At 62.2% G+C, this 115,343-nt stretch carries 93 protein-coding genes and 3 tRNA genes (2 of these 96 running past the window's edge); 45 read left to right on the top strand and 51 right to left on the bottom strand.

From position 1 onward, the window contains the following. Nucleotides 1-3,603: the 3' portion of a hypothetical protein gene (locus PAN31117_RS04645; RefSeq protein ID WP_150737176.1), read on the top strand. It extends 2,502 nt beyond the left edge of the window; the window shows 3,603 of its 6,105 coding nt (coding positions 2,503-6,105); its start codon lies off the left edge, out of view; it ends in the stop codon at nt 3,601-3,603. 47 nt (nt 3,604-3,650) lie between these two features. Here the strand turns inward: PAN31117_RS04645 and PAN31117_RS04640 are convergent, their stop codons facing one another. Both PAN31117_RS04640 and PAN31117_RS04635 read right to left on the bottom strand, forming a co-directional pair. Beyond that, nucleotides 3,651-4,640 (bottom strand): GlxA family transcriptional regulator, encoded by a 990-nt coding sequence (locus PAN31117_RS04640; protein ID WP_150737175.1) that lies wholly within the window; start codon nt 4,638-4,640, stop codon nt 3,651-3,653. Between the two features lie 44 nt (nt 4,641-4,684). Next, complete coding sequence (locus PAN31117_RS04635) at nt 4,685-5,245, bottom strand: cysteine hydrolase family protein (RefSeq protein ID WP_150737174.1); 561 nt, start codon at nt 5,243-5,245, stop codon at nt 4,685-4,687. 263 nt (nt 5,246-5,508) lie between these two features. Between PAN31117_RS04635 and PAN31117_RS04630 the strand changes: the two genes are divergently transcribed. Then, nucleotides 5,509-11,580 (top strand): hypothetical protein, encoded by a 6,072-nt coding sequence (locus PAN31117_RS04630; protein ID WP_150737173.1) that lies wholly within the window; start codon nt 5,509-5,511, stop codon nt 11,578-11,580. Between the two features lie 8 nt (nt 11,581-11,588). Here PAN31117_RS04630 and PAN31117_RS04625 read toward each other — a convergent pair whose 3' ends face one another. From PAN31117_RS04625 to mfd, 5 genes are all read right to left on the bottom strand, one after another. Next, nucleotides 11,589-12,614 (bottom strand): ornithine cyclodeaminase family protein, encoded by a 1,026-nt coding sequence (locus tag PAN31117_RS04625; RefSeq protein WP_150737172.1) that lies wholly within the window; start codon nt 12,612-12,614, stop codon nt 11,589-11,591. A gap of 12 nt (nt 12,615-12,626) precedes the next feature. Further along, nucleotides 12,627-13,655, bottom strand: a complete 1,029-nt coding sequence (locus PAN31117_RS04620; RefSeq protein ID WP_150737171.1) for a threonine/serine dehydratase family protein — start codon at nt 13,653-13,655, stop codon at nt 12,627-12,629. Nucleotides 13,656-13,765: 110 nt separating this feature from the next. After that, nucleotides 13,766-15,052 carry an MFS transporter gene (locus tag PAN31117_RS04615; RefSeq protein WP_150737170.1) on the bottom strand — a complete coding sequence of 429 codons (1,287 nt, stop codon included), beginning with the start codon at nt 15,050-15,052 and terminating at the stop codon, nt 13,766-13,768. Between the two features lie 254 nt (nt 15,053-15,306). Then, on the bottom strand, nt 15,307-16,521 hold the full coding sequence (gene argE / locus PAN31117_RS04610; RefSeq protein ID WP_039397882.1) for an acetylornithine deacetylase: 1,215 nt from the start codon (nt 16,519-16,521) through the stop codon (nt 15,307-15,309). Between the two features lie 289 nt (nt 16,522-16,810). Continuing rightward, a complete protein-coding gene (gene mfd / locus PAN31117_RS04605) occupies nt 16,811-20,284 on the bottom strand; it encodes a transcription-repair coupling factor (RefSeq protein WP_150737169.1) in 3,474 nt (1,157 codons plus the stop codon). Nucleotides 20,285-20,392: 108 nt separating this feature from the next. On the opposite strand from mfd, the gene ispD reads away from it, so the two are divergent. Together ispD and ispF are read left to right on the top strand one after the other, a co-directional pair. Beyond that, nucleotides 20,393-21,115, top strand: coding sequence for a 2-C-methyl-D-erythritol 4-phosphate cytidylyltransferase (ispD, locus tag PAN31117_RS04600; protein WP_150737168.1), 723 nt, complete (start codon nt 20,393-20,395; stop codon nt 21,113-21,115). Between the two features lie 64 nt (nt 21,116-21,179). Then, nucleotides 21,180-21,701: a 2-C-methyl-D-erythritol 2,4-cyclodiphosphate synthase gene (ispF, locus tag PAN31117_RS04595; RefSeq protein ID WP_150737167.1), complete on the top strand. Its 522-nt coding sequence runs from the start codon at nt 21,180-21,182 to the stop codon at nt 21,699-21,701. A gap of 114 nt (nt 21,702-21,815) precedes the next feature. Here ispF and PAN31117_RS04590 read toward each other — a convergent pair whose 3' ends face one another. The 4 genes from PAN31117_RS04590 to ompR form a co-directional block, all read right to left on the bottom strand. After that, nucleotides 21,816-22,343, bottom strand: a complete 528-nt coding sequence (locus tag PAN31117_RS04590) for a carboxymuconolactone decarboxylase family protein (protein WP_150574472.1) — start codon at nt 22,341-22,343, stop codon at nt 21,816-21,818. A gap of 58 nt (nt 22,344-22,401) precedes the next feature. Further along, nucleotides 22,402-22,950 (bottom strand): peroxiredoxin, encoded by a 549-nt coding sequence (locus PAN31117_RS04585; protein WP_046292231.1) that lies wholly within the window; start codon nt 22,948-22,950, stop codon nt 22,402-22,404. A 240-nt stretch (nt 22,951-23,190) separates the two neighbouring features. Continuing rightward, nucleotides 23,191-24,531, bottom strand: a complete 1,341-nt coding sequence (locus tag PAN31117_RS04580) for an ATP-binding protein (RefSeq protein ID WP_150737166.1) — start codon at nt 24,529-24,531, stop codon at nt 23,191-23,193. Nucleotides 24,532-24,726: 195 nt separating this feature from the next. After that, entirely contained in the window at nt 24,727-25,452 is a 726-nt protein-coding gene (gene ompR, locus PAN31117_RS04575; RefSeq protein WP_010808867.1) for an osmolarity response regulator transcription factor OmpR, read from the bottom strand. A gap of 941 nt (nt 25,453-26,393) precedes the next feature. On the opposite strand from ompR, the gene PAN31117_RS04565 reads away from it, so the two are divergent. Continuing rightward, nucleotides 26,394-27,824, top strand: a complete 1,431-nt coding sequence (locus PAN31117_RS04565) for a DUF1800 domain-containing protein (RefSeq protein ID WP_246188927.1) — start codon at nt 26,394-26,396, stop codon at nt 27,822-27,824. A gap of 186 nt (nt 27,825-28,010) precedes the next feature. Then, the gene (locus tag PAN31117_RS04560; protein ID WP_150737164.1) at nt 28,011-29,237 is read left to right on the top strand and encodes a DUF1501 domain-containing protein; all 1,227 of its coding nucleotides are present in this window, start codon (nt 28,011-28,013) and stop codon (nt 29,235-29,237) included. A 69-nt stretch (nt 29,238-29,306) separates the two neighbouring features. Here the strand turns inward: PAN31117_RS04560 and hpnD are convergent, their stop codons facing one another. Then, entirely contained in the window at nt 29,307-30,182 is an 876-nt protein-coding gene (gene hpnD, locus PAN31117_RS04555) for a presqualene diphosphate synthase HpnD (RefSeq protein WP_150737163.1), read from the bottom strand. A gap of 311 nt (nt 30,183-30,493) precedes the next feature. On the opposite strand from hpnD, the gene PAN31117_RS04550 reads away from it, so the two are divergent. From PAN31117_RS04550 to PAN31117_RS04535, 4 genes are all read left to right on the top strand, one after another. After that, nucleotides 30,494-30,580 (top strand) — tRNA-Leu (locus PAN31117_RS04550). A 549-nt stretch (nt 30,581-31,129) separates the two neighbouring features. Beyond that, entirely contained in the window at nt 31,130-31,294 is a 165-nt protein-coding gene (locus PAN31117_RS27025) for a hypothetical protein (RefSeq protein WP_174990825.1), read from the top strand. A gap of 429 nt (nt 31,295-31,723) precedes the next feature. Continuing rightward, entirely contained in the window at nt 31,724-31,843 is a 120-nt protein-coding gene (locus tag PAN31117_RS27925; RefSeq protein ID WP_503124981.1) for a hypothetical protein, read from the top strand. A gap of 309 nt (nt 31,844-32,152) precedes the next feature. Further along, nucleotides 32,153-32,425 carry a hypothetical protein gene (locus PAN31117_RS04535; RefSeq protein ID WP_150737162.1) on the top strand — a complete coding sequence of 91 codons (273 nt, stop codon included), beginning with the start codon at nt 32,153-32,155 and terminating at the stop codon, nt 32,423-32,425. Nucleotides 32,426-32,619: 194 nt separating this feature from the next. Here PAN31117_RS04535 and PAN31117_RS04530 read toward each other — a convergent pair whose 3' ends face one another. The 9 genes from PAN31117_RS04530 to PAN31117_RS04490 form a co-directional block, all read right to left on the bottom strand. Then, on the bottom strand, nt 32,620-32,952 hold the full coding sequence (locus PAN31117_RS04530) for a hypothetical protein (protein WP_150737161.1): 333 nt from the start codon (nt 32,950-32,952) through the stop codon (nt 32,620-32,622). 200 nt (nt 32,953-33,152) lie between these two features. Next, a complete protein-coding gene (locus PAN31117_RS04525; RefSeq protein ID WP_150737160.1) occupies nt 33,153-33,350 on the bottom strand; it encodes a hypothetical protein in 198 nt (65 codons plus the stop codon). A 250-nt stretch (nt 33,351-33,600) separates the two neighbouring features. Then, nucleotides 33,601-33,882: a hypothetical protein gene (locus PAN31117_RS04520; protein ID WP_150737159.1), complete on the bottom strand. Its 282-nt coding sequence runs from the start codon at nt 33,880-33,882 to the stop codon at nt 33,601-33,603. 76 nt (nt 33,883-33,958) lie between these two features. Next, the gene (locus PAN31117_RS04515; protein ID WP_107338536.1) at nt 33,959-34,171 is read right to left on the bottom strand and encodes a cold-shock protein; all 213 of its coding nucleotides are present in this window, start codon (nt 34,169-34,171) and stop codon (nt 33,959-33,961) included. Between the two features lie 364 nt (nt 34,172-34,535). Continuing rightward, on the bottom strand, nt 34,536-34,766 hold the full coding sequence (locus PAN31117_RS04510) for a hypothetical protein (protein ID WP_107338537.1): 231 nt from the start codon (nt 34,764-34,766) through the stop codon (nt 34,536-34,538). A gap of 193 nt (nt 34,767-34,959) precedes the next feature. Next, nucleotides 34,960-35,163 carry a cold-shock protein gene (locus PAN31117_RS04505; protein WP_107338538.1) on the bottom strand — a complete coding sequence of 68 codons (204 nt, stop codon included), beginning with the start codon at nt 35,161-35,163 and terminating at the stop codon, nt 34,960-34,962. 360 nt (nt 35,164-35,523) lie between these two features. Next, a complete protein-coding gene (locus tag PAN31117_RS04500) occupies nt 35,524-36,327 on the bottom strand; it encodes a transglutaminase-like domain-containing protein (protein ID WP_150737158.1) in 804 nt (267 codons plus the stop codon). Between the two features lie 305 nt (nt 36,328-36,632). Beyond that, nucleotides 36,633-36,872 carry a hypothetical protein gene (locus PAN31117_RS04495; protein WP_150737157.1) on the bottom strand — a complete coding sequence of 80 codons (240 nt, stop codon included), beginning with the start codon at nt 36,870-36,872 and terminating at the stop codon, nt 36,633-36,635. A gap of 302 nt (nt 36,873-37,174) precedes the next feature. Beyond that, on the bottom strand, nt 37,175-38,149 hold the full coding sequence (locus PAN31117_RS04490) for a LysR family transcriptional regulator (RefSeq protein ID WP_150737156.1): 975 nt from the start codon (nt 38,147-38,149) through the stop codon (nt 37,175-37,177). Nucleotides 38,150-38,361: 212 nt separating this feature from the next. On the opposite strand from PAN31117_RS04490, the gene PAN31117_RS04485 reads away from it, so the two are divergent. From PAN31117_RS04485 to PAN31117_RS04450, 8 genes are read left to right on the top strand one after another with little or no spacing between them, the layout of a single operon-like run. After that, nucleotides 38,362-39,261, top strand: a complete 900-nt coding sequence (locus PAN31117_RS04485) for a SphA family protein (RefSeq protein WP_150737155.1) — start codon at nt 38,362-38,364, stop codon at nt 39,259-39,261. 50 nt (nt 39,262-39,311) lie between these two features. After that, on the top strand, nt 39,312-40,469 hold the full coding sequence (locus tag PAN31117_RS04480) for an alpha/beta hydrolase family protein (RefSeq protein ID WP_150737154.1): 1,158 nt from the start codon (nt 39,312-39,314) through the stop codon (nt 40,467-40,469). A gap of 46 nt (nt 40,470-40,515) precedes the next feature. Continuing rightward, nucleotides 40,516-41,478, top strand: coding sequence for a VOC family protein (locus PAN31117_RS04475; RefSeq protein ID WP_150737153.1), 963 nt, complete (start codon nt 40,516-40,518; stop codon nt 41,476-41,478). A gap of 42 nt (nt 41,479-41,520) precedes the next feature. Then, nucleotides 41,521-41,880 (top strand): Rieske (2Fe-2S) protein, encoded by a 360-nt coding sequence (locus tag PAN31117_RS04470; RefSeq protein ID WP_150737152.1) that lies wholly within the window; start codon nt 41,521-41,523, stop codon nt 41,878-41,880. 58 nt (nt 41,881-41,938) lie between these two features. Beyond that, nucleotides 41,939-43,069 (top strand): FAD-dependent oxidoreductase, encoded by a 1,131-nt coding sequence (locus PAN31117_RS04465; protein ID WP_150737151.1) that lies wholly within the window; start codon nt 41,939-41,941, stop codon nt 43,067-43,069. A gap of 14 nt (nt 43,070-43,083) precedes the next feature. Beyond that, the gene (locus PAN31117_RS04460; RefSeq protein WP_150737150.1) at nt 43,084-44,307 is read left to right on the top strand and encodes an MFS transporter; all 1,224 of its coding nucleotides are present in this window, start codon (nt 43,084-43,086) and stop codon (nt 44,305-44,307) included. Continuing rightward, nucleotides 44,304-45,107, top strand: a complete 804-nt coding sequence (locus tag PAN31117_RS04455; RefSeq protein ID WP_150737149.1) for a cyclase family protein — start codon at nt 44,304-44,306, stop codon at nt 45,105-45,107. Before PAN31117_RS04460 ends, PAN31117_RS04455 begins: the two co-directional genes overlap by 4 nt. Next, nucleotides 45,104-46,096 (top strand): fumarylacetoacetate hydrolase family protein, encoded by a 993-nt coding sequence (locus PAN31117_RS04450; protein WP_150737148.1) that lies wholly within the window; start codon nt 45,104-45,106, stop codon nt 46,094-46,096. Before PAN31117_RS04455 ends, PAN31117_RS04450 begins: the two co-directional genes overlap by 4 nt. Nucleotides 46,097-46,825: 729 nt before the next feature. Here the strand turns inward: PAN31117_RS04450 and ndhC are convergent. Next, nucleotides 46,826-47,185 (bottom strand): NADH-quinone oxidoreductase subunit A, encoded by a 360-nt coding sequence (gene ndhC / locus PAN31117_RS04445; RefSeq protein WP_150737147.1) that lies wholly within the window; start codon nt 47,183-47,185, stop codon nt 46,826-46,828. Nucleotides 47,186-47,359: 174 nt separating this feature from the next. Continuing rightward, entirely contained in the window at nt 47,360-47,674 is a 315-nt protein-coding gene (locus PAN31117_RS04440) for a DMT family transporter (protein ID WP_039397911.1), read from the bottom strand. Nucleotides 47,675-47,878: 204 nt separating this feature from the next. Between PAN31117_RS04440 and PAN31117_RS04435 the strand changes: the two genes are divergently transcribed. Next, a complete protein-coding gene (locus PAN31117_RS04435; RefSeq protein ID WP_150737146.1) occupies nt 47,879-48,520 on the top strand; it encodes a hypothetical protein in 642 nt (213 codons plus the stop codon). Beyond that, on the top strand, nt 48,480-48,689 hold the full coding sequence (locus PAN31117_RS27780; protein WP_150737145.1) for a plastocyanin/azurin family copper-binding protein: 210 nt from the start codon (nt 48,480-48,482) through the stop codon (nt 48,687-48,689). The genes PAN31117_RS04435 and PAN31117_RS27780 overlap by 41 nt, the downstream gene beginning before the upstream one ends. A gap of 7 nt (nt 48,690-48,696) precedes the next feature. Here the strand turns inward: PAN31117_RS27780 and PAN31117_RS04425 are convergent, their stop codons facing one another. Then, nucleotides 48,697-49,602, bottom strand: coding sequence for a LysR family transcriptional regulator (locus PAN31117_RS04425; protein ID WP_150737144.1), 906 nt, complete (start codon nt 49,600-49,602; stop codon nt 48,697-48,699). 100 nt (nt 49,603-49,702) lie between these two features. Here PAN31117_RS04425 and PAN31117_RS04420 point away from each other — a divergent pair, with 100 nt between their 5' ends. Beyond that, nucleotides 49,703-51,286, top strand: a complete 1,584-nt coding sequence (locus tag PAN31117_RS04420; RefSeq protein ID WP_150737143.1) for an MFS transporter — start codon at nt 49,703-49,705, stop codon at nt 51,284-51,286. A 28-nt stretch (nt 51,287-51,314) separates the two neighbouring features. Here PAN31117_RS04420 and PAN31117_RS04415 read toward each other — a convergent pair whose 3' ends face one another. The 3 genes from PAN31117_RS04415 to PAN31117_RS04405 all read right to left on the bottom strand — a co-directional run bounded on the left by PAN31117_RS04415 (nt 51,315) and on the right by PAN31117_RS04405 (nt 55,125). Further along, on the bottom strand, nt 51,315-52,244 hold the full coding sequence (locus PAN31117_RS04415; protein WP_246188911.1) for a pirin family protein: 930 nt from the start codon (nt 52,242-52,244) through the stop codon (nt 51,315-51,317). Between the two features lie 123 nt (nt 52,245-52,367). Then, a complete protein-coding gene (locus PAN31117_RS04410; RefSeq protein WP_150737142.1) occupies nt 52,368-54,509 on the bottom strand; it encodes a TonB-dependent receptor in 2,142 nt (713 codons plus the stop codon). A 220-nt stretch (nt 54,510-54,729) separates the two neighbouring features. Further along, the gene (locus tag PAN31117_RS04405) at nt 54,730-55,125 is read right to left on the bottom strand and encodes a DUF2946 domain-containing protein (RefSeq protein WP_150737141.1); all 396 of its coding nucleotides are present in this window, start codon (nt 55,123-55,125) and stop codon (nt 54,730-54,732) included. A gap of 360 nt (nt 55,126-55,485) precedes the next feature. Between PAN31117_RS04405 and PAN31117_RS04400 the strand changes: the two genes are divergently transcribed. Beyond that, nucleotides 55,486-55,740 carry a ParD-like family protein gene (locus PAN31117_RS04400; protein WP_150574424.1) on the top strand — a complete coding sequence of 85 codons (255 nt, stop codon included), beginning with the start codon at nt 55,486-55,488 and terminating at the stop codon, nt 55,738-55,740. Continuing rightward, nucleotides 55,740-56,579, top strand: coding sequence for a type I methionyl aminopeptidase (gene map / locus PAN31117_RS04395; RefSeq protein WP_174990822.1), 840 nt, complete (start codon nt 55,740-55,742; stop codon nt 56,577-56,579). Before PAN31117_RS04400 ends, map begins: the two co-directional genes overlap by 1 nt. Before the next feature lie 89 nt (nt 56,580-56,668). On the opposite strand, the gene PAN31117_RS04390 is transcribed toward map, so the two are convergent. From PAN31117_RS04390 to PAN31117_RS04360, 7 genes are all read right to left on the bottom strand, one after another. Beyond that, entirely contained in the window at nt 56,669-57,385 is a 717-nt protein-coding gene (locus PAN31117_RS04390; protein WP_150737140.1) for a hypothetical protein, read from the bottom strand. Nucleotides 57,386-57,733: 348 nt separating this feature from the next. Then, nucleotides 57,734-58,849 carry an HPP family protein gene (locus PAN31117_RS04385; RefSeq protein WP_174990820.1) on the bottom strand — a complete coding sequence of 372 codons (1,116 nt, stop codon included), beginning with the start codon at nt 58,847-58,849 and terminating at the stop codon, nt 57,734-57,736. 362 nt (nt 58,850-59,211) lie between these two features. Further along, the gene (locus PAN31117_RS04380) at nt 59,212-59,643 is read right to left on the bottom strand and encodes an RcnB family protein (protein ID WP_150737138.1); all 432 of its coding nucleotides are present in this window, start codon (nt 59,641-59,643) and stop codon (nt 59,212-59,214) included. 521 nt (nt 59,644-60,164) lie between these two features. After that, nucleotides 60,165-61,712 (bottom strand): efflux transporter outer membrane subunit, encoded by a 1,548-nt coding sequence (locus tag PAN31117_RS04375; protein WP_150737137.1) that lies wholly within the window; start codon nt 61,710-61,712, stop codon nt 60,165-60,167. Between the two features lie 12 nt (nt 61,713-61,724). Beyond that, on the bottom strand, nt 61,725-64,910 hold the full coding sequence (locus PAN31117_RS04370; protein ID WP_039397929.1) for an efflux RND transporter permease subunit: 3,186 nt from the start codon (nt 64,908-64,910) through the stop codon (nt 61,725-61,727). 92 nt (nt 64,911-65,002) lie between these two features. After that, nucleotides 65,003-66,343, bottom strand: coding sequence for an efflux RND transporter periplasmic adaptor subunit (locus PAN31117_RS04365; protein ID WP_150737136.1), 1,341 nt, complete (start codon nt 66,341-66,343; stop codon nt 65,003-65,005). A gap of 28 nt (nt 66,344-66,371) precedes the next feature. Next, entirely contained in the window at nt 66,372-67,310 is a 939-nt protein-coding gene (locus tag PAN31117_RS04360) for an alpha/beta hydrolase (RefSeq protein ID WP_150737135.1), read from the bottom strand. A gap of 250 nt (nt 67,311-67,560) precedes the next feature. On the opposite strand from PAN31117_RS04360, the gene PAN31117_RS04355 reads away from it, so the two are divergent. Then, nucleotides 67,561-68,577, top strand: a complete 1,017-nt coding sequence (locus PAN31117_RS04355) for a LysR family transcriptional regulator (protein WP_150737134.1) — start codon at nt 67,561-67,563, stop codon at nt 68,575-68,577. A gap of 185 nt (nt 68,578-68,762) precedes the next feature. Here PAN31117_RS04355 and PAN31117_RS04350 read toward each other — a convergent pair whose 3' ends face one another. Further along, entirely contained in the window at nt 68,763-69,113 is a 351-nt protein-coding gene (locus PAN31117_RS04350) for a hypothetical protein (protein WP_150737133.1), read from the bottom strand. A gap of 12 nt (nt 69,114-69,125) precedes the next feature. On the opposite strand from PAN31117_RS04350, the gene PAN31117_RS04345 reads away from it, so the two are divergent. After that, nucleotides 69,126-70,613 (top strand): hypothetical protein, encoded by a 1,488-nt coding sequence (locus tag PAN31117_RS04345; protein ID WP_150737132.1) that lies wholly within the window; start codon nt 69,126-69,128, stop codon nt 70,611-70,613. Between the two features lie 21 nt (nt 70,614-70,634). Next, nucleotides 70,635-72,482 carry a hypothetical protein gene (locus PAN31117_RS04340; RefSeq protein ID WP_150737131.1) on the top strand — a complete coding sequence of 616 codons (1,848 nt, stop codon included), beginning with the start codon at nt 70,635-70,637 and terminating at the stop codon, nt 72,480-72,482. A gap of 4 nt (nt 72,483-72,486) precedes the next feature. Here PAN31117_RS04340 and cphA (PAN31117_RS04335) read toward each other — a convergent pair whose 3' ends face one another. Next, a complete protein-coding gene (gene cphA, locus PAN31117_RS04335) occupies nt 72,487-75,066 on the bottom strand; it encodes a cyanophycin synthetase (RefSeq protein WP_150737130.1) in 2,580 nt (859 codons plus the stop codon). 172 nt (nt 75,067-75,238) lie between these two features. After that, nucleotides 75,239-77,872 carry a cyanophycin synthetase gene (gene cphA, locus PAN31117_RS04330; RefSeq protein ID WP_150737129.1) on the bottom strand — a complete coding sequence of 878 codons (2,634 nt, stop codon included), beginning with the start codon at nt 77,870-77,872 and terminating at the stop codon, nt 75,239-75,241. Between the two features lie 298 nt (nt 77,873-78,170). Here cphA (PAN31117_RS04330) and PAN31117_RS04325 point away from each other — a divergent pair, with 298 nt between their 5' ends. From PAN31117_RS04325 to PAN31117_RS04315, 3 genes are all read left to right on the top strand, one after another. Further along, nucleotides 78,171-80,579: a cyanophycin metabolism-associated ABC transporter gene (locus PAN31117_RS04325; RefSeq protein WP_150737128.1), complete on the top strand. Its 2,409-nt coding sequence runs from the start codon at nt 78,171-78,173 to the stop codon at nt 80,577-80,579. Between the two features lie 41 nt (nt 80,580-80,620). Then, a complete protein-coding gene (locus PAN31117_RS04320) occupies nt 80,621-81,088 on the top strand; it encodes a cyanophycin metabolism-associated DUF1854 family protein (RefSeq protein ID WP_150737127.1) in 468 nt (155 codons plus the stop codon). A gap of 87 nt (nt 81,089-81,175) precedes the next feature. After that, complete coding sequence (locus tag PAN31117_RS04315) at nt 81,176-82,084, top strand: recombination-associated protein RdgC (RefSeq protein WP_150737126.1); 909 nt, start codon at nt 81,176-81,178, stop codon at nt 82,082-82,084. Between the two features lie 128 nt (nt 82,085-82,212). Here the strand turns inward: PAN31117_RS04315 and PAN31117_RS04310 are convergent, their stop codons facing one another. Beyond that, nucleotides 82,213-82,929: an SDR family oxidoreductase gene (locus PAN31117_RS04310; protein ID WP_150737125.1), complete on the bottom strand. Its 717-nt coding sequence runs from the start codon at nt 82,927-82,929 to the stop codon at nt 82,213-82,215. 209 nt (nt 82,930-83,138) lie between these two features. On the opposite strand from PAN31117_RS04310, the gene PAN31117_RS04305 reads away from it, so the two are divergent. Next, nucleotides 83,139-83,765, top strand: coding sequence for a TetR/AcrR family transcriptional regulator (locus tag PAN31117_RS04305; protein WP_150737124.1), 627 nt, complete (start codon nt 83,139-83,141; stop codon nt 83,763-83,765). A 27-nt stretch (nt 83,766-83,792) separates the two neighbouring features. On the opposite strand, the gene PAN31117_RS04300 is transcribed toward PAN31117_RS04305, so the two are convergent. Beyond that, nucleotides 83,793-84,698 carry a LysR family transcriptional regulator gene (locus PAN31117_RS04300; RefSeq protein ID WP_150737123.1) on the bottom strand — a complete coding sequence of 302 codons (906 nt, stop codon included), beginning with the start codon at nt 84,696-84,698 and terminating at the stop codon, nt 83,793-83,795. A 163-nt stretch (nt 84,699-84,861) separates the two neighbouring features. Between PAN31117_RS04300 and PAN31117_RS04295 the strand changes: the two genes are divergently transcribed. Both PAN31117_RS04295 and PAN31117_RS27015 read left to right on the top strand, forming a co-directional pair. Continuing rightward, complete coding sequence (locus PAN31117_RS04295; RefSeq protein ID WP_150737122.1) at nt 84,862-85,575, top strand: SDR family oxidoreductase; 714 nt, start codon at nt 84,862-84,864, stop codon at nt 85,573-85,575. A gap of 188 nt (nt 85,576-85,763) precedes the next feature. Further along, nucleotides 85,764-85,913 carry a hypothetical protein gene (locus PAN31117_RS27015; RefSeq protein WP_174990818.1) on the top strand — a complete coding sequence of 50 codons (150 nt, stop codon included), beginning with the start codon at nt 85,764-85,766 and terminating at the stop codon, nt 85,911-85,913. 100 nt (nt 85,914-86,013) lie between these two features. Here PAN31117_RS27015 and PAN31117_RS04290 read toward each other — a convergent pair whose 3' ends face one another. Then, nucleotides 86,014-86,202 carry a hypothetical protein gene (locus PAN31117_RS04290; RefSeq protein WP_039397952.1) on the bottom strand — a complete coding sequence of 63 codons (189 nt, stop codon included), beginning with the start codon at nt 86,200-86,202 and terminating at the stop codon, nt 86,014-86,016. A gap of 361 nt (nt 86,203-86,563) precedes the next feature. Between PAN31117_RS04290 and minC the strand changes: the two genes are divergently transcribed. Genes minC through minE form a run of 3 tightly spaced genes read left to right on the top strand, consistent with a single transcriptional unit; the run spans nt 86,564 to nt 88,448 of the window. Next, a complete protein-coding gene (gene minC / locus PAN31117_RS04285; RefSeq protein WP_150737121.1) occupies nt 86,564-87,325 on the top strand; it encodes a septum site-determining protein MinC in 762 nt (253 codons plus the stop codon). 43 nt (nt 87,326-87,368) lie between these two features. Next, on the top strand, nt 87,369-88,184 hold the full coding sequence (gene minD, locus PAN31117_RS04280) for a septum site-determining protein MinD (RefSeq protein ID WP_039397956.1): 816 nt from the start codon (nt 87,369-87,371) through the stop codon (nt 88,182-88,184). A 9-nt stretch (nt 88,185-88,193) separates the two neighbouring features. Beyond that, nucleotides 88,194-88,448, top strand: coding sequence for a cell division topological specificity factor MinE (gene minE, locus PAN31117_RS04275; protein WP_039397958.1), 255 nt, complete (start codon nt 88,194-88,196; stop codon nt 88,446-88,448). A gap of 134 nt (nt 88,449-88,582) precedes the next feature. On the opposite strand, the gene PAN31117_RS04270 is transcribed toward minE, so the two are convergent. The 7 genes from PAN31117_RS04270 to PAN31117_RS04240 form a co-directional block, all read right to left on the bottom strand. Continuing rightward, on the bottom strand, nt 88,583-89,506 hold the full coding sequence (locus PAN31117_RS04270; RefSeq protein WP_246188910.1) for a DUF1571 domain-containing protein: 924 nt from the start codon (nt 89,504-89,506) through the stop codon (nt 88,583-88,585). Nucleotides 89,507-89,550: 44 nt separating this feature from the next. Next, nucleotides 89,551-91,293, bottom strand: a complete 1,743-nt coding sequence (locus PAN31117_RS04265; RefSeq protein WP_370855723.1) for an AMP-binding protein — start codon at nt 91,291-91,293, stop codon at nt 89,551-89,553. A 104-nt stretch (nt 91,294-91,397) separates the two neighbouring features. Next, a complete protein-coding gene (locus PAN31117_RS04260) occupies nt 91,398-92,717 on the bottom strand; it encodes an acetyl-CoA C-acetyltransferase (RefSeq protein ID WP_150737119.1) in 1,320 nt (439 codons plus the stop codon). After that, nucleotides 92,714-93,709, bottom strand: coding sequence for a MaoC family dehydratase (locus PAN31117_RS04255; protein ID WP_150737118.1), 996 nt, complete (start codon nt 93,707-93,709; stop codon nt 92,714-92,716). The genes PAN31117_RS04260 and PAN31117_RS04255 overlap by 4 nt, the downstream gene beginning before the upstream one ends. 2 nt (nt 93,710-93,711) lie before the next feature. After that, complete coding sequence (locus tag PAN31117_RS04250) at nt 93,712-95,145, bottom strand: 3-oxoacyl-ACP reductase (protein WP_150737117.1); 1,434 nt, start codon at nt 95,143-95,145, stop codon at nt 93,712-93,714. Nucleotides 95,146-95,210: 65 nt separating this feature from the next. Continuing rightward, nucleotides 95,211-97,709 carry an acyl-CoA dehydrogenase gene (locus PAN31117_RS04245; protein WP_370855729.1) on the bottom strand — a complete coding sequence of 833 codons (2,499 nt, stop codon included), beginning with the start codon at nt 97,707-97,709 and terminating at the stop codon, nt 95,211-95,213. A gap of 360 nt (nt 97,710-98,069) precedes the next feature. Then, nucleotides 98,070-98,894: a TetR/AcrR family transcriptional regulator gene (locus PAN31117_RS04240; protein WP_246188909.1), complete on the bottom strand. Its 825-nt coding sequence runs from the start codon at nt 98,892-98,894 to the stop codon at nt 98,070-98,072. Between the two features lie 439 nt (nt 98,895-99,333). Here PAN31117_RS04240 and tig point away from each other — a divergent pair, with 439 nt between their 5' ends. The 8 genes from tig to PAN31117_RS27680 all read left to right on the top strand — a co-directional run bounded on the left by tig (nt 99,334) and on the right by PAN31117_RS27680 (nt 108,382). Beyond that, a complete protein-coding gene (gene tig, locus PAN31117_RS04235; RefSeq protein ID WP_150737115.1) occupies nt 99,334-100,674 on the top strand; it encodes a trigger factor in 1,341 nt (446 codons plus the stop codon). A gap of 125 nt (nt 100,675-100,799) precedes the next feature. Beyond that, entirely contained in the window at nt 100,800-101,453 is a 654-nt protein-coding gene (gene clpP, locus PAN31117_RS04230; RefSeq protein ID WP_174990843.1) for an ATP-dependent Clp endopeptidase proteolytic subunit ClpP, read from the top strand. Between the two features lie 236 nt (nt 101,454-101,689). Then, a complete protein-coding gene (clpX, locus tag PAN31117_RS04225; RefSeq protein WP_150737113.1) occupies nt 101,690-102,970 on the top strand; it encodes an ATP-dependent Clp protease ATP-binding subunit ClpX in 1,281 nt (426 codons plus the stop codon). Nucleotides 102,971-103,164: 194 nt separating this feature from the next. Further along, on the top strand, nt 103,165-105,585 hold the full coding sequence (lon, locus tag PAN31117_RS04220; RefSeq protein ID WP_150737112.1) for an endopeptidase La: 2,421 nt from the start codon (nt 103,165-103,167) through the stop codon (nt 105,583-105,585). A gap of 266 nt (nt 105,586-105,851) precedes the next feature. Next, a complete protein-coding gene (locus tag PAN31117_RS04215) occupies nt 105,852-106,154 on the top strand; it encodes an HU family DNA-binding protein (protein WP_484549327.1) in 303 nt (100 codons plus the stop codon). A 53-nt stretch (nt 106,155-106,207) separates the two neighbouring features. Continuing rightward, a tRNA-Val gene (locus PAN31117_RS04210) sits at nt 106,208-106,283 on the top strand. Nucleotides 106,284-106,297: 14 nt separating this feature from the next. Beyond that, a tRNA-Asp gene (locus tag PAN31117_RS04205) sits at nt 106,298-106,374 on the top strand. 82 nt (nt 106,375-106,456) lie between these two features. Continuing rightward, a complete protein-coding gene (locus PAN31117_RS27680; RefSeq protein WP_150737111.1) occupies nt 106,457-108,382 on the top strand; it encodes a SurA N-terminal domain-containing protein in 1,926 nt (641 codons plus the stop codon). Between the two features lie 69 nt (nt 108,383-108,451). On the opposite strand, the gene PAN31117_RS04195 is transcribed toward PAN31117_RS27680, so the two are convergent. Further along, on the bottom strand, nt 108,452-109,111 hold the full coding sequence (locus PAN31117_RS04195) for an arylesterase (RefSeq protein WP_150737110.1): 660 nt from the start codon (nt 109,109-109,111) through the stop codon (nt 108,452-108,454). Between the two features lie 52 nt (nt 109,112-109,163). Here PAN31117_RS04195 and PAN31117_RS04190 point away from each other — a divergent pair, with 52 nt between their 5' ends. Beyond that, nucleotides 109,164-109,856, top strand: coding sequence for an ABC transporter ATP-binding protein (locus PAN31117_RS04190; RefSeq protein ID WP_150737109.1), 693 nt, complete (start codon nt 109,164-109,166; stop codon nt 109,854-109,856). A gap of 129 nt (nt 109,857-109,985) precedes the next feature. Here the strand turns inward: PAN31117_RS04190 and pgi are convergent, their stop codons facing one another. The 3 genes from pgi to PAN31117_RS04175 all read right to left on the bottom strand — a co-directional run bounded on the left by pgi (nt 109,986) and on the right by PAN31117_RS04175 (nt 115,030). Next, on the bottom strand, nt 109,986-111,644 hold the full coding sequence (pgi, locus tag PAN31117_RS04185; protein ID WP_150737108.1) for a glucose-6-phosphate isomerase: 1,659 nt from the start codon (nt 111,642-111,644) through the stop codon (nt 109,986-109,988). A gap of 157 nt (nt 111,645-111,801) precedes the next feature. Beyond that, nucleotides 111,802-113,511 carry an NAD(P)H-hydrate dehydratase gene (locus PAN31117_RS04180; RefSeq protein ID WP_150737107.1) on the bottom strand — a complete coding sequence of 570 codons (1,710 nt, stop codon included), beginning with the start codon at nt 113,509-113,511 and terminating at the stop codon, nt 111,802-111,804. Between the two features lie 244 nt (nt 113,512-113,755). Continuing rightward, on the bottom strand, nt 113,756-115,030 hold the full coding sequence (locus tag PAN31117_RS04175; protein ID WP_150737106.1) for a D-amino acid dehydrogenase: 1,275 nt from the start codon (nt 115,028-115,030) through the stop codon (nt 113,756-113,758). A 265-nt stretch (nt 115,031-115,295) separates the two neighbouring features. On the opposite strand from PAN31117_RS04175, the gene purL reads away from it, so the two are divergent. Beyond that, a protein-coding gene (gene purL / locus PAN31117_RS04170; RefSeq protein ID WP_150737105.1) for a phosphoribosylformylglycinamidine synthase crosses the window boundary here: on the top strand, nt 115,296-115,343 show its start. It continues 3,984 nt past the right edge of the window; 48 of the gene's 4,032 nt are visible here — the first part of the coding sequence; the start codon lies at nt 115,296-115,298; the stop codon falls past the right edge of the window.

Raw genomic sequence — 115,343 nt, 5'->3', positions numbered from 1 at the left:
CGCCTGATTTCGTTCGACGGCGAGATACTGGCGGACTTGCTCTCCGTGCAACAGCCGGACGGCAATGCGGTGCTGCTGATTTCGATCAAACACGCGACGTACTTCTGGTGGTGGCCCGGTGTCGAGGCGACGCTGGCGTTTCAGGAGTTCATCAGCCTGCACATGTCGCCCATCGACTTGCAGCGATTGGAGAGCCCATTACGTAGAAGTCGCGTGAGGTATCAGATCGACCCGGGATCCGTAAAAAGTCATTGGGCGTGTGCGCCTTCCAACCGGGAAGTCGGCGGGGCGGCGGCAACGCCATCGCCTCGGGGGCCGTTCGACGCACTGTATGACGAAGTCACGCTCAAGCCTTACTTCAAGTTCGAGACCTGTCCGTCTCTGCACCGCGCCCTTTGGACTGCAAAAGTGCGCCGGGCGCATAGTGACCGCGATCTGGTGATCATCACGCAAAAGGTGCGCGACGAACGCCGTCTGAGCAGCGTCCAGCATATTGTGCTCAATTATGTGAAGCTGTTGGGGCCCGCCATGATTGCGGCCTTTAAGAGCAAGGGGCGTATCGCGAGCGCCATCATGACGCTGGCGTTCGAAGTGGGGCCGTACTTTGGCACCTACGCGTTGCTCGCCGAGCGGGCGAAGTCGGCGGATCTCGAAGAACTCAAACGCATTCATCGTGAGATGTCGGTGTCGTACGCGGTGGCCATGATGCTTCGCGCGCTGAATTCTCGCACGCTCGATGCTATCGCCGACACGATCATCGGGGATCGGGAATCGACCCGGGTCGCATCGGCGCATCTCAGCAGCTTCATGGATGCGTGGCCGCTGGTGAGTGAACAGCGCAAACAATTTGCTGACGACGTGCGCGCCATCGTCAAGGGAGAGCGTCGTGAAGGCACCCTCAACCGGCAACCGGCGTGGACCATATTCAGTGGCATCAAGGCCTATCGGAATCTGCTGACCGACGGTGCGCAAACAGAACCGATGACAGCGGACGAGCAACACGTCGACAGGTTCCTTGGGGCCGGGCGAAAGCAGGTCATGACGCAGCGTGAGCTGATGCGATTGCCCGAAGGCTACTGCGTCGCGCTCACCTATCCCGACGGCACCATGTTTTTTGCGGCGGTGACGAGCGGATCGGGCAAGCTGTTGGGGGCCGCCACCGACGACAGTGAAGGCACCATCGTGCGACGCACGGAATTGCCGATCCATCGTATGGAACGCCTTTCGCAGGATGTCATCGTCTTCCTCGACGATGGTCGCGTCATGTGCGGATCCATCGAGGCGCGCTTGTACGTCGAGCCTTTGCGTGACCGCGTGCCGCCCTGGCGGCAACCGGAGCAAAGTGCGGGCGGCATGTGGCCGCGAGTGCCGACACTTCCTCCGCCCTCCACGTCGTCACCTGCGTTGCCCGAGAGCGCGTCGAACCGCGCCGCTGTGAGCAGCGCGGGGGCACGATCCCCTGCCGGTCGTTCGAAGCGCGCGCTCGACCAATGGGGGAAATTCGTGGATGTCTGGTATGCGCGAGCCGGACGTATCGTGCCCGGCGAGTTCTTGACGGGGATGCCTGCCAACGAGGCTTCATTGCTGCTTCCTGTCGCCTCGGTGAGCCCGACACCTTCGACGCCATCGACGCCATCGACACCGATGAGCCTCGTCTCACCGAGCGTCGGTGCGTCGACGCCGTCCCTTGCGGCGATGGCGGCCTATTGGAGTGCGCCGACCTTCAGGCTCGCGTTCGCGGAGGTCGTTTCTCGCGTCACACGAGGACTGCTGCTCTGGCATTTGCAAGCGTCGCCCGTTGCCCAATCTGCGCCGACGGTGCAACACCGATTGATACTGCGCGCGCTCCAGGACGACGTGACGTTCCGGCCGGTCACGGTGAACACCGTGCGGGTACCGGGGGTAGTCGGAACCCTCGGCGACGAGGGCTGTTTACTCCTCTCGTTGACGACTTGCGAAGCGATGACGGTGAGTGCAGACGGGGAAGGCGGGGGGGCATCGACGCCGCGCGTTCCGGCAGACGCGAGCGAACCGCTACGCAGATTCGTCGGGAAGCACGTGACTGACGACACCGCCGAGCGTCTGCGTGGTCAGGCGATGAGCGTCGCGCTCGATGACGTGCAGGCGAGCGATGCGCAGCAGGACAATCGCGACACCCACCCGATCATCGACGATCTTCGCGCTCGGGTCGAACGGGCGACGCAACGCGGACACACGGTGGACGACGGAATTCTCAGACTGATGACGCATGCCGTGCGCACATTGCCGAGTGTCGACGCTGAGGCATTCACCGCTGGCATTCGGGGCGTGACCCACGAGGTGCCCCACAGAGCGTCGGATGTCGTCTATCTCAACGAGCCGGTCGATGGACCACAGATCGCCCCGAGCGTTGAGTTGGCGTATGACATCGGTACGGCGATCAGAGAGTTTGCCGACGACGTGTTCCCGCGAGCGCCATCCGACTCAAGTCTTGCCGACGCGATAGCGTTTGCAACAAGGTTTGTCGATCCGGTGCAACAGTGCCGCATTCTGGCGCGGGTGAGCAACGACGTTGCGAGCCTGATCGAGTCGGGGATGGGAGATACGGAATTCGTGACGGCGATGCTAGCCGCCGGACGCGGTTTGGGAGATGGAAAGTTTGGCGCCGCACTCGCCAGCATGTGGGAACAGGTTCCCGGGCAAATCGGCGCTTGCGGGCGACAGACGACGGTGCCGCAACTCGTGAAACTGCGCGGTACGCGCTTGCTGCAACAGGTGCCCCGGGGTCACCGTATTCTCGCGCGACCGGCGTCTGCCGACGGCGACCCCGAAGGGGGCTACGACGATATGTTGAGTCTGGGCGAGGGGCGTGTCGCCGTGGTGAGTCAGGTGGGCACCGAGCTTGCACCGCGCTTCAATCTGACGTCAGTCGATCTGACGCGCGCCGATGGCGATATTGTCTGGTCCGAAGACGCCGGTGCCTGGCGTCGCGATGGCAGGCACTTCGACTTCTGGATACAGAGTGACACACCGGGCGTCTTCGCCGAGCCGATCCAGCAAGCACTGGAGACCGGGAGCCTGAACCCTGCCGCGTTGACGGGCGCGCTGCTCGCGCATTCGAGCTTGGTGGCGTCGCAGGCCGAGCGCGCCGAGGTGAGTGGGTGGGTGCTGAGCGATACGACGACAATGCTCGAAGCGTCGGCCGAAGTATTCGACGGGTACGGGTTCGCGGACATCCGATATCGCCTGATTGTAGCCTGGTCCGAACCCGATCAGTTTAAGCCCGCGCTGTCGTTTGCCGTGGTCGGCACCGGCGTAGGAGAAATGTTCAGATCGTGGGTGACGAGTGGCTATGTCGATCGCGTCGTGGCCGATCTCATGCCGAGGCGGACCTTGGGAAATGCGCCACGGCTGACCGGCGATATCTGCGTTGCGAGTGAGGTCGATTGGGCGTACTTCTATGAAGCGCATAGCGCGACGCGTTGTATCAAGTATGTCGATTTCGACACCGCTGATGCCGCACTCGCCGCAGCGCGTACCTACACCGCTGTGCCCGGCGCGTTGCCTGGCGACTTCATACCGTCGGGCATATTGCTTCGGGTGCCTGTCTGGTCGAGCGTTTGAGCGTGAGCGCCCCCAGGGCGGGGCGGTGCGTCGCAGCGGGTGAGACGTCAGTCGGCGATTCGTCGCGCCCGGCTCGGTGGCAGCGCGTCGAACTTGTGCCACACGCGTCGCAGGTGACGGCTCGATCCGAATCCAGCACGTTGTGCAATGTGTTCCAGATCGAGATGACTGTTGCCGAGCATCTCGCGGGCGAGCGCGATGCGCAGCCGATGCAGGTAGTCGATGGGCGCGACACCCGCGTGCTCGCGAAACAGACGCGTCACGTGTCGCTCGCTGGTGCAGGCGATGTCCGCCATTGCGGCAAGGGTCCAGTCGTGTGCAGGGTCTGCGGCGACGGCGTCCTGCACACGATGCAGGGCGGGGTGCAGATGGTTGCGGCCTTCGAGCCACGGCGACAACTGGGGATCGGCACCGGCGCGCCGTGCGTACACGACCATCTGACGGGCGACGGCTGCCGCGCAGAGCGGGCTGGTCGCGTCGGCGATGAGGGTGAGCATCAGATCGAGACCGGCGGTGACGCCCGCACTCGTCCAGACGTTGCCGTCACGCACATAGAGCCGGTTGTCGGCGACGCGCGCGCCCGGTGCCAGTGAGCGAAGTTCGTCGCAACTGCCGTGGTGCGTTGTGCAGGCGAGCGTGTCGAGCAAACCCGCGCGTGCCGCAAGCAGCGAGCCTGTGCAGATGCATGCCAATTGATGCGTCGGACGGACGACCTGACGAAGCCATGCGATGGCTTGCGCTTCGGCGTCCGGCGTCGGGGTTGAAGTGCCGTCCGGCGGCACCGGGAGCGGTTTCTCCACGGTGCCGGTGACAACCAACCACGCGTTGTCCGGCACCAAAGCGGGTAGCACGTCGAGCGGCGAGAGGCGCAGGCCGATCGACGTTGCCACTGTCGGTTGCGTGCCGACGTAATGCAGCTCGAACCGAATCTCGTCCTGTTGATGATTCGCGATGCGCAAGGCTTCGGCCGGCGCGGCGATATCGAGCAGCAGCGCATTCGGCATCGCGAGAAGGTACACGGGTTGAAGTCTTGGCATTGCAGCAACCGGTTAGGACGGATTCAGACGGAGATGCCCAAACCTTACACCGCCGCGAGCGCCTCCTCAACCGTCACGATCCGCGCGAAGCGGTCGACGAGCACCGTCTCCGTGCGCTCCTTGAGTTCCTCTACCGACAATTCGCGACCGGTGCGCGGGTGCTGCATCGGGAACGTGAGCGTGGCTTCTGTGACGAAGTCGACGGCGTAACCGGCGTCGGAGGCGGCACGCGTCGTCGTCTCGCAGCACTGCTCGGTGCGAATCCCGGAAACGATCAGGCGGGTGATGCCGTGTTCGACGAGCCATGCCCCGAGCGTGGAGCCAGCCAGCGCGCTGTGCTTGACCTTGTCCACCGTAAAGTCCGGCGCAATGCGCAATTCTTCGAGCGTACGCACGAAGCCCGAATCGCGGGAGAACGTGCCGGAGCCAATATGGAAGACCTGCACCACCGGCACGCCACGCGCCACGGCGCCGTCGACGAGTGCTTGCTGACGGGCGAAGTATTCGCAGAGGTCGTCTTCGCGCCAGTAGGGGCGCGTGCGGAACGACTCCTGGGCATCGATGACGAGCAGGGCAGTGCGAGACGTTTGCTGGGTTTGCGACATGATTGCGGCTCCATAGCGTGGGTGACGATGGTGCCATCTTACGTGTCTCCGATCCGTTTCAATAGACCACTCGAAGACCAGAATCGGACGGATTCAGACATTGGAGTTCGCCTCGTGCCGCGCCGCGAAATGGCGGTAGTTGGCTGGCCTGTCGAGCGTATTCCCAAACGCACGCCCATGCGTGGCCGCAAGCGATACGTGATGGTGACGGGGTGCGTTGCCGCGCGACGATGGCAGGCATCAATGACGTCAAGGAGCGCTGCATGAAGGTCAATCCACAAAGTCGGACGCAGTGCGAAGTGCGCGCGACAGACGCACCGCACGTAGCGGCGTCACGCGTGCACCGCCAATATTTGGCGCAAGGCGCATGCATGCCCGCGTGCCTCGACGGCCTGGATTGGCGGGTGCAGGTGGTGTACCGGAACATCATGACGTCCGGGCACTGGGGGGAAGTGGCTGCCGCACTGGTCTGCGAACTGCTGGGCATCGACACGATGGCGGCCGCAGGAGGTAGTGCCCCGCTTCAGACGCCGGTGGCCAGGATTTGCGACGCATTGGCGCCCGGCATGACGAGCGTGGCGGCCTCGATGGGGGACTGGGTCCGACAGTTCGACGACGCATGGCCGATCTGCTTCGACGGGCGGCGTTTTGGCGTGTGGTGCAACGGCGGACCGGTCTGGTCGCCCGAAGCACAGGGTTTCGGCGGGTTGTGTCACGCGCTGTGTGCGGCCGCCTGGAAGTGTGATGTGACGAGTATCGAGGACATCGAAATTGCCCCAATGCTGAATGCACTTCCGACGCTGATCTTGCGCAATCCGGAGGCAGCCGCTGCTGCGTTTGATGCAGTGCTCAATCACCGGCAGCCGTTGGCGCAGGGCGGGTTGAGTCCCGTGCGAGCCCTGACGCTTGGCGGTGCCTTGCTCGCGGGCGGCGCGTGCTTGGCGATGGCATGGCCGGCAGCGTTCCTGTTGGCGGGCGCAGCAGAAGCGGCGGCTGTAGGGGTGATGCTGTCGTCGTTGCCGCGTGGCCGCGATTCGACGGAACGTATCCGGTTGGCCGGGTGGTTTTCTATTGTGTTACCCGAATTGACGGTCGATCAAATCCATCGGCTTTGTGATCGTCTTGAGGGGCGCGACGTCCGGCTCGATGTGGTGCTCCTGGTCGCAGAGCTCAAACTTGCGCTCAAGGACGGCAGTGGACGCTCCCCGAAAGAGGTGATCGAACAACTGCCGGTCAGCGCGATGGAGCAGGAGGCGATAGCGCGCGATCTTGACGCCCGGTCGTTGGATCGTGTCACGCACGCTCAGGCGCTGGAAGCTGCGTTGTATTTCTTGAACGACATGGGCGTGCTGGCGCGTTCGTCGCAGGAAATCTCGACCCGACCGTACGCCTTGCGTGTGGGGGATTGGTACGAATGGCTTGGACAACTCGACCGCGATAGTCCCCGCGTCTTACGACTTTCCGATCGTGCCGCACCGCGAACGTGCATCGCCGAGAGCGAATGGCGAAAATTTCACACCGATCATCTTGCCGCTGGCGCGCAAGAGACGGCCCTGTCTACTGATCGGCGTACGGCGCACGTGATCCCCACGCCCACGAATCACCCGACTGCGCGTGCATGGATGGCGAGCGTACGAGCCCCGGTTGCGACGACGTTCCCTCCAACGCCAGTCGGATCTTGGGGGGCAGTGTCAGCGTCACCGTTCGAGTCGCATCCGATGTTGTCGCCCATGGAGGATCTGCAGGATGGCGTCAGTGACGCGTTCACGGATGCGGGACACGCGGTTGGGGCGATGACGACAGGCGCTGCGCTGCGTCGGTTGCGCGCGGGCACGGCGAATCACGGCACCTTGTTGATGACCGTCGGCGGTGCCGTCGTCACCACCTCGCTGCTACTTCTGGCCTACCTTCTGGACAGTCGCGCAACGGGGAGTGTGGACGGGCAAGGGCATGCGGTCAGTCCCGAGACCTCCGGCGACGATCCGTCGGCACCGCAGGTCCCGCTTGCCTTGCCCGTCGCACAGCATCGAACCGATGACGACGTGTCGGCCAACGGGCCGTCAGTTGTGCAGCAAGATCCCGTCGTAACGCAGGGTGAGATCGATCTTCGCGCGACGCTGACGCCGCAGCAGATACTCACGCTGTCCGAATGGGTCGGGTGGCATGGAACTGTGGGGGGGGCCGCTGAGTATCGTCGTTATCGCGAGCGCGCGGTGTTGCACACGAAAGAACTTGTACAGCACGCCTACGCCGCTTTTCACAAGGAGCGCAACGATCTCGGTGAGGTGGATTGGGATGCCAGAGTGGAGGTGCGATATCAGGAGCACGGCTTTTTTCCTGTCTCAGGCAATACCGGTGTGGGGTTCAAATCCCGACGCGAGTTTAGCCTTTTGCAGATTGCATTCGGACATCACTATTACGAGGAGAGTCTGTCGATCGGCGGGTCGCGCAAGGTGCTTGCCGTTAGCGCCGGTTCTGCAAACGGGGCTGACACGTTCGAGCGAACGCAGGAACTGCTCAAGACGGTCAATAGCGACGCATTTCGTATCTCGTTACACAAGCTCGACCTGGAACGCATCAACGCATTGAGTACTTCGGCGGAAGCGATTGCCGGTTTTTCGCAGTACGCCAAAGCCATCCTGGTGAACTTGCTCATCAAGGTGAGGGATGTCGATCGGCCTTCCGAGGCCTTCTGGATGGCTGCACCGGATCGGTTGCAGTCCTGGGAGATGCTCGAGCCACAACTTGAACTTCAACTGTTGACGTATCGAGGGACGATTACGCCGGGTCTGGTGGCATTGACGCACGCCCCCAGTCGTACGGCGTTGATCTTGTCCATCAAACAGCAGAAGTGGTTTTGGTGGCGAAAGGACGTCGAATTGCGCGATGACTGGCGAGAGTTCATGCGGGACCATCTTTCGATACGGGACATTGTCGAACAGGAGGGGGGGCTGTACTTGATGGCATCCCGTCAATTCTCCATTGGCTCGGTCTGTGATCTTGGCGAAGGATGTGTCCGACCGAGGCCAGGATTGCGAAAAGCATTTGCGGGTGTCGACAGGTTCAGTTCCCTCGTGCCTGGGTTTTGGGCATTCGCTGAATCTTCCGATATCGAGGGGGCGTTGTGGCGGGCCGAAGTCACTCGGATGCGTCAGAATCTCGATATGCAGGTTGTCACCCCCGAGATACGTGGTCGGCGCGACTGGGACGATTTTCGCGTGGCCGTTCTGCAAGGCTCAATGGTATTTTTTCCGATTGCGGGCGGCATGTTTCCGGCGGCTTCGGCAACCGTCGACTGGTCGTTCAGACTCACCTACGCGGGTGTGACGTCTGTGTATCTCTCAGTGCTTTCGAAGCGTGCCGAATACGCAACCCTTAGCGAATTGGAGTCGATTTATTCGAACATGCGTTTCGGCATGCTGATGTTGTTGGTGAATCAGATCCCGGCGGCGGAACCGCTTGCGAAATGTGTGCGCCTCAGCGCCGGCTTCGTTAGCAATGCGGGGCGCCAGATACTTCGGCAGGTGAAAAAACTGGCAGGAGCGGGCAAGCCGATTATCGCCAGGCGTCGTGAACTATTGGCGGATCTGGCGAAAGAGCTGCGAATCGCTCCGCTGCCACTCCGGCAGCTTGATGCGCCATGGATCCCATTAAAGGCGCTGAAGTCCAGCGTCCGTGTATCGGACGATGTGGTGATTGGATCGGCATCCCCGACGCCGACAGTGCCTACCGTTGTCTTGCACTTCATGGGCACGAGCGCAACGCTGGTCGATTCGGAAGATGTGCTTCTGCGCATGCCGCCCGGATATCTTGTTGCTTTCGTTTCAATCGCGGGGTCATCGTCAGGGCGCATCATTTATGCGGGCGTGACCTGCGGTAGCGGCACAATTCTCGGAAGCTGTACCGAGGCCGATGTGGAGCCGTTGCCCTACAGGCGATTCGATATGCTCGATCTTCGCGGTAAACATCGGGGAGCGTTGTCGTTTTGGGACACTGGCGTCGTGGAGTGCGACGCTGAGCTGTTCTCCGTCTGGGTGGAGTCGCCTGTCGACGCGCTGGCCGAAATCAAGGTGAGCGAGGGGGTTCTGGAGCGTGCACGCTCGGAGGTCGCGAGGCAACTCTCGGCGCCGGATGGATCGACCCCTGTGCGAGGCGTCGAGGTAGACGACATTGTTCGCAAACCGCGCGGCGACCTTGTTCCCGCAAGCGATCCGAGCTTGCCGAAATGGGACACGATGGTTTCGCAGTGGCGCGCCTGCCGGTATGGTGGCCCGATGGAGGCTTCGCCATCGAACGATGCGAGCGTTGCTGTGCAGGAGATGGCTTCCACTGCCGCTGTGCCTTCCGAAAGCCTCGGGGAAGCGAAGGGGGCGTCGATCTCCACGATGGCGTTGAACCACCACTGGACGCCCGCTTTCAAGACGGCACTGAACGACATCTTCGAACAGGTCGAGGCTGGGTTGCTCCTATGGCACTTCGGGCGTATGCCGCCAGCACAGCGGGCCATGATGAGCGCGCGCCTGCGAGGAACAATCGGCGTGCGAACTCTCTCGCTCGGCGGTATCGAGATACCGGGTGTTGTCGCAATGCAAAGGGGGCAGGACTATTTGCTGATGTCGTTGACGACCGGTGAAGTGTCCTGGGAAGGTGACGTCCAGGTGGCGACAAATGCGCCGTTGCGACGGTTCTTGCAACGACAGGTCAGCGACGCCGACGCCGCCCGGCTGGCACAACTGCTGACGGGGGACGCTCAGCCCACGCCGGGGCAACGTCCTTACGAAATCGTCTTTCAACCACCGGTCCGCGACTTTCTTGCGCTCGTGGATCGAGCGAACGCATGGCTGGCCAATCAGATTTCCTGCTTCGGCAATGTCGACCCGCCTTGCGAACCTGTCGCACGGGATCACGATTTTTCGTACCTGATCGCGGTGGCGGCAGCGCATTGCCCCGGCGGTGAGGGGCAGACAATCGTCAATCTGGTGAACGCGCTTGCACGGCCGGACGAGCGCGACTATTTGCCCCCCGAACACATCTTCCGTAGAGACACCGACAGTCCTTGGCGCGACACGCCGGGGCTGCCGTTCGCTCGCTATCTTGGCGAGTCGGTCGCGGGGGGCGCTGCCGATCTCTTCGTGTCGGATCGCTTGTCAGGCGGCTCCCCGTCGGTGGAGCAGCGCGTGTCCGATCACGTCGCGCGTAGCCGTGAGCGCTATGCCTTGCATGTGATGCGCAGCGAATTTGCGGATCTTGTCGGATTCGGCACCGGTGACGAAGCGTTCGGCGTCGCGATGTCCGTGGCTGCCAACGAGCTTCAGGAAGGTCGTTTCGGACCGGCACTTGCGACTGTAAGCAGTGACCTGTTGCCGGGATATTCCGGCTGGGCTCACATGCGGCAGGCCGACGAGCCGCGTCGCATTGCCGACGCATCCGACATGCGACGCATACCGCCGGGCTACCGGATTTTTCTGACGTCAGAGAACGCGCTCGACGAGCGCGTGACCGGTATCCGTCACGAAATGCTGAGCTTGGGCAATGGCACCGTCGCCGCATGGCGTACCCCGGGGGCAGGCTTCAGACCTTCGTTTGCGTATCGACGACTGGATCTGCTGTCGGAGAACGGCTGCCTGAATGTCGCGAGCACAGGGGTAACACTGGTCGATGGAACACCGGTCGAGCTATGGGCTGAACCGGGTACGCCGGGCGTGTTTGGCAAGATGCTTGACGACGCACCGACTGCGGGGCGCATAACGGATATCGGCATTCTGGCTTCGCTGCGTGCGAATCGCGTAATCGATGCGGAATGGCGGCGCAACGCCGGGGAGGCAGGCTGTCGTTTCGGCGATGACACGACGACGCTGATGGCCACTATGGCGCGGATTCTGGCCGACGGCGGCGTGGTCGATATCAGGTATCGTCTGGTTGCGAGTTGGTCCGGCCCGAATCAGGCCTTTCCGGCGGTATCGCTGGCGCTCACGGGTGAGGCGCCGCGGACGATGCTGGCTAACGGCGAATCGGGGCGTCTGGTCGTGGACCTTTTCATGTCTCGACCATTGGGGGCCGACGTCTCGTCGGTCGAAGCCATCCAGGGCGAGGGCGACTGGCTATCCACCTATCGGCAGCACGCGCGAGGCCGATGTATCCAGTTCCGGGAGTTCGCAGACGTGTCCGCCACCGTCACCGCACTTCGCGAGTACGAGACTGTGCCGGGGATACTCTCTCACGACTGGCGAGAGGGGACGGTGCTGGTCAGCCCGCCGCAGTGGGGCAGTCACCCCGCGCCGGGCTGGCACCCGAATCGTCGCGCGAGCGTTTGTCTACGGGCCTCGCGGGTCTGACTCGCGTCTTAGATCGTAGCGCGTACGCCGACGTTGCTCGATTGGGCCCGGTGATAAAGCGCAGCGGCCAGTGCAACGTCCTGCGCGCCCATGCCGAGCGACTTGAAGAGCGTAACGGATTCGGCGTCGGTGCGTCCCGCGTGCGTACGAATGACCAGTTCTCCGAGTTCGGCAAGCAGGTCGTCCGGCCCGATGCGGCCTTCGGCAGCGGCGGCCAGATAGTCGCCCGATTCGTTGATCGTCGATTCGCGACGGTCGACGAAGAGTTGCGCACGTGCCATGAGCGACGTGTCGGCCTCGCGATGGCGCGGCGTGCTACTGCCCACCAGATTGACGTGGGTACCCGGTGCGATCCATTCCGCTTGCAGCACCGGGTCGGTCGAGTTCGTCACCGTCACTACGATATCGGCGTCGCGCACGGCCGCCTCGACGCTTTGCGCCGCTTCAAGGCGGAAGCCGTAATTCGGTTGTTCCTTGTCGACGAACGCTTGCGCCGAGGCGAGCGAGCGGCTTGCCACACGCACATGTCGCAGCGGGCGAGCGGCGGCAAGCGCAGCAAGATGCCAGTGCGCCTGATGACCAGCGCCGATCAGGGCAAGACGGGACGCGTCATGTCGCGCGAGCAGACGCGTCGCCAGTCCCGTCACTGCGGCGGTACGAATGCCGGTGATCTCGGCGGCGTTCATGACGGCGAGCAGTTCGCCCGTCTCGCCGCTCATCAGCAGCACGCAGCCCTGGTGGGGATCCTTGCCATGCGCGCTGTTCCCAGGGAAAAAGGTGCCCACCTTCGCGCCGTAGACCGGTGTGCCGGACACCGTTGCGCTCAGGAACGCAGGCATCATCCCCAGCAAGCCCTTTGCACCCAGTGTCTCGGGCGGTCGGACGATCTGCCGTAACGGCAAGTGAATCTGCTCGCGAGCGAGCGCACCGAACATATCGGACATGACAGGGATTGCATCGGCCACCGGCATGAGCGCGGCAATTTGCGCAGCGTCGAGCAGGAGAACGGGCGGCGAGGAAACAGTGGCGGACATTGGGAATCCTTGTCAGCCGTTCGCTTCGGCGGCGAGGGCGGCTTCGATGTGGCGGTTGAACGTCGCGGTGTCGGTGTTCGTCCCGCACAGCAGGACGCCCACGCGCTTGCCCATGAGCTTGTCGCGCAGCGGGCCCATCAACGCAGCCGTCGCAGCCGCACACGCGGGTTCCACCGCCAGCTTCAACTGACGGAACAGCGTGAGCATGCCCGCGCGCATGTCGTCGTCGGTGACGGTCACCAGTTCGTCGACATGGCGACGGCACAGCGTGTAGCCGTACAACTCGGTGTGCGGCGCCATGAGACTGTCCGCGATCCCCGCCATCGGTCCCATCTTGATCGGGCTGCCTTGCGCGAAACTCTGGGCCATGGCGTCGGCACCGGCGGGCTCCACGCCGTAGACCTTCACGTGTGGCGCGAACAGCTTGATGGCAGTGGCAACACCCGAAATCAGACCGCCGCCGCCGATGGGGACGATCACGGCGTCGAGGTTCGGGGTCTGCTGCATCCATTCGTAGCCGAGCGTGGCGGTGCCGAGAATCGTGCGATAGCCGTTGAACGGATGCACGAAGTAGCGGCCTTCCTCCTGCTCCACGCGCTTGACGATCTCAAACGCCTCATGGACGTTCTCCGCGAGGATCAGGTCGGCGCCGTACTCGCGACACAGCGACGAGCGGGCCGGGCTGGCTGTCTTGAGCATGACCGTCTTGGCGGCCACGCCCATCGCCTGCGCCGCGTAAGCGACTGCCACGGCGTGGTTGCCAGCGGACACGCACGTCACGCCTGCCTTGCGTTGTGCATCGTCGAGTGAGAGCAGGTTCGAGAATGCGCCGCGTGCTTTGAAGGTCCCCGAGGCCTGCAACAGCTCGTACTTGAACGTCACTTCCGTGTTGCCGAGCGTCGGGAAATCGCGGCGCGTGAAGACCGGAGTCGTGCGCACGTAGGGCAACAGCTTCTCGTGCAGCGCGGCAATGGTGTCTTTCGTCGGGACGGGTTGGCCGTCGATGGTCTCGTCGTGCAGGGCGGGGGTCGATTGCGTCACTTGGACTGTGTCTCCGTAGTTAGGGAATCCGATGCGATGTCGGTGCAATCTCAGTGCGATATGGGGCAGGCAATATCGCCAGCCCCGTATCGCTGCACCGATGATCGGACTCAGCGCATGCCGATCTTGCGGCTGCGCAGCAGCGCGGTAATGCTGATGAGCGCTGCGAAAATCAAATAGAAGCTCGGCGCGAGCTTGTTGCCCGTTGCGCCGATCAGCCACGTGATGATAAACGGTGCGAAGCCGCCGAACACGGTCGCCGCGATGTTGTAGCCGAGCGAGAGGCCCGTGGTACGCACCTGCACCGGGAACAGTTCCGTGAGCAGGGCGGGCAGCGCGCCGAAATAGGTCGTCATCAGCAGACCGAGCACGATCTGGAACACCATCAGCGAGCCGAACGTCGGGTTCGCGTCGAGGAAGCGGAACATCGGGTAGACGAGCACCAGCAGCGCCACGGCGGCTGCGAGCATCGGCTTGATACGACCGTGCGTGTCCGACCAGTGACCCACGATCGGCGCGACGATCAACTGCACCACGCCGGTGAGCAGCACCGCGGAGAAGGCGGCCGACGACGGCAGACCCAGTTGCTTGACAGCGTACGTCGGCATGTACAGCACCAGATAGGTGGCGACCGTCGCCATCACGACTACGCCGATGGCGAGCAGCAGGCGCTCTTTCTGGCTGGCGAACGTGTCGCGCAGCGGGCTTTGCGTCGGTTCGATGTCGAGGAACTCGGGCGTTTCGTCCAGGCGGCGGCGAATGTAGTACGCGACCGGGCCGATCAGCAGGCCGAAGAAGAACGGCACGCGCCAGCCCCACGAGGCCATCGCCTCGGGCGACAAGTTGCCCGTCAGCAATGCGCCGAAGCCGGCGGCCAGCAGCGTCGTGAGACCTTGCGATGCGACCTGCCAGCTTGAGAAGAAGCCACGACGTTGCGGCGCGTGTTCGGCGAGAAACGCCGTCGCGCTGCCGAATTCGCCACCGGCCGAGAAGCCCTGCACCATACGGGCGATGACAATGCCGATGGGCGCGAGCACACCGATGGTGGTGTACGTCGGCATGATCGCGATGAGCAGCGTGCCGACCATCATCATCAGGATCGAAAGGGTGAGGGCGGCTTTACGTCCCGCGCGGTCGGCGTACGCGCCGATCACGATCGCGCCCAGCGGACGCATGAAGAACGACACCCCGAACGTGCCGAGCGTAAGCAGCAGCGACACGGTGTCGTTGCCGGTCGGGAAGAACAGTTTCGCGATGGTCACGGCGAAGAAGCCGTACACCACGAGATCGAACCATTCGAGCGCGTTACCGATCGAGGCCGATACGATCACACGCCAGGCGTGTGGGGAAGTGCGGCCGGCCTGTGCCGTCGCGTTGGGGGCTGCGCTTGCGCTCATGGGCGAGATCTCCAAAACCTGTCTGGCGTACGTACTTGTTATCTTGCGGATGGATGTCCTGTGCGCCCTTGTTTTAGGCGTCTGTCACTGCGTACTGCTTGGGTTCTGCGTGAAACCGGTGATGCACGTGCTGCGAAGGCAACGGGCCGCATCCGACGAACGGAATACGGCCCGCTTGGCCGGCGGTCGCGCTGACCACGTCCCTGAATCGGAATGTTGCATCGGCCCGAAGCGATCTGGGCCGGTATTCACGCTCAGGCGCCGACGGTGTTGCTGCGAAGCAGCTTTTGCAGGAACGACTCGCACTGCGCGATCTGTTCGAGCGACACGAACTCGTTCGGCTTGTGGGCCTGTTCGATGTTGCCCGGGCCGCACACGATCGACGGCACGCCTGCGAGCTGGAACTGACCCGCTTCGGTGCCGTAGGCGACCTTGCGCTTGTCGGTGTCCTTGGTGAGCGCACGCACGAGTTGGGTAATGGCGTCCTGCTCCGAGGCGTCGAGCGCCGGGGCGGCCGCAATCTTCTTGAACTCGATGCCTGCGTTCGGATGCTCCTTCTGCATCTTCGGCACCAGCTCGTTCACGGCGTATTCCTGAATGCGCGCGAAGATGCCTTCGGCATCGACACCCGGCAGGTTGCGATATTCGAAGACGAACTCGCACAGGGCCGGAATCGTGTTCAGGGCGATGCCGCCCGAGATCGTGCCCGTCTGCGCCGTGGTGAACGGCACGTCGAACAGTTCATCGAACGGACCGTTCTGCTTGAAGTGATCGGCCAGATCGCGGATGTAGCAGATCAGGCGCGCGGCGTACTCGATGGCGTTCGAGCCCTTCGGCGTGAGCGACGAATGCGCTGCATGACCGCGCACGCAGCACTGGTAAGCGTTGATGCCCTTGTGCGCGACGATCACGCGCATGCTCGTCGGCTCGCCCACGATGCAGCCGTCCGGGCGGATGCCGCGCTCGCGCAGTTCGGCGAGCATGACGGGCGCGCCCACGCAGCCGATTTCTTCGTCGTACGAAAAGGCGAAGTGGAAGGGCGTCTTGAGCTTGGCGTCGCGCATCTGAGGGAGCATCGTCATGACCGAGCCGATGAAGCCCTTCATGTCGCACGTGCCACGGCCGTACAGGTTGCCGTCGCGCACGACCGGCTTGAACGGATCGGTGTCCCATGCCTGGCCGTCGACCGGCACGACGTCGGTGTGACCCGAAAGGACGATGCCGCCTTGCGTGTTGCCGTCGGCAGCGGGCAGGGTGACGAACAGGTTGGCCTTACGCTTCGTGGCGTCGTACGACAGCCACGGTTCGACACCGGCGTGTTGGAGACTGTCGCGCACCGTCTCGATCAGGCCGAGGTTCGATTCGCGGCTCGTGGTGTCGATGCTGACCAGCTTCGAGATCCAGTCGACCGATGCCGGCTGAGCCTCGTTGGTGGCCTGCGGGGCGATAGCTTGGGAAGCGCTTGTCATTCGAATCTCCGGGAATCTTCCAGTCATACGATCAATACGTTCAATGCGTCGATCACGTTGAATACGTATTGCTACTGGGAAATGTTACTCAAAAATAATTTAGAGGTAAAAGGTTGTGTGAACAACCATTCTTGCCTCGCGGGAAAACGCACGCCGGGCGCGGGTTTGCCCGGACGCACGAAAAAGCGGTGAGATGGAAATTGCTGCGGTGCACACGAAGTTCGCTCGTTTTATTTGGCTTTCGCGGTGTTTCGGGCAAGCGTCGTGTGCAGCGGGGATGGCATGAGACTCAGGCCGCCCTAGTGCCGGATGAGCCGGGCGAGCCGAGCGCACGCAGCGTTTCCTTGATGGCCCGCACGCGGTCGGTGAGTTGCGCATGCTTCACTTCGATACGCAGCTTGTCCTGTCCGGCGAGCTTGATGTGGCGGTGCTTCTGCACCAGTTCGATGATGCGCATCGGGTCGACGGGGGGCGTCGGTTCGAATTGCAGTGCGATGGCTTCTTCGCTGGCGTCGATCTTGATGATGCCGAGCGGTTTGGCCAGCAGACGCAGCCGGTGCGTCTCGATAAGCGCCTGCGCCTGTTGCGGCAGCTTGCCGAAGCGGTCGACGAGTTCTTCCTGAATCGTGTCGATGGCGTCGGGTTGCGTGCCGTTAGCGAGACGTTTGTACAACGAGAGGCGCTCCTGAACGTCGCCGCAGTAGTCGCTCGGCAGAATCGCAGGCACGTGCAGGTTGATTTCCGTCGTGGCGGCGAGCGGGGCGGTGAGGTCCGGCTCGCGACCCGCTTTGAGGGCGCTCACGGCGTCTGCCAGCATGTCTGTGTACAGCTGGAAGCCGATCTCGTGAATTTCCCCGGACTGCTTGTCGCCCAGCACTTCGCCTGCGCCGCGAATTTCCAGATCGTGCATGGCAAGGTAAAAGCCCGCGCCGAGTTCTTCCATCTGCTGAATGGCTTCGAGACGGCGCTGTGCCTGCTTGGTGAGCGACTTCGGATCGTGCACGAGCAGATAGGCGTAAGCCTGATGGTGCGAACGGCCCACGCGGCCGCGCAACTGGTGCAACTGCGCCAGACCGAACTTGTCGGCGCGATGCATCAGGATCGTGTTGGCTGTCGGCACGTCGATGCCGGTCTCGATGATGGTCGTACACAGCAGCACGTTGGCGCGTTGTGTCACGAAGTCGCGCATCACCCGCTCGAGATCGCGCTCGTGCATCTGGCCGTGGGCGACGACGATGCGCGCTTCGGGCACGAGCGCTTCGAGTTGCGCCTTGCGATTCTCGATCGTCTCGACTTCGTTGTGCAGGAAGTACACTTGCCCGCCGCGCTTGAGTTCGCGCAGCATGGCTTCGCGGATGACGCCGTCTTCCTCGCGTCGCACGAAGGTCTTGATCGCCAGACGCTTCTGCGGCGCGGTGGCGATCACCGAGAAGTCACGCAAGCCTTCGAGCGCCATGCCCAGCGTACGCGGGATCGGCGTGGCGGTCAGCGTGAGCATGTCCACTTCGGCGCGCAGCGCCTTGAGCGCTTCCTTCTGACGGACACCGAAGCGGTGTTCTTCGTCGATGATCACAAGGCCGAGGCGCTGGAACTGGATATCGTTCGAGAGCAGCTTGTGCGTGCCGATCACGATGTCGACCTGGCCTTCGTTAATCGCTTTCACGCTCGCATTCACTTCCTTCGTAGTCTTGAAGCGCGAGAGCTCGGCAATGCGCACCGGCCAGTCGGCAAAGCGGTCGGAGAAGGTTTGCGCGTGCTGTTCGGCCAGCAGCGTCGTGGGGGCGAGAATGGCGACCTGCTTGCCGTCGAGTACGGCGATGAAGGCGGCGCGCAGGGCGACTTCGGTCTTGCCGAAGCCCACGTCCCCGCAGACCAGACGATCCATTGGGCGGCCGCTCGTCATATCGCTCATCACGGCGGCAATGGCGGCGGCCTGATCCGGCGTTTCTTCGAAGCCGAAGCTATCCGCAAACTTCTCGTAATCGCGCGGCGACAGTTCGAACGCATAGCCCGAGCGTGCAGCGCGACGCGCGTACAGATTGAGCAACTCAGCGGCGGTGTCGCGGATCTGCTGTGCGGCCTTGCGTTTGGCCTTCTCCCACTGGCCGGAGCCGAGCGAGTGCAACGGTGCGGTGTCCGGATCTGCGCCGCTGTAGCGCGAAATCAGATGCAGTTGCGAGACCGGCACGTACAGCTTGCTGTCGCCCGAGTATTCGAGATGCAGGAACTCGGTTTCGCCTTCGCCGAGATCCATGCTGACGAGGCCCTGATAGCGGCCGATGCCATGCTGACTGTGGACGACCGGGTCGCCGACCTTCAGCTCGGCCAGATCGCGCACCATCGAGTCGACCGAGGTCGCTTGTTCTTGGCGGCGCTTACCCGCACGGCGGGCGAGCCCTTCGTAAAGCTCGTTCTCGGTGACGAAGGCGAGGTCTTCCGCCGGCAGCAGGAATCCGGCGGCCAGCGGGGCGATGCCGATCGCGAAGCGCGTGTCCGACGTCAGAAAGTCTTCGAGCGATTCGACGCTTGCGGGGCGAAGATCGTTGTCGTGCAGCAATTGCAGCAGTGTCTCGCGACGGCCCGCCGAGTCGGCGCACAGCAGCACGCGCGCGGGCGTGCGCGCCAGATAGGCGCGCAGGGCGGTGAGCGGGTCGTCCGCACGACGGTTGATGGCCAGCGGTGGCAGCGCAATCGCCCAGCTGCCGTCACCGGGCGAGGGCAGCGTCAGTCGCGCGAAGGGTTTGGCGAGCGTAAAGAAGTCCTGATCGAGCAGGAACAGCTGCTCCGGCGGTAGCACCGGGCGCTCGCGGTCGTGCGACAGGAAGTTGTAGCGCTGGCGGGTGTCGTTCCAGAAACGGTTGATGGCCGTGTCGAGATCGCCGACGAAAACGAGTTGCGCGTCTGTCGGCAGATAGTGAAACAGCGTGGCCGTCTCTTCGAAGAACAGCGGAAGGTAGTACTCGATACCGGCCGACGGCACGCCGCTGCCGATGTCCTTATAGATCGGGCTGCGGCTCGGATCGCCTTCGAAGACCTCGCGCCAACGGCCCCGGAAGGCGGTGCGGGCGGGTTCGTCGAACGGGAATTCGCGGCCGGGCAGCAGACGCACTTCCTTTACCGGGTACAGGCTGCGCTGCGTGTCGGGATCGAACGCGCGAATGCTGTCGACGGTGTCGTCGAACAGATCGAGACGGTACGGCAGTGCCGAGCCCATCGGGTAGAGATCGATGAGGCCGCCACGCACGCAATATTCGCCGGGGCGCATGACCTGACTCACGTGCTCGTAGCCCGCGAGCGTCAGTTGCGACTTCAGACGCGCTTCGTCGAGCCGTTCGCCCTGTGTGAAGAAGAACGTGTAGGCCGCCATGTAGCTGGCGGGCGCCATGCGATAAAGCGCCGTGGTCGCGGGCACGAGCACGATGTCGCAGCGCTTCTCGCCGAGATCGTGCAGCGTGGCGAGACGCTCGGAGACCAGGTCCTGGTGCGGCGAGAACGTGTCGTAGGGCAGCGTCTCCCAATCGGGGAGCAGCCGCACCCGGGCCTCGGGCGCGCACCACTTGAGCTCCTGCTGAAGACGCAGAGCGTCGGTGGCTTGCGCGCATACGACGGCCAGCAACGGCAGGCGCTCGCGATTCTCTTCGAAATAGCGGGCGATGAGCAGAGCGTCGCTCGATGCGTGCGAGCCGGCGAAAGCGTAACGCTGTCCCGCTTTTACGAGCGGCACAGGCACGGTATGACGGGATAGGGCGTTGGCGGAGGACATAAGAAAACGTTGCAGAAATGGCAAAGCACGGGGCTCCATTCGCATGGGGCCCCGTGACAGTCAGTGTCTATTATAAAATCCCTGCTTTATCCTTACCTGCGTTTTATCGTGAGCGATCGACTTTTTGCCGTGATCCCGTGTGCCGGGGCCGGTGTACGCGCCGGGGCCGACGTGCCCAAGCAATACCGGAGCGTCGGCGGACGTCCCATGCTTCACTATGCGCTCGCCGCGTTCGACGCCTGTTCCGAATTCGCGCAGACCGTGCTGGTGCTGGCGCCGGACGACAATCATTTCGACGGACGACGCTTCGGCACGCTGCGTTTCGCCGTGCGCCGCTGCGGCGGGCCGTCGCGCCATGCGTCGGTGCTGGGCGGGCTTCAGGCGCTCACCGAGTTCGGCGCGCAGGACACCGACTGGGTGCTCGTGCACGATGCTGCGCGTCCCGGGATTACGCCTGAACTGATCCGTACGCTCGTGGGTGCCCTGCGCGACGACCCCGTCGGCGGTATTCTGGCGCTGCCGGTCGCCGATACGCTTAAACGCGAGCAGCCGCCGGTCGAGAAGGGCACGCTGGCGGCGATTCAGGCGACCGAGTCGCGCGACGGGCTCTGGCAGGCACAGACGCCGCAGATGTTCCGTCTCGGCATGCTCCGCCACGCGCTGGAAGACGCGCTCGCCGCCGGGGCTGAAGTCACCGACGAGGCTAGCGCCATCGAGCGCATCGGCCACGCGCCGAAGCTCGTGCGCGGCAGCCTGCGCAACTTCAAGGTGACGTATCCCGAAGATTTCGCGCTGGCCGAGGCATTCCTCGGCACGGCCAAACCGGCCTGAGCCTCGACCGTCCGACGTGAACTGACGCACCGTAATTCCGCCTCTGGCGATTTCAAGATTCCACATGACTGAACAAGCTGTTTCTCCTGTTTCGCTGGGCGCACTGTCCAAACTCCGTATCGGTCAGGGCTACGACGTGCATGCACTCGTGCCGGGCCGTCCGCTGATCATGGGGGGCGTGACCATTCCGTTCGAGCGCGGCCTGCTGGGCCACTCGGACGCCGACGTGCTGCTCCATGCGATCACCGATGCAGTGCTCGGTGCTGCCGCGCTCGGCGACATCGGTCGTCACTTCCCAGATACCGACCCGACGTTCAAGGGCGCGAACAGCGTCGTTTTGCTCAAGGAGGCGATGCGCCGCGTGCGTGAGCAAGGTTACGAGATCCTGAACGTCGACTGCACTGTAATCGCACAGGCTCCGAAACTCGCGCCGCATATCGCAGCGATGACGCAGTCGATTGCGGATGCATTGGGTGTGAGCGTCGCGCAGGTGAATGTCAAGGCGAAGACAAACGAAAAGCTGGGCTACCTCGGGCGTCAGGAGGGCATTGAAGCGCAAGCGGCGGCGTTGCTGATCGGACGCTAATGTTGCCGAAGTTCGTTTAAGTCTCTGGCCCTGTCGTCAGCTGGACAAAAGCAAAACGGCGCTACCGGAATCGTCCGGTAGCGCCGTTTTTATTGGGCGACGAAGTATCGAAGCTTATGCAGCTTCGGCAGCGATCACCTGAGCCGCGGCATTGATGACGGCGGCGATACGGCCGACGTCACGCAATTGCGCGGTGCTCATGCCGTGCTCGGCGGAGAGCAGATGCGCGTGCGACTTCACGCAGAAGTGGCACTTGCCGACGATGGACGCGGCTAGCGCGTACATCTCGAAGCGACGCTGATCGACACCGCCACGCGTGGCGTAGCCATTCATGCGCAGTTGGGCCTTCTCGTTCTTGAGCTCGGCGTTATCGGCCATCTCGAGATACGGATACCAGGTGTTGTTCATGCCCATGAGCGCGGCTGCGGTCAACGCGCCTTCAAGCTCTTCCGGGGCCAGCACGCCGGCTTCGCGAATTGCCTTGACGAGCGGCTGGCTCTTGGCCGCAAAGGCGGCGGCGAGGGCCACGCCGACGGCGTCGTTGCCTTCCAGCGAGGAGCGCACGATGGTGCCGTCGAGGTTCAGGCGGATGTCCTTGGCGTAGTCAGGGATCTGCGCCTTAATCGCGGTGATGAATTCCATAAATTTCTCCTATTGCTTTGGGCTGAAAAAGCCCGCTTGCGCGGGCTTCGGGAGACGCTTAGAGCGTTTCACCGCCGACTGCACGGTTGCACGGGCAGAGTTCGTCCGTTTGCAGACCGTCCAGAATACGCAGCACCTCTTCCGGGTTGCGGCCGACGTTCAGGTTGTTCACCGAAACGTGCTGGATGACGTTGTCCGGGTCAACGATGAACGTTGCACGCAGTGCCACGCCAGCTTGTTTGTCACGCACGCCCAGTTGGTCGATCAGAGCACCGGTCGTGTCGCCGAACGAGTAGTGGTTCAGCTTGTTCAGGTCCTTGTGCTCACGGCGCCATGCCAGCTTCACGAATTCGTTGTCGCCCGAGCCGCCGAGCAGCACTGCGTCACGATCCGAGAAGTCGTTGGCCAGCTTGCCGAATTCCACGATTTCGGTCGGGCACACGAAGGTGAAGTCCTTCGGGTAGAAGTAGATGATCTTCCACTTGCCCGGGAACGAGGCTTCGGTGATCGTTTCGAAAGCCGACACGCCGTTTTCTTCGTGGTTGTTGAAACCAGGCTTGGCCGCTTCGACCGAGAACGCTTCGAGTTTATCGCCGACAGTCTTCATCGATTACTCCTAAATTAGTGCGGTTTATGTCGTGATGTCGCAAGGACATCAAAACTGGCAACTGACCGAGTTCACGCGATCCCGGTCAACCAAACCAGTATACGCTATCAAATCAATGATAGCAATAGCTTATTTTTATGCGGGGGATAGTTAAAACAAATCCCGTCGATAGGATTTTGCAGCTTCGGGCGAGGCCAAGCCTTGAGCATAGCCAAATTTTCGCCCGATCACATCAAACACTTATTTAGCAAGCGGAAATGACACCGTGATTTCAAGTCCGGAGCCGGGGTGCACGTTACGCAGCGACGCATGGCCTTTGTAGCGCGTTGCGATGCGCTGCACGATGGCCATGCCCAGGCCCGTCCCGTCGGCCTTCGTGCGGGCTGTGTCCACACGATAGAAGGGACGGAACACCAGGTGCAATTGTTCCTCGGGGATGCCGGGGCCAGTATCGCGCACGCGCATCTCGACGCGTTCGCCGAGGACTCGCGTGGAGATGTGGACGTCGGCGACGTTGGTTTGCGCATCGCGGCCGTACTTGCGAGCGTTTTCGATCAGGTTCGTGAGCAGACGCTTGAGGTCGGTGCGCTCGGCCAGTATCAGCGCCGTATCGGCAAGTTCGACGCTGATCTTCACCTCGTCGCGCCCTTCGAAAGCGCTTGCCGTATCGCGCGCGATTTCGGACAGATCCACGGCCTGTGCCGCGCGCGAAGCGGGACGTGCGTAATCGAGGAAGCGCCCGATGATCTCGTCCATTTGCTCGATGTCGCTGATCATGTCGCGCTTGACCGTTTCGTCCGACGGGCTCATTTCCGTCTCGAGACGCAGGCGCGCGAGCGGTGTGCGCAGATCATGAGAGATGCCCGCGAGCATCAGCGCCCGGTCGGCTTCGAGCCGGTCGAGTTCCTGCACCATCTGATTGAAACTTCGGTTGGCCTCGGCCGCTTCGCCCATGCCGCGCTCGGGCAAGGCATCGGGGCGCTGACCTTCGCCGATGGCGCGGGCCGCGTGGGCAAGTCGCGCGAACGGTCGGTTCACGAGCGCCGTGATGAACGCCGCGCCGATGAGCGAGAGGGCGAGCGCGAACGTCCCCCAACTGAAGAGTTGAAGGCCTGTCGCCGTGTCGATCCGGTCTTGCTCGATGGCGACCCAGTAGTCGTCTTCATCGATCTTGAAGCTGATCCACATGGCGGGGATCTCATTGACCGAAGCGGCGATGATGGTGTCGGTGCCAAGGCGTCGCTGTACATCGCGCACGATGAGGTCCTGCACGACGCCACCGGGTTGCTTCTCGATCGAATCGGCCGGTTCGCGCGGATAGACGCGAATGCCTTCGTTACTTTCCAGATCCTGCAGCAACGCGCGGCGAAGGTCCGGCTCGGAATAAAGCAGGGCAGTGCGCGTGAGTTTGACGATGGAGACCAGTTGCTGCGCGACGCGCTGTGCACGCGGCTCGCGTTCGATCACGCGAAAGCTCTGATACCACGCGGCGAGGCTGACGCCGATGAGCAGTGCGATGAGGAAAAAGGTACGCCAGAACAGACCGCCGAACAGCCCGCGTACCATCCGAATCGGATGCATGGGGTTGCTCCGTCTAATGCGTGACGATGGCGGGTCGGAAGGTCCGAAGCGCGCAAGATTCGAAATGACGGAGGCTCATGGGAGCCATGGCGAACGACATGAATTGCAGGAATTGCGAGGTGAGGCAAGACAAGACGCCGGTGCGCGAATGGGGCGCGACCGGCGTCGTTTTGCAGCGCGAGACGTGATGCGCGATCACGCGCCGCCGTCCGGGATGAACACGTAGCCGAGGCCCCACACCGTCTGAATGAAGCGGGGGCTGCCCGGGTCCGGTTCGATGAGCTTGCGCAGGCGCGAGATCTGCACGTCGAGGCTTCGGTCGAAGACTTCGTATTCGCGGCCGCGCGCGAGCTCCATGAGCTTTTCGCGTGAGAGCGGCTGACGCGGATGACGTGCGAAGACCTTGAGGACCGAGAACTCGCCGGTGGTCAGGGCAATTTCCTGGCCGTTCTTGGTGAGCGTGCGCGTGGCGAGGTTCAGGGCGAAGTCGCCGAACTCGAACGTCTCCATGGTTTCGCTGGGCGCGCCCGGGAGTTCGGGCGGGGCCTGGCGACGTAGAACGGCGTGAATGCGCGCGACGAGTTCGCGCGGATTGAAGGGCTTGGGAAGATAGTCGTCGGCGCCCATCTCAAGGCCGACGATACGGTCGACATCCTCGCCTTTGGCCGTTAACATGATGATCGGCGTGCGGTCATTCGCACCACGCAGACGGCGACAAATAGAGAGACCGTCTTCACCGGGGAGCATCAAGTCCAGCACGAGCAGATCGAAGCGCTCGCGCACCCAAAGCTTGTTCATGGCCGTTGCATTTTCGGCCACAAAGACATTGAAACCCTGTTCCCCGAGGTAACGACGAAGCAGGTCGCGCAGGCGCGGATCGTCGTCGACAACCAGAATTTTGGGAGAGTTTTTGTTTTCCATGCCACGTATCTTAGCCCGAAATGTTGCGAACTGAGGAGGCCGCCAAAGCGGGTTACAAAGGGTTACACAATTTACCCTACGGCTTGTGCGCTGACCATAGGCAGTGGGTACACTTGCACCCCTGCCAGGGCAAAAACAGCCGCATGGCATGAAGGACATACGCACAAGATGAGATGGGCTGCTGAGTTTACGCTACTGTTCGGGGGAATCATGCTCTGGGGACACCTGGGCGTGACCTATGCCCGTCCCGTCGCGCATTTCAGTACGCAGCATCAGGGTGCGAGCGCCCCCCGGATTCAGCGCGCGGCTCCGGCGCCTTCGCCGCGCAACCCCGCCAAGAATGCCCCTGCGAGCGATCCCAACGCCGATCGGCGTAACGACGACCTCCCGAATACGCCCCCCGGGAGACGTCCCAATGGACATATGTCGCCGGAAGATCGGCGATTGCTGCGTCAACACATTCAAGACGCCGTGCGTGAACTGTATACTCACTGACACGACGCTCGTCTTTCCCCTTGTCCGATTCGTTCGGGCCAGATGGGAAACGCCGCGAAACGCTTCTTCCGAAAACGCCAGTGACGCCACTTTGACGAGAGCGTGACATGAAGCAAAACCAAACCCCGCCAGCCTCTGCCGACGCTGGCTTTTTTTGCGTCCGAAATACCGAGTCCGGGGATGGATTACCTATTTCGATGGCGTCGCCGGGGACGGACGGGGCATCGGCACCTTCGGTCGCGTCCCTATTGCCCCTATTGACTAGGGCGAAATTCCTTTCCGTGCGTGTGACGGTTCTCTCGGGGGCGGCAGCGGCGGTCTGCCTTGCGTCGCCCGTTGCCTATGCATCCGGTTCGCGTCACGCGGATGCGCAACACGCCGCCCAGTCGACGCGTGGCAAGACATCGAAGTCGGCGACGCCCGCCGTCGATGCATCCCGGCGCGAACTGACGGCCGACGACGCGCGCTACCTGCTTACGCGTACCGGCTACGCGCCGGACGCCCGCGAATTGGCTCCCTTCGTCGGCCTGACCCGTGCGCAGGCCGTCGACCGGCTGCTGGAGCAGACACGCCGGACAGCGGTTACGCCGCCTCCGGCGTGGGTCACGGAGCCGCCGTTGGCCAGTGTACCGGTCAAGGGCATGACCGACGCGCAGCGTCGTGAGCTGAACGAGCGTCGCAATCGCATGTCGGTGTCGCTCAAAGCGTGGTGGGCGCAGGAAATGGCGACGACGCCGTCGCCGCTGACTGAGCGCATGACGATGTTCTGGCATAACCACTTCGTATCGAGCGACGACAAAGTGCGTGAGCCGGCCGTGCTCTATCGCCAGAACGTGCTGCTTCGTGCCAACGCGCTGGGCAACTTCGGCGTGATGTTGCACGAGGTGTCGAAGGACCCCGCGATGCTCATCTATCTGGATGGCGCGAACAGCCGCAAGGGGCGTCCCAACGAGAACTTCGCGCGCGAGGTGATGGAACTGTTCACGCTGGGCGAAGGGCATTACACCGAACAGGACGTGCGCGAGGCGGCGCGTGCCTATACCGGCTGGAGCATCGACAGGCCGACGATGACCTACGTCTGGCGTCCCAATTTTCACGATACGGGCGTGAAGACGGTGCTGAACCAGACGGGTGACTTCGACGGCGATCAGATGCTCGACGTGCTGCTGGCGCGTCCTGAGACGGCGGTGTTCGTCACCGGAAAGCTTTGGCGCGAATTCGTGTCACCGACGCCCGACCCGGTGCAGGTTGAACGGATTGCCGCGACGTTCCGAGAGAGCGGCTACGACATTCGTGTCGCGTTGCGCGCCTTGCTGCTCACGCCGACGTTTTGGGATGCGCGTGCGCGTGGTGCGCTGGTGAAGTCACCTTCCGAGTTCGTGACGGATGCGGTGCGGCAGTTCGACATCGGCTACGACGATCCGCAGATGCTCGCGCAGCAGATGCGGGTGCTGGGGCAGGATCTGTTCCGTCCGCCGAACGTGAAGGGTTGGCCGGGCGGCGACGCGTGGATCGACAGCACCACGCTACTCGCGCGCAAGCAGTTCGTCGAGCGCATGTTCCGTGCAACGGAGAACGCCAACGCAGGTGGTCCGTCGATGACTGCACCGTCCATGTCGGCGACTCCGGGCGTGCAGCGCACGGCGCTACGCCCCGCGCAGCCAATGCCGCGAACCGTGGCGGGTGTTCGCTTCGATCTGTCTCGCTGGCTGCGGCCCTATACGCTCGGGCCGGTCGACGTCCCGGACGTGGAGGCGCGCGAGTCCTTGCAGCGTGCGGTGTTGCCGCTGGCGCCGGCGGCACCGCAAACGCCTGGCGTCAACAGTGCAGCGTTTCTGCAAGCGCTATTGATGGACCCTGCGTATCAGTTGAAGTGATCGAAACGATGGCGATCGCGAAAACCGCGGTGATGGGGGGGATGTGACGACTGGGACGTTCGCGGCAGTTCGGGCGACTGTGACGATTCAGGCGCTTGGGATGCAGGGCGATGGCAAGTTTTGTGACAGGTATGTTTGCGATTTGTGATCGGGCGGTGAGTCCGGGCGAGTCATGAGAGGTGTGAAATGCGTCGACGTGATTTTTTGACGTTCGCTGGTGGTCTTGGGGCAGCTTGGCTGGCGCCGACGCCGGTGTTGGCCGCTGCGCGAGATATGTCTGGGATATTGCCGGGCAGTGGCGGCAACTATGGCAATTTGCTGATCCTTATCGAGCTTAAGGGTGGCAACGATGGGTTGAACACGGTCATCCCTTATGCGGACGCAATGTATGCGAGCTTGCGTCCGACGATTGGCATTAAGCGCGAGCAGGTCGTGCAGTTGGACGAGCACAATGGCTTGCATCCGGAGATGCGCGCTTTGTTGCCGATGTGGCAGGCGAACGAGTTGGCGATTGTGCAGGGTGTGGGGTATCCGCAGCCGAATCTTTCGCACTTCCGGTCGATTGAGATCTGGAATACGGCGTCGCGCTCGGACGAGTATTTGCGTGACGGATGGTTGTCGCGGGCGTTCGCAGAGAAGGCCGTGCCGTCGGGTTTCGACGCGGATGGTGTGATTGTCGGCAGTGCGGAGTTGGGGCCCTTGAGCGGTGGCGCGCGGGCTGTGACGCTGACGAATCCGGCGCAGTTTTTACGCGATGCGAGTCTGGCGTCGACGAATGCTGCGCAGGTGAGCAATCCGGCGTTGGCGCACGTGCTGCGGGTAGAGAACGACATCGTGAAGGCAGCGGACGGTTTGCGTCCGCGCCAGGGGCAGTATGTCTTGCGCACGCCGATGCCGCAGGGGGCTTTCGGCAACGTGGTGAAGACGGCGTTGCAGGTGGTCGCCGCGGCGGATTCTCCGAGTGGTGTGCCGCAGCCGGGGCGTGGCGTGGCGGTGTTGCGACTGACGCTCAATGGTTTTGATACGCACCAGAACCAGATAGGGCAGCAGGCGAACCTGTTGCGTCAGTTGTCGCAGGGGATGATGGCGTTGCGGGCTGGGTTGACCGAGTTGAATCGATGGCAGTCGACGATGATCGTGACGTACGCCGAGTTCGGACGGCGTCCGCGTGAAAACCAGAGCGGCGGGACGGATCATGGTACGGTCGCACCGCACTTCATCGCAGGCGGACGTGTGCGTGGTGGCCTGTATGGCGAAGCACCGAGACTGGATCGGCTGGATGGCAACGGCAACTTACCGTTTGCCGTTGATTTCCGCGACGTCTACGCGACGGTGCTGCAGCGCTGGTGGGGCTTGAACCCGCAACCCGTGCTGGGCGGCGCGTTCAAGCCGTTGGATGTGATGCGGGTTTAAAGGGCGGACGTCCTGACTGCGTGGGCTGCGATTCGGGCCCACGGCCCGTGCCAGGGGTGCGTTTTAAGCTCAGCGTGCTCGCCACGCTCGCCAGAATTTGCGCAGCGGCGTCAGGTCGATGCGCTGGTGGAGCACTTGATAGCCGCTCGCGGCGACTTCGTCCATCAATGCCAGTTGCAGCGCCGCGAGGGCGAGCAGAGGACGTTGTTTGCGGCGATCCTGTTTAGGGATTGCGGCGGCTGCGTCGATGATGGCCTGACGCGCACGCGCGTGCTGGAACTGCATTAGCTCGACGAAGGCGGGCGAGTACTTGCCGTTCTGAATGTCGGCGGCGGTGACGCCGAAGCGCTGAAGTTCGTCGATGGGGAAATAGACGTAGCCGGAGCGCGCGTCGACACCGGCGTCGGTTACACGTCGACCGAGCGTGATGGCATGGCCGAGGGCGCGCGCGAGGGCGGGCGTTTTCGGGTCGTCGAAACCGTAGATCTGGGATGCGAGTTCTGCGGGGGCACCGCCGGCTGCGTCGCAATAGTGCGTGAGACCGGCGAAGTCGAGGTAGCGCATCTGCGAGAGATCCATCTCGGCGCCGTGCAGGACGGCTTCGAAAGTTTCGCGCGAGAGACTGCTGTTTTGCACGACGGGGGCGAGCGCTCGGGTCACCGGATGTGCGGGGGTGCCTGAGAAGAGGCGAGCCAGTTCCTGACGCCACCAGTCGAGCTTTGCGTGTGCGACGCCGGGGTCATGAACGGCCGAGTGAATATCGGCGATTTCCTGACAAAAGGCGTGGACGGCATAGGCGGCGTCGCGCTTGGACGGGGGGAGTTGGAGCAGTGCGTAGTAGAGCGCGGATCCGGGCGGGCCTGCTTTCTGACGGCAGTATGCGTTGGCCTGGGTGATGTTGTCGGAGGAGCCAGAGGGCTCGTCGGCGGTCTCGTGGGGTTGCATGCGAATGGGGTATCGGTTTGGTCAGGTGCCCGGAAATCGGTGCACAGGCGCTTAAGCGCGTAGCTGCGCAGTGGGGGCAGAAGCCATGAATTGGTGCGAATTCTAGCATTGCGAGCCGACCTGACGCGTGGGACGGTATGGGCTTGAGCGGAGATTGCCGGTCGAATTCGGTTCGTGTAGAATACGCGCCTGCTTTGACGCATGCAGCGGGGCGGCGACAAGTCGCCCTTTTTCATGTCCGACAGGACGCATGCATGTCGTCGACCCGATGCCGGGATGTCGCGCCTAAAAGGTAACGACGCCCACGGGCTGCGAGGATGGCGAAATTGGTAGACGCACCAGGTTTAGGTCCTGACGCCCGAAAGGGTGTAGGGGTTCGAGTCCCCTTCCTCGCACCAAAAAACCCTTAAAAATCATCGGGTTGAATTTTAACGCCGGCAAAAATCTAGCCGATTTTTGCCTGTTTTTCCTTTAGAAATGCCAGCATTTTTGGCGAACTTCTCAACGGTTTTATCCCCCGCCTTCAAATCCGCCGTTGGCGTCCATCGGCCATAGACGCGTACGTATGTCGGGTTTGGTATGGGTTTCTGTATCGCACGCCCGCTCGTTTCAGTGCCGAGTTCCAGAGCTTCCACACTTGATGAGAACCCGAGAATCGCTCGCCTCTTGGCAGCCTGAATATCGGGCCGTCGGCTTTGGTAAGAAATGTGAGGGCCTTCTGCGCTTTCGGCGCATCGAGGGCCGGGCCGAGTAATCGGATATCGCGGCGACTCGCTGTGGCCTTGTGAAACGCCGCCACGCCTTTTGCCTCTCGCGTGATCGCGCGCCTGATGCGAACGAACCCGCCCACAACATGCCATCGCTCAACTTCGTGTATCGCGGTTGCACCGTCGACACTCAGATCTGCCACGCAACCCTGTGAGACGTGACCATCTAGGTGACGCCCTTTGACAGGGTCGAGCTTTTTCGAGCCCTTCGGCGCTGGGAGGCTCAAACTGGCAAAGATCGAGGAACTGGACGTCATTCAGGCGGCGCTGACGGAGGATGTGCAGATCGCGATTGATCATCGGCTGATCGGCTGCGGAGCGCTCAAGTGCGGGCTGTGGGGCTGAATGCGCGGTCAAAAGACCGTTTTCCACTGGGCCGCACGGGTATTCCTTAGTCATGGCCATCAAGAAGGGGCGTAGCTTGAAATGACCGTTAGCCGAATGCCCCTGGCGACCGGATTTCAGCCCTCGCAATGCCGTGGGCTTCTTTTTGCCGTGGTCGGGTGGGGACATTCAGGTTCTCGCTTCGCCACACCGCCGTAGCGCTCGCATAATGATTTCGTTCTGTCTCATGCCACCTCCAAGAGCAGGCCAGAACGCGGAACCTTGGGCGGGATCCACAGCACCTCAGTTCGGGTTCCGGTACCGCAGCCCAGCCGCTATACCAGCACGTATGCGCGTTCCTCGACATGCTGGCGTGGTCTGAATTCACGTCGCGTAATGCCGGGTCGGACGACAGATACAACGTGATCGGCGGCGGCGGGCCGCTACCAACTGCTCTCGCGTTACTTCGACGTGTACAGGCAGCAGTTGGGGCTTCCGGACTTCTCGCCGGTCAGCCGGGCAAGTTCGCGATCCAGCAGATTTGCGAGCGCGGCGCGTTGGACGACATAAAGGTGGGCCAGATCGGAACATCTGGGCCAGTCTCTCCGGAGCCGGTTACGGCCAGGTGGAGTATGCCCTTGAACCGCTGCTTGAACAGTATGTGAAAGCCGAGGGTGCAATGTGACCTGGCTCGATTCTCGCGTGTGGGCGGACTTTTGCTTGCCGTGGTGCTTGCAGCCGGTGGTGGTTATTGGAAACGGCATCACGACGCCGATCAATCGGCCACCGTTTCCAAGCAAGCGAAGCAAATCAGCGATCTGACCGCTGCCAACAACCTCTATCGCAAGACGAACCAAACGTTGGCTGGGATATCGATCGATGCGAAAAAATCTGCTGATGCGGCAAATGCTGCTGCACGTGCTCCCGACTTCTTCGCTGGCGGGTTGCCGCAAGCAGCTCAGTCACTACGTCGCCGCCGCGAGACATTCCACCACTGCCAGCGGAAGCGCGGCAACCAACGGCGGAACAGGTCCCCTCGTGCCCGTCGATTGTCGCCGCCCAGAAAGCGGAGTATCACTTACTCCTCTCTTCGAAAAAGGCGCGAACGTGTTCAGCAGTCAGTTGCTCTCTTCTTATCTAGTTCCCCAATAAACCAGCAAGATGACAGCAACAGTAACTGCCGCAAAGAACCAGGATACGCTTCTCATCAGGTTTCCCTCCTCAGATATCGGCCGATAAAGTCCACACGATCAATGCTCTGAAGGGTCGACGTTGTTCGCGCCCGTAGGAATTTTCGTCAAGTAAAGTAATACTTGGTGAGTTTCGCCCACGGGGGCTCCCAGCAATTAAGAGAATGCGGGATCTTCCCCATCTAGTCCCACGACCTCATCGTAGATGTGGCCGCGTGTGCGTCCGTCGACGTTTTGCCAGAGGCGCGCCAACCAATACTTCATTTTGCGTTGAGAAATGACATTCGCACTGACGACGATCGCCGGGAACTGAATATTCTCCCCAATCACTTTTCCCTGTAGATACTCGTACGCGTTGGCTCTGACGTATTCCTTGGCCTTAAATAGGTCTGTGGCGCTCGAGGAAAACGACAAATCGAGGCAAGTGAGTGTCCAAGCCGCGTCCTGGCGTTCGCCATAGACGCGCAGTAGTATTCGCTCCATTTTCATGATCGACTCCTTATGGCACATGCCTAGCATATGCACTGATGCATCGTCACCGGGGGCAGGTGTAGCGTCAGATGTGGGCGGCGAAACCACGCTAAATCGGGCCGATCAAGAAAGTGAACGGTCTATACCCGGTAAAAAGATGACGCGAGTGCCAACGAAGAGTTTTGTCGAGCCGATACTCTCAAATGACTCCTGTTTTATTACCAAGCAGGGCGAATGGTATATGCGTGGCGGAAGTAGGCGCGGCCAAATTGCGTCGGCTCAAAGTGCTTGCCGACCCGATGTATCAACTCGCGTGCGAGCAACGCATTGATAACCGCATCTGATGGTTGCTTCGGGTTTTTTTCCGCAATGCGTTGAAGCGCCGCAGTTATGGTTTGTGCTGAAAGGGCGAGCATATTCGCTCCTGTAAAAGTTTTATGACCCTGTGCGCTGCGCTTCGATAGAGCCGCTCAGTTGGGGGATTTGCGTTCAGCGGCTCGCCGACGTAGCCACTTAGCGATGGGACCGTGCTGCGCATGCGCAGACGCGTCAGTCCGATTGCTCAGACAAATCGCACGGGCGATCGATCCGAAAGAAAGGAGCCGTGCCGCGTCAGCTGGCACGTAGCCGGAATACAAGAACCAGTTAGGAGATGCGCCCATGGGGTTATGCCTCCAGCGAAGCCTTGTTGATAAATCCGTCTATCAATGTGCGGCCGAACTCGTCGCCAGCGCGCCGTGCATTGCCGATTGAATCGAACAGGACCGTCTCAAGACGAAACACTCGCGATTCTGACGGCGGAACTGAACCGATGGACGTACTCGGGGTGATGCGCACGGATACAGCCAGCAATCTTTCGTGCTTACGGCTTGCTTGGGTTGCGTCCGGGTCTAAAAACACCAGAGTTTCCAAACTGAAGCCTCTGTACGAGGGGGATGTGTGCGACATATTTCCTCCGACATGACGAGCACCGCTGCATCGCCGTGTTGATACGGCGATGCTAGCGAGCGATATAGGGAAGAAGCTACGCGGGCTTGATGTTGGATGCCTGCAAGCCTTTCGGGCCGCGCGTGACATCGAAGGAAACGTGCTGGTTCTCTTGCAGGGTGCGAAACTCCGTGCGCCCTTGCGGTTGAATCTCTGAGAAGTGGGCGAACAAGTCATCCCCGCCATCATCCGGGGTGATGAAACCAAAGCCCTTGCTGCCGTTGAACCACTTTACAATTCCGGTGCTCATGTGAACCCCAGGTTTTCCCTGCGAATAGCCGTCGCGAAACGCGCGACTGGGCGCAAGTGGCGGACAACCAAGAAATTCAGAGATCGGAAGTGTCTCGCAATGACATCGACGCTTGATCGATAAACGTCAGACTTGATGTTCGATATATTTGTTATACGCCCATTGCATCAAGGACTCAATGCATATTGTGTAAGTGTTTCCCAGCCTGTCCTGCCCCGGCATTTCGCGTGATTCTCAAGTTGCGCCGTATCTTGACCGGCACAGATTCCTTGACTTGGTGCGGCATCCGTTTTCGGGTAGGTGCGTCAGAAACCCAGACGAACGACGATCGCATATCTCGCGATGTGGTCGGATGCTACGTAGATTAACCGCGATTGTCGATCCAGTCGCGTGCCCATGCACTGGCGTGCCCCAGCGCTTGCAGTTCGGTGTCGAAATAGTCCAGTGCATGGAATGTGTATGCGGCGGGCGCCGCATGGGCGGCATCGCCCCGCTCGAGCAGGAGGTTGGCCGCAAACCAGCCGTCCGGAAGCAGGTACGCGGAGGGGGAGACCAGATACCCGTTGTAATGGTGGTTATGGTTATTATTTTTCATAAATGGAATGCGAGTGACACCTGCATGGCATTCGGGCCATACAAGTCGAAAACTTCGAAAGTGGGAGCGAGACAGATCGTGTCGGAGAGACAAATGATGCACACCTCGAAATGGTGCGATCAAGTCGGGAGCGCAATGGCTCCGCGCGGATGCTATACAAGCGAAGGGCCGGTTGGCCGGCCCTTGAACGACGTTACTGCGGGGTGATATTCGATGCCTGCAGGCCCTTGGGGCCGCGCTTGGTCTCGTAGCTAACCTTTTGATTCTCTGCGAGCGACTTGAAGCCTTCGCCTCGCACTTCGGAGAAGTGGGCGAACAGATCGTCGCCGCCAGCATCCGGTGTAATGAAGCCAAAGCCCTTGCTATCGTTGAACCACTTAACGGTACCAGTTTCCATGATGAATCCTTGAAATAATCGAATTAGCTCCGTTGCGGAGCGAGAAAAACTTCAAGGAGGGAGAGAGGATAGCGAGTACCGCGCGGAAAACGCAGAAAATGATGATCAGCAATCGAACTTCTTGAATGTTTCTGTGGACACGGTACGTTGAAGGTCCGGTACTGTCAAGGTATTTCGTGAGGCCGGGACGCCTTCGGTCACATTGCGATAAAAAATGATCGGCTTTATTTATCTGCGGGGCATCGCTCGCTCGATCGACGAGGCGCGCTCGTTCGTGACCTCGAACAGCGACATTGCTGCGCGAACGCATCTTATCCGTACATTTCCGCGTCGGCTCAGCGTTGGCGGACTGTGGTTCGGTCATTCCTGGTCGCAGTGCACCTCGAAGTGTGTTAGGACGGCGGCCCCAAATGCATTGCTAATTGCGACATCGGCGGCATCACGTCCGTATGCCATCAAAACGCGCCCAATGCGCGGCGCGTTGTTTCGCGGATCGAAGGTCTGCCAGCTACCGCCAACATAGGCTTCGAACCACCCCGCGAAATCCATCGGCGCCGCGACGGGCGGCAAGCCCACATCGCTGATATAGCCAGTGCAGTAGCGCGCCGGAATATTCATCGCCCGGCATAGGGTGACACCCAGATGCGCAAAATCGCGGCAGACGCCTTTGCGTTCACGGTACGCGTCCCACGCGGTTTTGGTCGGCCGCGCATGCCCGTAATCAAATTCGATGTGTCGGTGCACGAAGTCGCAGATTGCCAGAGCAGTCTCGCGACCCGGCGTGCACTGGCCGAAAAGCTGCCACGCGACTTCGACCAGCAGATCGGTCTCGCAATAACGGCTGCCTAATAGGAAAATCAGCGTATCGTCGGGCAAGTGCTCAACCGGATGGCCCCACCCCTCGATGGGCCGCGTTTCCATGGCACTTGGCACATTCAGCAGTGCTGTCGTGCTCAATTCCAAACGGCCGACAGGCGCGACGATTCGACTGCACAGATTGCCGAACAAATCGCGGTACTGCCTTATTGGCACCGGTGGATCGGTAACGAGCAGATCCGCCACGGCAATATCCTTCGCATGCGAAAAATGCGTGTTCAACATCAGCATCATCGGCGTAGGATGTGAGCACTCGTACGACAGTTCGTATCCGACGCGAAGCTTCATGGATCCTCCCCGATTCGGCTGATTGCGGGTGACATTGAGCCTGGTATTCCAAAGGCGCATTGCCGGACATGGCAACAAGAGATGTTTCCCCGCCGGGCTCATCCTCGCATATAAAAAATAATCGCCTGCTGTCATTCCTGAGCGGAATGCTGGGGCCAGCGCTTACCTGCTGGTTTGATATTGGGGTCGACCAGAGCTCAATGCCGTAGACGGGTGTCGTCAACTCTTTAACCGTACCGCAGAACTGGCCGGGGACGTCCCCTTATGCGTCACGGAGTGCATTGGGTCGGGAAACAAACATGGAATCAGTTGCCGGGACCGAGTAACACGTCGATTGCAGCTTGACCCGCGATTTCGGCTACCAGATAGGCCCATCGCTCAGTAAAAGGGCCGTTGCGCAACGGGATGCGGCCTCCCCGAGCGCCGAGCACTTCGAGGTTTGTAGCGCCTGTTATCTGAAAGGTCACATCAAAAGTGCCCTCATCGGCAGCCGGAATCAGTTCGACCTGAATCTCGAAGCCGCGGTACGCAATCGTTCGGTGCATGAAAGCCTCCCTTTCGTCATTGGAACCTAACACGAGTCAGCATTGAACGGCTTACTCTACTATTGTGCTAGTGACGAATACGCCACCACGTGATCTTCAATAATCTGCTCATCCGCACGTTCAGGACCACAACTACCAATTCGGTGAATGTGCCCCATTGCGCCACCTGCCAGGAAGTGAACGTCGGCTCATGGCCGATTGCGGCCGATCACAAGTCTCTGCTTTCGACCCGTAGGAGACATTCAGTGGCGTCGTCCCGCTTTCATGCACGCGCACGCCGCTAACGCATACGAATCGGAGAGCTATGATCCGAGCGCTTGCGCACCGCCAGTCGTACCCAGCGGAACACACATTGCCACTGTCTCGACCCTGCCATCCATGTCCAGCACGGACGCCTTGAGGTTTTCGCGCAACCAACGCAGACCAGGATCCGCGCTTCGGTGCGAGTGCCACTGCATCGCCTGTTGCATCTTCGGGGTCGTGATAGGTAAGTCGCAGATCACAATCGGGAGGCTGCGCCTCGCATGGTCGGCAAGTCGGCGATGCATCGTGGCGACACGCTGCGTGCCGACGACCAGTTGCGCCGGTGCCGCAAAGCCGAAGGTGGTGACCTCGACCTTGCGCTGTACCCCGATGCGTTCTCCAAACCAATCGGCGATAGCCGTATCGACATGCCCGGGAGTGACGACGATATGTCCCGCCCCCAGATATTGTTCTCGCGTGATGGCAGTGCCCGCGAGCGCGGCCTCGTTCCACATCACGCAGCAATAGTCCTCCTCGAACAAAATATCGGTCGGATGCTCGCCCGTGCAGTAATCGATCGGGATGATCAGCATGTCGACATCTGCTCGCTCAAGCGAGCGTGCCGCCTGTGCGACCTGAGGACATAGTTCGATTCGTACGTTTGGTGCCTGCGCGTAGACCCGTTTCAGAAAATGCGGGATCAGCGTCGATAACGTGAAATCCGAGACCAGCAAGCGGAACACGCGCGTGGACTCGGTCGCCACAAACGTCGGCGGCGTGGAGATGCTCGCCTCGACCCGCACAAGAATGTCGCGCACTGCATCCGCCAAGCCCTCCGCACGCGGCGTGGGCTCCATCTTCCGGCCTACCTGTACGAGCAACTCGTCGTCGAAATACTCACGCAGCCGTGAGAGCGCATTACTCATCGCCGACTGACTCAGGTGCACCTTCTCCGCAGCACGACTGATGCTGCGCTCACTGAGCAGCGCATCGAGGGCGACGAGCAAATTGAGATCGAGCTTGTTGAAACGCATGGGGAATGTTCTTTTCGTCGGGCACTGCGCCGGGTGGCCATGCGTCGATCGCCTATTCGCCGACCCTCGGGTTTGCCCTTGATGTATTCGGCGAATCGATTCCGCGAATGGATCGAATCAATTTTTCACATGCAAGCGGGCATCTTAACCTGATCGGAACAAAAAAGAAGTACCACCAAAAACTCGATCCGCGAGATCGATCAGGAGACAAAATGGCCGTCAAGATCAGGAGCCTGTTGCCGGGCTGCGCGCTCGTTGCCACTTGTGCGACGCAGCAAGTGCATGCCTTCGAAAATTACGTGTCACCTTACCCGGCGGGAGCGACAGCCACCGGCATTGCCTCGTTGCCCCCGATCCCCGGGCTCTTCGTGTTGCAGCAGTTCAGCTACTCGTTTGCCAACGCGCTATACGGCAATGACGGCAACAAACTGCCCGTTCCGTTTCGTTCGAGCGCCCCTGTCGCAACGACCCGCCTCATCGCCGCGTATCCGGTCAAGTTCCTGGGTGCTGACGTCTACTCTCAACTCGTCCTGCCGGTGGTCTCGCTGCACATGAATATCGCCGGACAAAGCAGCACACAAAGCGGTCTGGCCAACGTCACGGTCTCGCCAGTCATTCTGCAATGGCGCGCGTCGCCCAACCTTACGTTTGCCACGGGCCTCGACTTCATGACGGCCTCGGGCTCTTACAGCCCCTCAAAAAACAGTGTTGCAGTGGGCTATTCGTCGCTGCAACCCGTCTTTGCGATTCGCTACAACATCCCCAATGGATTCGACGTGGGGCTGTCGAATCGGCTCATGATCAACCAAACCAATCGCGACACGAACTATCACTCGGGGAGTGCGTACGTTGGCGAATTCACCCTCGGATGGAACTTCGGGCCGTGGAAAGTCGGCGTCGTGGGTGCCTACCTGAACCAGTTCGCCGACGACGCGCAGTCGGGCGTAACCGTCGGCGCGGGGAATCGCGCACGCAGCTTCGCGATGGGTCCCTCGGTTTCCTATGACGGCCACTGGTTCAACGTCGCTCTGAACTACCAGCAAGGCCTGTACGCGGCCAATACCGCCAAATCGAGCAGCGTGTGGCTGAACATCGCCATCCCGCTGCTCTGACGCAGTACGCATGCACTGCAATTTCTTTTTTACGCTCATAAGGTTAGACAATGTTCCGCTATTTTCCGACCAACTACGTCTGGAATCTCTCCGTCAATCTGGCCATCGAGATGGGGGCACGCATGGGCGAGATCGAAACGATCTGCGCACCGCTGCAAGACGCCGCCAAACAACCCGATGCCCAAGGCACGCAAGCCTTTCGCGAAGCGTGGGTGGCAATGGCCGATCGGCTGCAAGCGCTTGCAGCCGAAGACGAGGCTCGCGGTCGCCAGTTCTCGGCCGGTCAGAAATACAAGCGGGCGAGCGCTTACATGATCACCTGCGAGCGCATGCTTGCGCACGATTCGCCGGGGCGTGTCGAGCTTTACCAGCGCGCGCTGAAGTCGTTTGCCATTGGTATCGAACTCACAGGCGAGAACTGCGAGCGTGTGGAGATCCCATACGGCGAAGGACATCTCTCGGCATTGCTCGTGCGCGCCCCGGGCGTCGCACGTGCGCCGGTGCTCGTGCAGGTCAACGGTCTGGATTCCATGAAGGAAATGAAGTACCTCGTCGGCTTGTCCGGCTGGCTGGCCGAGCGCGGCGTGTCGTCGCTCATCGTCGATCAGCCCGGCACCGGCGAGGCGCTTCGCCTGCATGGCATGCACGCGCGCTTCGATGCCGAACACTGGGCGAGCCGCGTGGTTGACTGGCTCGAGACGCGCGAGGACATCGACGCGAAGCGTATCGGCATGGAGGGCGTCTCGCTCGGTGGTTACTACTGCCCGCGTGCGGTGGCGTTCGAACCCCGCTTTGCGTGCGGCGTGGCGTGGGGAGCCAACCACGACTGGCGCGATGTGCAAAGGCAGCGCTTGAAGCGCGAGAGCGACTTCCCTGTGCCGCACTACTGGAATCACGTGTGCTGGGTGTGGGGAGCCAAAGACATCGACGATTTCATGCGCATCGCCGAGGACGTGCATCTCGATGGCGTGCTCGATCGAATTCGGGTGCCGTTTCTCGTCACGCACGGCGAGCGTGACTCGCAGATCCCGCTCTCGTGGGCGTATCGCACGTACGAGCAACTGGTCAATAGTCCCAAGCGCGAGCTGAAGATATTCACCGATCGTGAGGGGGGAGTGCAGCATGCGAGCTTCGATAACTCGATCAACGCGGGCCACTATATCGCCGACTGGGTCGCCGAAACGCTCGGCGGTCGCACCCGTCGCTGATGCCTGAGTCAATGCCTCACATTCTTCCCCAAGCTGGAATGCATTCATGAACATCCTCGGACTCGAATATCTCGTGTTTGGCGTTGACGATATCGTCAGTGCTGCCCAATACCTGGTTGACTACGGCCTCGTCGCACAGCAAGCCCCCGGCGAAGCCGGACGGTTCGCTGCGCTTGACGGCACCGCCATCGAAGTGTGGGCCGCCACTGACTCGCGCTTGCCCCCGCCGCTGGGCACCACGAGTCAATTGCGCAAAACCGTCTATGGCGTGGACAGCGCGCAAGATCTTGCGGAAATCGCCGGGGAGTTGATGCGCGATCGCGAGGTGCGCGTACTTGCCGACGGCTCGTTGGAGACTGTGGACGATATGGGCTTCGCCCTGGGTTTCGTCGTCACCCAAAGAAAAACGCTGAACATGCCGGCCGAGGCGATCAACGCGCCGGGGGCACCCGCACAACGCCAGCCCAACGTCGTGGCGGTGCGCGACGACATGGCGCTCACGCCGCGCACGCTCTCGCACGTGGTCTATTTCGTACCTGACGCTGCGCGAGCCGAAGCGTTCTATGTCGAGCGCCTGGGCTTCCGATGTACAGATCGCTTCGAAGGCGTGGGCGGGTTCCTGCGCCCCGCAGGCACGCTCGATCACCACACGCTCTTCTTTATCCAGACGCCACCGTTCATGAAGGGATGCGAGCACTTCACGTTCCATATGGGCGGGCCGACTGAACTGATGTATGCGGGCACGCGTCTCGTGGATAAGGGCTATCAGTCGTTCTGGGGGCCGGGCCGTCACCGCTTCGGTTCGAACTGGTTCTGGTACTTCAATAGTCCTCTGGGATGCCATGTTGAGTACGACGCCGACATGGACCAGCACGACGACCAGTGGCATGCACGCATTGCACCGATGAGTGCCGACGCTTCGCAACTGTTCTTGTTCCAGTCGCGCGAGAAATGGGTGCCGGGCGGCGCTCCGGCTGGTGGTGCACCGGCCAAGGGGGAGGCCACCTGATATGGCAGCAGGTCAGTCAGCAATATGCGCCGGAGTATGCCCATGAGTTCACCGATCTTTCTGGTGCATCTCGACGCCATGCCGGACCCCGGTGCGCGCGGGTTCGATCCGCATGGCGTGGGGCACGACACGATGTTCGTGGTGCGCAATGGGACCGGGGTGCGGGCATGGCGCAACGCGTGCCCTCACTACGGCGATACGCCCATGGCTTGGCGAAAGGACGCCTACCTGAATCACGACGGCTCGCGCATTGTCTGCCACGCCCACGCTGCACAGTTCGATCTGGTCAGCGGCGCTTGCCTGGCGGGGCCGTGTCTGGGCCAGTCGCTCACGCAACTTGCACTGAACGTCAACGCGCGGGGCGAAGTGTTCCTGCTGACTTGCGAGCGTGGCGTACCGTAACCGCGTCAACGCGTCACCAACGCATACACAAAAAAACGTAGAAAAAAGGAGACATCGAATGGATATGACAACCCAACGCCTGCTCGTGATCGGCGGCGGCTTCTCGGGTATGGCCACGGCTATCGAGTGCAGCAAGCGAGGCATGCAGGTCGATCTCGTGGAGGTCGATCTTGATTGGCGCTCTTATGGCGCGGGGATCAGCATCAGTGGCCCGACGTTGCGTGCGCTGCGCACACTCGGGGTACTTGACGCCTTTCTGGAGCGCGGTGCGGTAGCCGACGGGTTGAAGCTGTTTGCGCCGCACGGCGCGCCGATTGCGCAGATCCCTACGCCGCGTCTGGCCGGTGACGAAGTGCCCGGCAGCGGCGCGATCATGCGGCCGATACTGGCCGACATTCTCGCCAAGGCCACGCTGGCGGCGGGTGTGAATGTCAAACTCGGCACGACCTTTGCCAGTCTGTCTGTCAACAGCGAGCAGGTCGAGGTCGCATTCACCGACGGCACGCTCGGGAGCTATGATCTGGTCGTGGGCGCCGACGGTCTTTACTCAAACGTTCGCGAGACCATTTTTGTCGACGCCAAACCGCCGCGCTATACCGGTCAGGGCGTGTGGCGCGCTATCGTGCCGCGCCCGGAAGATGTGACGGGCACGGAGATGTGGCTCGGCGCACGAGTGAAAGCGGGCATCAACCCAGTCTCCAGCGAACTGATGTACCTGTTCGTGACCGAAGACTCTCAGACACGCAAGTTCGTCGACCCTAAACAAGCACCGGACATGCTCAAGGCGCTGCTTGCCGAGTTTTCGGCACCGCGCCTGCTAGCCGTTAGCAAAGCGATCGACGAACACGCTTCGGTGATCTACCGCCCTCTCGAGTGCATGTTGCTCCCTCGTCCGTGGCATCGGGGCCGTATCGTGCTCGTCGGCGATGCCGTTCACGCCACCACACCGCACATGGCTTCGGGCGCCGGCATTGGCATCGAGGATGCGATCGTATTGGCCGAGGAACTCGCGCGCGCAGCAACGATGATCGACGGGATCGAAGCGTTCGAGGCGCGTCGCTGGGAGCGTTGTCGGGTTGTCGTCGAGAACTCGGCTCGTCTGGGAGAGATCGAGATCGCCCACGGTGACCGTGCCGAACACGAGCGCATCATGCGCGAGACGCACCAATATCTGGCGCAAGCCATCTGAGTCGGGAGCGCGCGATGGAACCCCAAACGATGGTGCCCGCCACCTCGCCCGACGCGGCGTCAGGCGCGTCGGCTCGCTTGCGCAAATTCGGCGTGTTCTCGCTGATGATTGCGCACTGCGCCGGGATGATTGATCTCGTCGCATTGCCGCTGTGGATCTCGACGCTGGTGGGCCACTACGGGCTCGACCCACAACGCGCAGGCGCGCTGCCCACGCTGTTTCTCGCCAGCGTAGTGTTGAGCAGTATCGCTTGCTCTCCACTGCTCGCACGTTTGCCCGCGCGCTCGATCGTGCCTCTAGGCTTTGCAATTGCCGCCGCCGCGTTCTTCGTCGCACGTACGACGAACTTCTACCCGGCGATAGCGACCCTGCATGCCGTCGCCGGTCTGGCGGTGGGCGCAAGCCTGAGCCTCACGCACGGCATCATTGGTCGCAGTGAGCGTCCGCATCGCGTGTTTGCGCTGGCCGGCATGAGCCTGGGGCTAATTTCGATCTTGTTTCTCGGCATCTCCCAGCCGCTCATTCGGGCGCACGGGGGCAGCATGTTCTTCACAATCCTGTGCGTGGTCATGAGTTTGGCCGCGATGGTCAGCGCGATCGGTCTTCCGTTTACGGTGGCGTCGGCATCGTCCGCTGTCACCGGGGCCGACAACCGTATGTCTCACGCTTCCAAACCGGGGCTTGCTGCTCACGTCTGGTTCGGGATCGGCGGGGTGAGCGCCATGGCGCTGACTCAGGCGATGCTGATCAGTTTTGTCGTGCACATCGGCACGGTACGCGGCTTTGGCGAGACGGCCATTACCGCCGTGCTGATTACGCTCGGGATGATCAATCTCGTGCCCGCGCCAGCCGCTGCGTTGCTCGAGCGTCGTCTGAATGCCCGCGTCGTGTTGCTCATCGGCCCCGTCGCGCAGGCCGTGCTGGGCGTACTCATCACCGCTGACACCGGGTTTGCCGCGTGGGCAGTGGCGAGTGCGGTGCTCTCCGCGGTGATGATCTTTTGCCACACCTTCGCGTTTGGGATGCTCGCCCGTCTTGATCCTACCGGGCGAGCAGTGGCGGCTACACCTGCGATGGTGATGACCGGTGCGGCAATCGGGCCGCTGCTCGGCGGCACGCTTGTCAAGTTCGTTTCGCTCGCGAGCCTTGGTTACGCCGGCGTGCTCTTCGGTGCCGTCGCCCTGATGTGCTTCTCACGCATTCCTCATTATCACGGCCAGTCGGAGGCCTCAAAGTGAAAGTCAAACGCCGCTTCATCGATCTGTCGATCTATCTCGAAAACGACGTGCTGTCAGACCCGCCGCCCCTGGCGCCGAAATTCACATACCAGAAGCATGCCGATACGCTGCCTGAGTTCATGGCCATGCTGCCGGGAACACGGGCCGAAGACTACCCTGACGGCGAGGCAGCCGCCGCAGAATGGGTTACGCTGACCACGCATAGCGGCACGCACCTCGATGCGCCGTGGCACTTTCACTCGACCATGGACGCGCGTCTGGGACAGGCCAAACCGTCGATCACGATCGACCAGGTGCCTCTCGAATGGTGTTTCCAAAGTGGCGTGAAGCTCGATTTTCGTCATTTCCCCGATGGGTACGTCGTCACCGCCGCGGATGTGGCCGCCGAGCTAGAGCGTATCGGGCACACGCTCTCGCCGCTTGACATCGTGATGGTCAACACACGCGCCGGTAGCCGCTACGGGCACGCCGACTATGTGAACGCCGGTTGCGGCATGGGGCATGAAGCGACGATGTACCTGCTCGAACGGGGCGTCCGTCTAACGGGGACCGACGCGTGGAGCTGGGACGCGCCGTTCAGCTACACGGCAGAGCGCGTCGCGCAGACCGGTGACAAATCGCTCATCTGGGAGGGACATAAGGCTGGGCGCGAGATCGGATACTGCCATCTCGAAAAACTGCATAATCTTGAAGCGCTGCCTGCCTTCGGTTTTACCGTGAGCTGTTTCCCTCACAAGATCCGTGCCGCTTCGGCGGGCTGGACCCGCGCGGTAGCCATTCTGGACGAGGTAGCTCAATGAAATTCGCCACTCTCGCCAATGGCACCCGCGATGGTCAACTATTGATCGTCTCGCGCGACCTTACGCGAACCGTGCTGGCCGACGGCATTGCGTCGAGTCTGATCGATGCGATCGAGCGCTGGGCGGAGGTCGAGCCCGCACTTCAGCGACGCTACGACGCGCTGAACGACACCCGCGACGCTATGCACAGCCTGCAAGTGCAGACGTTCGATGTGCGCATGTGTGCCGCGCCACTACCGCGCTGCCCTCAATGGTGCGACGCATCGGCTTTCCTAAATCATGGACGTTTGATGGAGCGGGCATTCAACACTGCCCCGATCCCGGACTTCGACACGATTCCGGTCATGTACCAGGGAGCTAGCGACGATTTTCTGGGGCCTTACGCCGATGTGCCTCTCGCGAGCGAGGCCGACGGCATCGATTTTGAGGGAGAGTTCGGCGTGGTGGTCGATCGCGTGCCCATGGGCGTCAGTGCTTTGGATGCGCTCGGACATGTGCGGTTGCTTGTGCAGATTAATGACTGGAGCTTGCGGGCACTGGGGCCGCGCGAAATGCGCACAGGTTTTGGCTTCTTGCAAGCTAAGCCTTCCACGAGCTTTGCCCCGATCGCGCTCACCCCCGACGAACTAGGGGCCGACTGGCGCGACGGCCGAGTGCATCTTCGTTTGCACGTGCAGCGCAATGATGAGTGGATCGGGCAGCCCAGCGGCAGCGAGATGAACTTCGATTTTGGCAGGCTTATCGCCCATGCCGCGCGCACGCGCCAACTCAGTCCGGGGACGATCATCGGCTCTGGCACGGTCTCGAACGGAGCGCGCGAGGCTGGCTCGGCATGCTTAGCCGAGCGCCGCGGCATCGAGATACTTGAGCATGGTGAAGCCCGCACCCGCTATCTGGCGTTTGGCGAGCGCGTGAGGATGGTTGCGCTCGACGCCACCGGATGCGCCCCGTTTGGAAAAATCGACCAGCAGATCGTGCTGGGCTGTTGAAACGACATCCATCAGCCTCCCCAACAGGCAGTGGCGCAGGCTATGTATCGAGAGCGAGCGGCACTTCCTAGCCCATCGGCTCCCAAGGTGCCCTCCATACGTGCGTGTCGATTCGAGGCATGCTAACTACGTAGAGTCTGCACGCGTGCATGCAGGTCGTTCGTAGTCTTTGTCCTAGTTTTCATTGTCTTTATGCGACGGAGTGCATCCTCGTCGGGGTGGCGGAGCTCACTATTGGCGGTTGTTTTAGGAGAACCGGCAACGCTCAGGCCTCACGTTCGCGCCAGTCCCTTTCTCGCTACGCAACCCATCCGATCTCTCGCACCTTAGACTTTGTTCATGCATGGCAGTCCCCTGTCGTGTGTGTCGTGAGAGGAAGTGCTTGCCCCGGCATTGACGGATGCCGGGGTTTTTTTTATGTCCGGGGCGGTGTACGCGATTTGTCGGTCGCCTTTGGTCTTCTTCTTAGATTTCTTTCACGGGGCGACGCACGTTCTTGATCGTGCAAACCCGTCAAACCCGGGCGGGGCGGTGCTATCGACGGGATTCAATTTCATGATGTCGTCGTCAACACCGGTCCCCAAATTGCGTATATGACCCGCGAGTGATGTCGCTCACTACACTCGCTTTTGCATGGTCGCTCCTTCCCGTCCATGTAGTAGTCTTGGCCCCGGCGGTCTTGCCGTCGGGGCCATTTTTGCGTTATGTGTGGGCGTCAATCAGGTTCAATCACTCCCACTCAAACGCCTTCTTCTTCCATTCATAAGCGAAGCCGAGGACCAATACGCCGAGAAACGCGATCATCGCCATCAGGCTCACCATGCCTGCTTCGCGCAGTGAGACCGCCCAAGGGATGGTGAAGGCCAATTCAATGTCGAAGATGATGAAGAAGATTGCGACGCGATAAAAGCGGACGTCGAACTTCTTGCGGGCGTCGCCGAAGGCGTTGAATCCGCATTCGTAAGGAGAGTTCTTTGCGTCGTCAGGCCTGCTTGGCCGGATGGGTTTGCCTACGAAGAGTAAGCCCACCCCCATCAGCAATGCCACGACGAGAAAGAGAAGTGCCGGGTAGTATTCTGAGACGTCCATCAATCGATCCAATCAAAAGAAGCGCGCGCCGGTGGCAACGCAAACGTGCGAACGCATACCTTCGCACAAGCCAACCGGCGCATCGAAGCGCATCCCAAACCAAGTCGTAAGCACCACCAACACGAGACGCGCAAGCGCCGTGCCGGTTCGAAAGACTAAAAAAGAGGTTGTCGATTACGACGAGAGTTTCATGAGGATCAGGCCGCTGACGATCAACGTTGCTGCGGCGATGCGAGCGGTGCTGACGATTTCGCCAAGCGCGAAAATGCCGACGACAAATGCGCCAACGGCACCAATGCCAGTCCAGATCGTGTAAGCCGTACCTAGCGGAAGGGATTTCATGGAAACCGATAGCAAACCAAAGCTAGCGGCCATCGTCACGAGTGTGACTACAGACGGGATGAGCTTCGTGAAGCCGGCAGACTGCTTCATCGTGTAAGCCCAAAGGACTTCCAGAACACCTGCAAGCGTGAGATAGATCCAAGCCATACGGCTCTCCAAAAAAGAGCCGGGCCGTCCCGGAGTGTCTCGTCACAGGTGAGGTCGTCCTCACGGCCGTCACTATACGAGTTCAACCGATTCTGCGCAATGTCTCCACGGTTTATCCGAGATTGATGGGTAGGATCGCTGGCGACAGATGATCGGGATCGTCATTGGCATGTCGTCAGTGTGTCCTGAGTGGTCGGAGCAGCAATGGAGCACCCCGGAAGCCAGGATATGCGCGAGGCCATCGAACGCCTCGCCGCGGCAATGGACAAGTCCCGTAAGGAACTTGAAGGCCTTGCCAGACGCGACGTCGCACTGCGCGCACGGTATCGCACCTCAGTCGCACGCGTCGCAGAACGCGCCATTCCCGACCTTCGTCGCAGGACGCTGGAACAACTGCTCACCGACCATCGCCTCTTTGTCAACGAAGCGGTGCTCGACGTCTTCGCCCGAAATGGCGTCATGGCCCGAATACTCAACACGCGCCGGTATGCCGGGTCCGTAACCTCGCTGCGCGATAGTTTTTGCGACTACATCGGTCGCTCCGGTGCGTCCCCGTTTGCGTCAGCGCGTGCGGAAATCGCTGCGATCGAAGCCTTGATGGTGCGTGCCCGAACGGAAGAGGCCGATGCTGCCGGTGTGCTCGCCGGTATGCGCAGTGTCCTTGCCAACGACATTCAGATTCCCGACGAACTCGTTGCCGATATCCGGCTTGTCTGTCGTCCACGTTCCAGAAAGTCGGCCAGCGTAACGGCGTCCACTGACAGCGGCACAAGCGGTGTTGCCAGCGAGCTTTCGGGTATTCCGAATGCCGTCCGGCAGTTTGCGCTGTCTGCGGCTGTCGCCTAAAGAAAATGCCATCGGAGAAGCGACAGCGAAGACCGCGATGATCGGCGCCGGTAAGCGGACGTCAGTAACGTTCGACGCACCGAAGCTCTCGTGCGCTACCGCCGATACCTACTACTGTTCCCTCCCGGCCCACGCCGCGATGATGCGAGGCATGCTATCCATCGAATGACCGTGCCTCACCCAATCCGGAGCATCGGGATCTCCGTCGAAAGCGCGTCGATCGCACAGCGCGTTTTCGACGGCAGATAGGGTGACTTCGGCCACACCACGTGAATCGCTTGCGGACGCACTCCGCAACGGCTGCGCACCACCACCAGCCGTCCTGCCGAGGCATGCTTCTCCAGAAACCAGCACGGCAGATACACCAGCCCCAACCCGGCAATCCCCGCATCGGCAATCGCCTGAACATCGTCGAGACTGAGCTGACGGGTGATCTGCAACGCGTGCTCGATACCATCGTCGTCGCGCATGTGCCACTGCGCCATCGACCCGCTGCGCGAATACGAGATGCCGGTGTGGGCAGCGAAATCGTCCGGCTCGACGGGCATGCCGTGCTCCGCCAGATACGAAGGCGACGCACCGATGCTCATGTACTGTGTGCCGATGCGTCGGGCGTCAAGCGTGGCGTTATCGCGTAACTCGCCGATGCGCACCGCCAGATCGATGTTCTCCTCGATGAGATCGACGCTCCGGTCGGAAAACGAAATGTCGATTTGCAGCCTGGGATACTGACTCGCCAGCCCGAACAACACTGGCGCAACGCACTGATGACCGAACGCAATCGGCACGCTCACACGCAGTCGTCCGCGTGGCTCGCTCAGCCCGCTCTCGACCTCCGCCGCACCTGCATCGAGTTCGGCCAGTGCCCGCACGCAGCGCTCGTAATAGACACGTCCCGCTTCCGTGAGCGTATGACTGCGCGTCGTGCGATGAAGCAGACGCACCCCCAACCGCGCTTCCAGGCGGGAAATCACCTTGCCGATCGCCGAGCGCGTCAGATGCATGCGCTCCGCGGCGAGCGTAAAACTACCGGCTTCGATGACCTGAACGAAGACGGCCACGCCGTCGAGTTTATTCGTCATATTGGGTCTCTAGGGGCGCGTATTGTGGGAAGAAATGTCAGTAATCGGGAATCTTGTTCCCGATATATTACCTCTGACTTCATTCTCGTTCGCGAATCCCATGACACCCTCACGCGCGTCTCAAAACGCACTGGCGCTTGCCGCCGTCTGCCTGACATCGCTGATGTTCGGCCTTGAAATCTCCAGCGTGCCGACCATCCTGTCCACGCTGGAACGTGTACTGCCCGCGGATTTCCGGGAAATCCAATGGATCATGAATGCCTACACACTCGCCTGCACCACGGTTTTGATGGCGACAGGCTCGCTTGCCGACCGGTTCGGACGACGTCGCATCTACGTCATCAGCATCGTGGTGTTCGCGCTGACGTCGCTCGCCTGCGGGCTGGCGCAGAGCGCGCCGGTGCTCATCGTCAGCCGCTTCCTTCAGGGGATGGGCGGGGGCGCGATGCTGATCTGTCAGGTGGCGGTGCTCTCGCACCAGTTCCGCGAGGGACGCGAGCGCAGCAAGGCGTTCGGCGCATGGGGCATCATTTTCGGGATCGGTCTTGGCTTCGGCCCGATCATCGGCGGCATGATTGTTGCCGTGGCCGACTGGCAATGGGTCTTCCTCGTGCACGTGGTGCTGTCGATCGTCGCACTGGGGCTGGTGTTCGTCGGTGTGCAGGAATCTCGCGATCCGCACGCGAATTATCTCGACGTGCCGGGCATCGTCACGCTGTCGCTCGCCACGTTCGGTCTCGTGTACTTCATCACGCAAGGGCCGGATCTCGGCATGGGCAGTCCGCAGGCGCTCGGCATCGCAGCGGCGACGCTCGTCAGCTTCATCGCCTTTCTCTGGATCGAGAAGCGAAGCCCGCGGCCGATGTTCGACTTTTCCGTGTTCCGCATCCGCCGCTTCTCGGGCGCGATGTTCGGTTCGATGGGCATGAACTTCAGCTACTGGTCGTTCATGATCTATCTGCCGATCTACTTCCAGGGCGCGCTCGGTTACAGCAGCGTGAACGCGGGCCTGTCACTGCTGGCGTACACATTGCCGACGCTCGTGGTGCCGCCGTTCGCCGAGCGCCTGTCGCTGCGCATCGACGCCCGCCGCGTCATTCCCCTTGGTCTGTTCACCATCGGCCTTGGCTTCCTGCTGATGAAGATCGGCTCAGGCGTGGCCCACGCGAGCTGGCTCACGATGCTGCCCGGCAGTCTGCTTTGCGGCGTGGGCCTGGGCATGACGAATACGCCCGTCACCAACACCGCTACCGGCGCAGTGTCGGCCAATCGCGCGGGGATGGCGTCGGGGATCGACATGAGCGCGCGGCTGATCAGCCTCGCCATCAATATCGCGCTGATGGGATTCATCTTGCTCAAGGGCGTGAGTGCGTCGCTGGCAAACGCGTTGCCCGGCATCTTCGGCGGGGCGTCGCTGCGCACGCTTGCAGAGAAAGTGGCCGCAGGCAGTCTTGAACATCTCGCGCACAACAACGCGGCGCTCGCGGCGGCCGATCCACAAGGGCAGATCGTGCAAGCGGCGCTGGTGCACGGCTTCGGTTGGGTGATGGTGTACGGCGTGGTGGGAGCGTGGGTGCTCGCGCTGCTGAGCGTGTTGGCGTTCGGGGCGGGTGGTCGCGACGTCGAGCGTGGATGCGACGCGACGCAGGCCGCCACCGAGCGAGTGTGCGAGCCGACGCTATAACGTGCTTGGTCGCTACCCGCCACAGTGCTTATGCCTGCGTCCGGTAAGCCTTGAGCTGAGAAAAGGCCTCGTCGTCCAGCGAACCGAATTCGCCGCGCTGATAGGCCGACATCCGGTCGTTGAGCTGTTCGACGGTGTTCATGACGAAGGGGCCGTGTTTCGCCAACGGCTCGCCGAGCGCCGGTCCGGATAACACCACGAAATGGCAGTTCGGCCCGGCGTGCAAGGCGATACCGAGGACATCGGTCGTCGCGCGCTTGCTCAGGCCGACGGCAACCGCTTCGCCCGCGCCCAATGGCCGAGTCGTGCCGTCGGCATCGACCTGCAAATGCCCCGAGACCACGCAGACGGTGGCATTCCAGCCGCGCGGCAAATCGTGGTGGAAGCTGGTGCGATCTGTCAGGAAGCCGTCGAGCAACGTGAACGGTTGGGGAAGGTCGTCGTTCTTCTTCGCCGTCACCCCGTTGCTCGCCCCCAAAACCACCCGCACACGCACACCGGGCGACACGATTTCAGAAATCTGCGAGGGTTCGACGTCGAACGCATAGGGCGCGTCGTACTTCTGCGAAGCGGGCAAGTTGACGAAGATTTGCAGCGCATGCACGTCATGGCCTTCGCCTTCGGGCTGCTCGGTGTGCACTGCTCCGCGTCCGGCGGCGAACCAATGCAAAGCGCCGGGAACGATAGGGCCTTGGTTGCCGAGCGAGTCGTAGTTGACGTGCGCGCCGACGGCGTCCTCGAACATGTACGTCACCGCAGAAATTCCGGCATGCGGATGCGGCGCAAAGGTGGGGACCGTCATGTGGAAATGATCCAGCATGACGACCGGGTCCATCAGACCGTCGAACATCTGCTCGCCGAAATGCTTGGCGCGAAAGCCATCGCGAATGGTCATGTCGTGACCTCCCACGACTTCCGAAATCCGCACGAATTCGCTGCGATTGCCGACGTTGCTCATGTCATTTCCCCGCCTCTTGAATGGGGTCAATCATAGCGACGCGCGTTATCACGGAATATAGGCGGTTCGGTAACTCGAAGTTACGCAGACGGAACAATCGCGATGGCTAGTGTGGCTAATACCTCAGAACCGATAGCTCATCACCAGCTCCGCGCGACGGTCGTTGCCCAGCAGCCACTGCGTGTTGTTGTAGTAGGCCGTTTGTACATAGTGCCGGTTGAAGACGTTGTAGACGCGTCCGGTCAACGTGAGATCGCGTCGCGGCTTCCAAGCGAGCGCCAGATCGACGGTCGTGTAAGAAGGCAGTGTCAGCGTATTCGCGGTATCGGCGTAACGCTTTCCGACGTACTTCAGCCCGCCGCTGGCCGTCCACGCCTGTGCAAAGCGCCAGCTCAGCCACAGATTCGCCATCTGCTGAGGTACGTTCACCGGGATGTTGCCCGCCCGCGAGACTGACACACCGCCAACGCTTTCGTCGAACTGGTCGTACTTGGCGCGCAGCCATGTGCCGTTGGCGTCGATGCGCACGTCGCGCGTCAACTGCGCCCCCACGGTCAGTTCCACGCCACGCGACGACTGCTGGCCGACCTGGAGACTGAGCGACGGATTGAGCGGATCGACGGTGAGCAGATTGTTCTTTACGATGCGATAGACCGACAACGTGCCGTCCACACGGCCGTCGAGCCAATCCTGCTTCACCCCGAATTCGATCTGTTTGCCCGTTGCGAGATCGAACTTCGCTTTAGCCGGTGTGAGCGAGAGCAGTGAGGTGATGGGGTCGGCGGCCACCGAATACTGGCCGTAAACGCTTGTGTTGGCGGTCACGTCATAGACCGTGCCCACGCGCCAGCCGGTGTAGCTGAGGTCCTTGGAGATGGCGGTTCCGGCGATCAGATCGTCGCGGTTGATGCTGGCGTGGTCGTAGCGCACGCCGCCAATGACTGACCAGCGCGACGTGACCTTCAGACGGTTTTCGGCAAAGAACGCGTATTGGTTCGCCTGCGAACGATACTTGGGAAAGGTGCCAGCCACGTTGACGAAGTTGCCGGGATCGGGATTGTACAGGTCGACGAGCGACGTGCCCGAATAGGGCGAGTTGTTGGTGTGCTGGAACGTCGTGTGATTGAACTCGAAGCCCGCCGACACGGCGTTCTCCATGCCGAATAGGTGACCCTTGAGCGTCGCTGTCGTGACGTTGCCGATCTGTTCCTGATCGTGAAGGATCTCGGTGTAGCTGCTGCGCTGCACCAGGCCGATTGAGGGCACATAGTTGTAATACTCGGCGTCTTTCCAGTGGCGCTTGCTCTTCATGCGATACAGCGTACTGGTGATCGTGAGATTGTCGATGGGACGCCACGTGGCCCCCAGCGTGGCCCAACTGTCACGAAACGTGATGAGCGAATCGCCAACGTTGTAGTTCTTCTGATAAGTCGCCGGGTCGAGACGTCCGTTCACGAGCGGCACGCCGAAGTACTGCATCGGATGCTGATTGCCCTCGGCGAGCGTGGCCGTCACAGAAAAGCGCGGCGAGAAGTCGTACTTGATGGCGGCCGAAAACGACGCGTTGTGCGAGTTACCTCGGTCGACCCAGTTGTTCGAACTGTTCGCGCTCGCATCGAAGCGATAGGAGAGCTTGTCGGTGATCGCGCCGCCGCTGCCGAACGCCGCGCGGCCGGTCTTCTCGGTGCCGATGCCGAGCTGAATTTCGTTCTCGATGGGCATCTGCTCGGGCTTCTTCGGGACGATGTTGACCACACCGCCGATGGCGCCTTCGCCGTAGATGACCGAGGCCGGGCCGCGCAAGACCTCGATTCGCTCGACGGACCACGTGTCGAACGGGAACGTGACGCCAATCGCGCCGTACGGACGCACGCCGTCGTAAAGCTGTGTGACGGACGCGCTGCCGACGAAGCCGCGCGCGCCGAGTTCCGATCCGCCATTGCCCGGGTGGGGCGATGCGTTGATGCCGGTCGCGCGACTGACGGCGTCGACGATATTCGCATCGCCGCGTTCCACGAGTTGCTGCCGGTCGATGACCTCAACGCTCGCCGGTGTCTCCTTGATAGAGAGGCCGAGACGACTGCCGGTCTGCACCGGTTCGTCGAGCGGTTTCACGATGTCCGCTCGTACCTGCGTGGCGGGGAGTTCGACGTTTTGCGCGCCGTTGGCGTTTGCGTTGTTGCTGTTCTCGGCAGCGTGTGCGAGGGCGCACAGCGAGCCAATGGCCACCGCGATGGCGGTGCGCACTGGAATTGACGTTTTCATGACGCTGTCTGGTTATCGTTGTCGGGCACACGCGGGCCATACGTCGCCGGGGCCGTTGGGCGGCGATGGGTCGACGTGTGCAGGCCGCCGCCGGTCGGTGTGCGAAGGGCGTCAGCCGTGAAGATCGGAGTCGATGCAATGAGACGATCGAACGCGCCCGCCCGCGCATATACATCGCCATGGATACAGGCGACGCGGCGAGACGAACGAGTTGAGAGTGTCAGGCGTGCGGCGGGGCGCGCGACGGCGGGGTCAGACGTAGCGGCGTGCCGCTATCGGGCAGCGCTGGCGACGGAGTGAGGCGTGGTCCGCCGACACGTATGTCGGCCAGTGTCAGCGGGGAGGGCGGAAGGGACGGCGTGTGCGCGAGCAGCGAGCAATAGCCGCAGGCGGCGCTCGTCGCGTGCATGACTGGTGCGTGCCGACCCTGTGCCGCCGTTTCGTCGAGACTGGTACAGAACGCGCTGGACAGCGCGTCGTCGATGGACGACGGGTGCGCGCGCAGATACTGGCTGATCAGCGGTGCGCAAAGCAGCATCCACATGGCGGCGAGGCCGACCCATGCGATGCGTTTGCTGCGTGACCATACCGGCATGTTCAGGGCGCGCGGGGACAAGCCGCGTTCGTGACGACAAGCGGCGATGCTATCACGCAGCCAGATCCGACAATTCGTTGTCCAGGACAAATTCACGATGGACGCGACGCCTTGCGGCAATTTGTCGCGTGGTCACGGCCACGACCTCTGAGCGCGACTGGAATCGTTGAGTCTCGTTGAGCAAGGCAGTGAACCGTCCCCGTCAAAACGCTTGTCCGTTGGTTCAATCTGGGTGGCGACCACCATCGCACGGTCGAGGGGAGCGCAGGGGTTCGCCTGACACGGTGAGCCGGAGACGGATTTTGTGGCGCAGGCGAGACAATTCGGCGGCGGGCTGGTAATATACGTTTCGTAGCTATTTCGTATATAGGAACCCGCCCTATGGGTATCGTCAAGATATCGGAGCAGATGCATGAGGCGCTGCGCAATACCAGCGGCGCGCTCAGTCGCTCGATCAACGCGCAAGCCGAGCATTGGCTGCGCGTCGGCATGCTCGCCGAACTGAATCCCACGCTGAGTTACGGCGAGATCTGCCGTCGACTCATCGAATCCGATGGCGCGCCGGTCAGTGAGACCGGCGCTGCCGCTTCTCCAGCAACCGGTGCACCCGTCACCGTTATGAATAAGGTGGCCTAATGGTGCGCGAACGCGTTGTCATCCGCTCGAACGAAGAAATTGCCCTGTCGCGCCGCGCCGGGGAGATGGCCGCTCAAGTGCTTGCGATGATCGGTGAGCATGTGAGGCCCGGTGTCACGACCGATGAACTTGACCGTCTGTGTCACGACTTCATTGTCGGTGAACTGAAGGCAATCCCGGCCAACATCGGCTATCACGGGTATCCGAAGACGGTGTGCGCGTCGGTCAATCACGTGGTGTGCCACGGGATTCCGGGCGACAAGAAGCTGCACGACGGCGATATCGTGAACATCGACGTCGCCCTCATCAAGGACGGCTGGTTCGGCGACACGAGCCGCATGTATTACGCGGGCAAGCCGAGCATCATGGCCAAGCGTCTGGTCGACACGACCTACGAGGCGATGGTCGCAGGCATTCGCGCGGTGCGCCCCGGTGCGACGCTGGGCGATGTCGGCTACGCAATTCAGTCGGTCGCGCATCGCGAAGGCTTCAGCATCGTGCGCGATTACTGCGGGCATGGGATCGGCACGACGTATCACGATGATCCGCAGGTGCTGCATTACGGACGTCCGGGCACGGGCCTGACGTTGCGCCCGGGCATGATCTTCACCATCGAGCCGATGGTCAACGTCGGCAAGCCGGACACAAAGCAACTCGCGGACGGCTGGACCGTCGTCACGCGCGACCGCTCGCTCTCGGCACAGTGGGAGCACATGGTGGCCGTCACGGAGACGGGCTTTCAGGTGCTCACGCAATGGCCGGACGGGCTTGGCGAATATGCGCGCTACGGTGCGCTCGATGCTGGCGGTACGGCCGAGAAGGCGGCGAATGCGGCCTGATTGGCGGCGGCGTCGGCACGACGCAGGACGTCATTGAACTGAAAAACGGGGCGCAAAGTTTGCGCCCCGTTTCGTTATGCGTCGCGAGTTTACAAATCGTCCGGCGCGCCGTCCATCAGCAGCAATTGGTTGGCATAGCGGTGATATAGCCACCCGCCGACACCGCAAGCGACGGCGAGCCACGCGATCGAGAACACCGTTTTCAAGATCAAGGAGCCGAGTACCGCAATGGTGACTTCCGGCATGAATCTCAGCACCAGCGCCAGCAGCAGTGTGATCACGATGCCGGTGCCGAAGAGCGGCAGGAACGTTACGAATACGGTACCGAACATCGACCAGAAATGTCCACGCGAATCCTGCCACGCGGCGCCCCAGCGTTTGCTGCGTCCAACCGCAACCTGTGCATAAATGAGTGAGATGCGCGTGATGACGAAGACCGCCGCGCAAGCCATCAATGCGATGAACGTGGCGAGTAGGGGGTAGGAATGGCTGTTTCCGCTCATCCGCATGGCGAAGCCGATAATAAACGCGGGAATGAAAGCCGCGATCATCATGGCGATCACGAGTTGCAACGATAGCCAGATGTAACGCCACACATCGCGACCGAACCAGGGCGATTGCCGGGCGACGTCCGGGCCGAGGATGACATAGCGCAGGATGTGAACGGCAAGTACCGCGAGCGCGATCAGATTGACGAGTCCGACGCCAAGCGACAGAAGCGCGATGTTGAGGCGGTAAGTCGCATCGCCCCCTTGCGCGGCGGCGCTGGCGAGTTGCTTCAGCGAGATGCCGAGTGCGGACGACACGAGCACAACGAGAGCCACTATCAGAGTTAACAGTGGCCGATTGCGTAACGCATTAAAACCGTCGATCCATGCTCCTATGAAACACCGCTTGAGCGTTATCGGTTCCATGTTTCCCCCTGAGCGAATTTTTTGCTTCGGTCATCGAAGCTGTACGGCGTGACTGCGCTACTTCGACGCCATTCTTGCAGATCGGCCTACGGCTGACAATCTTGCAACGAGTCGTGCAATGGCGGGCGCTAGCGCCTGTTGTGGTGGGGCGACGGACGGGGTGCGCGACGTGCGCGGGGGGACGGGAGGATTCGGCCTGCGACGGCGGATCGACATCGCAGGCGACAGACGGCTGATGCTTCAGGCGTTCACGACCTTGCGCAGCACGTCGGCGTGCGTGACGACGCCCACGAGCCGGGCGGCGTCATCGAGCACAGGCAGTGTGCCGTGGCGTTGTGTCGAGAGGAGCGCGACCAGTTCGGAGAGCGGCATGCCTGCGGTGGCCGACTTGAGGTCGCCCTGCATCAGATCGCGAACGGCCGGGCGTTGGCCATTCCCCAACGACACGCCGAAGCGCGGCCAGTTCTGGCGGCGCGCACGCCGCGTGTGCAGATCGTGCCGCGTCAACAGTCCAATGACGCGTGCCTCCGAATCGACCACCGGCACGGCGTCCAGTCCATGACGTTGCAGCAGACGCCACGCGGCGGGCACCTCCTCATGCGCCTGTACCTTGGCAAGTGGCGGGGCCATCACGTCGGCCGCCGTCAGTTCCCGTGCGCGACGGGCGAAGGCTTCGCGTTGTGTGTCGCGCAGCAGGCTGGCCAGATCGTCGGCCGAGATGTCGAGCAGTTCGCTGCGGCGGGCGAGGGCCTTTTCTGCGTCTGCCGTCGTCACGGGAATCGCCTGCGCATTGACCGGACGCGCCGGTGCTTGCGCCTTCATCGCGTGCGGGTAACGGTGGCCGGTGATCGCGTGATAGCCGATGGCCGAGCCAAGCAGCATGACCGACTGAAGGGCAATCGGTTCAAGCACGAAGCCGTAGCCGAGCGCATGAACCGCCGGGCCGCCGAGCACTGCGGTTAGCGCCACCGCGCCTGACGGCGGGTGAACGCAGCGAAACGTGAACATCAGTGCGATGGACACACCGACCGCAGTCGCGGCGGCAATGACCGGCGTCGGAATAAACATGGCGCACGTCACGCCGACGACAGCCGCCACGAGATTGCCGCCGAGAATCGACCAGGGTTGCGCGAGAGGGCTGGCGGGCACGCCGAAGAGCAGAACGGCCGACGCGCCCATCGGGGCGACCAGCCAGGGGATGTAGGAGGCGGGACCTAGCAGCCACAGCATCAGACCACCGGTCACAGCGATACCGCATAGCGCGCCGATGCCTGCGCGCAGACGCTCGCGCCAGTGAACGGCCACCACGGCGGGCAGAAAACCCGCCATCCAATCCTTCACATCACGTCGTGTCATTGCCATGTCGTCCCGCTCCATCGAACGCACCTTTCTGGAGCGTCTTCTTGATATTTTGTGCATGATATATCGTATATCGATGAATTGGGGGCAGGAGCGCGTGATTTTAATGCTGCAACGCAGCGAAATCACCGTCCGGAGCCAGCGGGCATCAGGGCGGCGCGACAAATCGAGGAAAACGAGACGGAAAGGGCGTGAAGCTTGCTAAAGCAGGAGGGATTGGGCAAGGCGAATGACGGGAGCGGGCAGCGCACAAAAACGAAGTACCAACGAAATACGGCAGGGCGCGAGGCCCTGCCGTACGGCTGGCGAGTCAGCGGAAATTCACGACGCCGACGAGTGGCTAAGGCGTCGGTCGGCGATCAGCGCCCGCCTACGATCTGGACGATCACGCCCGAACCGTTGACCAGCAGGAAGTCGCCGCCCACACCAACCCAGTGGTGGCCGCGTTTCGGTGCGTCGAGATTGTACTGACGGTAGTCGTCGACGCGATATTGCGCATCGCGGTATTGCTGTGGCACGCGGTCGCCCTTGCGCCAGTCGGGATGCTGCCACGCGGAATCGTCGCCGGGGCCGCGTTGGGCCTGCGGGGGCGGTCCGCCGTGCGGACCCTTTTTCGGGCCGTGACCCGGAGGGCCACCGGGTTTGTCACCATGAGGGCCACCCGGCTGATGTACCGGCGGCGGGCCACCCATACCACCCTGAGGTGGCGGGCCGCCCTGTGCCAGGACGAGAGAAGAGGAAACCGCCAGACCGGCGGCGAGGCACAGCGACAGTGTCTTGCGCATCTTCATTATTTGCACTCCTTATCGTAGGGTCGAGGGACCGAACGCGGGGGAAGCATTCGAGATGACTTGCCAGCGACGGCCGACGCCTTTGCGCCGTTCGCATTGCGCACAAAACAGCGCAAATGGCGAAAACGAGGCCAAAAAGACGAAAGCCGTGCGTCCATCCTACCATCGCAGCGTAAAAAAAAGCCCGGACATGCCGGGTGTCGTTTGACATAGGGCATGCGCCGGGCAAGCAGGGACGCAGGGAAGAAACCTGTTGGATGGGACTCGACGGAGCGTGCGCACCGCACGAGGCGCATCGAGACCGGCGGCTCGCCAGGCACGCGTCGGGGGCAGGTCGGCGCGCCTCTCGTCTTGGGGGCACGAGCGCGGCCGCCGGTTCGATGCATCCATCAGGGCGCGACGCTCCCGGGGGGAAGAGCGCCGCGCCTGCTGCCGGGGCATGCCATCCAAAACGACATGCCCCGACCCTTCACGACGCGTTTCAGCGCGCCGCGATACCACTCAACTCACGAGGCCGCCACTCAGCGGGCCGCCACCGTTGCACCGGCCGCGTTCGCCGTGGGTACGGCCGCCGGTGCCCCATCGGCGGGCGTCTTGGGCAAATCGCCCCAGCCGCCGCCGAGCGCGCGGATCAGGTTGACGGTCGACACGGCTTGCGCACCGGCCAACTGAACAGCGCTGCGACGCGTTTGCAGCACCGTGCGCTCGGCGTCGATCACATCCAGATAGGCAATCGAGCCTTCCTGATACTGCGTGCGCGAGAGCTGCGCGGCGCGGCCTGAGGCCTTCACTGCATCGTCCTGTGCGCGCGTTTGCTGCGCGAGAAGACGCAGATTCGACAGGTTGTCTTCGACTTCCTGGAACGCCACGAGCACTTGCTGGCGGTAGTTCGCGACGTCTTCTTCGTACTGCGCACGGGCACGCGACAGATTGCCGCTACGTGCACCGCCATCGAAAATCGGCATCGAGAGCAGGCCGCCGACGACCGGACCCAGCAGGAACGTGCGGCTCGACCAGTTGAACAGATCGCCCAGCGTGGCGGCTTCGAATCCGCCCGAACCGGTCAGCGACAGCGACGGGAAGAACGCAGCCTTTGCGACACCGATGCGCGCATTCGCTGCGGCCATCGCACGCTCGGCGGCCGCGATGTCCGGGCGGCGCTCAAGCAATGCCGACGGCAGACCTGCGGGCACTTGCACTGTAACGGGGACGAGCGGCGAGGGTGCGAACGAGAACTCCGCCGGCGTCTTGCCGAGCAGAATCGCGAGGCTGTGCTCGGACGCGGCACGCAGACGGGCCACCGCCAACGCGTCAGACTGCGCCGTGGCCAGTTCGGCCTTGGCACGGGCGACGTCCAGCTCGCCGATGTCGCCTTCGGTGAAGCGCCGTTGCGCCAGCTTCAGCGCTTCTTCTCGCAACGTGACCGTCTGCGTGTACAGCGCCTGTTCGGCGTCGAGTTCGCGCAGATTGAAGTAGTTCTGCGCGACGTCGGCTTGCAGCGCGAGCTGCACCGATCGATACAACGCTTCGCTTTGTTCAGCGTCGGCGCGGGCGGCGGCGACGTTGTCCGACACACGACCGAACAGATCGACTTCGTAGCCGACGCTCGCTTGCGCGCGCCATAGCGTGTAGGGCGCGATGTTCGTGCCGTCCGGCTGCAACTGGGAGGCCGGAGAGATCTTCTGACGCGACGGGCCGAAGCCTGCATCGAGCGTTGGGAAGAGCGCCGCGCGGGCCTGACGCTGCACGCCACGTGCTTCCTGCACGCGGGCGGCGGCCGCCTTCAGGTTCTGGTTAGCGGACAACGCATCGGCTTCCAACTTGTCGAGCGTTGCGTCGCCGAACACCTTCCACCATTCGCCGCGCGCCAGTGCTTCCGACGGCTCAGCAGTCTTCCATGTGCCAGCTTCACCTGCTGGCAGTGCAGCTTCCTTGAAGGCCGTCGGCGTACCCTTGTCGGTCACCGTTGGCACTTCGTACGTGGGAGCCATCGAGCAGCCCGCGACCACCAGCAGGGTGGCGAGCAAACCCGAGACGCCCAGACTTCTTTTCATCCATTGCGCTTGCATGATTGGCATCCTTCAAACTTCGGATTTGACGTTGGCGGGCATGGTCGAGGCGTGTGCGCTATGCAGCGGCTTCTTGCCCGCCAGCGTACGCAGCAGCACGTAGAACACCGGCGTCAGGATCAGACCGAAACCGGTCACACCGATCATGCCGAAGAACACGGCCACACCCATGGCATGACGCATTTCCGAACCTGCGCCCGTCGACGTCACCAGCGGCACCACACCCATGATGAACGCGATGGACGTCATCAGAATCGGGCGCAGACGCAGACGGCTGGCTTCGATAGCGGCAGCGATGGCCGTACGACCTTGCATTTCCAGTTCCCGCGCAAACTCCACGATCAGAATCGCGTTCTTCGCGGATAGCCCCACCAGCACCATCAAACCGATCTGCGTGAAGATGTTGTTGTCCCCTCGCGTGAGCCACACACCGAACAGCGCGGACATGATGCTCATCGGCACGATCATGATCACGGCGAGCGGCAGCGTCAGGCTTTCGTACTGCGCGGCCAGCACCAGGAACACCAGCAGCACCGAGATCGGGAACACCCACAGTGCGGAGTCGCCAGCGAGGATCTGCTGATACGTCAGGTCCGTCCATTCGAACTTCACACCGCGCGGCAAGGTTTCAGCCGCAATTCGTTCCACGGCCGCCTGTGCCTGACCCGACGAGTAACCCGGGGCCGGGCCGCCGTTGATGTCGGCCGCGGTGTAGCCGTTGTAACGCACCACCATTTCCGGACCGTACGTCGGGGAGACTTTCACCAGCGACGAGAGCGGCACCATGTCGCCATTGACGTTACGCGTCTTGAGCAGGCCGATGTCGTCGGCGTGCGCACGATACGGTGCGTCGGCTTGCACACGGACCTGATACACGCGACCGAACTTGTTGAAGTCGTTCACGTACAGCGAGCCGAGGTAGATCTGCATGGTGTCGAACACGTCGGTGATCGGCACGCCCAACTGCTTGGCCTTCACACGGTCAAGGTCGACGTTCAGTTGCGGCACGTTGATCTGGTACGACGAGAACGTCGGGCCCAGTTCCTTCGTCTGCGAAGCCTTCTTGATGAACGCCTGCGTGGCGTCGTTCAGCGCTTCGTAGCCGAGTGCGCCACGGTCTTCCACTTGAAGCTTGAAGCCGCCGAGCGTACCCAGACCCAGCACCGGCGGGGGCGGGAACACGGCAATGAACGAATCCTTGTTCTTCGCATATTCGCCGTTGAGCTTCGCGGCGATGGCACCCGCCGACAGCGATTTGTCCTTACGTTCGCTGAATGGCTTGAGCGTGACGAACACGATACCGGCCGACGACGAGTTGGTGAAACCGTTCACCGACAGACCCGGGAATGCGACGGCGTTCTTCACGCCAGGGGTCTTCAGCGCGATTTCCGACATATCGCGAATCACCTTGTCGGTGCGGTCAAGCGATGCACCGTTAGGCAACTGGGCGAAGGCGATCAGGTATTCCTTGTCCTGCGCTGGGACGAAACCACCCGGCACGACCTTGCCCAACAACATGGTGACGCCAAGCAGCACCGCGAAGATCGCCATCATGACGGCCTTGCGACCGATCACGCGGGTCACGCCCTGACCGTACTTCTCCGAACCGCGATGGAACACACGGTTGAACGCGCCGAAGAAGCCACCCAGATAACGGTTCATCTGACGCGTGAGCCAGTCCGGCTTGGCGTGATGGTCCTTAAGCAGCAGGGCGGCCATGGCTGGCGAGAGCGTCAGCGAGTTGAAAGCCGAGATCACCGTCGAGATGGCGATGGTCATGGCGAACTGCTTGTAGAACTGACCCGTCAGACCAGACATGAAGGCGAGCGGCACGAACACGGCAACCAGCGTCAGCGCGATGGCGATAATCGGCCCGCTCACTTCACGCATGGCCTGATACGTCGCTTCCTTCGGCGAGAGACCGGCGGCGATGTTTCGCTCGACGTTTTCCACCACCACAATCGCATCGTCCACCACGATACCGATGGCGAGCACCATCCCGAACAACGACAGCGCGTTGATCGAGTAGCCGAAGCCGAGCAGCAGGGCGAACGTACCGACGATGGACACCGGAACGGCGAGCAGCGGGATGATCGACGCACGCCACGTTTGCAGGAACACGATCACCACCAGCACCACGAGGGCAATGGCTTCAAGCAGCGTGTGCACGACGGCTTCGATCGACGAGCGAACGAACTGGGTCGGGTCATACGCGATGCGGTATTCCACGCCCGGGGGCATGTCCTTTTGCAGGTCGGCCATCGCGGCACGGACGTCGTCCGAAATTTGCAGCGAGTTGGCGCCCGGCGACTGGTTGATACCGAGACCGATGGCGGGCTTGTTGTCGAGCAACGAGCGCAGGCTGTACGACGACGCGTCGAGCTGCACGCGGGCCACATCGCTCAGGTGCGTGACGGCACCGTCCGGCGAGGTCTTCAGAATGATGTCGCGGAACTCTTCTTCCGTGTTCAGACGACCACGCGTATTCACGTTCAACTGCAACGGCGTATTCGGACCGGCGGGCGTGGCGCCGATCACACCGGCGGCCACCTGCACGTTCTGTTCGCGAATGGAGCGGACCACGTCCGACGCCGTCAGGCCGCGCTGTGCGACCTTGGCCGGGTCGAGCCACACACGCATCGAGTAGTCACCCGCGCCCCACATCTGCACTTCACCCACGCCCTTGATTCGCGAGAGGCGATCCTTGACGTTGATGAGCGCGTAGTTGCGCAGGTAGGTCATGTCGTAACGGTCGTTCGGCGAGATCAGGTGCACGACCATCGTGAGCGTGGGCGACGACTTGATCGTCGTCACACCCAGGCGCTGCACGTCGTCAGGCAGGCGCGGCAGCGCTTGCGAGACACGGTTCTGCACGAGTTGCTGTGCCTTGTCCGGGTCGGTGCCCAGACGGAAGGTCACCGTCGTGGTGAGGTTGCCGTCGCTGTTCGCCTGCGACTGCATGTACAGCATGTTTTCCACACCGTTGATCTGCTCTTCGAGCGGGGACGCAACGGTTTCGGCGATCACCTTCGGGTTCGCGCCGGGGTATTGAGCGTGCACGACGACCGAGGGCGGAACCACTTCCGGGTATTCCGAAATCGGCAGCTGGAACACGGCGATCAGGCCGGCCAGCAGCGTGAGGACCGAAAGCACGCCCGCAAAAATGGGCCGGTCGATGAAAAATTTTGAGATGTTCATGACGAAACTCTGGGGTGTCGTTCAGCGTGCAATGTTGCTGTGTGCCTGCACGCGCATTTCTCGCATCGGATGCTCGACAGCCGATTGCAAACTTATGAACGCGAAGCCGTTTTCGCCACGGCTTTCGTGGCTGCAACCGATTGCGTCTTGCTGTCGTTTTGCGAAGTCTTCTGTGTCGTCGGCGCGTCGTTGGCTGCTGCGGCTGGCGTCGGGGCAGGGGCCTTGGTGGCGTCTGCCGTACCGGTCGTTGCGACGGCCGTCGGCGCGATGTCGTGCGCGTCGCCCGTGTCGCCCGCCATCTTCACCACCTTCGGCGTGACGGTGTCGCCCGGACGGATACGTTGGAGACCGTTGACCACGATGCGCTCGCCGTCCTTCAGACCGCCGGCGATTTCCACGAGACCACCGTGGCGTTCGCCCAACTGCACTTCGCGGTACTGCGCCTTGTTGGCCTGATCGACCACCATCACGTACTTCTTGCTCTGGTCGGTGCCGACAGCGGCTTCATCCACCAGCAGTGCCGGGTGCGGCTCGCCGCCGCCGACGCGAATCCGTGCATACAGGCCCGGGACAAGCGCGCCATCGGCGTTGTCGAAGCGCGCACGCACGCGGATCGTGCCGGACGTGGTGTCGAAGCGGTTATCCACCGAGTACACCGTGCCCTTGCGCGAATAGCCCGACTCGTTGGCGAGACCCAGATCGACCGGAACGCCGTTCGTTTTGGTGTCCTTCGAGAGATAGCGCAGGTACGTTTGCTCATCGACGTCGAAGGCTGCGTAGATCGGCGAAACGGATACCACCGTCGTCAGTGCGGGCGATTGCGCGCCTGCACTGACGGTGTTGCCCACGGTGATTTCGGCGCGCGACACGCGACCTGCCACCGGCGCCACGATCTGCGTGTAGCCGAGGTTGATGCGAGCCGTTTCCAGCGCCGCTTGCGCGGCCTTCACGTTGGCGACGGCTTCGCGTGCCGCGTTTTCCTTCTGGTCGAAGTCCTTCTTCGCGATGGCGTTATCCGCGATCAGGCGCTGCGCACGCGCGAGGTCCGTGCTGGTGAAGACGTCACGCGCCTGTGCCGACGCGAGTTGTGCCGCTGCGCGGTCGACTTCGGCGGCGTACGGGCGCGGGTCGATCGTGAAGAGGGCGTCGCCTTTCTTCACGAGCTGGCCGTCCTTGAAATGCACGGCGGTGATGGTGCCTGACACGAGCGGCTTGATATCGACGCGATCCACGGCGTCGAGACGGCCGGAGTAGCTCTGCCAGTCAGTGACGGTGCGCGAAAGGACGTTGGCAACGTCGACTTCGACGGTCGGCATGACTTGCGCGGCGGGCGTGCTGGCATCGACGCGCACGACAGTGAGCGTGCCGATGGCCAGGAGCGCGGCCGTAGCGGCAGCGGCGATAAGTACGGGTTTGCGAGCGAGGGTGGTCATTATTGAAATCTCCGGGATCGGATTGGACTCACTGGGTAGAGCCGGTGGCAGGCGGTGCCAGCCGACGTGTCAGGAAGGTGGCCACCTCCCGCAGCGCTGCGGGCAGGGCGGCCAGGCCGTAATGGGAAGCGCTGCGATGGCGCGTGACTTCTGTCGGCACGCCGGCCGCGATGAGTTCGGCAGCGTATTTTTCAGCTTCGACGTGCAACAGGTCGTGTTCGGCGGAGGCGATCAGCGTGGGCGGCAGGCCCGCGAGACGGCGCGATTCCAGCGGTGCCGCGTACGGATGCAGACGCTGCGTCGCGTGTGGCAAATAAGCGCGATAGCAACGGGCGCACTCGTTGGCTTCGATGTCGCTGGGCGTGCGGCCGTCAGCCAGACGCGTCATGCTGGGATCGAGCAGCGGTGCGAGCAGCGCTTGCGCCGACACGGTGATTTCACCCCGATCGCGGGCAATCATCGTGAGGGCGGCGGCAATGTTGCCGCCCGCGTCGTGCCCGGCGACGGCGAGACGGCGCGGGCTGGCGCCGTACCGGCGCGCGTGACGGTGCAACCAGAGGGCTGCGCACCAGGCGTCTTCGGGCGCAGCCGGGAACGGGTGTTCGGGGGCGAGGGAGTAGCCAACCGAGACGACCAGCGCCGGGACGCTCGACGCAAGGTAGCGTGCGGCGGCGTCGCCATCGTCCAGCGACCCTTTGCAAAAGCCACCGCCGTGGAAGTACAGCACGGCGGGCAGATGCGCTTCGAGCGGCACGACGACACCCGGCTGACCGGCATGCGCGTCTGCTGCTCCAGGCGCGGTGAGGCCCACCGGGCGGTAAAGGCGCAGCGTGACCGGGGCGGAATGCCCCGGAATGCTGACCTCTTCGATGCGCAGTCCGTCGTCGGTGCGGGACGGCGTACCGGTCTTACCGGCTTTGCCCGGTGGTGCCGATTTTCCCGAGGGCGACTTGGCGTTGGCTGACATATGGCTTCGGGTTCGCGCGAGCGATACCCCTCTGATGACATTCGATGGAGCGAAGTCTAGAGGCCACGGACATTAGGATAAACGCCTATAATTTGGCAACACTGTTCGGCCAGCTCGACTAATCGGTCTCGGCCTTATGGACATTGGCTTATGCCGTCGACCAATAAGCATATGCAGTTGCGACGGCGGTGAAATTTCGTAGATTTCACCTGTTCGGCCAATGCAACGGTGTCTTCAATGGGGAAATATCATGGATCGCTTGCAAGCGATGCAGGTCTTCACGCGGGTGGTCGAGGCGAACAGCTTCTCGCGTGCCGCCGACAACCTCGGGTTGCCGCGTACCTCGGTGACCACGATCATTCAGAATCTGGAGTCGCATCTGGGCACGCGTTTGCTCCAGCGTACGACCCGTCGACTCAATCTGACGCCCGACGGCGCTGCCTATTACGAGCGCTGCCTGCGCATCCTCGCGGATATCGAGGAGACGGAATCGTCTTTCCGCGAAAGCAGTCAGCGCGTGCGGGGCAAGCTGCGCATCGATATGCCGGGCTCGCTCGGCAAGCTCGTGGTGCTGCCGTCGCTATGCGAATTTCACGACCGCTACCCGGAAATCGAATTGATGGTCGGCATGGGCGATAAGCCCGTCGATCTGATTCAGGAAGGGGTGGATTGCGTGCTGCGTGTGGGTACGCTTCAGGATTCGAGCCTCGTCGCACGACGCGTGGGTATGTTCCAGAGTCTGACGTGCGCATCACCGGCTTACCTTGAGCGCATGGGCATGCCGCATACGCTGGACGATCTTCAGCGCCACACGGCCGTACATTATTTTTCGAGCCGCACGGGCCGGGTGATCGAAGAGCAGTTCGTCGTGGATGGCAAGGAAGTCGAAATCCACATGCAGGGATCGGTCGCGGTGAACGACGCCGAGGCGTATCTGCAACTCGGTCTTTCGGGCTTCGGCACCGTGCAACTGGCGCGCTTCATGGCGCTGCCGTACCTGCAATCGGGCCAACTGGTCGAGATCCTGCACCAATGGAAACCGCCCCCCATGCCGATTTCGGCGGTGTACCCGCATAACCGCCATCTGTCGCCAAAAGTACGCGTATTTGTCGACTTCATCGCCGAAATCTTCGAGCGCTGCCCATTGCTTCAGGGGCTCGATGAAACGGCCGGACAGTGCAAGCCGACCGTGGCCGCAGCCGACGATAGCGATATTCGGTGGGCGGCGTACGGCACGGAAATGTCGCCGCAAGAAGTGGTGGTTTGAGCGATTTCTGCGCGCGTGTGAAATGGCCTCAATGAAAAAATTGGGCCCTTTCATCGCAAACAGATGGGGGGCGTCCTATCCGCCTCCCCGCTCAATACATCCATGCCGTTCTCGACGAATGACTGTCCGCCGTTCAAACCCTCTCTCGATCTGCCCCCGCCGGTCCTTCCCGGCAGCTCCGATTTTCACCGTGCTACCTGCCCGCTGACCGCCCCGAATCCGCTGCCGCGCGAAGGGGTGCGATGATTTCCGAAACTATTCAGGTTCTCAGAAGTGCGCTCCAACCACGCCGGAGTCTCGAATCGCCGTCGGCTTATCTGACGAAGGCGATGAACACCTTGCAGGATCGCCTGCAAACCTGCTCTCCAGGCTCGGCTGAGCTCACCAAAGCGATTGAGCGGGTCGAAGCTGCGTTCACCGGGAACGAAGGCTGGCAATTCATCAAACACTGCTTTGAGCGCGACGTCGATCGCTCGGCGTTCGTCAAGCGCCTCGTGCGCAATCACGTCTCTACGACGCAAGTTGGCCTCGAACACGTTCGTCGCAAGATGTCGGAGGCGCAGCTCGATACCGTCGCCACGCAACTTAGTAGCGCGTTAAGACCGCACATTCGTGAGGAAATCGTCAACCGCTGGGCACATGCCGAAGACACCGGAGTGCACGTGACGGAAGGCGGTTTCATCGCGGTAGGCATTCCCGGCACGGATCTTCGTCTCTCGCTGATGGACGCCGGGCTTTCCCACCAAGGTCTGAATCTGACACAGGCCGAGGTCACCCGATTGTTGCTGGCGCGGCCCGACGGAGCGCCCCCTGGCACGACGTTGCTGGACTCGATGCCAGCGCTCGCGCAGGCGCATGCGTTGGCCAGCTTCCGCATGATCGGCGCGGCGGTCGGTGCCGATGGTAGCTTGCTGCCCGGACTGGACCCCGAGGCCTTACGCAGCGTCGCCGCCGCTGCACACGACGCACTCTCGCAGGTCACCGTTTCGCTGGCGGAAAGAGAGCCGCTGGCACGGTTCTTCCATTGGGTGGGTGACGACCTTCGGGCGGGGCAATCGAGGCAGGCGATCGCGACGATACGCGCGCAAACGTTGCCGCCGGAAAACCTGGGCTCGGACGCGATCGCACGGGGGCTGCTCGCGTCCGGCGAGGATGTTCGAAGGGCGAATGGCTTGCGCGTCGGCGTCGATCGTCACCGCGCGGCATTTCACTACGACCGGGCCGCGCAGCCGCGTCTGGCCGCAGAACAGTATCTGGCTGCGGCGAAAATTTTCGCTGCGGCCGGCGATCGCGTGATGGCCGCCGGACATTATGCGAGCGCTGCGGAAAAACTATCGGCTTGCGAGACATTCACCCCGATGGTGACGGCGCTTGCCCACGCCATCGAGATATATGGGGACGACTTCCGTGCCGTGAGCAAGTTGGGCTCGCGCTGCGCGGAGGTCTTCGCCGGGCGTGGATTTCACATCAGTGCCGCGATGGTCCATGAACTTGTCGTTAACCGTTTTGACGTTCTCGGGCGTAACGCCGGAGTGAATGCTGCGGCCCTTGACGCGCTGATTGCGGATCATGTGGCGAAGGCGGAGGCGGCGTTCGCCGCCGTTGGACTACCTGCGGACGACGAGAATGTTCCCTCCCTGATCCGGGCTGCCATCGATGCGAGACTGGACCGTTTTACGACGGCAGAGGGGCTTCAGGGCGACGGATACCGCATTCTGTTCGAAGACCATAGCGACATGGTCTCGGCAGAGGAATTCGACAGGAACGCACCGACCGAGTGGATATTGTTGCGCAGAGGCGCATCCACGGCACCTCATCAAGTCTATGAATTGATGACCAGCGCCACGCGGCATGCGTTGTTTTCGAGCGGGAGTCCTCACCCATATCTGCGACGGCCATTGACCGCATCGGATTTCATCGATGGCATCGACGCGCTCGACCTGTTGACGGCAGCGACGGTCGTGGCCGGTTCCTACATGCCTGAGGCCACGCGGAACTTGGAACCAAGCGTCACGTCCGAGTGGACGCGGCTGTGACCTGTTGACGTCGTCACCCGTGTGGTCATCCCTGTGCGATGCGAACGCGGGCTGAGACCACACGGAAATTTTGGAATTATGGGTCTTCAAGGCATTACAGCATCGACAAGTATCGCAGCCCAATCGTCATCCGAGGGATCGCGCGAATTGTCGAAAGCATTGATTCGCGCATTCGACGATGAGATCGCGCCCTGTGCGGCGAACTCGTACGCTCTGCACATTGCAATAGACCGTTTTGCATTGGGATTGAGCGCGCCGGATGTCTGGAACGAGCTGCGCAGGTGTTTTCAAGCCGACACCCAACGTTGTTCGATGGTGAACCTGCTCGTCATGCAACACTTGAGTACGTCCGTCAACGGCTTAGCTTACGTTCTCAACTTGTTGCGAAGCACCGAAAAGTTGGTGGCCGCTGCTGGCAAGGTGCTTCATTCACTCACTCCCGAGGTGAGATCCGAGATGGTGAGACGTTGGTCGGATCCGGAGCAGACGTCGGTCTACATGACGCCCAATCAGTTCATCGCAGTGGAAATACCCGGTACCGGATTGCGTTGCCCGGTGATGTGCGTTGGGCTATCGGGGCATGGGTTGTCTTTGACGCAGCACGAGGTGGCGCAACTGCTCACGGCGCGGCTTGAAGAGCGGAGCGACGGCGCGACCGCATTGAGCCTGCTGCCGGGGATTGCAGTGCATCAGCGATACCTGACAGGGCATTTGCTGGCAGGGTTGATCGGTGCAGGCGGGAATCCGTTGGGTGACGTGGATCAGGCGGCGGTACGCAGGCTTGCGATAAGTGTGTTGGATGCCTTCGAAGGCGTTCACGTAACGCCCGAGATTCACGAATCCCTTTGCGCGTTCTTCGATCGGGTGGGCGATGACGAAAGTGCTGCCCGGTCGTTCGGGCAATTGGCAGTGACGCATGAGCGAATGGCGCAAAGTGCCGTTCCTCGGAAGAGTGACGGCTTATATCTGCAGGCCGCCAATTTCCGGTCGATTGCGGCAAGTTACGGTGAGAAGGCGGCGTCCCTCAAGGAGGCGGCGATACAGTATCGCGAGGCCGGTGCCGGCTTTGCGAAAGCTCACGAGTCTTCCCGAGCGCTCGAAAACTACGAGCTTGCCGCGATGACAATGTCCCGTGCCGCCACTGTGTGTGACGTCGAATCGCTGCTCGCCAGCACGCGCGATCTCAGGCAAAGCGATCTGGCGAGCCTGTGCTCGCTTTACGAACGATGTGCTGCGGTTTTCGCCGCTCGGGAGAGGCTCGTCAGTGCGGCGCTGCTGCACATCCTTGCCGCCGATTACCTCGTGGAGCATCGTCCGAAACGTCTCGGCCGCGACGAGGTCACCGCGCTCGCTATGCACCATCGACGTCGTGCACGAGACTACTTCAACGTTGCCGAACTTCGTGGCGCACCACAAGATCTGCGCCAATTGGTCTGGTTCTCGATCGAACGGCGGCTGGACGAACTAACCTCCGAGAATGGGCTGCCGGGGGAAGGCTATGTTGTCAGATTCGTGGACGCGAGCGACATCATCTCGTTCCACGAATTCGAAGCGACGCCAGGCGATGCGTGGGTGCTGATGCTCTCGGGTGAGCGGCCGGACGGCGTTCGAATTTACGATCTCGTGACGGCACACACGATGCGACGACTGGCGCCAGTGCGCGGATTGATGGACGTCATTGTGTCCCGGGGAGAACGGAAGTGGCCGCACCCTATATTGCCTCGCGCGTTCAAGGCCGGGGACTTCATCGAAGGTGCCGGGGTCGTCGACATGATCCTGTCGGCACCTCGCGAGCCGGAAGCGGGCGCAATCCCGGCAAGCCTGTCAGCGTCCGGCACGGAGATTCCGCCGCCAGACGCTTCCCGATAACCGCTTAGCGCGCGCCAGCCTCTGTCACGCGTTGCGCGATGTGTGCCAGCGCTTCGTCCACCTGATCGATGAGGATCAGGCACAGGTCGCCGGGTTGCAGGCGGGCGAGGGCCGTGTCGATGGCGATGAACTCGCCGTTGATCTCGTCGACGTAGCTCGTGCGGCGGGCGTCGACTAGTCCTTCACGCAGCAAGCGGATCACTTCGCCGTCTTCACGGCCGCGCTGGCACTGGTCCTGATAGAGCAGCACGTCGTCGAACGCGCCGCCCAGGATTTCCGTCTGACGGCGAATGTCTTCGTCGCGACGGTCTCCAGCGCCCGAAATCACCACCGAGCGACGACGCGCGGGCATGGTTTCGATGGCCTGCGTGAGTGCGGCAATGGCGTCCGGGTTATGGCCGTAATCGGCAATGACCGTCGCGCCCTTGTAATCGAACACGTTGAAACGGCCCGGGGCCGTGCCAGCATCGTTCACGAAGGTCGCGAGACCGGCGCGAATCGTGGCCGCATCGATATGCAACGCCCATGCCGCACCGATGGCGGCCATCGCGTTCTCGACCTGGAAGCCGATTGCGCCGTTGCGCGTGAGCGGAATCGCCGCCAGCGCGTAGCGGGTTTCTTCGCTGCCGTGCGCCGTCACGATGTGAGCACCGTCGACATAGACCACGCGTTTGCCCTTGGCGCGATGCGTGGCGAGCACCGGATGCGTGGCGTCGGCCGTGAAGTAGGTCACGTCGCCCGGGCAGGCGTCGGCCATGCGCGCGACCATCGGGTCGGCCGCGTTGAGCACGGCCATGCCGCGCGGCGCGACGTTGCGCACGATCACGCTCTTGAGCACGGCAAGGTCTTCGACCGTGTTGATATACGACAGGCCGAGGTGATCGCCCATGCCGATATTGGTCACCACAGCGACGTCGCAACGGTCGTACGCGAGACCTTCACGCAGCAGGCCGCCACGCGCCGTTTCAAACACGGCGGCGTCGACGTCCGGGTGCATCAGCACATTGCGCGCGCTGCGCGGGCCGCTGCAATCGCCTGTATCGATACGCTGGCCGCTGATGTAGATGCCGTCTGTGCCGGTCATGCCAACACGCAGGCCTTGCTGACCGATGAGGTGAGCAATCAGGCGAACCGTGGTGGTCTTGCCGTTCGTGCCGGAGACTGCCACGAGGGGAATGCGGCCATCGTCACCATCTTCGAACATGGTCGAGACGATCGCTTCGCCGACTGCGCGTCCTTTGCCGTACGACGGCTGAAGGTGCATACGCAGGCCCGGCGCGGCGTTGACTTCGACAATGCCGCCTGCCTGATCTTCGAACGGCTTGATGACGGTTTCGCACACGGCGTCGACGCCGGCGATGTCCAGACCGACTTGCTGAGCGGCCGCAACGGCGCGTGCGGCGATTTCGGGGTGGACGTCGTCCGTCACGTCGGTGGCGGTGCCGCCCGTCGACAGGTTGGCGTTGTTGCGCAGAACGATGCGCGCACCGGCATCCGGCACGGAGTCGGCGTTCAAGCCTTGTTTGGCGAGCGTTGCCAGCGCGATGTCGTCGAAACGAATCTTGGTCAGCGACGTGGCGTGACCTTCGCCACGGCGCGGGTCGGCGTTCACCGTCTCGACCAACTGACGTACGGTATGCACACCGTCGCCGGTGACTTGCGGCGGATCGCGGCGGGCCGCGGCCACCAGCTTGTTGCCGATGACCAGCAGGCGGAAGTCGTGACCCGGAATGTAGCGCTCGATGATGACGTCGCGACTGATGTCCTGCGCGGCTTCGAACGCCTTCTCGATTTCTTCGCGCGTGCGCAAACGCACGGCCACGCCCTTGCCCTGGTTGCCGTCGCGCGGCTTGACCACTACCGGGGCGTCGATTTCCTGCACCAGCTTCCACGCGGCTTCGATATCGCGCACGGTGCCGCCCAGCGGCACCGGCACACCGGCGGCGTGCAGCAGCGTCTTGGTGAGATCCTTGTCCTGTGCAATCGATTCGGCCACCGCCGACGTGCGGTCGGTCTCGGCGGCCTGAATGCGGCGTTGCTTGCTGCCCCAGCCGAATTGCACCATCGACCCTTCGGTCAGGCGGCGGTACGGAATGCCACGGGCGACAGCGGCGTAGACGATCGAGCCGGTCGACGGGCCAAGGCGCACGTCTTCGTCCAGATCGCGCAAGCGGTAGAGGGCGTCGGCCAAATCGAACGGACCGTCTTCGAGGGCGGCGTGAATCAGCTGCTGCGCCAGCTCGAAGGCAAGACGTCCCACTGGCTCTTCACTGTACTGCACCACCACCTGGAACGTGCCCGGTTCGATGGTTTGCGTCGTCTGGCTGAAGGTTACCGGGCAGCCGGCGGCGGCTTGCAGATGCAGCGCCGTGGTCGCCAGCGCGTCGGCCAGCGAGACCGGGCGCTCTTCAGCGTCGGGCGTGAGCGCGGGCAGCTCGGGGAAGCGTGCGCGCAGTCGGGCCTCGAAACCGGCCAGATTGCCGATCGAGTATTCCAGATCGGTGCACGTCACGATTGCCTCGATGGCGGTGTGACGGCTCCAGAGGTTCGGCCCGCGCAATGCGCGGATGCGGGAGACTTCCATAAATTGCAATCCCTGTCTGTCCACTTCGCGTCCCTGTATATCTCAATATGGCAGATGCGTGGCGAGAAAAACGACTGTGGCTAGGTATCTGGTGACTATCTATATAGAGACGGCGGTGGCAGAAATGACTGCCGACCGCCGCTCGTCATTCAACTTTCAGTGCCTCAGTGACTCAGGCAGCCAATGCGCGCATCGGCTGACCCATCCACAAATGGACGAGGTCGAGCATCGCGGCTGCACCGCCTTCGTCGGCCTGCAACACGAGCAGATCGCCGCTCGTGAGCTGGGCAAGCGCGGTCTCGGCGGCGGCACGGCGCTCACCGGCGTCCGTTACCTGCACCTTGCGGCCTGCGGCATCGATGCCTGCGCGCAACTGAGCGCGTGACTCGGACGACGCGCGCTTGCGGGCAATGCTCAAGTCGTCGCACAGCACCACGCGCTCGAACGTCTGCGCCAGAAGCTTGCCTTCGGCCTGAAGGTCTTCGTCCATGCGATCTGCGCCCGGGCCGTAGACCACGGAGCGGCGCTCGGCGGGCAGGGTGGCGAGGGCGGCAGCCAGTGCGGTGAGGGCCGGGGCGTTATGCGCATCGTCGACGATCACCGTCGCGCCTTGCTTCTCGAACAGCGTGAAGCGGCCCGGGGCATCGACCTGACCGACATCGAACGTCGTCACACCGGTGCGCAGGATATCCAGCGCCACGCCCATCGACCATGCGGCGGCGACGGCGGCCAGCACGTTCTCGATCTGGAAGGCGACACGTCCGGCGTAGGTCAGTGGCATATTGGCCGTTGCACCGACGGCGGCTTCTTCAGTGCCGGTCGCGAGGATCACTTGACCATCACGCACGAAGACGGCGCGCTTACCGGCGGCGCGGTGCGCCACGATGGCCGGGAGTTGCTCGTCCAGACCGAAGAAGATCACGTCGCCGTCGCACAACTCGGCCATTTCCACGACCAGCGGGTCGCGGGCATTGAGGACCGCCACGCCGTCGGGCAGCACGACATCGACTTGCGTACGCAGCACGCTGAACATGCGGTCGACGTCCTCGACGAAGTTGTGGCCGAGGTGATCCGGACGGTCGATGTTCGTGACGATGCCAACCTGACAACGGTCGTAGGCAAGGCCCTCGGACAAAATGGCAGTGCTGTCGTTTTCGAAGACGGCGGCCGTCACGCTGGCATTCATCAGCACGCGGTTCGCGGCGTCCCAATTGGCGCGGTCGCCGCCTTGCACCAGACGCTTGTCGAGGAACAAGCCGTCGCTGCATGCGAGACCCGTATGTTCGCCCGCCAGTTGCAGCAGGTGCGTCAGCAATCGTGCGGTTACCGTCTTGCCGTTTGTGCCGGTAATACCGACGACCGGAATGCGGCCCGCGTCGCCATCGGGGAACAGATGGTCGACGATGGCGCGGCCGACCGGACGCGGTGCGCCGTCGGCCGGTTTCAAGTGCATGAGCAGGCCGGGACCGGCGTTGACTTCCACGATCGCGCCGCGCTGTTCGGCGAGCGGACGGGAAATGTCTTCGGCGACCAGATCCACGCCAGCGATGTCCAGACCCACGATGCGGGCGGCCAGCGATGCGTGCGCGGCCACGCTCGGGTGAACGCGGTCGGTCACGTCGAACGCGACGTTGCCGTTACGCTGGATCAGGACGTTCTTGCCTTCCAGCGGCACGGAGTCGGCGTCGAAACCCTGACGCTTCAGTTCGAGGCGGGCCGATGAATCGATGCGCACACGATTGAGTGGCTGGTCTTCGGCGCTGCCGCGACGCGGATCGCTGTTGATCTGGATCTCGATGAGTTCCGAGACGGTGTGCTTGCCGTCGCCGGTCACGGAGGCCATTTCGCCCATCGCGGCGGCCACAACGCGACCGCCCACGACCAGCAGACGGTGTTCCAGACCCGTGACGAAGCGCTCGACGATCACGCCGTTGCCTTCTTCGAGGGCCACGCCGAACGCGGTCGTGACTTCTTCTCGCGTGGTGAGATTGATGAACACGCCACGGCCGTGGTTGCCGTCGTACGGCTTGACGACCACGGGCAGGCCGATGTCCTCGGCGGCTTCCCAGGCGTCTTCCGCGCTGTCGACCAGACGGCCTTCCGGCACGGGCACGCCGCACGATTCGAGCAGTTGCTTGGTCAGGTCCTTGTCGCGCGAGATGCTCTCGGCGATGGCGGGGGTGCGGTCGGTCTCGGCCGTCCAGATGCGACGGGCGGCAGCGCCGTAACCCAGTTGCACCAGATTGCCGTCGGACAGACGCAGATGGGGGATGTCGCGGTCGTCGGCGGCGTCGACGATGCACGCCGTGCTCGGGCCGAGACAGTGTTTGTCGACCAGGCCGCGCAGTTCTTCGACGGCGGCTTCAACGTCGTAAGGCCGGTCTTCGATGGCGGCCATGACCAGATCGCGGGCCGCAAACAGGGCGGCGCGGGTCACGTCTTCATGCCAGGCGCGCACGATGACCTTGTAGACGCCCGAAATCGGGGTCTCGCGTGCCTTGCCGAAGCCGCCGGGCATGCCGGCGAGGTTCTGAAGTTCGAGCGTGACGTGCTCGAGAATGTGGCCGGGCCACGTGCCTTCGCGAAGACGCTGAAGGAAGCCGCCGCGCTCGCCGATGCTGCAGCGGTGTTCGATGAGCGTCGGCAGCCATTCGGACAGCCGCTCGGGGAACCCCGGGATCTTGTTGGACGGGAACTCTTCCAATTCCCCGATATCGACCCATGCCTCGAGCACCGGCCGATACGTCCACATATTCGGTCCGCGAAGCGACAGGACATCGAAAATCTCAATGTCTTTCTTTTTCATCTAAGGCTTTAATTCACGCGTCAGGGCTGGTACACAAAAGCCGGCAAGGCCGATTTCATGCGGCACAGCCGGTCGCGCTCTTTCAGTTAACTGGATGCTTAACGCAAAAAATCCGTAAACGGTTGACACCCGCAACAATATTTCGATGTTGCACCGTGTCATGCGGGAACTCCGTGCCGCAAAATGCATCGCTGTGGTTATACTTGCGGCAATTTTGCGGACCTGACAGGGAAAGTCCGCGTCGATTCTTCTCCGTTTGCCTCGATGTCCGCCCCTTGAGGACACGTCTGCCGCATCAATGACCGACACCTCCGCCGCAACCCCGCCCGACGCCTCTGCGGATTCGCCCGCGCAAGCCTCCCCTGTGTCTTCCGCTTCCGCCCGGAACGCCGCGGCTGAACCGTGGTATCCGGATCTCGCCGCGCAACTTGCCGACGGGGAGACGGTGCTCGCCTGGCTGCCCATCGATCTGGACGCGCAGTTGCACTTCGCCCGGGGCGTAGTGGTGGCGACGGAGCGTCGGGTGATGGCGCGTGACGCGCGGCGCGACGGCGGGTCGAATCAGTCGCCGTGGCAATCGTGGCCGTATCATGCGGGGCTGTCGCTCACGCATACGGACCACGCGGGCGTTGGCTCGCTGGAGTTGTGCGATACGCGTCAGAAGCTGGTGAACTGGCGTTACACGCTCGGTCACAATCCGGCGGCGCTCACGCTGATGGACACGATCGTGCGTCAGCGCGACATCCATGTGGCGGGTCACGCAGCGGTGCATGAGGCGGAAGAGGCGGGCGTCTGCCCGATCTGTCAGGCGGAACTGCCGCCCGGGGTGGACGAGTGCCCGCAGTGCAATCCCGAGGTAGAAGCCCCACCGTCGACATGGGCTTTACTCCGCTTGTGGCGTTTTGCCCGACCGTATCGCTTTCAGTTGTTGGCGGGTTTCCTGCTGACGCTTTGCGCTACGGGCGCGACGTTGATCCCGCCGTATCTGACGATGCCGCTTATGGACAACGTGCTGATCCCGTTCCAGAACGGCAAGCCCATCGATTACCACCTGGTGGGAATGTATCTGTCCGGCTTGCTGGGTGCCGGTCTGGTTGCGTGGGTACTCGGCTGGGCACGCACGTATCTGCTCGCGAAGGTCTCGGAGCGCATCGGCGCGGACCTGCGCACGGCGACGTATTCGCATCTGCTGCGGCTGTCGCTGGAATATTTCGGCGGCAAGCGCACGGGTGACCTGATGGCGCGTATCGGCTCGGAGAGCGATCGCATCTGCGTGTTCCTCTCGCTGCATTTGCTGGACTTTGCGACCGACGTGCTGATGATCGTCATGACGGCGGTCATTCTGGTGTCGATCAATCCGTGGCTGGCTGTCGTCACGCTCTTGCCGCTGCCATTCATCGCGTGGCTGATTCATCTAGTGCGCGATCGTCTGCGTCACGGCTTCGAGAAGGTCGACCGGATCTGGTCGGAAATCACCAACGTGCTCGCCGACACGATCCCGGGCATTCGCGTGGTCAAGGCGTTTGCGCAGGAAAACCGCGAGGTCGCACGCTTCAAGGAAGCCAACCGCCACAACCTGATGGTCAACGACCGGGTGAACAAGGTCTGGTCGCTGTTCACGCCGACGGTGACGTTCCTCACCGAAGTGGGCCTGCTGGTGGTCTGGATCTTCGGTATCTGGCAAGTCTCGAAACACGAAATCACGGTCGGTGTGCTGGCCGCGTTCCTCACGTACATCAGCCGTTTCTATACGCGCCTGGACTCGATGAGCCGCATCGTCTCGGTCACGCAAAAGGCGGCCGCCGGCGCGAAGCGCATTTTCGACATTCTCGATCACGTCTCGAACGTGCCGGAGCCGGTCAATCCGGTGCATCTCAAGGAAGTGCGGGGGGCGATCGACCTGCGCGACATCGGCTTCCGCTACGGCAACCGCGCGGTGATTCGCGGCATGGATTTGCGTATTGCGCCGGGCGAGATGATCGGTCTGGTCGGCCACAGCGGCTCGGGCAAGAGCACGCTGGTGAACCTGATCTGTCGCTTCTACGATGTGGCCGAAGGTTCGATCCAGATCGACGGCGTTGACATTCGCGCGCTGCCGGTGTCGGACTTCCGTCGCAACGTCGGTCTGGTGTTGCAGGAGCCGTTCCTGTTCTTCGGCACGATTGCCGAGAACATCGCTTACGGCAAACCTGACGCAACGCGCGCCGAGATCGTCGCAGCAGCCCGCGCAGCCCATGCGCATGAATTCATTCTGCGTTTGCCGCACGGCTACGACTCGCTCGTAGGCGAGCGTGGTCAGGCGCTGTCGGGCGGCGAACGTCAGCGTATCTCCATCGCCCGCGCGCTGCTGATCGATCCGAGAATTCTGATTCTCGACGAGGCGACGTCCTCGGTCGACACGGCCACGGAGAAGGAAATTCAGAAGGCGCTCGACAACCTCGTCAAGGGACGCACGACCATCGCGATTGCCCACCGGTTGTCGACGCTGCGCAAGGCCGACCGGCTCGTGGTGCTTGATCGCGGCAAGATCGTCGAAGTGGGCAACCACGACGAACTGATCGCCCGCGAAGGCGCGTACTACAAGCTCTATCAGGCGCAACAGCGTAATGTCGATTCGGATATCGACGAGGTCGTCGCCTCGGCCGAAGCGGCCGCCACGGTCGCGGCGGTGACCGCCGCGCCGGCACAGCCGCTGTCCATCAATTAATCGCCGACTGACCGTCAACAGAACCGTTCGCGAAGACTTTTATGCAGATCGATTTCACCCTGACGCGCAACGCCTTCGGCCGTTTGGTGCTGACCGACGCCGAGGGCGTCGCCCATGAGGGCGTGGTGCCCGTGCGGGCCTTTCCGATTGCTGCGCCGGACGAAGGGCTGGCGCTCGTGAGCACGGAAGGGCGCGAGCTGGTCTGGCTCGACTCGCTCGACGCGCTGCCAGCAGCCATGCGCGTGCTCGTCTCGGAGGAGCTCGCCGCGCGTGAGTTCATGCCCGAAGTGCTGCGCATCAAGGGCGTGTCGACGTATGCGACGCCCAGCACGTGGACCGTCGAGACGAACCGTGGCGAAGCGTCGTTCGTGCTGCGCGGCGAAGAAGACATTCGTCGTCTCGGCGGACAGACGTTGCTCATCACCGATAACCACGGCATTCACTTCCTGATTCGCGACACGGGCACGCTGGACAAGCCCAGCCGCAAGATTCTCGACCGCTTCCTGTAACGTCTGGTTGCACGATTCGGGTTAGCGCACTTCGCTGCACCTCGGCACACTGGTAAAATCCATGCTTTTGATTTTGCGGTGATGCCGATGTGGTTCAAGAATCTTCAGTTGCACCGAATTCCTGCCGGTTGGTCCATGAGCGTCGCGCAAATGGAAGAGGCGCTCGAAAAGCACGCCTTCCGTGAGGGTGGCAGCCTCGAAATGCAAGTGCAGGGTTGGGCGCCGCCGCGCGATGGCGGCGAGCTCGTGCACAGCATCAATCGTCAGTTCCTGCTGGCCTATCGGGCCGAAAAGAAGCTGCTGCCGACGACCGTCGTCAATCAGGTGACGCGCGCCAAGGCCGCTGAGCTTGAAGAGCAGCAAGGCTTCAAGCCGGGGCGCAAGCAGATGCGCGAACTCAAGGAGCAGGTCACGGACGAGTTGCTGCCGCGTGCGTTCGGCATTCGTCGCGACACGCGTGTGTGGATCGATCCGGTCAATCGCTGGCTGGTTATCGACGCTGCGTCGCCCGCCAAGGCCGACGAAGTGCGCAGCTTGCTGCTCAAGACGCTGGACATCGTCCTTGAGAACGTCGAACTCAATGAAGCGCCGGTGTCCGTGATGACGTCGTGGCTGGCTGGCAATGAAGCGCCGTCCGGTTTCACCGTCGATCAGGACGTGGAATTGCGCTCGAACACCGACGAGAAGGCGGCCGTGCGTTACGTCGCACACCCGCTCGACGGTGCGGACGTACGTCAGCACATCGAAGCCGGCAAGCGCTGCACGAAGCTGGCGATGACGTGGAACGACCGCATCTCGTTTGTACTGACCGACGCGTTCATCATCAAGCGCATTACGCCGCTCGACATCATCAAGGACGCTGCCGACCCGACCGCGGAAGGCGAAGCCGAGAAGTTCGATGCCGACGTCGCGCTCATGACCGGCGAACTCGCCCGCATGCTCGACGATCTGGTCGAAGCCGTGGGCGGTGAACGTCAGATGGACAAGGCGGCCTGAGCTGGCTAAACGGGAGCGCCGGTGAGCCTTGCGGCTCGCCGACGACTCACTCGAGACAAATCGCCGCGATACCTGAAAGGGTGTCGCGGCGTTTTTGTTGGCGAGCGCGTCATCTCGCGATGACTGTTTCAGGACTGCGCTTCGGCTTCCAGGTCGATCAGATAGACGCCCTGCGACAGTCCTTGTTTGACCTGGCGCGTGGCGTCGTCGACGCTCACTTCCAACGCGCCCGCCTCGATGGCCTCGTAAGCCTGACGCACGACGTCGGACGGCGCGCTCTTCTCCGCGTCGATGCCGCTTGTGAGATCGGTGTCGATGTAGCCCGCGTGCAGGCCGATCACCTGCGTGTTCTGGGCGCTCAGTTCACGGCGGACACCGTTCGTCAGCGACCACGCGGCCGATTTGGTAATCGCATATTCAGGAATGTAGCTCGACGTGATCCAGCTCACGATCGACAACACGTTAAGCAACGCGCCGCCGCCATTGCCGCCGAGGACGGGGGCGAATGCCTGCGTCATGGCCAGCACGCCGAACAGGTTGGTTTCGAGCGTTTCGCGCAATAGCTCGGCGGCGCCGGGCTTGGTCAAGCCTTGGGTCGGACGAGCCATCCCGGCGTTGTTGATGAGCAGGGTCACGTCGCCGGCGAGTCGCGCGGCGGCGGCCACGTCATCCGGGTTATTGACGTCGAGCTTGACGGGAATGACACCCGGCAGCGTCACCTTCGACGGATCGCGCGATCCTGCGTAGACCTTCTTCGCGCCGAGCGCCAGCGCCTGTTTGGCAAATTCGAGGCCGAGGCCACGGTTGGCGCCAGTCACGAACACAACCGCATCTTTGATCTTCATTTCACTGCTCCAGCAAGGTAATTGGGCCGCGCCAGTCCGGTGGACGGCGTACGGTTTCGGCTATACTTCATGACAATTGTGATCGCCATCGTCATTTGCGATGCATTGTGCCGACTCTGTTGGGTTAATGTCAATGGTGATCGACATTGTCTTTTTCGATGAGTCCGATAGCGGCGATTGCGGCGTCGTCGGACGAGGAGCGTTAAAAAATGGGTATTTCCAGAGAGCAGGCCGCAGAGAACCGCGAGGCGATCGTCAGCGCGGCCGACCGGTTGTTTCGCGAGCGTGGCGTCGATGCGGTCGGGCTGACGGCGTTGATGAAGGAGGCCGGTTTCACGCAGGGCGGCTTCTATAACCACTTCAAATCGAAGGACGCGCTTGTCTCGGCCGTGATGGCGCGCGCGATGGCCGCCAACGAAGTGCGAATGGCGCAAGGCATGGGGGAGGCGTCGGCGCTTGGAACGTCGGGCGATCCGGCCGCCCCGTCGAAGGTCGGCGTCGAGCAGTATTTGTCGACGGTGCATCGTGACGATGTGGCGTGCGGTTGCCCGGTTGCCGGATTCGCAGGCGACGTGCCGCGCATCGGCGAGGAGGCGCAGGCGTGTTATGCGAAGGGGCTGGCGACGTCGCTCGAACGGATGACGGCGGCAGGCGTTGCCCGGGGACTAACGCAGGAGCAGGCGACGCGCAATGCCATGGCGCGATTCTCGCAGATGGTCGGTTCATTGATCCTGTCGCGCGCGGTGGTCGGTGCCGACCCGGCGCTATCCGAGGCGCTGCTGGCGGCGGGACGTCAGGCGATTGAAGCGTCCGACGCGAGGCGCGCGAACGACTGAGTGCCGGCGCTGACGAAGCAGCGCGCTTCAATCCTGCGACCAGCGCCACGTCGCGCGCAACTGGTCGCGCAGGAAGTCGATGAACACCCGCGTGCGCGGCGCAACATGACGGCTATGCGGGTATACGGCGTGCAGTGGCGCGGCCGGAATCCGCAGCGACGGGAGCACGCGTGCCAGTCGTCCCGCCTGGATATCGTCGCCGACGTCAAAGATCGATTTCTGTGTGATGCCTGCGCCATGCAGGGCGAGTTCGTGGGCAGTGTCGCCGTCGTCCACGACGTACGTATCTGGCACTTGCACGCGCAATGTTTCGGATTGCGATACGAATCGCCAATCGCCGTGAGGTGAATTACCGAACAGAATGCAGTCGTGCTGCCGCAGATCGCCGACGTCCTTTGGCGTGCCGCGTCGTTTCAAATACTCGGGCGAGGCGACAAGCACCCGGTAATTGGGGGCCAGTTCCTGCGCGATAAGGCTCGAATCGGGCAGGGTGCCGACGCGAATCGCCACGTCGATGCCGTGCGCGACCAGATCGACCCACAGGTCGCTCAGCGATAGATGCACCTTCAGGTCCGGATGCCGTTCGCGAAACGCAACGAGGAGCGGCGTCAGATGGCGACGGCCAAATGCGCGCGGTGCGCTGATGCGCAGCACCCCGCCGACGGTGCCCGCCTGACGCGTCATCAGCCGTTCGGCCTCAGCGATTTCCGCCAGAATCCGCTGGCAGCACGCGTGAAATACCTGCCCGTCTTCGGTGAGCGCCTGTTTGCGCGTGGTGCGATTGAGCAGCCGCACGCCAAGGCGCTGCTCCAGCAGCCCGAGCCGTTTGCTCACGACAGCGAGTGACAAGCCCAGCTCGCGCGCGGCTGCCGACATGCTGCCGGTAGCGACAACCCGGTCGAAGAGCGTGAGATCCAGTGTTTGGTCGATCATCGCGGTGAGATTATCAATAATTTGGAGAGAGTGATTCAGTTGTGCGAGGGATTATCGTCTTGAGCGGTAAGGATCACAATAGCCTCACGACGTTGCTGCCGAGTTGCGACGTCACGGTTGTTTTCCTCTTCCGATTTCATCGATCTCATTCTGGAGTCACACCATGTTCGATTTTGCAGGCCAGCGCGTGCTGGTGATTGGCGGCAGTTCCGGCATTGGCCGTGCCGCTGCACAGGCGTTTGCCAAGGCAGGGGCGGCCGTCACGATCGCCTCGCGCAGTCAGGCGAAGCTCGACGAAGCGCTGGCGACGATCGGCAGTACGGCGCGCGCTGCCGTGCTCGACACCGGCGACGTCGCCGCCGTCGAACGATTCTTCGCCGACCACGCGCCGTGGCAACACGTCGTGATCTCGGCGGCGCAAACACCGACCGGTCAGGTGCGCAAGCTTTCGCTCGACGACGCGCACGCGGCGCTCGACAGCAAGTTCTGGGGGACTTACCACGTGGCGAAGTACGCGCGCATCGAGGACGGCGGGTCGCTCACGCTGACGTCGGGGTATCTGAGCGTGCGGCCGAACGTGTCGTCGGTGGTGCAGGGGGCGATCAACGCGGCGGTGGAAGCCTTGGGGCGTGGGCTGGCGCTGGAGTTGTCACCGGTTCGCGTCAACACCGTCTCGCCGGGGCTGACTGCGACGCCGCTGTGGAACAAGCTTGCCGAAGCGGACCGCGAAGCGATGTATCGCAACGCAGCGGAGCGTCTACCAGCACGCCGGGTCGTCGCGGCGGAAGACGTGGCAAATACCATCCTGTATCTCGCCGGTACGCCGAGCGCGACAGGCTCCACAGTGCTGATCGACGCGGGCGGCGCCATCGCCTGACGCACCTTGATCGGGCTTGATCGGATCTCAAAAATGCTGCGTCGCCGCATCTGCCCGGCACCGAACTCGCATCCATTTTGATGTCACGCAAACGCGGTATACCCGAATCACTTTCGGGTACCTATTTCGATAGGGATTGCCTAGAATGAAGTCGTGCCATCCCGTGACATCGAAGAAAGGAGGCCACTATGCTGACAGGGAGCTTGATTGGGACGTTGGTGATTGCGCTGGTCGTGGGCGCGGCAGTGGCCTGGCTGGCGAATCGCAACTGGTGCCGGGAGCATCCGACGGCGCGCCATACCTGGCGACGCCACCGTCGTGACGTCCGGCACGGTTGAGTCGTGTCGAGAGGTTCGGGCAATGACCCGGACAAATGAAAAGCCCGCCTTCCGGCGGGCTTTTTTGCGACTACAGACACCTCTACAACTGGCTGGGCGCTCAGGCAACGGCCTGAAGGAAGTACTTGCCCTGAACAGTCAGGCGGGGTGACTTCGCTCCCGTCTCCAACTCTTCCCACTCGATCAGTTTGCTCTCAAGCAACGATTCGAGGTCAGGGCGATCCAGCTCCACTTGCTCCGGAGCATCCTTCACCAGCATCAGGGTGGCAAATTCATGATGACTCAGCATCTTCGTCTCCCGGTTTGCGGTTCCACAGGGGGTCCCTCGTCAGGGACTTTAAGGATAGGTCACGAAAAAGACGCTTGCGCGACAAAATTCGTACTTTCGATGCTGCTTTGCAGCACTTCTCGTGTTGGACTTTCCCACGCAGAGAATAGGCTTTGCTGATGACATTGGCGTGTCAATCGTCTAGCATTTCGCAACGCAATAAACGTATTCAAAATGCATCGTGCTGCTGCGTTGCGGCAATGGTGTTTTTGGGGCAATTTGCGGGGGTGCCCGGGGGTTGCCCTGCTTATTAGCGGTTTGCTGGAGGTCAAGGGACGGTAGAATGGCCCAATTTGCCAGCAATCGCGCACAACAACCTGACATGCCGCAAAAGAAAACGCCGTACTTCGAGTTACGCAGTGGTGCCGTAGACACCCTGCATTTCGTAGTCAAGACGCCTCAACTGGACACCTTGCGCACCGAACTGGCGCAACGTTTCGAAGCGACCCCGGAGTTTTTTGCTGGTGACACCGTCGCCATCGACGTACGGCGTCTGACCGGCGACGAACGCGTCGCCGTGCCTGCGTTGGCCGCAATGCTGGCGGAATTCCGGATGAAGCCGATCGGGGTCGTCGCCAACACCGAACAAGCGGGTTGGGCGGTGGCCGACGGTCTGCCGCTTCTCGACAGTCATGAGCGCCACGAGCGCCGTGCGCCGCGCGCGGCACGCGATGACGAGGCAGCGCCGCAGACAAGCGCCGAGGCGGCGTCTGTGGTGTCGGCGCCGGCGGTGCCTGAGGCATCTTCCATCCCCTCGACCATCATCGACAAGCCGTTGCGTTCGGGCCAGCAGGTCTATGCGAAGGGCGACCTTATCATCCTCGATCTGGTCAGTTATGGGGCCGAGGTGATCGCGGAAGGTAATATTCACATTTACGCGCCGCTGCGGGGGCGGGCACTGGCAGGGGTGAAGGGCAAGCTCGATGCGCGCATCTTCTGTACCTGTCTTGAGCCGGAGCTGATTTCCATCGCCGGTATTTACCGGACTGGCGAATATGCGCTGCCGCCCGATGTTCAGGGGCGTTCGGTGCAGGTGCGGCTGGTAGACGACAAACTGATTTTCGAGCCCCTCGGGCTCAAGTAATTCGTAGCTAATTTCATCCTCAAGTTTGGGAAGGCATCGACAGATGGCAAAAGTGATTGTGGTGACCTCTGGCAAGGGTGGTGTCGGCAAGACGACGACCAGCGCCAGCTTTTCCGCCGGCCTCGCCTTGCAGGGGCACAAAACGGCAGTCATCGATTTCGACGTCGGTCTGCGCAATCTCGACCTCATCATGGGTTGCGAGCGCCGCGTGGTGTATGACCTGATCAATGTGATTCAGGGCGAAGCCAACCTCAATCAGGCGCTCATCAAGGACAAGTCCTGCGAGAACCTGTTTATCCTCCCCGCCTCGCAAACGCGTGACAAAGATGCACTCACGCAAGCGGGCGTCGAGAAGGTCATCAAGGACCTGACCGACATGGGTTTCGAATACATCGTGTGCGATTCGCCGGCTGGTATCGAATCGGGCGCGTTGCTCGCGATGCACTTCGCCGACGAAGCGCTTGTGGTGACGAACCCGGAAGTGTCGTCGGTCCGTGACTCGGACCGCATTCTGGGCATTCTGTCGTCGAAGACGAAGCGTGCCATCGATGGCAGCGAGCCGATCAAGGAGCATCTGCTCATCACCCGTTACAACCCGAAGCGTGTCAACGACGGACAGATGCTGTCGCTGGAAGACATTCAGGAAATTCTGCGAATCAAGCTCATCGGCGTGATTCCGGAATCGGAGTCGGTGCTCCATGCCTCGAACCAGGGCACGCCCGCCATCCATCTGGATGGCACGGACGTAGCCGATGCGTATCGCGACGTGGTAAGCCGATTCAAGGGCGAAGACAAGCCCATGCGCTTTACCGACTATCAAAAGCCGGGCCTGTTGCAGCGCATTTTCGGCTCGAAGTAAGGAGCGCCCATGTCCTTCCTGTCTTTCCTCCTGGGGGAGAAGAAAAAGACCGCCGCCGTTGCCAAAGAGCGCCTGCAGATCATTCTGGCGCACGAACGCACGGGCTCGTCGCCGCCGGCCGATTACCTGCCGGCTCTGCAACGCGAGCTGGTCGCCGTCATCTCCAAGTACGTGAAAATCGCGCAAGACGACATCAAGGTCAGCGTCGAGCATCAGGACAACCTGGAAGTGCTCGAAGTGAAGATCGAACTGCCGCAGACCTGAACGGTCGAGGTGGTCCGGCAGCTTCAGTGAAAGACGCCGGTGTTTGACGTGCGAATAAGCGAAAAGCCCGCCACCCTCGATGCAGGGTGGCGGGCTTTCGTCGTGATTGCGGCGTTTGTTTAACGGGGGTTCCGTCAGAACTTGTAGTCGGGGTTTTTCGGGTCGAACGTGGCGTCCGTCCACTGTTCCTTGCGCACCTTCTCGAAGCGCATTTCCTCGACCTTCTGCCCGGCGGCGTCCCATGCTTCGATACCTCGCGGTCTGCCCGTCTTCAGATCGAGCAACACGCGCGACTTGTTGGCGTAGTGCTGTGGCGGCCCGGACGGGGCCTCCCATTCCAGTGCCAGCACGCGAACGCCATACGATTCGGATACCGATATTTTTGTTGGCTTCTCGGAAAGTCCGGCAGCGCGAAAGCTCTTGCCGTCGTGTGCAATCTGATCGGCGATGAAGGCGAAACCGAGATCGCGCACCGTGTGGTTCGACTGTGAGCGGGCGAGCGAGCCGTCGATGCTGCTCCAGATCGACGTGAAGCCGAGAATGCCGCCCAGGTGTCCGTACATCTCCTTGGGGCGCTTCGTTTCGTCATAGATGATTTCCTGCCCGGCATGCGCGCCGTCAGGCTGCCATTTCGCGTAGATCTGCAACGGATTCTCGCGAATCTTCACGAGCATGCGGTCGGGCGTGGTCTGCCACTGATTGTTGATGCGTTCGTGACGCGTGAGCTCGTACTGATACTCCGGCAATGCCGAAGCCTCGGCCTTCAAAAAACGTACGAGCGCTTCCGGCTGGATGGCCTGCATGGTGGCGACGATCTGCTCGTCGGGCATCTTCGCAAGTTCGCCACTCTTGATCGTGCGCGCGAGCCATTGCGCTTGTGCTGCGACGGGCAGGGCGGCGAGCTTCGCCGTGTCGGCGTCCGGCGCGGTGGTGAATGTGGCAGTGGATGCGGCGGGGGCGCTCGCCTGAGCGAGCGCGCCGGAAGGGGCCAGCACGCCCGCGAGCGCACCGAGAGTCAGTGCAGCGGGCAGTATGGCCAGCGTCAATGTCATTCTCATATTGTTATCTCCCTTTATCTCCATGTGGTGCTGTGAGTCTCTCGCTACCTCCCTGAGACCGGATCGCGCAGCTCGCGCCGCAGGATCTTGCCGACCGTCGACTTGGGCAGTTCACCCTGACGGAATTCGATGATGCGCGGCACCTTATACGCGGTCAGATGCTTGCGGCAGTGCGCGGACATCGCTTCGATGGTGAGCGTCGGGTCCTTGGCGATGACCACGAGCTTCACGCGCTCGCCAGCCACCGGATCGGGCACGCCGACGACTGCCGCTTCGCGCACGCCGGGGTGGAGCATCACCACGTCCTCGACCTCGTTCGGATAGACGTTGAAGCCGGACACGAGAATCATGTCCTTCTTGCGGTCGATAAGCCTCACATAACCGCGCTCGTCCATGACGCCGATGTCGCCGGTCATCAGCCAGCCATCGGCGTCGAACGTCTTGGCTGTCTCTTCGGGACGATTCCAGTAGCCGCGCATGACCTGCGGGCCGCGCACGCACAACTCGCCCGGCTCGCCGATGGGGGCCCACGTGCCGTCGTCGCGCTTGAAACGCACATCGGTCGACGGTGCGGGCAGGCCGATGGAGCCGGAGAAATTGACCGCGTCCATGTGTGCGATGTCCACGGGGTTCATCGTGACGATGGGAGAGCATTCTGTGAGACCGTAGCCTTCGATGATCGGCTTGCCCGTGACCTGCTTCCACCGCTCGGCAATCGCGCGTTGCGTTGCCATGCCGCCAGCGAGCGACAGTTTCAGTTTGGAGAAGTCGCGTGCACGGAAGTCGGCGTTCTCGAGCAGACCGTTGAACAGCGTGTTGACGCCGGTCACCCCCGTGAACGTTTCGTTGCGAATGATGTAGACGACCTTTTTCACATCGCGCGGATTCGCAATCAGAATATTGCGTCCGCCCAGACTCATGAACACCAGACAGTTCAATGTCAGCGAGAGAATGTGATACATCGGCAGCAACGACAGATTGACTTCGATGTCGCCGTCGAGCTGATCGGCTGCCCACGCCTCCGTTTGCAGCAGATTGGCCAGCACGTTGCCGTGCGAGAGCATGGCGCCCTTGGCGACACCGGTTGTCCCGCCGGTGTACTGGAGAAAGGCGAGGTCTTCGCGAACGAGCGGCACCGGCGTGGCCTTCAGCCTTGCGCCGCTCGCGAGCGCCTGACGAAGCGCAACAGCCTGCGCCAAGCGATACGGCGGCACTTGCCTGGCGATGTGCCGCATGAGGAAGTTGACAGCATGTCCCTTGATGTTCGCTCCCGGCTGGAGCAGATCGCCGATCTGCGTCACGAGCACATTGCGCACTTCGGTGCCGGGTAGCGCTTCCTCCAGCGTTTTGGCGAAGTTCTCGAAGACGACGATGGTCTGCGCGCCGCTGTCTTGCAACTGGTGGTTCAGTTCGCGTGCGGTATACAGCGGGTTGACGTTGACGACCACTGCACCGGCAATGAGGGTGCCGAACAGGCAGATCGGATACTGAAAGCAGTTAGGCATCATGAGCGCGACGCGCTCGCCTTTCTTCACGCCTTGCGCTTGTAGCCACGCGGCGAAGGCATGGGCCTGACGCGACACTTCCGCATACGTGATCTCACTGCCAAGACTCACGAAAGCGATGCGGTCGCGGTACTTCTCGATCCATTCGTCGAACGCCTGCACGAGCGATGCATAGCGATTGACGTCGATGTCGGCAGGTACCCCGGGAGGGTAGGCACTGAGCCACACGCGTTCCTGCTGAACGGCTTGATCCATCGTTGTCTCCGTTGAAGTTTTCTGCATTTTTTATGCGCTGCCATGCGATGCGGCCGATCTGTCGTCGGCTCGCTGTCGTTCGCCCGGCGGCGTTTGCAACTTCCCCTGTGTAGCTTTGCTCGTTGTTGTGTCTATCGTTCCAGCATCGCAACGACACCCTGACCGCCGGCCGCGCAGATCGAGATGAGGCCCCGGCCGCCGCCGCGCTGGGACAACAGCTTGGCGAGGGTGGCGAGAATGCGCCCGCCGGTGGCGGCGAACGGATGGCCGCACGCGAGCGAGCTGCCGTTCACGTTCAGTCGCTGACGGTCGATACTGCCCAGCGGCGCGGCCAGTCCCAGCTTGTCGCGGCAGTACGCGGGGTCTTCCCATGCCTTCAGCGTGCAAAGCACCTGCGCGGCGAAGGCCTCGTGAATTTCGTAGAAATCGAAGTCCTGCAACGTGAGCCCCGCCTGCGCGAGCATGCGCGGCACCGCGTAGGCCGGGGCCATCAGCAAGCCCTCCCGCTGCGATTCGTCCGGATTGAAGAAGTCGACGGCCGCCGTTTGCGAGTACGTCAGATAGGCGAGCACCGGATGGTTGTGTGCCTTCGCCCAGTCTTCGCTCGCGAGCAGCACGCACGACGCACCGTCGGTCAACGGCGTGGAGTTGCCTGCCGTGAGCGTGCCTGTAGCGCTACGGTCGAACACCGGCTTGAGGCTGGCGAGCTTCTCCAGCGTGAGCTCGGGGCGCAGGTTGTTATCGCGTTGCAGACCGCGAAACGGTGTCATCAGATCGAGGAAGAAACCGCGCTCGTACGCTTGCGCCAGATGTTCGTGACTGGCGAGCGTGAGTGTGTCCTGCGCGGCGCGCTCGATTTCCCAGCGCTTTGCCATCAACTCGCAATGTTCGCCCATCGAGAGGCCGGTGCGCGGCTCGCCGTTGCGGGGCAGCGCCGGGTTGAACAACATGCCGGGGCGCACCTTTGCCAGCGCGCCAAGCTTGCCCCCGGTGCTGCGCTGACGGTTCGCCTCGAGAAGGATCTTGCGCAGCTTCTCGTTGACGCCGATTGGCGCGTCCGATGCCGTGTCGACGCCACCGGCAATCGCCACGTCGATTTGACCGAGTGCGATCTTGTTGCCGGTGAGGATCGCTGTCTCGAGACCCGTGCCACAGGCCTGCTGGACGTCGTAGGCGGGCGTTTGTGGGGCGAGCGTTGTCGACAGCACCGATTCGCGCGTCAGGTTGAAGTCGCGGGCGTGCTTGAGCACAGCGCCCGCCGCGACTTCGCCGAGCGTCTGGCCGTGCAGCTCGAAGCGGTCGATGAGGCCCTGGAATGCGGCCGTGAGCATGTCCTGATTCGACGCCGTGGCGTACGCGGTGTTCGAGCGCGCGAAGGGAATGCGATTGCCGCCGAGAATCGCGACGCGGCGCAAGGCTGGGGCAGGCGCAGTGGGTTTGAGGGCGCTCATGGCTGGTCCGGGAGGTGGGTCTGTGAGGATGAGGAATACGACGAGGGCTGCGCCGAAGACGCGCCGCCAATGGTCTGCCAGCGTCCGCGCAGATGCGGGACGGTGCCTGCGGCGTCGCGCAGTTCGAAATGCTGCATCGACGGTTGTACGGGCGCTCCGCGCCAGAAGGTGACGTCGCCCGGCAGCAGCACCGGCGTCTTGAATTCCACCAGCAGATCGGCCGGACCGGAGGCACTCACGTCGTCTGGCAGCACGGCCGCGAGCGTTCGCGCGAAGCTCCACATCCCGTGAATGATGGGACGCGCAAAGCCGAACAACTTCGCGGTGAGCGGCCAAAGATGGATCGGGTTGTAGTCGCCCGAGATGCGCGCGTATTGACGTCCAAGGTCTGCCGGGACTGGCCATGTCGCCGCTTTCGTCAGTGACGGATCGGCGCTCAACTGTGCCTGATAGGGTGTACCGAGTGCGTCGCGCACGCCGGTGCGCAGGTACAGACTCTCGCCGATCCACACAACGATGTCGTCGCGACGCGCCGTCGTGACCACCGTGAACACCTGTCCTTTGTCGTGGGCGGACAGCGGACCACACCGCACATCCAACGTTAGCCGATCGGCCACGTTCAGCGTCGCGAACTGGCGGATCCTGTTCGCCAGATGCACCATGCCGAGCATGGCGAACGGGAACGCGCGGTCGGTCATCAGCAGCATATGGAGCGGGAAGGCGAGCAGATGCGGCCACGTGGGCGGCACGCCCGTCGGCTGCGCGAAGCCGCAGACCCGGGCATAGCGGGCGATGTCGTCGCCATCGAGAGGCACGTTGCGTCGTTCGAAGGCCAGCGGCGGCATCGGTTGCGCGCGGGCCGGTTTGCGCGAGGTCATCAGTGCGCGCAAGTACAGATGCAATGGCGACGGCAGATACGTGACTTGCCTCACCTGTGTCGCGACGGCGATGTTCGGACCGTCGGATGGATCACGCGGTCGGTCGTTCGGCATCGTCATGCTCCGAGTAGGCTCTGGCCGCACACGCGCACGACCTGTCCGGTCAGCGCGCCCGAGGCGGGGTGCGCGAGCCACGCGATGGCTTCGGCCACGTCGACAGGTTGACCGCCTTGTCCGAGGGAGTTCATGCGGCGTCCGGCTTCGCGAATGGCGAACGGGACCGCTGCGGTCATCTGCGTCTCGATGAAGCCGGGGGCGACGGCATTGATGCTGATATGACGCCCGGCGAGCAATGGCGACCATGCTTCGACCATGCCGATGACGGCTGCTTTCGATGCGGCGTAATTGGTCTGCCCGCGATTGCCTGCGATGCCACTGATGGAGGCGACGCCGACGATCCTGCTGTTCGCGCGCAGCACACCGGCGTCGAGCAACGCGGCATTGAGGCGCTGCGGTGCGCCGACATTGATGTCGAGCACGCTTTGCCACTGCGCATCGCTCATGCGAACAATCGTTTTGTCGCGCGTGATGCCAGCGTTGTGTACGAGGATGTCCAGACCGTTCGGGGCGTGCGTCGCGAGATGCGCCATCAGTGTGGCTGCGGCCTCGGGCGACGCGATATCGCACGTGAGGGCGCTGCCGTCGAGGCGCGTGGCGACGGTGGTCAGCGCGTCTTGTGCTGAAGGGATGTCGACGCACACGACATGCGCACCGTCTCGTGCCAGAACGGTCGCGATGGACTCGCCGATGCCGCGCGCAGCACCTGTTACCAAGGCGACCTGTCCGGCGAGCGGACGGGTGTCGCGCATGGGCGGTGTTTCGAAGACAGGGGTTTGAAGTGTGATCGCCTGACCGCTCACATACGCGGCGCGAGGCGAGAGGAAGAACCGCAACGTGGAGTGCAGCGACTCGCGGGCAGCGGGGTCGACGTAGAGCAATTGCGCCGTTGCGCCGCGCTTGAGCTCCTTGGCCAGCGAGCGCACGAAGCCCTCCAGCGCGCGCTGCGCGATGCTCGCCTGCGGCGTGGTGGTCATCGACGGCGGCAGGCCCAGCACCAGCACGCGAGCGCATCGATCGAGCGTTGCCAGCGTGTCGTGGAAGAACGCGAAAAGCGATTCCAGTTCGGCGGTGTCGGCAATGCCACTTGCGTCGAACAGCAACGCTTTAGGACGCACGCCTTCGTTCGCGTTGAATCGTCCGCTCATCGTGCCCGCCTTGTTGGCGTACGCAATCCAGTCGAGCCGCTGCGCGTGAGCAAGGCTCGGGATGCCGAGCCAATGCAGTTCGCGAGCGAGACCGGGTAGCAATGGCGCGTCGCCTGCGCCGCCGACGACAGCCAGCGGTGGCGCAACGAGACGCGCTTCGGCGACGTCGTCACCATCGTCCGGCATGCGCTCGAGCGGCACAGGGCGCGGCAGGCCCAGCGCGTTGGCCAGGCGGCTGCCCAGGGCAGAATTGGCAAAGGCAAGGTATCGGTCGGACGTCGTCACGGCGCGGAAATCCTCAGAGGGTGCTGACAAAAATCGGCAGAGGTTGGCAGCGGTGGCGGACGGACTCACGACGTGAGTGCTTCGTCCGCCGAGGTCTGCTGCCGGGCGTGTTGCATGTCGCTGGCGCGCCCGAAGTCGGCCGGAAAGTCGTCGACCGCTACGGCCTTCGCCGCGTAATCAGCGTACTGCGTCAGCAGGCGGCGCTCGTCGTCGCTCACCAGTTGCAGCGTCGCTGCGTGGTCCACCCAGGCAGTGAACTCGGGCAGGCTCTGCGGCATGGCCGCCAGACGCCCCTCCTTGATCGCGGTGCGCAGACGTTGTTCGATCACGGTGACTTGCGGCGTCAGCTGAAAGACGATTTCGCCGTAAGCCAGATCGTCTACGTCAGGGCTCGGCGAGTAACTGCCAGCGATGAGGCGCTCGCGGGCGTCGCCCGGTGTCTGCATCACCTCGGCCACGCGTGCGGCCAGCGCATCCGACGGTTTGGCGTACGGCAGGCCGAGCGGCATCAGCTTCCAGCGCATCCACCATGCGACGCCTCGCGACGGATAGTTCGCCAGCACGCCCTCGAAGGCTTCGCGCGCCTGCCAGAGGGCATCCTGCGCGGCCCAATGCACCAGCGGCAGGTCGGCTTCGGGACGGCCTTCGTCCTCAAAACGTTTGAGCGTTGCTGTCAGCAGGAAGAGTTGGGAGAGGATGTCGCCGAGGCGTCCCGTGATGCTCTCGCGACGCTTGAGCGAGCCACCGAGCACCGCCATCGAAATGTCGGCCGCGATGGCGAGCAACGTCGACATGCGGTTCGCGGCGCGGTAGTAGACATGCAGTTCGGGCGCGGCCTTTGACGGCACGGCGGAGAAGCGCGCATGCGTGATGCCTTGCAGCGCGCCGCGCACGATGTTGCTCGTGACGAACGTCAGGTGGCCGAATAGGGCGTCGTCGAAGGCGCGCAGGGCGGCGGTATGGTCTGACGTCTGCGCGGCGGCCAGCTCCTTGAGCACGTACGGATGGCAGCGGATCGCGCCCTGACCGAAGATCATCAGGCAGCGCGTCATGATGTTTGCGCCTTCTACTGTGATCGACACGGGAATCTGCTGGTAGGCGCGGGCAAGGAAGTTGTTCGGGCCCATGCAGATGCCCTTGCCAGCGACGACGTCCATGCCATCGTTCACCACCTTGCGAGCGCGCTCGGTCACGTGATACTTCGCGATGGCCGAGATCACCGAGGGCTTTTCGCCGAGGTCGACGGCCAATGCCGCCATGCGACGCGCAGCGTCCATCGCGTAGAGGTTACCGGCCATGCGCGCGAGCGCTTCCTGTACCCCTTCGAATTTACCGATCGGTGTGCGGAACTGGCGACGCACGGACGCATACGCGCCGGTCGCGCGCACGGCGATCTTCGAGTAACCGACGTTCGACGACGGCAACGAAATCGCGCGGCCTGCGGCCAGACATTCCATCAGCATCCGCCAACCCTTGCCGACTTGTGCCTGTCCGCCGATCACCCAGTCGAGCGGGATGAAGACGTCCTTGCCCGAGTTCGGGCCGTTCTGGAAGACGGCATTCAGCGGCCAGTGACGACGACCGATCACGACGCCCGGGTGCTTCGTCGGAATCAGTGCGCAGGTGATGCCGGGCTCCTCGTCGTCGCCCAGCAGGTGGTCGGGGTCGAGGGCGCGGAACGCGAGGCCGAGCACCGTAGCGATGGGGCCGAGCGTGATGTAGCGCTTGTTCCAGGTGACGCGAAAGCCGAGAGTTTCGCGGCCCTCATACACGCCGCGGCAGACGATGCCGATGTCGGGAATGGCGGCGGCGTCCGAGCCCGCATAGGGGCTTGTCAGCGCGAAGCAGGGGATTTCTTCGCCCTTCGCGAGACGGGGGAGGTAGTAGTTCTTCTGGTCCTCGGTGCCGTAGTGCAACAGCAGTTCGGCCGGGCCGAGCGAGTTCGGCACCATCACCGAAACAGCCGCAGCGGAACAGCGGGACGCCAGCTTCATCACCACTTGCGAGTGCGCGTAGGCCGAGAATTCGAGACCGCCGTAACGCTTCGGAATGATCATGCCGAGAAACCCAGCATCCTTTGCGTATTGCCAGGCTTTGGGCGGCAGATCCTGCCAGACTTGCGTGCTTTCCCAGTCGTTCGACAGATCGCAAAGATGCTCGACCTGATTGTCCATGAACGCCTGCTCGTCGGCCGACAGGGCGGGGGCGGGCATGGCGCTGAATTTGTCCCAGTCGGGGCGGCCGGAGAACAGGTCGGCATCCCACCAGACGGTACCGGCTTCAATGGCATCTTTTTCGGTATCCGACATTTCCGGCATGATCGACCGGAACTTGGCGAGCATCGGCGCAGTGACCCACGCGCGGCGCAGCGGGCCGATGCTGAGAATCAAAGCGGGGAGGATGAGTACGACGGCGAGAATCGCTGTCGCGACCGTTCCCGTCAGTCCGAGCGAGATGCCTGCGCCCACCCACAGGACGGTGGCGATCAGCCATTGCCAGGCGTGCGCACGATAGAAAAGCAGGGCGGTGACGCCCACGACAAACGCGAGAATCCATAAGACCATCATTTTTCTCCTCCCTTCGGGTTCAGCTCCCCGGCCGGCGCCAGATGGCCTGCCTTCGCGCTGGCCGTGCGCCCCGAGAGGCGCACGCAGCGCCGGGGCTGTCGTCCTCGTGCCGTCTGTCGATCTTCGCTGGCGTTGTGCGCAGTAGGATTCGGTGACGGCGTTGTTGTTGGATCGTTCGGCGATGTAATGGTGCGCCGGGAATTCGAGTAAAGCGTCGAAACCTAAAACCATCACGCGATGGAAAGCCGACGGCCGTCCAGAGCGCGTTATGGGTTAGTCGATTGATACCGCAAGCGCAAGGTGCAACGGCCTGCGCGGCCCCTTGTGCGGCCGAGCAGTTGCCGAATACGTGCTACGTCAGGCGTTCGCGAGCGAGCGGTCGCTGGCGCTCGATTCCGGGCCGTCGTCGTGCGTCTGTGATCCCGTGTGTCCGGACGCCTGTCCGGCTTCGCGCGGCGGGGTGACGTCGGCGTCTTTCGCCAGCGCGAAAACGGCAGCGAAGCTCGCCAGTTGCTCGTCGCCGGGCATCGGGGCTTTGAGTGCGGCGACCATGAGTGCGGTCAGGCGCGCCACGACTTGCAGGTCGCCCATTGGCTGTCCCTGCGCGAACGTATCGATCAGGCGGGAGGTGTCGCTGCTGGCGAGCACGCCGGAGAGTGCCTGCAACGCGAAGTGCAGACGCCAGCCGAGTTCCTGACGCGGTAACTCCGGCAACGCGCGCGCGAAGGCTTCGAAGAAGCGCTCGAAGACCGGCGCGTAATGCTGTTGCAGATAGTCGCGGATGAAGGGCGAGGGGTCGGCGTAGACGCGTCCGAGCAACCGCAGGAATGCGGGGCCGCCGATGTCGCGATGATGGGAAATAGCGAGGGCCGGTATGAACATGGCGCCCAGCACGTGTTCGCACGTCAGCTTTGCGGCCGGCCATGTGGCCTCGGCGCGGGTGAGCAGGGCGAGGCGTTCGTCGTTTAGTCGGTCCAGCCGACGCGAGAGCATCGCCTGGAGCAGGGTTTCCTTGCTGCCGAAGTGATAGTTGACGGCCGCCAGATTGACCTCGGCACGCGAGGTGATCTGGCGCAGAGACATGGCTTCGTAGCCGAATTCGATGAACAGGTCTTCTGCCGCATCGAGAATGCGCAGTTTGGTGTCGCCGGCTTGACGGCCGACCGAGACGCGAGGACTCACGACGAACCTCCTGTGTTTTCCGGGGACGGACCCAAGGACGGCACAACGTCGCACCTTCGTCAGGAACCGATGTTTCATTCAAACGTTCGATTGAATCCTAGGCGGTAAGCCGACGTCCCCCAAGCGCTTTTTGTGGGTGCCGTCCTCTAATCTGCGTTTGGGCGGGGGTGGCGCATTTCGGGACGTAGAACTTCGGGAAAGGTAGAAAGGTCTGATTTCGGTGCTTTCCAGCCGGAAAGTCTGGAGGCGGGACAATAGTTTGCTAAAATGTTCCGCTTTGTGTGCAAGACCGTTTTGGCGCTAACCCGATTTGTCGGGTGCGGAGGGAAGCCGGCGTCGCATCGTCGGTTCCGGCCCAAGGTTGATTAACTGACAGGGTCCGCTTGCGGCATTCCCTCGCCGCAACACAGAACGACCCTCTGGATGGACGAATATCCTCATGACTATCGCTGTTGAAAACCTCGGCAAGCTCGAGCGTCGCTTTACCATCACCCTGCTCAAGCAGGACGTCGAAAAAGAAGTCGCGACGCGCATTCAGCGACTGTCGAAGACGGTTCGCATGCCGGGCTTCCGTCCGGGCAAGGTGCCCCTGAAGATGGTCACCCAGCAGTACGGTGGTCAGGTCGAAGCCGAAGTCGTCAGCGACAAGGTTGGCCAGCAATTCTTCGAAGTCAGCAAGGACCAGGACCTGCGTGTGGCCGGTCAGCCGCGTTTCGCGCCGAAGGCCGACGCCGCCGAGACCGAATACGCTTTCGACGCCACGTTCGAAGTCTATCCGGAAGTGAAAATCGGCGATCTGGCCACGGCTGAAGTCAGCCGCACCACGACCGATGTTTCGGAAGCCGAGATCGATCGCACCATCGACATTCTGCGCAAGCAGCGCGTGCACTACCACGTGCGCGGCGAAGCCGGCGCCCATGGCGACGGCGGCTCGGTCGAAGCCAAGGACGGCGACCGCGTGACGGTCGACTTCGTCGGCAAGATCGACGGTGAAGTGTTCGCAGGCGGCAGCGCCGAAGACTTCGTGTTCGTGCTGGGCGAAGGCCGCATGCTTCCGGAATTCGAAAAGGCAACGCTGGGCCTGAAGGTCGGCGAAGCGAAGGAATTCGAACTCAAGTTCCCTGACGAGTATCACGGCAAGGAAGTGGCCGGTAAGACCGCCACGTTCACCGTCACGCTCAAGAAGGTTGAGTGGGCGCACCTGCCGGAAGTCGACGCCGAATTCGCCAAGTCGCTCGGCATCGCCGACGGCAGCATCGAAAAGATGCGCGCCGACATCAAGGAAAACCTGTCGCGCGAAGTGAAGCGTCGCACGCAGGCGCTTCTCAAGGATCAGGTCATGAACGCTCTGATCTCGGTGTCGGAACTCGACGTGCCGAACGCGCTGATCGAACAGGATCAGGAGCGCCTCGTGGCGATGGCCCGTCAGGACCTCGCGCAGCGCGGTGTGCCGAACGCCGGCAACGTGCCGATCCCGGCTGAAATGTTCAAGGAACAAGCCGAACGTCGCGTGAAGCTGGGTCTGATCCTGGCCGAGCTGGTCAAGCAAAACGACCTGCAAGCGAAGCCGGACCAGATCAAAGCCGAAGTCGAAGAGTTCGCGAAGAGCTACGAAGACCCGCAAGAAGTCGTCCGCTGGTACTATGGCGATCAGCAGCGCATGGCGGAAATGGAAGGTTTCGTCGTCGAGAACAACGTGGTCGAGTTCGTCCTTGGCAAGGCCAAGGTGACCGACAAGCAAGTTAGCTTCGAAGAGCTGGCTGGCAACACGCAAGCCTAATCGGCGCGACACGACCGACTGAACCGCCGCGGCCGCAAGGCCGTGGCGGTTCTTTTCCAAATGGCCTTCGGGCTTCCTCCCTGCGGCGCGCAAAACCATCTCGATAGAAGGGTCGAACCGATATGATTACCCGTTCCGAATTGCTCGCCCAACTCGCCTCCCAGACGCACAACTCCGCTCTCGATACGCAAGGCCTTGGCCTCGTGCCGATGGTCGTCGAGCAAAGTGGTCGTGGTGAGCGCGCTTACGATATTTATTCGCGACTCCTCAAAGAGCGCATCATTTTCATGGTTGGCGAGGTCAACGACCAAAGCGCCAACCTCGTCGTCGCCCAATTGCTGTTCCTCGAGAGCGAAAATCCGGATAAGGAAATCTCGATGTACATCAACTCGCCGGGCGGTTCCGTCTCGGCAGGCCTGGCGATTTACGACACGATGCAGTTCGTCAAACCTGCGGTCTCGACGCTGTGCCTCGGCATGGCTGCGAGCATGGGGGCTTTCCTGCTGGCTGCCGGTGAGAAGGGCAAGCGTTTTGCTCTGCCGAACGCACGCATCATGATTCACCAGCCGCTGGGCGGCGCCCGTGGTCAGGCGTCGGACATCGAGATTCACGCCAAGGAAATCCTGCTGCTCAAGGACCGGTTGAATCGTCTGCTGGCGCAGAACACCGGGCAGGATCTCGAAGTGATCGCACGCGACACCGACCGCGACAACTTCAAGTCCGCCGCCGATGCCGTCGAGTACGGTTTGATCGATCGCGTGCTCCAAAAGCGTCCCTGATTCGGACTCGAAGACGGGGCGCCTGACGGCAAAATCGTTGGCGCGACACCAGGCATTTTCGATTCGGGAAGCTGGGTGATCGCGCCAAGTCTTTGTCGTTAAAGGGAATTTATGGCTGTCGCGAGTGGGCCACACGCTCGTACAGCATGGCGTTACAATGGAATTCACGTATGCCGCGTTTGCCGCCCCCGGCGGGGGACGACCGGGGCGCAAATTGCTAGCAGGCTGACACAGATATGGTGGATAAAAAAAGCACTTCCAACGGCGAAAAGCTGCTCTACTGCTCCTTCTGCGGAAAGAGCCAGCACGAGGTCAAGAAGCTCATCGCAGGTCCGTCCGTGTTCATTTGCGACGAGTGCATTGATCTGTGCAACGAGATTATTCGCGACGAGGCCGCAGCAGCTGACGACGAGAGCGGCAGCGGCGCCAAGTCCGATCTGCCGTCCCCGCAGGAAATTCGCGAGAGTCTCGATCAATATGTGATCGGTCAGGACCGGGCCAAGAAGATTTTGGCCGTTGCGGTCTACAACCATTACAAGCGATTGAAGCACCTCGGCGACAAGCGCGACGAGGTCGAACTTTCCAAGAGCAACATCCTGCTGATCGGGCCGACCGGCTCGGGCAAGACGCTGCTCGCGCAGACGCTCGCGCGTCTGCTCAATGTGCCTTTCGTGATTGCCGACGCCACCACGCTGACCGAAGCCGGTTATGTGGGTGAAGACGTCGAAAACATCATCCAGAAGCTCCTGCAGAACTGCAATTACGAGATCGAGCAGGCGCAGAAGGGCATTGTCTACATCGACGAAATCGACAAGATCAGCCGTAAGTCGGACAACCCGTCGATTACGCGCGACGTGTCGGGCGAAGGCGTGCAGCAGGCGCTGCTCAAGCTGGTCGAAGGCACGATGGCGTCGGTGCCGCCGCAGGGCGGTCGCAAGCATCCCAACCAGGATTTCATCCAGGTCGATACGACGAACATCCTCTTCATTTGCGGCGGCGCGTTCGATGGTCTCGAAAAGATCATCATGAACCGTACGGAAAAGACGGGGATCGGCTTCGGCGCAACGGTCAAAACGGGTGAAGAGCGCGACGCGGGCGAATTGTTGCGCGACGTCGAGCCTGAAGATCTGATCAAATTCGGTCTGATCCCGGAACTGATCGGTCGTCTGCCGGTGGTTGCCACGTTGGGTAAGCTTGACGAAGACGCGCTGGTCACGATCCTGATCGAGCCGAAGAACGCGCTGGTCAAACAGTATCAGCGCCTGTTCTTGATGGAAGGCGTCGAGCTGGAGATTCGCCCGGCCGCCATGCACGCCGTGGCGCGCAAGGCGATCAAGCGCAAGACGGGTGCGCGCGGCCTGCGTTCGATCATCGAGCAGGCCTTGCTGGAAGTCATGTACGAGTTGCCGTCGCTTAAGGGCGTGACCAAGGTCATCCTTGATGAAAACGCCATCAGCGGCGACGGAAAGCCGCTTTTGATCTATCAGGAGTCGCCCAAGGTTGCCGGCTCCAATTGAACGGTCAACTTAGCGCTGCCCCAAGCCGTTCGTGGAAACATGGACGGCTTTTTTTCCTTCATACTAGTGCCACGGGCAATGAAACCCCGAGTGGTGCAACTTGTTGGCGAAAGGGCTTTCCCAGCCTCTTGTAATTCTCGCCGGCGGCCTCAATTAGCTGGAACACAACGGTATCGTTAAATATGGGGAACGAGATGTCAGGCACCCAAATCCTCCCGCCCGAAGCGATTCAACTGCCCCTGTTGCCTCTGCGCGACGTGGTCGTGTTTCCGCACATGGTGATTCCCCTTTTCGTGGGGCGTCCGAAATCGATTAAAGCGCTTGAAACCGCGATGGAAGGCGGCAAGCACATCATGCTGGTCGCGCAGAAAGCTGCGGCCAAGGACGAGCCCACGTCCAAGGATCTCTACGAGATCGGCTGCGTGGCGAACATCCTGCAAATGCTCAAACTGCCCGATGGCACCGTCAAGGTGCTCGTCGAAGGGATTCAGCGCGCCCGCACCCTGAGTGTGGACGAAGAAGAAACCCAGTTCACGTCGGAAGTCATGCCGCTTGAGCCGGACGACGGCAATTCGCCGGAATCCGAGGCCCTGCGTCGTGCGATCGTGGCGCAGTTCGATCAGTACGTGAAGCTCAACAAGAAGATTCCGCCGGAGATCCTGACGTCGCTGTCGGGGATCGACGAAGCGGGTCGTCTGGCTGACACCATCGCTGCACACCTGCCCCTCAAGCTGGAGCAGAAGCAGAAGATTCTGGAGATGTTCCCGGTCATCGAGCGCCTTGAGCATTTGCTCGCGCAGCTCGAGAGCGAGATCGACATTCTCCAGGTGGAAAAGCGCATTCGTGGCCGCGTAAAGCGCCAGATGGAAAAGAGCCAGCGCGAGTACTACCTGAACGAGCAGGTCAAGGCGATCCAGAAGGAACTGGGCGAAGGCGAAGAGGGTGCGGATCTCGAAGAACTCGAGAAGCGCATCAAGGCCGCGCATCTGCCCAAGGAAGCTAAAAAGAAGGCCGACGCCGAACTCAAGAAGCTCAAGCTGATGTCTCCGATGTCGGCGGAAGCCACCGTCGTGCGTAACTACATCGACACGCTGGTTGGCCTGCCGTGGCGCAAGAAGAGCAAGGTGAACAACGACCTGACGAACGCCGAGAAGGTGCTCGACGAAGACCACTTCGGTCTCGAGAAGGTTAAGGAACGCATCCTTGAGTATCTTGCTGTGCAACAGCGCGTGGACAAGGTCAAGGCGCCGATCCTGTGCCTGGTCGGGCCCCCCGGTGTGGGTAAGACCTCGCTTGGTCAGTCGATCGCGCGTGCCACGAACCGAAAGTTCGTGCGTATGGCGCTGGGCGGCGTGCGTGACGAGGCCGAGATTCGCGGTCACCGTCGCACGTACATCGGTTCGATGCCCGGCAAGATTTTGCAGAGCCTGTCGAAGGTCGCCGTGCGCAACCCGCTGTTCCTGCTCGACGAAGTGGACAAGATGGGTATGGACTTCCGTGGCGACCCGAGCTCGGCACTGCTCGAAGTGCTCGATCCGGAACAGAACCACACGTTCTCGGACCACTACGTCGAAGTCGACTTCGATCTGTCGGATGTGATGTTCGTGGCGACGTCGAACTCGCTGAACATTCCGGCGCCGCTGCTCGACCGTATGGAAGTGATCCGTCTGTCGGGTTATACGGAAGACGAGAAGGTCAACATCGCCCAGCGTTATCTGCTGCCGAAGCAGAAGAAGAACAATGGGTTGAAGGAAGGCGAAATCGATCTGACGGAAGCCGCGATTCGCGACATCATTCGTTACTACACGCGTGAAGCGGGCGTGCGTTCGCTTGAGCGTGAAATCTCGAAGATCTGCCGCAAGGTCGTGAAGATGTTGCTGCTCAAGAAGGTCGATGGCTCGTCGATCAAGGTTGACGCAGGCAATCTCGACAACTTCCTCGGCGTGCGCAAGTTCGACTTCGGTCTGGCAATGAAGGAAAACCAGATCGGTCAGGTCACGGGCCTGGCGTGGACGGAAGTCGGTGGCGATCTGCTGACGATCGAAGCTGCACTGATGCCTGGCAAGGGCAACATCATCCGCACGGGTTCGCTCGGCGACGTGATGAAAGAGTCGGTCGAAGCTGCACGCTCGGTGGTGCGTTCGCGTGCACGTCGTCTCGGCGTGTCCGACGAGCAGTTCGAGAAGAAGGACATCCACATCCACGTGCCCGAAGGCGCGACGCCGAAGGACGGTCCGTCTGCCGGTATTGCGATGACAACGGCGCTCGTGTCGGTGCTCACCGGGATTCCGGTGCGTGCGGATGTCGCGATGACCGGTGAGATCACGCTGCGCGGCGAAGTGCTGCCGATCGGCGGGCTCAAGGAGAAGCTGCTCGCAGCACATCGCGGTGGCATCAAGCTCGTGTTGATTCCGGAAGAGAACGTGAAGGATCTCGCAGAGATTCCCGATACGGTCAAGAACGCGCTGGAGATCGTGCCGGTGCGCTGGATCGACAAGGTGCTTGAACTCGCACTGGAGCATGCACCGACGCCGCTGCCGGAAGAAGAAGCCAAGGCAGCGCCTGTGACGCCGAATGCAGACGCAAGCGGCAAGCAGGAAGTCATCAAGCACTAAAAGCGGGTTTCGTTGGGCGACTGATCGCAGTGCGGTCGTCGCCTGATAGAAAAACGTTCAAAAAGCTCGGGGTTTTCCCCGGGCTTTTTTTATTCACGCAAAGTGCTCGAAAATAACGTCCGGCAAGCACTGATTCAGGAGTGCTTCCGATGCAGTCAGAACGCCGCAAAACGGCTTGACATCAGGGTTTGCGGCTTGTCTAATGGCAAAGCCAGCGGACCTCTCAGATCAATGTCAAGGCGCGCAAAGAGCGCCTCCGCGGCTCAATCGCCTACTATCCTTGCAAGGGGGTTACAGTGAATAAGACGGAACTGATCGAGCACATCTCTGAACAGGCAGATATTTCGAAAGCTGCTGCAGGCCGATCGCTTGACGCATTGGTGGGTGCAGTAAAGAAAGCGCTGAAGAAGGGTGACGACGTGACGCTGGTCGGCTTTGGCACGTTCCATCTCGCCAAGCGCGCCGCTCGTACGGGACGCAATCCGCGCACAGGTGAACCCATCAAGATCAAGGCGGCGAAGGTTCCGAAATTTCGCCCTGGCAAAGATCTTAAAGATGCAGTAAACTAACGAGCTTTCCTGCTTCGGCAAGAAGCAGCAAGAACAAGACTAAAATCAGGAACGGGTGCTTAGCTCAGTTGGTAGAGCGGCGCCCTTACAAGGCGTAGGTCGGGGGTTCGAGCCCCTCAGCACCCACCAGTTCCAGATCTTGGGGAGCGGTAGTTCAGTTGGTTAGAATACCGGCCTGTCACGCCGGGGGTCGCGGGTTCGAGCCCCGTCCGCTCCGCCAAATTGTGAAAAGGCGAACTTCGGTTCGCCTTTTTTGCCATATAGCGTCATAAAACGCATCCAGACGACTCTTCCGATTTCGTATGTTCGACTTCATTCGCCGTCACCAACGCTTGGTCCTCATCTTCCTGACGGTGCTGATCGTCCCGTCGTTCGTGGTGTTTGGCGTTCATGGCTGGCAGGAATACGCCTCGGATGCCGGTACGATCGCCAAGGTCGGCGATCAGACCGTGACGCGCCAGGAGTACGACAGTGTGCTTCGCGCGCAAACGGAGCGCATGCAGCAGATGTTCGGCGGCGCCGTCGACGCGAGCCAGATCAACACGCCGGAAATGCGCAGTGCTGTGCTGGACAATTTGATCCAGCAAAAGCTGCTGCAACAAGAAACCCTCAAGAAGAATCTGTCGGTGCCCGATGCGCAAGTGCGCGAGGCGCTGCTCGCCATTCCGGCAATTGCGCAGCTGCGCCGTGCAGACGGTTCGATCGATCAGGCCGCTTACGAGCAATTGCTGTCCGCGCAGAACCTGACGCCGCAGCGTCTCGAAGCGCAGATTCGTTTCGAGCTGGCGTCGAATCAGTTGCCGTCGAGCGTGCAGGCGAGCGCCATGCTGCCGAAGACGGTGCTCGAACGTTTCGCACAATTGCGTTCGCAGCAGCGCGAAGTGTCGGCGCTGGACTTCCCGCTGACGGACTTTGCCGGCAAGATCGTGCCGACGCAGCAACAGATCCAGGCATATTACGACGCGCACAAAGCCGCATTCCAGACGCCTGAGTCGGCTGAGATCCAGTACGTGGTACTCGATCCGAAGGCCATGCCGACGTCGGCGCAAACCGCGCCGAGCGACGATGTGCTGCGCAAGATGTACAACGACAATCTGAAGCAATACACGACGCAGGAAGAGCGCCGTGCATCGCACATTCTGATTGCGTCGCCGGCAGATGCGTCGCCGGCCGACCACGCCAAGGCGAAGGCGAAGGCTGACGCGATCCTCGCGCAGATCAAGAAGAATCCGAACGACTTCGCCAAGCTGGCCAGCGAGAACTCGGAAGACCCGGGTTCTAAGGGCAACGGCGGCGACCTCGGCTTCTTCGCGCGCGACGCTATGGTCAAGCCGTTTGCCGATGCCGCATTCGCACTCAAGAGCGAAGGTGAAGTGAGCGATGTCGTAAAGAGTGACTTCGGTTATCACATCATCAAGCTCACGGGCATCAAGCCGGCGCAGACGAAATCGTTCGACGAAGTGAAGTCGCAACTGGCCGATCAGTATCGTCAGCAAGAAGCCGCGAAGGGCTACGCCAAGCTCGCGGACCAGTTCACGAACGCGGTGTACGAGCAGCCGGACAGCCTGCAACCGGTGGCTGACAAGCTGAACCTGAAGGTGCAGACCGCCAAGGTGACGCGTACGCCGGATGCTGCACTCGCCCAGAGCCCGCTCGGCAACGAAAAGCTGCTCAAGGCTGTGTTTGGCGACGAGTCGCTCAAAAACAAGCGTAATACCGAGGCTGTGGATGTGGGACAGGGCGTGCTGGTGTCGGCCCGCATCGTGACGTATCACCCGGCTGCCACGCCGCCGCTCGATCAGATCGAAGCACAGGTGAAGCAGAAGGCGATTGCCGATCTCGCCGAACAGGAAGCCAAGAAGGCTGGCGAAGCGAAACTGGAAGCGCTCAAGAAGGGTGGCGATGCGACATTCGGTGCTGCGCAAACCGTCTCGCGCGACAATCCGGGCAAGCTGGTGCCGACGGCACTCACCGCCATTTTTGGTGCGGACACGAGCAAGTTGCCCGCCTATGTGGGTGTGTCGCTGGGCGAAGGTCAGGGCTACGCCGTGTATCGCATCAGCAAGGTGTCGCAACCGGCAACGCAAGATCCGCAGCGTCTGGCGGCCGAAGCGCAACAGCTCAGCCAACTCGCTGCACAGGCCGAGTGGAACGCCTGGGTGGGTGATCTGCGGGCGCGCTCGAAGGTCAAGGTCGTGAACGACGTGACTAAGGCGGCGAGCAACTGATCGCCTGAGAATCGCATAGCGTGCGATCCATCAGCCAAAAGAAAACGGCCAACTGAGTTGGCCGTTTTTTTATGCGCCGGACTTTGGCGCCCGTGAGTCTGCGGCTTTCGCGGGTGGTTTGGCGGACGTTGCTGCGGCGGCGGGTTTGAGCAGCGGTTTCACCGTCGGCCAGACGTTTTGCAGAATCTGCGGATGCGCCTTGGCGAGCGGATGAATCTGGTCTTGCTGGAACCAGTCCTGATGTTCGATGACGCCCGCCAGCAGGAACGGCACGTAGCCGGTCTTTTCCTGTTTGGCGATGGTCGAGAACATGGTGAAGAATTGCTCGCTATAGTCGGGACCGTAGTTCGGCGGGATGCGCATGCCGACCACGATCACACGGCTGCCGACCTTACGCGACGCGGCGATCATCTCGCGTAGATTGTTGCGAGTGAGATCGAGCGGAATGCCGCGCAGCGCGTCGTTGCCCCCTAGTTCGATGATGGTCACGGCGGGGTGATAGCGTTCGAGCAACGGGGCGAGACGGGAGCGCCCGCCGCTCGTCGTGTCGCCACTGATACTGGCATTCACGACGTTATAATCGTAGCCACTCTGCGTGATTGTCTGCTGCATCAGATTGACCCAGCCGGCACCGCGCGCGATGCCATATTCCGCCGAAAGGCTGTCGCCCACGACGAGAATTGTCGGCGCGCCAGAACTTGCCGCGTTCGCCGCGGTCCCTGTCAGCATGCACCAGCCAACGGCGGCTGATGCGGCCAATTTCAAGAACTCTCTTCTTGCCATGTCGTTTTCCGAAAACGTTATTGAAGTGCGGGGCCTGGGCAAACGGTTGCGCGACGCCACCGGCGAGCTAGTCATTTTGCAGGATATCGACTTCTCCGTCGCGAAGGGCCAGAGCGTGGCCATCGTGGGAGCGTCGGGGTCCGGAAAGTCCACGCTGCTCGGTCTGATGGCCGGGCTCGATACTGCGACCGACGGCAGCATCACGCTGCTGGGCAAGTCGCTCGGTGAGCTTGACGAAGAGGGGCGCGCCGCGTTGCGACGGGGGGCCGTCGGCTTCGTCTTCCAGTCGTTTCAGCTGATGCCGCACCTGACTGCGCTCGAAAACGTAATGTTGCCGCTCGAGCTGTTGGGTGAGACACGGGAGATTCGCAATCGTGCCGTCAAATTGCTGGAACAGGTAGGTTTGGGGGCACGCCTGACCCACTATCCGAAGCAACTCTCGGGCGGTGAGCAGCAGCGTGTGGCGCTCGCACGCGCGTTCGTGACGGCGCCTGCCGTGCTGTTCGCCGACGAGCCGACAGGCAGTCTCGACACGGCCACGGGCGAGCGGGTCATCGAACTGATGTTTTCGCTCAACGAGGCCAGTGGCGCGACGTTGGTGCTGGTGACGCACGATCTGGCGATTGCGCAGCGTTGTGATGCCACGGTGCAGCTTGCGGGTGGACGCGTCGTGAATGGTGCGGCGATCTGACGCTGGGTTCTGATGACGTCCCGCCTGTCTGATGTCACCCGAAACAAAAAGGAGAAGCCGCAATGGCTTCTCCTTTCATTTGCATAAGGCAATGTCAGAGGATATTGCCGGAAGGTCTCCGGCATCGTGTTACCTCTTCTTCTTTAGGGCTTGCCCTGCAATACGGATCAGCGATGCCGTCGAGGCGTCGTGGGCATCCGGTTTGAGCGAATCCGGATCGACGAGCTCCGACTCAATCGCGCGGCACAGCGTCTTGCCCAGTTCCACGCCCCATTGATCGAACGGATTGATATTCCAGATCGAGGCCTGCACGAACACCTTGTGCTCGTAGAGTGCGATCAACGCGCCAAGGCGTTCTGGCGTCAGCTTATCGATTACCAGCGTATTGCTGGGACGATTACCTTCGAACGCGCGTTGTGCGCCCAGGGGGCCACCGGCTTGTTCGGGCGTCGCCATCGAGCCGCCCTGAAGCAATGCTTCGCTTTGCGCAAAGCAGTTGGCAAGCAGCTTGCGATGGTGGTCGAGGTAGGCTGGCTGGTCGTATTGCGGCTCCAGCACGGCGATGAAATCGATAGGCACAAGCGTCGTGCCCTGATGCAGCATCTGGAAGTAGGCGTGCTGGCCATTCGTGCCCGGCTCCCCCCAGATGATCGGCGCTGTCTGCCAGGCGACGGGTGAGCCGTCGATCTGCACGGACTTGCCGTTACTCTCCATGTCGAGCTGCTGGAGGTACGGCGGCAGCTTTTGCAGCGCGTCGGTGTACGGTGCGATGGAAAGCGTCTGTGCGTCGAAGAAATTGCGATACCAGATGCCCAGCAGGCCGAGTAGTACCGGCATGTTGGCTTCGAGCGGCGCATGACGGAAGTGTTCATCCATCGCATGCGCACCGGCGAGCAGCGCCTCGAAATGCTGAGCGCCCAGATACAGCATGACGATCAGGCCGACGGACGACCACAGCGAGTAACGTCCACCCACCCATTCGCCGAACTGGAACACGTTCTCGCGAAGAATCCCGAATCTCATCGCCTCGTCCACATTGGTCGAGACCGCGACGAAATGCTTGTCGAGATCGCCCTCAGGGATGCCGTTTTGAATGAGCCACGCGCGAATGGTGCGCGCGTTCGTCATGGTTTCGAGCGTTGTGAATGTCTTCGAGCAAACTACGACGAGCGTGGCTTCGGGGTCGAGCGTTGGCAATGTGCGCGCAAGTTCGGTCGGGTCGATATTGGCGATGAAGTGTGCCGAGAGATCCTCGCGTCCGTAGACGGCGAGGGCGTCGCATACCATGCGAGGGCCAAGGTCCGAGCCGCCGATGCCGACGTTGATCAGATGTTTGATGCGTTTGCCCGTCGCGCCGACCCAGCGGCCGTCACGCACGCGTTCGCTGAAGTCGTGCATGCGCGAGAGCGTCTCGCATACGCCGCTGCTGACCTCGCCCGAACTGTCGCGAAACGTTACCCCTTTGGGGGCGCGCAGTGCGATGTGAAGTGCTGCACGATCTTCCGTAACGTTGACATGTGCACCGGCCCACATGGCATCGCGCTTGGCCGGCACGTGGCACTCGCGCGCGAGATGCGTGAGGAGCGTGCGTGTCTTGTCTGTAATGCGGTTCTTCGAATAGTCGAGATACAGTCCCGCCGCGTGCAACGAAAAGCTCTCGACACGCGCATTGGCCCCGGCGCCGGCAAACCAGTCGCGCATGTGTTGTGCGGCGATTTCGTCACGATGTGCGATTAGGGTGCGCCAGGCAGGAAGTTGGTCCGGACGAGCGGATGTCTTGTACGGCATGTGCGATATGACCATTTCGATAAAGCGAAGTATAACGGGAGTCACCGCGAAATCGCGCTGAAATGCGCCCTGAGGGGCGAGACGGCGAAGTACTCGAATCAAACGCGTCTGACTCAGTCGTCTTTAACGGCAACGTATGCTGTTAGGCAGTGCAACCTCAATTGCCGCCACCTCGAATCCCGCGAGGTGATGCAACCCTCTGCGCCCCACGTGCGGAATCGTTCAACAGTTCAGCCAGTTCGGTGCGGATCGCCGGCAAGAGTTCCGATGCCGTCAGACCCGCTGGCCCCGCACCTTCTCGCACGCAACGCTCGGCTGCGCGCCCGTGAATCCATACGCCTGCCAGCGCGGCTTGCGTCGCAGGCATGCCTTGCGCAAGCAGCGCACCGATGACGCCGGTCAGCACGTCGCCGGTACCGGCCGTCGCCAGCCCGGCATTACCGGTCGTATTGATCCATGTCGTTGCACCATCGTCTACGACAGTGCCCGATCCTTTGAGCACGACCGTCGCGCCAAAATGCTGTGCCAGCGCGCGTGCTGAGGCAAGTCGGTCCGACTGAATCCGGGCGACGTCGCAGCCTGCGAGCCGGGCGGCCTCCAACGGATGCGGCGTGATCACCGTCGGCCCGGCGCGGCGACGCACGCGTTCCGCAAGCGCCGGTTCGGCGGCCAGCAGGTTGAGTGCGTCGGCATCGATCACCAGTGGCGTATCGTCCAGTGCCAATGCTCGGGAGAGGCAAGCGGCGGAGGCAGCCGACGTCCCCAGTCCGGGGCCGACGGACACCGCCTGCATGGTTGCAAGGTCGAGACTTTCGGCGTGCCGCAGCATCAGTTCGGGATGCACCGGATCCCACGCCGGGGCGTCGTGCGCGACGAACCCCACATACACGCGACCGGCGCCGGACATCAGGCCTGTGCGCGCAGAGAGCATGGGGGCGCCCACCATGCCATCAAAGCCGCCGAGGACGGTCAGCGAACCGTAGCTGCCCTTGTGCGACGCATGGTGACGATGTGGTAGATGCGTGCGAAACGCATCGGGCGCGATCGTGGCGATGGGCGATCGCGCCGGTACTTCCGCGAATGCGTCGTGGGCGCCCAGTGTGGCAACGAGCACGTCGCCCGCGACATCGCGCCCGATGCCGGTAAAGAGTCCCGGGCAGGCACCGATCATCGCGATCGTCGCATCGGCTTGGATGACCGGCCCACCCGCCATGCCGGTGGCGGCAAGCAGCCCGCTAGGAATGTCGATGGCTAGCACTGGCGTGCCTTCTGCGTGTGCGTAGGCAATGTTATCGACCAGTGCGGCGGCCGCGCCGTCGAGCGGGCGGGACAGGCCGATGCCGAACAGGCCGTCGACAATCCACGCGTAAGCCGTCGGCTGCGGCCAGGTGGTCGGCGCAGGCTGCACCGGCACGCCAGCGGCGAGGGCTTCGCCGAGCGCCCAGCGGGCGTCGTCTGCCGAGGGTGGCGAGAGTTGCCACACGTCGATCAGCACGCCTCGACGGTGCAATTCGCGAGCGGCAATGTAAGCGTCTCCGCCGTTGTTCCCGGGGCCGGCGAGCAGCAGTACGGGTTGACGACCTGCGCTTGCGAGGGCGGGGAGGCGACCGTAAAGCCAATGTGCAATAGCCGCCCCGGCGCGCGCCATCAGGGTGTGGGGGGGCAGTTTGGCGGCGGCGGCGCGCTCCACGTCGCGCAGCGTGTCGGGGAGAGACAGATCAAGCGACGCGGTGGCAGTAGCGGTCGTCGATACGGTGTCGGGAAGGGAGTGCGGGCTCGCGTTAGCCGCAGACGCAGCATCTGCCAAATCGGCGGGTGGGTCCGTGGGCAGATCGGCGGGTGAGTCGACGCGCGGGGAATCGGACATGGCAGGCGAAGCTCCCGGAAGCTAGGGCAATGGACGCGGCGTCGCAGCGCACGACGGGCCTCGTTCGATGCCTGTCTGGGGGCAGACGCGTCGGGGGATGTCGTCGCACTTGGCGTGCCTATCGGGCCATTATGCCGTCAACGCGCCGCTTCGACTGTCAGCATGAATCCCGACACTGTGTCGGCAATCTCCGACGCGGCGTCCCGGGCGGGAATGGGGAAGATCCCCAGTCGTTTCTGCCCGGTTACCGGTCGTATCGAGCGAGCGTCAGCCCGTTCAGATCGATATCTGGCGTTTGTCCGGAGATGATGTCGGCGAGTACGCGTCCCGAGCCGCAGGCCATCGCCCAGCCGGTCGAGCCGTGGCCGACATTGAGGAAAATGCCGGGCAGATGCGTCGCGCCGAGCAGCGGCGGGCCATCCGGCAGCATCGGACGCGCACCGACCCACGCCCGCGCCTCGCGGTATTTGCCTGCACCGGGGAACCAGTCGGTTGCTACCTTGTAAAGCGTGGCGATGGCGCGCTCGCGCAGCAAAAGTTGCGTGTCGCCCAGCTCTGCCGTGCCCGCAATGCGTAAGCGGTTGCCCTGCGGGGTGATGGCGGTCTTGTACGACTCGTCCATGACGGCGATTCGCGGGCTGAACAGTTCGGTCTTCACCGGCACCGTGATCGAGTAGCCCTTGATCGGCCACAGCGGCAGGTCGATACCGAGCGGGCGCAGCAGCGTCGTGCTCGCCACGCCTGCGGCGATCACGACGGCGTCCGCTTCGAGCGTCGAGGTTTGCCCCGTCTGGGCGGTACTGGCCGTCTCGACGCTGACACCGGCACGGCCAATGTTCGGCCGCACGGAGAGGACCGTCGTCTCGGCGGCGAGCGTGACGCCCATGTCGCGTGCGATCTGGGCAAGGCGCTTGGTGAACAGCGGGCAGTTCCCGGTCTCGTCGCGCGGCAGATGCAGGCCGCCGGCAAGCTGAGCATCGGTGGAAATGGCAGGTTCGAGCTTGCGGCACTCCTCGGCGCTCAGCAGTCGGTGCGGCACTTCATTCTCGGCGAGCATGGCGCGCGCCGGCTCGTTCATCTTGATTTCGCGTTCGGTGCGGAACAATTGCAGATAGCCCTGCGTATGTTCGTATTCGAAGATGTGAGATTCACGCAGTTCGTGGAGGCAGCGCTGGCTATAGAACGCAAGACGCTGCATGCGTTCGCGATTGGCGCGATAGCGGTCGATCTTGCACTCGCGCAGCCAGCGGGCAGCCCAGCGCCATGTGCCGGCCGACAGGCCGGGGCGGAAGATGAGTGGGCTGGCGGAGCTGAACATGTAGCCCAGCAGCTTGCGCGGCATGCCGGGCGCGGCCCAGGGCGTGACGTAGCCCGGGGCGATGACGCCTGCGTTGCCGAAGCTGCTCTCTTGCGCAACCGTGCTATTGCGCTCGACGAGCGTAACCGTGTGCCCCGCGGCGGCCAGATAGTAGGCAGTACACGTGCCAATGACCCCGCCGCCGATAACGATGACCTTCATTCCCAACCGTCTGGTGTGTGGCGAACGCCCGTTCGTTCGCTTGTTAGTGTCGTTTTTTGACGTGCCGCATGGCCGGCGAGCTGCATGAACCGGGTTTTGCGGCCCGCGTGGATACGGGGCGCATAGGTTACCAGAGAGACGCCCTCACAGGGCGGGACACAACGCAGATTGCCTGTCGCGCACTCGGGTATAACCCGGGGTAAGCAGGGTATAATCCCGGTTTGTCGTTCCCCCGCGTTCTGAACGCCTCGCCTTCCGTCCTTCCATGACTCACATTGCCTGCTTCGCCGGCGCCTTGGCGCTCTCCGAATTC

It is taken from the genome of Pandoraea anapnoica (genome assembly GCF_902459765.1).
Lineage (GTDB): Bacteria > Pseudomonadota > Gammaproteobacteria > Burkholderiales > Burkholderiaceae > Pandoraea > Pandoraea anapnoica.
This window is presented reverse-complemented; position numbering and strand designations above follow the sequence as displayed.

Bases quoted from the DNA above. Each gene is read 5' to 3' on its own strand.
- PAN31117_RS04495 (WP_150737157.1), bottom strand. From the start codon at position 36,872: ATGCACCGAACGATTGCGTACCGCGGCTTCGAGATTCAGGTCGAACTG.
- PAN31117_RS04520 (WP_150737159.1), bottom strand. From the start codon at position 33,882: ATGTCGCACACATCCCCCTCGTACAGAGGCTTCAGTTTGGAAACTCTG.
- PAN31117_RS04410 (WP_150737142.1), bottom strand. From the start codon at position 54,509: ATGAAAACGTCAATTCCAGTGCGCACCGCCATCGCGGTGGCCATTGGC.
- PAN31117_RS04480 (WP_150737154.1), top strand. From the start codon at position 39,312: ATGTTCCGCTATTTTCCGACCAACTACGTCTGGAATCTCTCCGTCAAT.
- pgi (WP_150737108.1), bottom strand. From the start codon at position 111,644: ATGCCGTACAAGACATCCGCTCGTCCGGACCAACTTCCTGCCTGGCGC.
- PAN31117_RS27780 (WP_150737145.1), top strand. From the start codon at position 48,480: ATGCCGTCCGGCAGTTTGCGCTGTCTGCGGCTGTCGCCTAAAGAAAAT.
- PAN31117_RS04175 (WP_150737106.1), bottom strand. From the start codon at position 115,030: ATGAAGGTCATCGTTATCGGCGGCGGGGTCATTGGCACGTGTACTGCC.
- PAN31117_RS04475 (WP_150737153.1), top strand. From the start codon at position 40,516: ATGAACATCCTCGGACTCGAATATCTCGTGTTTGGCGTTGACGATATC.
- PAN31117_RS04265 (WP_370855723.1), bottom strand. From the start codon at position 91,293: ATGCAGAAAACTTCAACGGAGACAACGATGGATCAAGCCGTTCAGCAG.
- lon (WP_150737112.1), top strand. From the start codon at position 103,165: ATGTCAGGCACCCAAATCCTCCCGCCCGAAGCGATTCAACTGCCCCTG.
- ompR (WP_010808867.1), bottom strand. From the start codon at position 25,452: ATGGAAAACAAAAACTCTCCCAAAATTCTGGTTGTCGACGACGATCCG.
- PAN31117_RS04365 (WP_150737136.1), bottom strand. From the start codon at position 66,343: ATGACCACCCTCGCTCGCAAACCCGTACTTATCGCCGCTGCCGCTACG.
- PAN31117_RS04355 (WP_150737134.1), top strand. From the start codon at position 67,561: ATGGATCGCTTGCAAGCGATGCAGGTCTTCACGCGGGTGGTCGAGGCG.
- PAN31117_RS27680 (WP_150737111.1), top strand. From the start codon at position 106,457: ATGTTCGACTTCATTCGCCGTCACCAACGCTTGGTCCTCATCTTCCTG.
- PAN31117_RS04535 (WP_150737162.1), top strand. From the start codon at position 32,153: ATGCGAAAAAATCTGCTGATGCGGCAAATGCTGCTGCACGTGCTCCCG.
- PAN31117_RS04380 (WP_150737138.1), bottom strand. From the start codon at position 59,643: ATGAAGATGCGCAAGACACTGTCGCTGTGCCTCGCCGCCGGTCTGGCG.
- PAN31117_RS04640 (WP_150737175.1), bottom strand. From the start codon at position 4,640: ATGCCAAGACTTCAACCCGTGTACCTTCTCGCGATGCCGAATGCGCTG.
- ispF (WP_150737167.1), top strand. From the start codon at position 21,180: ATGACTGAACAAGCTGTTTCTCCTGTTTCGCTGGGCGCACTGTCCAAA.
- PAN31117_RS27015 (WP_174990818.1), top strand. From the start codon at position 85,764: ATGCTGACAGGGAGCTTGATTGGGACGTTGGTGATTGCGCTGGTCGTG.
- PAN31117_RS04195 (WP_150737110.1), bottom strand. From the start codon at position 109,111: ATGCTGACAGGGACCGCGGCGAACGCGGCAAGTTCTGGCGCGCCGACA.
- PAN31117_RS04320 (WP_150737127.1), top strand. From the start codon at position 80,621: ATGCAGATCGATTTCACCCTGACGCGCAACGCCTTCGGCCGTTTGGTG.
- PAN31117_RS04255 (WP_150737118.1), bottom strand. From the start codon at position 93,709: ATGCCGAACGACCGACCGCGTGATCCATCCGACGGTCCGAACATCGCC.
- mfd (WP_150737169.1), bottom strand. From the start codon at position 20,284: ATGTCCTCCGCCAACGCCCTATCCCGTCATACCGTGCCTGTGCCGCTC.
- PAN31117_RS04630 (WP_150737173.1), top strand. From the start codon at position 5,509: ATGAAGGTCAATCCACAAAGTCGGACGCAGTGCGAAGTGCGCGCGACA.
- PAN31117_RS04625 (WP_150737172.1), bottom strand. From the start codon at position 12,614: ATGTCCGCCACTGTTTCCTCGCCGCCCGTTCTCCTGCTCGACGCTGCG.
- PAN31117_RS04560 (WP_150737164.1), top strand. From the start codon at position 28,011: ATGCGTCGACGTGATTTTTTGACGTTCGCTGGTGGTCTTGGGGCAGCT.
- map (WP_174990822.1), top strand. From the start codon at position 55,740: ATGGTGCGCGAACGCGTTGTCATCCGCTCGAACGAAGAAATTGCCCTG.
- PAN31117_RS04415 (WP_246188911.1), bottom strand. From the start codon at position 52,244: ATGAGCAACGTCGGCAATCGCAGCGAATTCGTGCGGATTTCGGAAGTC.
- PAN31117_RS04180 (WP_150737107.1), bottom strand. From the start codon at position 113,511: ATGTCCGATTCCCCGCGCGTCGACTCACCCGCCGATCTGCCCACGGAC.
- PAN31117_RS04370 (WP_039397929.1), bottom strand. From the start codon at position 64,910: ATGAACATCTCAAAATTTTTCATCGACCGGCCCATTTTTGCGGGCGTG.
- PAN31117_RS04515 (WP_107338536.1), bottom strand. From the start codon at position 34,171: ATGAGCACCGGAATTGTAAAGTGGTTCAACGGCAGCAAGGGCTTTGGT.
- minE (WP_039397958.1), top strand. From the start codon at position 88,194: ATGTCCTTCCTGTCTTTCCTCCTGGGGGAGAAGAAAAAGACCGCCGCC.
- PAN31117_RS04400 (WP_150574424.1), top strand. From the start codon at position 55,486: ATGGGTATCGTCAAGATATCGGAGCAGATGCATGAGGCGCTGCGCAAT.
- PAN31117_RS04635 (WP_150737174.1), bottom strand. From the start codon at position 5,245: ATGTCGCAAACCCAGCAAACGTCTCGCACTGCCCTGCTCGTCATCGAT.
- PAN31117_RS04325 (WP_150737128.1), top strand. From the start codon at position 78,171: ATGACCGACACCTCCGCCGCAACCCCGCCCGACGCCTCTGCGGATTCG.
- PAN31117_RS04470 (WP_150737152.1), top strand. From the start codon at position 41,521: ATGAGTTCACCGATCTTTCTGGTGCATCTCGACGCCATGCCGGACCCC.
- PAN31117_RS04440 (WP_039397911.1), bottom strand. From the start codon at position 47,674: ATGGCTTGGATCTATCTCACGCTTGCAGGTGTTCTGGAAGTCCTTTGG.
- PAN31117_RS04490 (WP_150737156.1), bottom strand. From the start codon at position 38,149: ATGCGTTTCAACAAGCTCGATCTCAATTTGCTCGTCGCCCTCGATGCG.
- PAN31117_RS04530 (WP_150737161.1), bottom strand. From the start codon at position 32,952: ATGAAAATGGAGCGAATACTACTGCGCGTCTATGGCGAACGCCAGGAC.
- PAN31117_RS04290 (WP_039397952.1), bottom strand. From the start codon at position 86,202: ATGCTGAGTCATCATGAATTTGCCACCCTGATGCTGGTGAAGGATGCT.
- argE (WP_039397882.1), bottom strand. From the start codon at position 16,521: ATGACAAGCGCTTCCCAAGCTATCGCCCCGCAGGCCACCAACGAGGCT.
- PAN31117_RS04375 (WP_150737137.1), bottom strand. From the start codon at position 61,712: ATGCAAGCGCAATGGATGAAAAGAAGTCTGGGCGTCTCGGGTTTGCTC.
- minD (WP_039397956.1), top strand. From the start codon at position 87,369: ATGGCAAAAGTGATTGTGGTGACCTCTGGCAAGGGTGGTGTCGGCAAG.
- minC (WP_150737121.1), top strand. From the start codon at position 86,564: ATGCCGCAAAAGAAAACGCCGTACTTCGAGTTACGCAGTGGTGCCGTA.
- PAN31117_RS04260 (WP_150737119.1), bottom strand. From the start codon at position 92,717: ATGAGCGCCCTCAAACCCACTGCGCCTGCCCCAGCCTTGCGCCGCGTC.
- PAN31117_RS04580 (WP_150737166.1), bottom strand. From the start codon at position 24,531: ATGCATCCGATTCGGATGGTACGCGGGCTGTTCGGCGGTCTGTTCTGG.
- PAN31117_RS04190 (WP_150737109.1), top strand. From the start codon at position 109,164: ATGTCGTTTTCCGAAAACGTTATTGAAGTGCGGGGCCTGGGCAAACGG.
- PAN31117_RS04460 (WP_150737150.1), top strand. From the start codon at position 43,084: ATGGAACCCCAAACGATGGTGCCCGCCACCTCGCCCGACGCGGCGTCA.
- PAN31117_RS04435 (WP_150737146.1), top strand. From the start codon at position 47,879: ATGGAGCACCCCGGAAGCCAGGATATGCGCGAGGCCATCGAACGCCTC.
- PAN31117_RS04310 (WP_150737125.1), bottom strand. From the start codon at position 82,929: ATGAAGATCAAAGATGCGGTTGTGTTCGTGACTGGCGCCAACCGTGGC.
- hpnD (WP_150737163.1), bottom strand. From the start codon at position 30,182: ATGCAACCCCACGAGACCGCCGACGAGCCCTCTGGCTCCTCCGACAAC.
- PAN31117_RS04420 (WP_150737143.1), top strand. From the start codon at position 49,703: ATGACACCCTCACGCGCGTCTCAAAACGCACTGGCGCTTGCCGCCGTC.
- PAN31117_RS04270 (WP_246188910.1), bottom strand. From the start codon at position 89,506: ATGAGAATGACATTGACGCTGGCCATACTGCCCGCTGCACTGACTCTC.
- clpX (WP_150737113.1), top strand. From the start codon at position 101,690: ATGGTGGATAAAAAAAGCACTTCCAACGGCGAAAAGCTGCTCTACTGC.
- PAN31117_RS04245 (WP_370855729.1), bottom strand. From the start codon at position 97,709: ATGGTCTTATGGATTCTCGCGTTTGTCGTGGGCGTCACCGCCCTGCTT.
- PAN31117_RS04360 (WP_150737135.1), bottom strand. From the start codon at position 67,310: ATGTCAGCCAACGCCAAGTCGCCCTCGGGAAAATCGGCACCACCGGGC.
- PAN31117_RS04385 (WP_174990820.1), bottom strand. From the start codon at position 58,849: ATGACACGACGTGATGTGAAGGATTGGATGGCGGGTTTTCTGCCCGCC.
- PAN31117_RS04505 (WP_107338538.1), bottom strand. From the start codon at position 35,163: ATGGAAACTGGTACCGTTAAGTGGTTCAACGATAGCAAGGGCTTTGGC.
- PAN31117_RS04300 (WP_150737123.1), bottom strand. From the start codon at position 84,698: ATGATCGACCAAACACTGGATCTCACGCTCTTCGACCGGGTTGTCGCT.
- PAN31117_RS04465 (WP_150737151.1), top strand. From the start codon at position 41,939: ATGGATATGACAACCCAACGCCTGCTCGTGATCGGCGGCGGCTTCTCG.
- PAN31117_RS04615 (WP_150737170.1), bottom strand. From the start codon at position 15,052: ATGAGCGCAAGCGCAGCCCCCAACGCGACGGCACAGGCCGGCCGCACT.
- PAN31117_RS04500 (WP_150737158.1), bottom strand. From the start codon at position 36,327: ATGAAGCTTCGCGTCGGATACGAACTGTCGTACGAGTGCTCACATCCT.
- PAN31117_RS04345 (WP_150737132.1), top strand. From the start codon at position 69,126: ATGTCGGAGGCGCAGCTCGATACCGTCGCCACGCAACTTAGTAGCGCG.
- tig (WP_150737115.1), top strand. From the start codon at position 99,334: ATGACTATCGCTGTTGAAAACCTCGGCAAGCTCGAGCGTCGCTTTACC.
- PAN31117_RS04525 (WP_150737160.1), bottom strand. From the start codon at position 33,350: ATGCTCGCCCTTTCAGCACAAACCATAACTGCGGCGCTTCAACGCATT.
- PAN31117_RS04585 (WP_046292231.1), bottom strand. From the start codon at position 22,950: ATGAAGACTGTCGGCGATAAACTCGAAGCGTTCTCGGTCGAAGCGGCC.
- cphA (WP_150737130.1), bottom strand. From the start codon at position 75,066: ATGGAAGTCTCCCGCATCCGCGCATTGCGCGGGCCGAACCTCTGGAGC.
- PAN31117_RS04295 (WP_150737122.1), top strand. From the start codon at position 84,862: ATGTTCGATTTTGCAGGCCAGCGCGTGCTGGTGATTGGCGGCAGTTCC.
- PAN31117_RS04425 (WP_150737144.1), bottom strand. From the start codon at position 49,602: ATGACGAATAAACTCGACGGCGTGGCCGTCTTCGTTCAGGTCATCGAA.
- PAN31117_RS04450 (WP_150737148.1), top strand. From the start codon at position 45,104: ATGAAATTCGCCACTCTCGCCAATGGCACCCGCGATGGTCAACTATTG.
- PAN31117_RS04510 (WP_107338537.1), bottom strand. From the start codon at position 34,766: ATGAAAAATAATAACCATAACCACCATTACAACGGGTATCTGGTCTCC.
- PAN31117_RS04485 (WP_150737155.1), top strand. From the start codon at position 38,362: ATGGCCGTCAAGATCAGGAGCCTGTTGCCGGGCTGCGCGCTCGTTGCC.
- ndhC (WP_150737147.1), bottom strand. From the start codon at position 47,185: ATGGACGTCTCAGAATACTACCCGGCACTTCTCTTTCTCGTCGTGGCA.
- PAN31117_RS04590 (WP_150574472.1), bottom strand. From the start codon at position 22,343: ATGGAATTCATCACCGCGATTAAGGCGCAGATCCCTGACTACGCCAAG.
- PAN31117_RS04305 (WP_150737124.1), top strand. From the start codon at position 83,139: ATGGGTATTTCCAGAGAGCAGGCCGCAGAGAACCGCGAGGCGATCGTC.
- cphA (WP_150737129.1), bottom strand. From the start codon at position 77,872: ATGAAAAAGAAAGACATTGAGATTTTCGATGTCCTGTCGCTTCGCGGA.
- PAN31117_RS04315 (WP_150737126.1), top strand. From the start codon at position 81,176: ATGTGGTTCAAGAATCTTCAGTTGCACCGAATTCCTGCCGGTTGGTCC.